Source organism: Fructobacillus evanidus, from assembly GCF_963580165.1.
Classification (GTDB): Bacteria; Bacillota; Bacilli; order Lactobacillales; family Lactobacillaceae; genus Fructobacillus; species Fructobacillus evanidus.
Genome location: NZ_CAUZLM010000006.1, coordinates 1 through 95,792, shown reverse-complemented (window position 1 = coordinate 95,792; position 95,792 = coordinate 1). Strand labels below are relative to the sequence as shown.

Here is a 95,792-nt window from a genome sequence, read left to right as displayed (position 1 = left end):
CTATAGCATTGTTTTTTCCAAAGATAATAAATATTAACTTTGTCTTCTTTTGATAATTTAGACATAGTAAAACCCCGAAATTTGGTTGTCCAAATTTCGGGGTTCATATCACCCTAGGCCAGTGCTTTTTTAAATTAAAACTTTTTCCATTAAAATGTCACGTTGGGCATCCGTTCCCAGTTGGAACACATGGTCGGAAAAGGGCGTAAAGCCAATTTTTTGGTAAAAGGCGAGTGCGTTTTGATTATGTTCCCAAACGCCCAACCATACCCGACCCTTACCAAGTGCATTCGCCTGGTCAAAGGCCTGGTCCAGCAACTGCCGCCCCAAACCAAGACGTTGAAAGGCAGCCAAGAGGTAAATCCGTTCGACTTCAAGTGAACCATCGCCCTGCTCTTCTGACTGGGCCGAACCCCAATTCAACTTTAAATAACCTGCCAGATTGTCTTCATGAAAGACAAAATAGAACTGACTGTTTGGATTCTCCACTTCGGCCAATAGTTTATCGGTAGCATAAGCGGTATCCAAGTATTCGTTTAAATCAGCCGCTGAATTATCGTCAGCGAAAGTCTTCGCAAACGTCCGACGACTAATGTCTTGCAAGTCGGCAATATCAGCTGTCGTCACTTCTTTTATCTTTGCCATAGGCCCATTTTCCCCTTACTGCACCCGAAAGGCCGGGTCCGACAACGCCTCTGTTTCACGCTGAAATTCGGCCAAAAAGTTTTCCATAAAAGCAGACCGCCGCTGACCTTCTTCTTGTCCGGCCGGCGTATTCAATTGATCCGCTAATTTCAATAACTTTTCATAGAAATGGTTAATGGAAGTAGTTTGGTGGTGGCGGTATTGTTCCTTCGTTTGCAGTTGCACCGGTTTAATCGCTGGGTCGTACAGTGGGTGTCCCTTTTGCCCACCATAGGCAAAGGTCCGGGCAATACCGATTGCCCCCAGCGCTTCCAAGCGATCGGCATCCTGGACATATTGTCCTAATAAGGAAAGATCATAATGCTCTTTTAGGTTAGCGGAATAGGACAGATGGGTAATCGTTTCGGCTACCAACGCCTGCCCAATCGGCGCAATTCCAGACTGTCGGAGCAAGTCTTCCACTAAAACTTCCTGAGCAGCGACATCAGCCACCACCTTGTCATCAATCGTGTCGTGAAGCAAGGCGGCCGACTCTAAAATTGCCTGGTCCTGTTCACTGACCTGACCATGGTCTTCCTCATAGAGGGTGACTGCCAACCGAGCCACTTGCCGGGCGTGCAAAAAATCATGCCCAGAAGTATCACCCGCCAATGTTTCGCTTGCAAAGTTTCGAATCGCCGTTAAATCAATCGCCACTAGATATCCCTTCTATTCAAAAACGCCCCTTCGTCCGAATATTCAACCGAAGTAAGAACTCCTCAAATGTCCAACCGTAGAGGTAGCAAAAAGACAGTAAGAGGGTCAAATCAGGACTGACCTTCCCCGCCTCATACTTGGAAACCGCACTTTGACAAATGTTCAACGCATCCGCCACCTGAACCTGTGTCAAATGGGCTTCCTTGCGTCCAACCTTGAGTTCGTGCGCAATTTTCTTCTGGAGCCGATAGCGAAAAGAAAGGTCTCTTAAAACTTTTTTCAAATCGCCTGGCGGTCCCCAGCTAAAATTTGTGACCATATTACGTCCTCCAATTAATGAAGAGCGTAATCAAAAAATTCCTATACTAAATTCTTGCTTCTATTGTAACCAAAACCAGCCGAATTTGCACCGTAAATTATCACGCCAAGGACAGCCTAAGAAAGACAACTCGTTGATAATCAAAAAGCCCCGAATCCTGATTTTTCAGCAATTCGGAGCACTTTTTAACAAGATAAATTTTTATAGGTAAACACCAGAAATCGGTAACCCGAGGGCAACCAAGTAAATGGCCCAGCCAAAGATTAAATAACCAACCATTTCGACCACCAATTCATAAACGGAACGGTGCCAGAAAAAAGGAATCGTCTTGAAGGCTGGCAAGAGAAAAATATCGACCGCAATCCAGAGAATGAAGCCAAACATCGTGCCCAGCCCATAGGTCAAACGGCCGTCAAAGTTAGCAGCTAAAACAAAAAAGATGGCCATCAGCATCGAATAAACATAGTAAACACTTAAGGCAATAAATGGAACGGACTGGTCACCGGCTACGGTTAGGCTTTTTTGCGCTTCTTTTTTAGTCAAACCGAGTTGCTGTAAGAAGGCCATAATCGGTCCATTTTGTGTTGCCATCTGACTACGGGGAGGCAGCGTTTTCGTCCAACCGAATCGGACCATGCCGCCAAACAAACCAGCCAGGGCCCCGACCCAAACTGCGTTAAAGATGATGTTGAACATAGAACTGTTTCTCCTCAAAATAATTCTTTTTAATCATAACACTTTGCCCTTAGAAAAAGCAGTGTTATAATGCAGAAAAAGACGATAGGAGTCACATTCATGCAGATTCAAGTGACAACAGAAAATGGCTATTTGCCGGCCGCTTACAGCAAGTTTGCCAACGATAACGAAAAATCAGGTCGCTACCCCATTCAATCATTCCCTTTTGAGGTGACTGACCTCCCCGCTGGCACCAAGTACCTGGCCTGGGCCTTCATTGATTTTGATTCGATTCCTGTGATGGGTTTTCCCTGGATTCATTGGTTAGCCGCGAACTACCCCGTGACGGGCGATACAGTCTCAGTGCCAGCCAACTTAGCGCAACTGGCTGCTAATCACAAGACTGATATTGTCAATGACGGTTTTGTCCAGGGGGAAAACTCTTCTTATTCTCGCTATATTCAAGAGAAAGATCCCAAGCTCAAGCAAACTTATATCGGACCCGTGCCACCAGACCATGACCACCGTTACACCCTCATGGTTATTGCCTGCAAAGACAAACTGCCCGTGACGGCCGGCTTTTTCTTAAATGAACTCCATCACCTCGAACAGGATAACCCAGCAGTCATTTTAGCTAAGGCCAGCGTTGACATCTTGGCTAAAGCTTAACGGTTTTCACCGATAGCTAACTGCTAACCGAACACAACGCTCGTTGATATCTTGACCCAAGCTTAACGGTTTTCACCAGAAAAACACTTTTTCAAAGTTTAAGTTTCACATTTTTTGTCTAAGAAATGCTTAAGCTTGTCCCGGTCATTTTTTTCTTTGGTATACTTAACCCTTGGATGGCACTTGCAAATCCTGATTTTTTCAGGAATTCTCGGCAAAACTTTTCATAAAAGCTGTCAATCAACAACTGCGTTTTTTGACAACCCGGAAACAAGTTCTATATCCTGGTATTTAAGATACAAACGGAGGATTGTCTGTTGAAAATTAAACGCGAAAATATGAAAGATTACTATACTTTCACCTCGACTGCCGAACTAACACTGTTCTTGGGCATCGAGCGTGAAACGCTCTTTCAACGAGCTAAGATGCGCGGGATTGATTTAAACGGCACGTATACCGAAGAAGAATTAACGGCATTAAAGCCTGCCAAAGAGTCCGCACTTGCTGATTTAAACATCGATAGCGAGGCTGAAATCGAAATCTTAAAGATGCGTCTAGAAATGTTGGAGTCCCAGCTTGGCTATAAGGACCGACAACTCGATGATCGCAAACAGCACATCGATACCTTAAAGTCGACCTTGGAAAAGGCCGAACAAAACCTGGAAAAAACGCAAACAACCGTTGACCAGCAACAACATATTCAAATGGCAACCCTGTCACAGTTAGACAAGGTTACCTCTCGTGTTCAACGAATTGAAATGGAAGACGAGCAAAAAAAGCACTGGTGGTCTCGTAGTAAAAAAGACAAGAACGATCAGAGCAAGTAAAAATCTAGACCTAAAAGGCCAGCTACCGATATTTTATCGGTGACTGGCCCTTTTTTGTTTGACTTGTACTTCTTGTATTAAAACTTAGAATTTTTCTGCTGATTAAAAATGAAAGATAAAAACCTTACTTCACCCGGTCGAGGTACTTTTGCGCCAACTTCGTCATTGCCTTTTCCCAATCGCCGTTTGCCTCATCAAAATAGCGGTCCAAAAGGCGCTTTTGCTCCAAGTTAATTTGATCATTAAGGTCAATACCCTCTGGGGTTAACTGCAAATATTTGACGCGCTTATCCACCGTTGACCGGTGTTCTGTCACTAAGCCCTTCTCCATTAAGTCGCGAATGGCAACGTTAGCCGCCTGCTTGGAGATACCGATGAGAACCAGAATTTTCTTGATGTTCACATCTTCTAGGGAAGAAATAATAAAGAGCATTCGGTGCTGGTTTTGAGTTAAATCATATTGCGAAAGGTCAACCAGTGAAGCGAATTCCTGATAGGCAAAGAAGATTGTTGGTAATTTTTGATCGATTTCCAAAGGAAATCCTCCTTTTTAGGTCAATTAGGTTGACATAGTTAAAAATAGGGTCTATAGTTCTTGTTATAGGTAAAGATAATTGACCTAAAAGAAAGGAAGAACTTTTATGACTGAATATACTATATCAGATTATCTCTTGGATGTAATCAAAACCATGGGTGGCGACGAGATTCTCGGTGTCCCCGGTGATTACAACCTCCAATTCTTGGACCATATCACCCATCGTAACGATATGAAATGGGTCGGCAATGCCAACGAATTGAACGCCTCCTACATGGCCGACGGCTATGCTCGCGAAAAGGGCTTTGCAACCTTCGTAACGACCTTCGGTGTTGGTGAATTAAGTGCCATCAATGGCTTGTCCGGCAGTATCGCCGAACACGTTCCTGTTTTGGAAATTGTTGGTGCCCCAACAAACGGCGTACAAAATGCCGGCAAATTAGTGCACCATACCTTTGGTGACAGCGACTTTGACCGCTTCATCAAGGCCCACGAAACATTGGGTATCAAAACGACTATCTTGGATGAAGGCCACGCCATCGACCAAATCAACGAAACATTGACGTACATCGCCAATGAAAAGAAGCCTGCTTACCTTGTTTTGCCAAGTGGCTTGGTTAACACACCCGTTAACCCTGCTTTGAAAGCAGGTATTAACGACTTGTTTACCACAGCCGAAAAATCAGCCCCTGCTTCAATCGAAGCGATTAAGCAAGCCGCAGCAAAGGCTAGCCACCCAGTGATTGTCGTTGGCCACGAAGTCGACCGCTTTAACTTGGGCCAAGCCATTCAAGACTTTTCATTGAAGAATAACATCCCCGTTGTCGATCTTGGACTGGGTAAGGCAGCCGTTGATGAAACCTTTGCCAACTTCGTTGGTACTTACAACGGAACGATTTCAGACGAAGCTATTAACCACTTCGTTGCCGATGCAGATGTTGTCTTTGTCTTGGGTGCTAAGTTGACCGACTCTGTTACTGGTGGCTTCACGCAAGAATTCGATGACAGTCAAACCATCACGCTCTCAACTCGCCGTGGCACAATCTTTGGTCAATCTTTGCCAGCAGACTTTGACTTTGTTGCCACTATCCAAGGCTTGGCCACAACTGATTTGAACTTGGATTTGCCTGCCGTACAAAAGCCAGCAGAACCTGCTACTCTACAGGCTAGTGACCAACCTTTGACTCAGGCCTTCTATGACCGGGCCTTGCAAGACTTCATTACCGGTGACAAGACCTTGATTGTCGAACAAGGAACATCCTTCTTCGGTTTGGCAAGTCAAAACTTGGCCAGCGGTGCTAAGTTCTTCGGTCAACCATTGTGGGGCTCAATCGGCTACGCCTTCCCAGCAGCCATTGGTGCTCAATTGGCTAACCCTGACCGCCGTGCCGTTTTAACCACTGGTGAAGGTTCACTGCAATTGACTATCCAAGACTTTGGTTTAGCCTTGAAGGAACACTTGAACCCCGTTTTGTTCATTATCGAAAACACCGGCTACACGGTTGAACGTGTTATTCACGGGATGAACGAACCTTATAACGATGTGCCAAAGTACCGTTATGACTTGATTGCTCCCGCCTTTGGTGCCAGCGCCGACCAATACGACTTCATCGAAGTTTCAACTGAAGAAGAATTGATTGCTGCCATGAAGAAGGCCGACCAAGAAACTGACAAGATGGTCATCGTTCAAGCCAACATGGGCATGAAGGATGCACCTGCTCAGTTGATTGAAACTGGTATCCGCTTCGAAGCTCAAAACCACTAAGATTCATTCTCCACACCATTTCCTTTTCTGCTTATTGCTTATATAAAATCAGCACCCCTTTCGCCTCGGCAAAAGGGGTGTTTTTAGTTGCTAGAAATGGAGGCCGATTTTAAAATCAATTGCCACCATTTCAGCAGCAAAGACGGGCATACAAAAAAGCCATCCAGCAGGTTTTCCTGACTCGCAGCCCCGAAATTCATTGGTTCAAATTTCGGCGTTGTTCGTTTCATCCTGCCAAACGGCTGATTATTTTTTAATTAGTAGCAAAGAAGTGATTACGTTCTTTTTCAACGTTCTTCTTGACGGTATCACTATACCAGAACGGCACGATTACCCGACCGACAACGTGTTCCTTGGAAACAAAACCAAAGTAACGACTATCGTTTGAAACAGAACGGTGATCACCCAAAACGAAGTAGGCATCCTTGGGAACAACCGTCTTTCCCTGGTCTGATTTCTTCCACATGCCCGTTGAAGACAACGTACCAAGCGACCAAGTCGAACCGAAACTAGCTTCCGTTCCAGTCTGCTGTTCATCTGATGAGATAAAGGACTCGTTGACCTTCTTATTGTTGACGTACAGGTCGCCATTACGGTATTCAACCGTGTCACCAGGCAAACCAATCACACGCTTAACGTAGTCCTTGTTACCGGCCTGGATGCGCGGATCTTCCTTCCGGGCATCAAACACAATCACATCTCCGCGTTTGGCTTCATGGGTCTTAGTCACCAAAACCTTTTGCTCGTCTAACAAGTTCGGCGCCATCGAATCACCATTGATGGTCACGACGTTCACCAAGAAAGTGGTCACGACCAAGTAAACTGCAATACCAAAAGCAATTGGAGCAATCCAATTCCAAAGAAAGCTCAAAAATTTTTTCATATTCATTTCCTTAATTGATTTTACTATTATGTAGTCCTGAACTAAAAATCAGGAGCGCACGGTATTAATCGTTATATGATAGATTTTATCACTTGTTCGCCCATTTGTAATGAAATGATAGATGCCATGGGTCAAATGCAAGTCTTTTAAGTCCGAATCCATGTATAAATCAGGAACGATATCCGTCGGATTAGGGCCAGGAAATGCCCTCTGCCAGTCAATAATCAGGTTGTTCTCAAAGGAAAAGGCCAGGACCCGGTAGTCCAACACGGGTGGTTGAGTGGCTTCAGCCCCAGGGTCAACCTCTTCTTGGACCGAGACCCAGTAATCCTTTCTCGTTAGGTTCATGTCAGCAATTTTCAACTCTATGAGCCTCCTTCCGCGCTTCTCCCAACTGCTTACTTCGTCTTTGGTAGTTGGGCCAAAATCGCATCCTCAAACGGGATGGATGGCAGCGCACCAGGCTGAGCCACCGTCAAAGAAGCCGCCGCCACGCCATACTTGATAGCACCCTCGATATTGGCAAAGGATGGCACCAGTCGTGACAATAAGGCGCCAATAAAGGTATCACCGGCCGCTGTTGTGTCGATAGCGGTTGTCTTAATCGCATTGACCGTGACCTCCTTGCCATCGACTGATTTATAAAAGGCCCCCTTGTCTCCGAGGGTAATCAACACGTGCTTAACGCCCGCCTTGAAGAAGAAATCAGCATTTTGAATCAAAGACTCGCGGTCCGTGACCGGGATGTTGGTTAGGAGCTCCGTCTCGTGCTCGTTTGGAATCACCAAGTCGCTTTCCGCCAACAATTCCTTGGGAAAATTTTCTTGGTCTGGAACAGGTGCTGGGTTCAAAACCGTCACCACCCCGGCCTCGTGAGCATCCTTAAAGGCTGAAAGCACCGTTTCCAAAGGAATTTCCAACTGGGCCAAGCAAAAGGCTGCATCCTCAAAAGCGGCCTTTTGGTCCCAAACATCCTTGGCTAAGAGTTGGCCGTTGGCCCCCTCATAGACGTAAATAATATTATCACCAGTGGCCTTAGAAACCGTAATATAGGCCTGACCCGTTTCGGCATCCTGCGATTCCAAAACATAGTCAAGGTTTAAACCATCCTCTTGAACCCGTCCAGCTAAATCAAAGCCGGCACCAACCTTGGTAATAAAGTTGGCTTGACCACCAGCGCGGGCAACAGCCACCGCCTGGTTGAGACCCTTGCCACCCATGACTTCTTCTTGGTGTTGGGGCGTCGAGAGCGTTTCCCCGCTATTGGCTAACCGGGGCACCCGGGTAACTTTATCCAAATTAGTTGAACCGATAATTGTTGTCTTCTTGACCATGACGAAATCCTTTCGCAGCCGTCAGTTACTTGACTTTCCTTCTACTATTTTACAAGAAAAGAGCCCGTTTTTCTGCCTGCATTGCAGACTTTTCCCAATAAATGGTACGTTGCTTAAGTCGTCTTTTGTTGCCCTTGATAAATCAGCTTCGTAAACCGTTCTGATTTTGGATCATAGTGCGCTTGATAAGCATCGACAATCGTACTCTTCGCACTTTCACCAGACTTCGTCACGGTACTTTTGACCTCAATCGTCATATCACCAACCTTATTCCCCTTCTGAAAGGCCTGCGAGCCCTCATAGGTTGACTGGAGCTTCGTCGAATTAATCTGGCTCTGACTGTCATCATCCGGCATTACCTGATTAATCACTTTGGCATTCGTCACATCATTTTTAACAATATTTTGCTTATTATTAGCGTACTCTTCATCATTTGACCACTGATAAAGATTTTTCATCAAATCATCCGCCTTCGTTCCAGCGGTTTTGGCCTGGCTTTGACTGAGCTTGACGCTTGGTTGTTTCTCTTGGCTGTTGCCAAAGACATGGGGCAAGACTGCCAAGGCGATAATCTCAACCACCGCCACGATGGCTAAAATTAGGTAAATGATTTTTGCTTTTTTACTCACTGATTTCTCCTCAAATTAGCCAAAGTCAGTTTGGCTAACCTTCATCTAGATTCCTCTACCATACTAACATGGTCGCCTGAGCAAGGCCATGACTACTCACGGGAGCAAACCAGGTCGACCGCCCAGCTGATTTTTCAGACGAAAAGGGCAAAATGCGTGAAAGTAACAATTGGTTTAAGGGCCATTTCTGCTATAATAAAAGTAATGACTATTCCTTGCCGGTTGTTGGAGGATCGAACGTGAATGATGACAAAGTAAAAGCGGCCCAAATGGCCGTCGAGTTGATTCCCAACCAGGCGATTGTTGGCCTGGGATCGGGATCAACGGCCTCAATCTTTATTGATTTATTGGCCAAAAAAGCCCATGAAGAACAAATGGACATTACCTGCGTAGCCACATCCGTCCAAACTTCTCAACTCGCCCTTGGTTTCGGTTTAAAAGTTGTTGATATCGATGCCGTCGACCGCATCGACGTGACCGTTGACGGGGCTGATGAAGTCGATGGCAACTTGAACGGAATTAAGGGTGGCGGTGCCGCTCTTCTTTTCGAGAAGATTGTGGCCACGAACTCAACCAAGAATATCTGGGTGGTGGACTCTTCCAAGCAGCACCAACGCTTGGGCTCTTACCGACTTCCTGTGGAAGTGGTGAAATTTGGTGTCCACCATGTGTTTAACTACCTCAAAACCCGTGATTTAAAGCCCGTTTATCGGCAGCAAGAGGATGGCAATTACCTGACGACTGATTCTGGTAATTACATCATCGATGTTGATATCACTGGTCAAGAGGACCTCCCCCAGTTGGCTAAAGACCTTAAGGCCCTGACCGGTGTTGTTGAACACGGTCTCTTTATTGATATTTGTGATGTCTTGTTGGTTGGTAATACCGGTCAAGCAATCTACAAAGATCAATTAACGAACTCATAATTTTAAACAAAAAGTCCGGCAAATTTGTCGGACTTTTTTGTCCCTTTTTTTCGGGGTGAAATCAGCTTCTAAAACCGCTACAAACCGCCTTGAAATGCTGATTTAAAAGGCCTATTATATAGTTTATATTGACTCTGTTTTAAAAAGTTCATGAGAAGGATAAAAAACCATGACGACCCCCACCACACAAGCTGCCATTGAAGACACCATCCACCCCGAACGTCTCCATCACCACATGGCGATTCGCTGGGAAAAAGTGATTGAAAATGATCAGGTGCCCGCACGTCAGGCATCCCTGCGAGTGCGGGCTTCAATTGTTGGCCGAGTCGGTCTCTTGCTCCTTTCCTGCGGAACCGGTGCCTGGCGGGTTCGCGATGCTATGAACACCGTGGCCAGAGCGCTCAAAATGACCTGCTCCGCCGACATCGGCTTTACCTCCCTCACATTAACCTGCTTCGATGGGGTTGAATCGTTTACCGAAAGCCTCTCACTCGCCAGTTCGGGCGTCAATACCGACAAGCTGACCGAACTTCAAGACTTCGTCCAACGCTTTGCCAGTGACTATGCCGACCAAAAGCCGGCCCTTATCCACCAACGACTTGATGAAATTAAAAAAGAACCAGGTAACTACCAGCCCTATCAATCTGGTTTGGCCGCGGGCCTAGCCTGTGCTGGCTTTATCTTTTTGCTCGGTGGCGGGTTGATTGAAATGATTTGTTGCTTTGTTGGTGCTGGACTAGGACAGTTTACCCGTAAGCTCCTGGGAAAACGTCACTGGACCTCTGTCGCCACCACAACACTGGGCGTGGCCATCGCCTGCCTAGCTTATTTCCTATCCTTGCGATTTTTGGGGCTCTTTTTAACCAATACCTCAGCCCATGAAGCCGGCTATATTGGCGCCATGCTTTTTGTCATCCCCGGCTTCCCCTACATCACCAGTATCCTCGATATCACGAAAAACGATATGCGGTCTGGGTTGGAACGTTTAACCTTTGCCCTGACAACCATTATCACGGCAACCTTTATTGGTTGGCTCCTAGCCCTCGGCTTTGGCTTCAAACCACAAAATTTCTTGCCACAGGGACTGTCCCTCTATCCACTGATTGCATTGCGCTTAATGGCCTCCTTTGCTGGTGTTTATGGCTTCTCGATGATGTTTAATTCCAAGCAAAAGATGGCCATCACTGCCGGCCTGATTGGCGCTGTTGCCAACACCACTCGGTTAGAGTTAGTGGAACTCGTCCACTGTCCACCAGCAGCGGCTGCCTTTATTGGGGCCTTGCTAGCCGGTCTATTGGCCTCCGTGGTAAACCAGAAATTACGATACCCCCGGATTACCCTCACCGTACCATCCATCGTGATTATGGTCCCAGGGCTTTACATCTACCGTGGCGTGTATAACCTCGGACTCAACAACGTTGGGACAGGCGCCGAATGGCTGACCAAGGCCCTTCTAATCATGCTCTTTCTGCCTTTCGGCCTTTTCGTGGCCCGGTTTATCCTGGATAAGAGATGGCGGATGGTTGATTAACATTTTTACTATCGTTATTAAAGAGCACAAAGGACTGACACCGATAAAATATCGGTGCCAGTCCTTTTACTTTGTTTGAATGTTTAGTGCAGTACCGCCTTATAAACCATACTTAGAAAATGTCTGACCAATTCCTACTACACGGCCATTTTTGTAACCCTGATACCCTTGCTCGATTTCATCATACAAAGATTGGATAATTTTATCCCGACGATTATATTTTTCGTCCACAAAATCAGCAGGTACCTTACCTTGAGCAACTATCTTTTCCAAAACTGAATTTAAAATGGTGGCCATATCAAGGTGTTCGGCAGCTGCAATCTTTTGAGCCTTGGCGAGTAGCTTATCATTTGTATGAAAACTAAATTGCTGATTTTTTATTAACATCATCATTCCCTTTCTTGTGGATATTCAGATACATGGGCATATCTATTATGCAATGTTTTTTAGCTAATCATGTGATTCACGGCAGGTATTTGACCCGTGATTTTCATTACTAAACAAATTGTATTTCTAAAAAATTAAAGCCCTTGATCCTGATACTATCAGGGCCAAGGGCTCTTTATACGATTATTTTTTACGATGATCTTGATGCGAACGTTGGGCAATTAAATTGATTGTCGCTATGATAGCCAAAATAATAGCAAAAATCATTCTTGCAAATTCATATTTATTAGTAAAGGCACTAATAACAGCATTTGTGAAAATACCCAATGAAATCACTAATAAAATAAAATGATGATATTGACGAAATTTTTCTAGCACAGCTTCTCCTTACTTAAACACTCATAAAATACTTTCTACCATTTTAAAATAAAAAACTGTAACTATCTATACGAATAGCAACAGTTTGATACAAGCAAGTATTTTTATCCATCAGTCAAAAATAGTTACTTTTTGATGGTAAATGTCTTTTGTCCTAATTCCTGGCCAACATCTGCACCAACAAAGTGAACCGTAACCGGGCTATCGTTTACCAGCTCAAAGTTAATTACAACTTCTGTCGACTTACCAGGTAAAAGCTGCTTATGGAAATTCTGTGCTTCCTGGAAAGCAGCACTATTCTCTGGCAACTTGTTATCGACATTCGTAAGATCTACTTCTTGATTATCTGACTTTTGTTTTGCCCAAATAGCGTCTGGATAAATCTCAACAGAATCAATATTTTTCTGTGAAACATTGGACATCTTAGCATGAATCACAAGAATTTTACTTTTATCTGTAGCAGTAACAACCTCTGATTTTCCAAAATCAAACCTCAAATTACCCGCTTTAAAAGTTGAATCGTTTAACCACCAACCGTTTGAGGAGTCTGTATTGGTGTACCCATCAAACTTTGAGTCATCACTAGACGAACTTTTACTGGACGACTTTGCTTCAGAACGAGAATCGGCCGTGTCCTTATTTTTACTAGATGTTGTACTCATGACAATAGTAAAAGTGGCAACCGCCACAATAGCAAAACCTAATATGGACACGAACCTCTTTTTATTTTGAAACATTTACATCTCCTCTCGACTTTTAACTGGTCTACTTCTAAAAAAATCATTATAAACATTCTACCTTAATTTAGAATATTTCGCCACCGTCCACCTTTTTGACGCCTTTTTTATTAATTTTAAAATTTAACCAATCAAAAACCCGCCCCTCTCAACGCTGAGAAGGACGGGTTTTCTTACCGAAAGATATCTTATTTAAAGAGCATTGTCGCAATGGTATTCACGACAGGCACAATCACCACAAAGAGAATGGTTGATGTGGTGACGACGTTCGTGGCGTACTTCACGTCGCCATTGGCTTCATTGGCCAAGATTGGCAAAACAGCCAAAGCCGGCGTAGCAGCTTGCACTGCCAAGGTCTGAGCTTCAAGGTGTGGTAAGTGACCCAAGAAGCCGCCGGCAAAGACCAAGAGTGTCAACATAACGGCCGGTGCAAAGATAAAGCGCCCAACTAAGGCAACGACCGTGTCCTTGTCAAAGTGAATGCTTTTTAAGCCGGCATCCGCCAGGACAATTCCGATGTAAATCAAGGACAATGGTGTGACCAAGTTACCAACGTAAGTCAGTGTTGACGTTGCAAAATCAGGAACTGGAATGGCCAAAAGTAAGAAGACCAAGGCCACCAAGAACCCAACTAAGGGAGCGGGCAAAAGCTTCTTCCAATTGAAGGCCTTTTGTCCCTTATCCGGGCTATCATTGGCAATAATCAAAGCACCAATGGCCCAGGTTGAAATCGTGTTCATGACATAATAAACCAGGAAATAAGACAACGCCTGATTTCCAAAGAGCGCCACATTTAAGGGCAAACCAATAAAGATAGTATTAGCATTAACGACAACGTTAATAAACGTCCCTTTGCGGCCAGGACGGACCTTGAAAACATAAGCCAAAATGTAGGCAACTAGATAGCTGATGGCAAATGAGAGGAAGGCGTAAACCAATCCTCCAGACAAGGACACTAATTTATCACGTGTCAAAAACTTTAAGACCGACACAAAAATCGATGCCGGTAAGGCGATATTGGTAATCAGGCGGGAAATATTCCCAGAAAAACTATCAGCAAACCAGCCCCGCTGGCGCAAAATAAAACCAAGGGCAATCATCAAGATGATTGTCACAACACTTTCAATCGAATTCAAAAATGCCATAAAAACTCCCTTCTACGGGTGGTGCCTGATTATCACAGCCCCATCCACTTCCAAGCGCCGCTTAGAGCGCTGATTTTCCATGAACTTCACTATTCTAAAAAGATTATACGCAAAAAAGGACTTAACGTCCTTTTCTGTGTGTTGTTGCTTTGCTTTGTTTTTTTTGTAAGTTAAATCTTAGTACTTAGGTTCCCACTTCAAGTCTTCGATGGCCTTCTTCACGTCGGTGATCTCTTCCTTCGTGATCTTCTGGTCAACGGCTGACTGAGCAGTGGCAATAGCAACTGTCTCTGAGAAGACAGTCAACTTTGAAACTGGTGGCAAAACGGCTGCCCCCGGCTTTGATGCATCAACGATACCACCCAATGAGTGAGCAGCGGCTGAAATCATTTCATCATTCAAAACCTTTGCAGTTGAAGCGATTGTTCCGAGACCAAGTCCTGGGTAAACCAAGGCGTTGTTAGCCTGACCGATTTCGTAAGTAACACCCTTGTATTCGATTGGGTCAACTGGAATACCAGTAGCAATCAAGGCCTTACCATCAGTCCATTCAAGCAAGTCTTCTGCCTTTGCTTCGGCCAACTTCGTTGGGTTTGACAATGGGAAGATGACTGGGCGCTCAGTGTGAGCAGCCATTTCTTGCACGATTTCCTTCGTAAAGGCACCTGGTTGAGTTGAAGTTCCAACCATGATTGTTGGGTGAATTGCCTTCACAACGGCTGCCAAGTTTGTCAAATCAGCAGCGTTTGCGAATTCTGAACGTGAGCGAGCAAATGGCTTTTGTTCAGGAGTCAAATCATCCATGTCATCGAAGAGCAAACCTTGCTTGTCTACCATGTAGATGTGCTTGCGAGCTTCTTCTTCAGACAAACCTTCTTGCAACATTTCTTCAAACATCCGGTTGGCGATACCTGCACCGGCTGAACCTGCACCGAATGTCAAGTAAGTCTGGTCAGACAACTTTTCACCAGTGATGGTCATGGCACCCAAAGCGGCTGCCAAAGTGATGATTCCAGTTCCCTGGATGTCATCGTTAAATGTTGTAATCTTGTCCTTATACTTGTCCAAGATAACAGCGGCGTTTGAACGGCCAAAGTCTTCCCAGTGCAAGTACAAGTTAGGGAACAAGTTTTCAGCAGCTTCAACGAAGCTATCAACAAATTCCGTATACTTTTCGCCGCGAACACGTTCATGACGGTTACCCAAGTACATGTCGTTGTCCAACAATGATTGGTTGTTTGTTCCGTTATCCAAGACAACAGGCAAAACGTTTTCAGGGTTAACACCGGCAGCAGCCGTATAAACCATCAACTTACCAACGGCAATATCAACACCGTTCGTTCCCCAATCACCGATACCCAAGATTCCTTCGGCATCCGTGACAACGATCAACTTGATATCACGACCATTGGCACCGGCCTTCAAGGCTGATTCCATCACGTCTGGTTCGTCGATTGACAAGTAAACCGCGTTTTGTGGGTCAACAAACAATTCTGAGTAGTTTTCAATCGTGTCAGCAATCACTGGATCATAAACGATTGGCATAAACTCAACCACGTGTTGTCCGAACAAGTAGTAGAACAATGTGTGGTTTGTGTTGAAGATTTCCATCAAGAACAAGCGCTTTTCCAAATCAGAAGGCTTTGATTGGTACTGTGCGTATGCTTGTTCTGATTGTTCTTCCAAAGTTTGCACGCGGGGAGGCAAAAGACCGGCAACGCCGAGTTCCTTACGTTCTTCCATCGTGAACCCTGTTCCCTTGTTTAAGAAGGGATTATTTAAAATCTCAATTGGTGTCATGAGATAGGCTCCTTTTTTTCTTTGTTTTCTAACTCGAAACAAAGTTCGAATTACTTAACGCTGTTATTCTACAACCCATAAAAATTTATAGTCAAACAGGTGGTATATCCACACTTTTCCCTATAGTTAACCAAGAGGGGTTGACAGATTTTGCTATAATGGAAATAGGCTTGGATGTTAAGAACTGAATTTGGAGAAAACCTTGCGCATAACTGATTTACAATACTATTTAGCCCTCGCAACTTACCGAAACTTTTCTCAGGTTTCTGAGAAATTCGGAATTTCGCAACCAACAGTGTCACTTGCGATGCAGCGGTTGGAAAAAGAGCTTGGCGCCAAGCTCATTTTGCGACAGGCAGCGCATAAAAACGTGACTTTGACCCATGCCGGCGAAGTCTTGCGACAACATGCGACCTTGATTGTGGAACAGTATCAGGTTGCTCAAACGGAGATCAAGCGCGACAGTGAGGAATCACTTTTGATTGGTTTGCCACCCATTATTCAAGTCGCTTACTTTCCAGCCATTGCAACGGTCTTATCTGACGATTCACTCGCCCATTTGAAAACGGTTGAAGTTGGGGCCCAAGAGGCCATCGACCAATTAAAAAATGGTGAGCTCGACGCTTCCTTTGTCGGCTATCTCGATGACATCGATCAAAGCGAATTTAATTTAATCGCCTTTGACGAGCAGCCCTTTGCTATTTTGGCTGCCGACGACTACCCCTTGGTTCAAAAAGGGTCCGTGTCATTTGAAGACATCAAAGACGAAAGATTCATCTTACTGAAAGGTAACTTCGTTCATACCCAGGCTTTCGACCAGTTGGCCCGAGCCGCCCATTTTCATGCCAACGTTTTGTTTAATTCCTCGGAACCCTACGGAATTCTAAGCCTGATTCGACAAAATCGTGGGATTGGCTTTATGGTCCACCACCCAGCGTTAACTTTCCCGGGTGTGACCGCATTGCCAATCACAGATGACGACCAGCCCATGTTTAAGGTCGGCTTTGCTTACCGGAAAGACATTGTCTTAACGGATGCGCAACAGCGGATTTTTGATGAGCTCTTGGCCGCCACCAAAATTGGACGGCCGGATCACAGAACACCCCCACTGGAGGAATGATGATGCAAAAGAAGAAAACAACCATCGTGGTCACAATCTTAGTACTGATTTTGGCCGTCGTTGGTGGATTAGTTGCTTTTCAAAGCAACAGTCAAAAAGATGACAAAAAATCTGATAAATTAACTATTGTCGCTTCAACCAATGTCTACGCCGAATTGGCCAAGACGGTTGCCGGCAACCATGCTGATGTTTCAGCCATTATTACCAAGCAGTCCATTTCACCAGAAGATTATGAACCAACCAATGCAGTTGCCAAAAAGGTTGCCAAGGCGGACATCGCCTTTGGGAACGGTTTGGGCTACGATGCTTGGTTGCAGAAATTAGCCAAGACATCGAAGTCAACCCAAGTGCTCTATGTTGGTAACGATATTTTGAACAAAAAGTCTGGTTCAAACCCTCACTTGTGGAATGATCCAGAAAACATGATTAAGGCCGCCCAAGGATTAGCTGACACGCTCAGCAAGAAAGATCCAAAGCACAAGGCCGATTACGAAGCCAACGCACAGGCCTACGCTACAAAGCTGAAGCCAGTAACCGACAAGATTGCCGAATTGAAATCAGAAGTCGCCGGTAAGGAAGTCATGGAAACCGAACCAGTTTACGAATACATGTTAGACGCCTTGGGCGCCAACGTGGTCGGAACTGATTTCGCCGAAGCCATTGAAGAAGGAAACGACCCTTCACCAGCCGTCTTGACTGACATTCAAAACAAGATCAAGAACCATGAACTCGCCTTTTTGGTTTACAACACGCAAACCACGGGTGGCACAGTTGATAAGATCGTCAAGTTGGCCAAGGACAACAATATCCCAATCGTCAAGGTGACGGAAACTTCACCTGAAAAGACTTCTTACGTTGACTGGAAGCTCAGTGAATTGAAGCAAGTCCAAGAGATTGTTGCCAAGTAAAAATCAGCAAATAAAAAGAGCGAAGGACGAAATCCTTCACTCTGATGAACACCGAACGAGTCTGTTCGGTGTTTTTTTATTTGCCAGCAAGTAACTACTGGTTACTTTCAGCTTTCAGCGACCAAAGCACTCATGCTAGGGCGCCCTGTTTATCACTGGTATGCTGTTCAGAACCAACCATTTTTGAGTTACTTTTTAACCGGCTTGTCCTTGACAGCGGCAAGACCTTCGTCAATCGCCTGTGTATAAATGATGTTACCGCTTTGGCGACCAACGAAGTGAACGCCATCAGTCCCGTTAAAGACTTCAGGGTGTTCACCGGCTACCTTTTGCCAGTCCGTCAATGAAATGAAATCATAGTGCGGTGCGGTTGCTCGTTCGAAATCAGCAAACTTGGATGAATTCCAAGTTGGATTTGCCCGACGATCATACGGCGTCATCAAAATTAAGTGATGGCCTGGCTCAAGGTCATTAATCAAGCGCATCAACTGCTGCTCACTGCCATTGTGGGCATTTGTTCCGATACAGAGAACCACATTTTTCCGCAATACGTGGTTTTTTTGCGCGGCAATAATCGTTGTATAGGCCAAATCCATTGACCGGTTCGCCTGGGCGTCAACTGTACTATCGGGAATGTGACTCAACAGGTAATCACGGGCACCGGCAGTAACACTATCACCAATAATTGAGACACCAGCAGGAATTTTATCAACCGGTGTGTAGCCGTTAACGCTGACAATATGAGCGTCGACCATGACATCCTTATAGGTGCTCATCTGATCCTTTGACTGCTCTAGGCCGCCTAGCCACAACCGATTTTCCAGCTGTGTCAAATTAGGTGCCTTCTTGACGGTATAACCTGTCACCGCCACCAGCAAAATCGTTACCAGAACCAAGAGACCCTTCAACGCCTTACTATGTAGCAGGCGGTCGTCCATCTTCGTCTCTTTACCGGCAATTGCTGGTTCAATGACGTAGTAAGACAAAGCGGAACATGGCAAGCCGACTGCAATCGTCAGCGCGACGGCTAAGTTGGTATTGGTCACTTGAGAAAAGATAACAAAGAGTGGCCAATGGTAGAGGTACATGCTATAACTCGTCGCAGCAATAAAGGTTGCCCACTTTGGTTCGTCAATATTTGGCGTGTGGTCATGGAGCATCCGGGCGAGAACAATGGCCAAGCTGGCCAAAATACTAGCGAGCAGAATGCCACCCGTATAGGTAGCCCGGCTATCAAAGTCCATCTTAAAGCCAAGGGCAAAGATACCAGCAAATGAAAGGGCCATTAAGGCAACAATCAACCAACGATTGGTATGGCGAATCAAGCCCTCGAACGGCCGAGAAATACTCTTAATCCCAGTCAGAGTGGCCACCGCCGCACCCAAGAAGAATGGGAAGAGGTGAGTCAAGCTATCAAAATAGACGGGCGAATAGTCCGTTAAACCACGGCTTTTCACCGCCATCAAAGTTGCACTCGCCACCAAGAAGACCATCGATAACAAGAAAATCGCAATTTTAAAATTCGCTACCCGCGTTGCCCCGTCTTCATTTTGCTTTTTACCAATGATTTTAGCAATCAAAAAGGCAATCAAACCCCAAACAAGGTAAAAATGCATTTCAACAGCCAATGACCACGTGTGGATAAACAGGTGTGGAATAAATTTCGTTTCGTAGCTACCACCACTTAAAATCTCAAAGTAGTTCGTCACAAAACCAAGCGCAGCAGTAATTTGCTTTCCCAAGCCCGTAATGTAGTCCGGGCTAACTAAATACGTCAGTGGCACCACAACCAAAATCGAAATGACCAACGGTGGCACAATCCGATAGAAGCGGCGGCGATAAAAGGCCAGTAGACAGAAACGATTACTCCGAGCAAATTCGTCAATCATTAAGGCGGTAATCAAAAAACCAGAGAAGGTAAAGAAGACATCCACCCCGATGAAACCACCCGGATAGGAGTTACGGTAAAAATGATAGGTCAGAACAGATATCAAACCAACAATTCGAATGAAGCTAAACCATTTAATGCGCATTGACCAGTTGTCCCTTCTTAAAAGTTTCTCGGTATGTCTGCCCATCAATGGTTAACTTACCTGGGCCCTCGGGAGCGCCATCTTTAAAGCCACCCTGATAAACCCAACTTTTATTGGAAGTAAATTTCCCTTGACCGTTAAATTGACCGTCCTGGAATCCACCCTGGTACTTTGTTTGATCTGCAAAAGTTAACGTTCCCTCGCCGCTAAACTTGTGGTCTTCCATTCGACCGTTATAAGTCATCTTTTTCTGATCGACCTGATAATCATGAACGTGCTCAATGTTTGGCATCAAGCTATAAACAGCCGATGCAACTAACAGTACGCTCACGATTCCCTCCAAAAAGTATCGTACTTTCATCTCTCCCTCTCAACCTTCATTGCTTATTGTCGTTTTTGTAACGAAATAAAAATCTAAATTTAATCACGAGATTAATTATAGTGTTTCAACCAGTAAAAAGCCACTAAAATCAATATTTCATCTTAGAAATCAGCATTGCAAATTTGTTGAATATATTGCTTTTTCTCCCTAATTGGCCAATTTCTTCACCGTTTTTTTCTGTTCAAACTCACCTTTTTCATCAAAATGTTTCATCCATAACAAAAAGAGTTTAGAACATTCCTATTCTAAACTCTTTTTGAGAAAATTGCTGATTTTTGTGCCCAACTTCTTAGATGACCTCGTATCAGCCAGTTAAATTTTTCGCCTTAGATGCTCAGCATTGATTAACTCATTTTTTCGGGGGCTTGAATGCTGAGCACCAATAGTCCAAATTTTTAATGCGCATTCACGATATCTTGTCCACGGCTGATTTCCTTGAGGACATTTTCGACAGCCGTGCCACCAAGTGATGTCCGACGGTTAACGGCCGCCTTGGAGGTCAACTCTTCGTAAACATCTTCTTCAATATGGCTATCGGCTGCCTGAAGGTCAGCCAAAGACATCTCATTGAGTGTTTGCCCCGTTTGGATGCCCTTCAACACCAATTCGCCAACAACAGCATGGGCCTGACGGAATGGCACCCCCTTCGTGGCCAAGTAGTCAGCCAATTCGGTGGCGTTGGAAAAGTCGTCCTTCGTGGCAGCTTCCATCCGGTCAGCGTGAACTGTCATCGTTGATAACATCCCCGTAAAGACCTTCACGGAGGCCAAGATGGTATCCATCACCTCGAAGGTGGCCGCCTTATCTTCCTGCATATCCTTATTGTAGGCCAGTGGCAAGCCCTTCATGACCGTCAACAAGCCCATCAAGCTCCCAAAGACGTGCCCGGTTTTGCCCCGAACAAGTTCGGCAAAGTCGGCATTCTTCTTTTGGGGCATAATCGATGATCCGGTTGAGAAGTTGTCCGAAAGTTCAATGTAATTGAACTCGTAGGTCCCCCACAAAATCAGTTCTTCCGCCATCCGGGACAAATGCACCATCAAAATCGAGGCATTCGAGAGGAATTCGAGGGCGAAATCCCGGTCCGAAACGGCATCCAAACTATTGTGGTAGATGGCGTCAAACCCCAACTCGTCAGCGACTAGTTGGCGGTCAATTGGGAAGGTCGTGCCCGCCAGGGCAGCAGCACCCAATGGAAGCATGTTCGTATGTTTTTCGTTAAATTCGAACCGTTCAAAGTCACGTTGGAACATTTCGAAGTAGGCCAGCAGGTAGTGACCATAGCTAATTGGCTGGGCGTGTTGCATGTGCGTATAGCCCGGCATAATCACATCCGCGTGCTTCTCGGCTAGGTCAAGGAGGGTCTGCTGCAATTCAGTGATGGCTTCCTTAACCGCCGGTAAGCGGTGCTTCACCCACAAGTGAAAGTCAGTCGCCACCTGGTCATTCCGTGACCGACCGGTATGCAGCTTGCCCGCGACCGGACCAATCTTTTTCGTCAACAAGGACTCGATATTCAAGTGGATATCCTCATTGGCAACGGAAAATTCCACCTTGCCAGCAGCCAAATCAGCCTGAATATCGTGCAAACCGGCACTGATTTGTTTAGCCTCATCAATTGAAATAATGCCTTGCTGGCCTAACATTTTCACGTGGGCCAATGAGCCTTCCAGGTCTTCTTCTGCCAACCGGTAATCAAAGCCGATTGAGGCGCCAAATTCATCGACCCATTCTGCTGCTTTGCCGGTAAACCGGCCACCCCATAATTTATCGGACATTTGATTTTCTCCTATTTCTTTTGTTCTGAATGGACGTGGTTCACTTGCTCAAAGACCATGCTTGGCAATGACCACAACTTAATAAATCCACCAGCAGCGACTTGATCAAAGCTGTCGGCTGCCGTATAGGTGGCTAAGTTCTTGTTATACAGTGAGTTTTCCTCAGACTTCCGCGCAACGGCAACGGCTTGACCCTTGTACAACTTCATCTTGACTGTCCCGTTCACAACCTGTTGTGTCTGGTTCATGAAGGCCTGCAAGGCATCAAAGAGTGGCGTAATCCACAAAGCATTGTAAATCAGGTCCGTCACCTTCTGTTCCAACAAAGGCTTGTAATGCGCAACGTCACGCTCCAACGTCAAGTCTTCCAAGTCCTTGTGGGCAGCCATAATCACGGCTGCGGCTGGCGCTTCATAAACTTCACGAGACTTAATGCCAACCAAACGGTTTTCAATCTTGTCAATCCGACCAATTCCATTGGCACCGGCAATCTGATTTAACTTGACAATTAACTGAGCCAAGGTCATCTTTTCGCCATCAAGAGCAACTGGCAAACCTTCTTCAAAGGTCAAGTCCAAGAATGTTGCTTCTTCCGGTGCGTCTTCTGGCGCAACCGTCATACCCCAAGCATCATCGGGTGCGATGTTCCAAGGATCTTCGAGGATACCGGCTTCGTTAGCACGGCCCCACAAGTTGGCATCAATTGAGTATGGTGATTGCTTACCAATTGGCACTGGGACGTTGTGGTCCTTGGCGTAGTCGATTTCTTCTTCACGTGACCAGTGGAAGTCACGGATTGGGGCTTCGATGGCCAAATCAGGATCCAAGGCGTGGATGGCAGCTTCGAAACGGACCTGATCATTTCCCTTACCAGTTGAACCGTGGGCAATCGCGTCTGCTCCGTTTTCATGAGCAATCTCAACTAATTTCTTAATAATCAATGGCCGTGAAAGGGCTGAAACCAAAGGATAGGCGCCTTCATACAAGGCGTTGGCCTTGATAACTGGTGCGACGTATTCGTTGGCGAATTCTTCCTTACCATCAACAACGATTGATTGAGCTGCACCAACTTGGAGACCCTTCTTTTGGATTTCATCCAAATCCTTACCGCCTTGGCCAACATCCAAGACAACGGCGATAACTTCATAACCCTTATCAATCAACCATGGAATGGCCACAGAAGTATCTAATCCACCTGAATATGCCAATACAATTTTCTTTGTCATGTTGTTTCTCCTCTATTTTTCAATCAAATTCACTTGTTTATTGGGATAACTGCGCAAATTTCGCAACGTTTTCTTCTATATAACAGCCACACGCATTCTATGCGCTGATATTTCGTCGCTGTCATTGACAACTTCTACTTAGTCCACCAAAACCTTACTAATAAAGTCCTGGGTCTTTGGATTTTGTGGATGGTCAAACAGTGCATCCGGTGTATTCTTTTCCTGAATCACACCATCGGCCATAAACCAGATTTCATCGGCGACCTGCTTAGCGAAGTGCATTTCGTGGGTCACGACCACCATGGTCATATTACCGTCGGCCAATGACTTCATGACTTTTAGAACTTCACCGACATTTTCGGGATCCAAAGCTGAAGTTGGTTCATCAAAGAACAAAACCTTAGGCTGCATTGCCAAAGCACGAGCGATGGCCACACGTTGCTTCTGCCCACCAGACAAGCTGTTTGGGAAGGCATCAGCCTTATCAGCCAAACCAACACTGGTTAGGTATTTCATGGCCACAGCAGTCGCTTCTTCGTCGGACATGCCCTTCACTCGCATTGGTGCTAATTTCAAATTAGCCAAAACCGACATATTAGGGAAGAGGTTAAAGCTTTGGAAAACCATGCCGATTTGTTCACCCAACTTGGCCAATTCCTGGTCAGTTTGTTGAGCTAAATCAACACCGTTGAAATCAACAACACCGCTGGTTGGACGTTCCAGCTGGTTAATGCAGCGGAGCAAAGTACTCTTACCAGAACCGGAAGGGCCGATGATGCAGACCACCTGGCCGGCATCAATGTCGCCGTTAATGTCTTTGAGAACTTCATTGCCACCGAAGTCTTTTTTGAGATGTTTTACAGAAATTAATGGATTAGTCATGGTTCATCTTCCCTTCTAAGTAGTTCAAGCCCCGTGTCAAGATAAAGGTCATCAAGAAGTAAATCACCATGACAACCACGATTGGTGCGATACCACGATAAGTGTCAGCACGGACGATGTTCAATTCGTAGACCAAATCAGTCACACCGATAATCGAAACAATGGAACTTTCCTTGATAACTGAGATAAATTCGTTACCCAACGCTGGCCAAATGTTCTTAAAGGCCTGTGGCAAAATCACAAAGCGCATCGTGTCTTTTTGGTTCAAGCCAAGACTCTTGGCAGCTTCCTTTTGTCCCTTATCCAATGAGGTAATACCACCACGGATAATTTCAGCAACATAAGCACCTGAGTTCAAGGAAACGGCGATGATACCAGCCGTCAAGGCTGGGATGTTAATCAAAGCGCCAAGACCAAAGTAAACTAAGAGAATTTGAACCATCATTGGTGTTCCCCGGACAATTTCGATGTAAGAAATTGCTGGCCAACTCAAGATCTTAAACTTTGACATCTTCATCAAGGCCAAGATAATTCCTAAGATAATTCCAAAGGCAACTGAAACGAAAGCAATTAAGGTGGTGTTTAAGAAACCACTGTAGAAGTAGTGCCAGTAGCGAAGCATTGACGTGTCCACCGTATTTTCGGACATGTTCTTACCGGCGTTCTTCAAGTAAGTCTTAATCCAGCCATGATCTTCAATCTTATCGATTGACTTGTTGACTGCTGCTACCAATTCGGGGTTGCCCTTAGCAAAGGCAATTGCTGCACCGGTTTGGTTGATGTCCAACTTGTAGCCAGAATCAATCATCTTCAAATCTTTGTCGTTCGCAACATAAGCCTGGGCCACCGGCTTTTCAACTCCAACGGCTGCAACCTTGTTCGTCTTCAAGGCGAAAATCAGGTTCGGCGTCTTGTCCATTCCAACAACCGTAGCGCCTGAAATCTTTTGTTGTGCCAAGTCGTATTGCAAGGTTCCGGTTTGGGCACCAATCTTAGTTCCCTGCAAATCACTAGCAGTCTTATACTTTGAAGCGTTTGTCTTGCTAATCAAGAAGCTTTGACCACCGTTGTAGTAAATCTTTGAAAAATCAACGCTTTGACGACGTTCGTCGGTTGGGTTGATTCCTCCAATGGCCATGTCAACTTTGCCAGTTTGAACGGCAACCAAGACGGAACTAAAGTCCATGTTCTTGATTTCTAATTTCACGCCCAGGTCCTTGGCAATCTGCTTAACGATGTCAACGTCCATTCCAACATCAGTTGAAGTGCCGTTTTTATTCATCTGAAATTCGTATGGTGGGTAATCCGGCGAAATCGCTACCTTCATCACACCCGCTTTTTTAATCTTTTGCAAGCCATCATCAGCGTGGGCCACTTGGGTCATGCCTAATCCGGCGACGACCAAAACAGTGATCGTGATGAATGCTTGTTGCAACCACTTTGTTATCTTCTTCATCTTCTCGTCCTCTTCCCTTTTTCCTAACCAATAAAAAAACGCCCTTTAGTCTTTCGACTAAAGGACGTTCTGCACGCGGTACCACCTTACTTATACCCAAATAGGGTATCTCTCATTATTCGATCTAAATTTCAAATCGTCAGCTCTGTAATGGGAGCGCCCAGTATGGTTTTCATCGCATACAACTATTAGGTGACGTTCATCTTCTTTTGTACGTGTTTCACACCGACCAACACTTCACTGAGCTACAAAATGAGGATTACTACTTCCTAATTAACGTTTTATTATTAGTTTTTAATAATTATAGCACTGACACCTAATCTTGCAAGGGGTTTTGCAAATTTTTTTCGTTTTATTCGGTATTTTTGCGTAAAAAGGGTGATTTTAAGGGAAATGATCATACAAAATAATCGAACATTTTAATTTAAATGGGCTTTATTAGAATCTATTACCTAAAAAATTTCTTTTTTTCCGACCATTTATCGCTGCCGATTGTCTTTTCCCTGATTTTTTAGCAAAGTAAAAACCCCAGAATGTGTGGAGTTCAAATTCTGAGGTTCATACCACCATGACGTTAGCCACGATTATTGTTTGCATCCTTGCCAAACATTACGAAACAAGTTCGCTTTGATAAGGATTACTTCCCGTCACGCTTGCGCTTTGCAGCTGCAAACAATCCGAGGAATGAAGCAGCAAGTCCAAGAATAAGTCCACTGTTGTTAGCAGCAGTCTTTTCTTCACCAGTTGCCGGCAAGACACTTGACTTCGTTGCAGGAGTAACATTATCTGTCGTGGTTGCACCTGATTGGGCTGAAGCGCCCGTTCCCTGTGCTTCCTTTTCCTTCAAAAGTTGATCATAAGCAAGGTCATAAGCCAAAACATAAACAGGGTTTTGGTTGTTAGGAGCCTTTGCCCGACCATTCGCAACGTCATCTTGTGTTTGCAAGTAAGCTTGGTTAGCTAAGTCATAACTTGCTTGGTCATCAACAGCTGTCTTAGTATTGTTTTGCTTGTCAGCAAGCAATGCCTTCACGGCTTGACCAGCAGCGTAACCCTTCAAATAGTTAGCATCGTCAGGGAATGCCTTGGCAGCACCATTAGCGCCATCATTCAAACCAGCAATTGTCCGTGCATAAGCTTGGTCATAAGCGGCCTTATCTGCGTCATTTAGATTTGCATCTTGACGACCCTTACCAGACAAAGCATCATCTTGCGCTGTGTTGTTTGTCGTTGTGTAGTGCTTCAAACCAGCGTTGTAACCAGCCATGTAGGCTGCATCATTTGCTTGAGCTGGCTTACCAGCGTTGGCATCATTGAATCCTGCCTTAGCGCGGTCATAACCGAACTGACTAGCAGCAGTTGCAGTCGTTGGTGCGCTCTTGCCTTGAGCGAAGTCAGCAGCACCAGCAGTGGCTTCAGCGTCGGCCTTAGCCTTAGCTGCGGCATAAGCTTGCTTGTAAATGGCACTCTTGTTCGTCAAATCAGTTGGTGTACCGCTTTGAGAACCGTCTTGGTAACCAGCCTTGGCACCAGCGGCGGCATCATCATAGGCCTTGTTGTAGGCATCTTGATATGCTTGTGACTTGGTTGCCAAATCACTTTCCTTTGATGCACCAGCAGCGCCATCCTTGGCACCAGCAATGGCACCATTGTAGGCATCTTGAGCTGGTTGAGGAGCATCAGCGGCTGGCTTCGTGTCAGTTCCAGCACCGGTATAACCAGTCTGGCTATCCTTGTATGCCTGGTAACCCTTCATGTAAGCTGGGTCATTCTTTTCAGCATCCGTTGGTTCCTTACCTGATTGAGCATCAGTAGCGGCACCGTTGTAACCGTTCTTAGCAGCATCATAAGCTGCAGCTGCGGCCTTGCCGGTTGGCGTTGAATCATCTGGGCGAGCTTGGCCGTTAATGAATGCTTGGGCACCATTATCGGCAGCCTTCTGAGCAGCGTTATAACCAGTCATGTAGTTTGGATCGGCCTTCTGAGCATCCGTTGGTTGAGTACCAGCGGTTACATCAGCCATTCCCTTCTGAGCTTGGTCATAAGCCTTGTTATAAGCATCTTGGTAAGCTGGTGACTTCGTTGCCAAATCACTTGGTTTTGCCTTACCAGCAACAGCATCAGCAGCACCAGAGGTTGCACCATTATAGGCATCCTTCGTTTGCTGTGAAGCGTTATCAGCTGGAGCACTCGTACCATTGTAACCGGTTTGAGCATCCTTATAGGCCTTCTCACCTGCTTGATATGCTGGGTCATCTTGGTCTGTGGCAGTCGTCTTACCAGCTGCTGCATCTTCGTAACCCTGCTTTGCCTTGTCATAGGCTGCAGCTGCGGCCTTACCAGTTGGTGTTGAATCATCTGGACGACTCTGACCGTTAAGGTATGCTTGAGAACCACTTTGAGCAGCCTTCTGTGCAGCGTTATAACCAGTCACGTAGTTTGGATCAGCCTTCTGAGCATCCGTTGGTTGAGTACCAGCGGTTGCATCAGCCATTCCCTTCTGAGCTTGGTCATAAGCCTTGTTATAAGCATCTTGGTAAGCTTGTGACTTCGTTGCCAAATCACTTGGCTTTGCCTTACCAGCAACAGCATCAGCGGCACCAGAAGTTGCACCGTTATAGGCATCCTTCGTTGGTTGTGAAGCGTTATCAGCTGGTGTAGTTGTACCGTTATAACCAGTTTGACTATCTGTATAAGCCTTTTGACCAGCTTGATATGAAGGATCATTCTTATCGGCATCAGTTGTCTTACCGGCTACGGCGTCTTCATAACCTTGCTTTGCCTTGTCATAAGCGGCAGCGGCTACCTTACCAGCTGGAGTACTATCGTCTGGACGACCAGTACCGTTAGTAAATGCGTTTGTTCCTTGCGTTGCAAGTCCCTTAGCATCATCCAATGCCTTTTGGTAAGCAGCCTTTGAAACTGGGTCCATCTTGTTGATGTCATCCGTTCCCTTAGGACTACCATTTGCATAGTCAGTGAGGGCTTCCTTGGCGGCGGCTGCGGCGGCCTTTTGAACTGGGTCGGTCACTGCACTATCGTCAGTTCCCTTTTCAGCGTCTTCATAACCTTGGTTGAAGGACTTAGCAGCTGCGGCTCCAGCCTTTTCACCGGATGTTGGGTTATCAATGGTTTGGCCATTAACAGCGGCTGTCAAGCCCTTGCTAAAGTCATCAGCACCTTGCTTGGTTGCGGCATCAGCTTGAACCGTTGGGTTAGCTGAGTAAGACTTCGTTGGATCAACATCTTGACCATGACGGTCTGTAGCATCTTTGATTGCAGCTTGACGAGCAGCGGCTGTATCGTTAATTGCTTGGTTGTAAGCGGCCTTGTAAATAGGGTCAGTTGACGTTGATGGGTCAGTCTTACCGGATGCTGCGGCATTTGCACCATCGGCGTAAGCCTTTGCGGCATTTGTATAGGCGTCAGAGTCAGTAGGTGTCGTTGATGGCGCAGTAACACCTTTTTCACCATCAGCGATAGCCTGCTGAGCTGATTTACCAGCATTGTAACCCTTCATATAGTTAGGGTCGTTCTGCTTAGTAGGATCTGGTTGAGCACCACCCTTACCAGCAGCATAACCGTCGTTATAACCATCGGTTGCTTGGTTATAAGCATTGTTATAAGCATCTTGGTAGGCCTTTGACTTGCCTGACACGTCAGCCTTTGGTTGACCTGCGATGGAATCCTTGGTACCGGCTGCGGCACCACTGTAACCATCTTGTTCGGCTTGAGATGCGCCGGAACCAGGTGTAGTTGTTGCATTGTATCCCGTCTGTGAATCCTTGTAGGCCTGGTAACCCTTCATGAAGTTAGTGTCAGCCTTTTGAGCAGGCGTTAACTGATCTTCCGGCGTGCCTGCCTTGGCAGCATCATAACCACTTTGGGCATCATCGTAGCCAGCAGCCTCAGTAGCACCAGTCTTTGTTGTCGTGTCCGGACGATTCTTACCATCCAAGAATTCCTGAGCCCCGTTTGAAGCAGCGTTTTGAATAGCACTCTTAGCCTGCAAATAAGCGGCCTTTGCAATCGGATCTAAGGCGTTAACCGCATCATCCGACATAGGGGTTCCACCACTTGAGTAGTCTGTAAAGGCTTTATTTGCGTAAGTAGCTGCTTCCTTTTGAATAGGATCAGTCACATTGCTGTCATCTGTTCCCTTTTGAGCATCTTCAACACCCTGTGCTACTGATTTTGCAGCATCAATTCCAGCTTGTTGACCGCTATTTGGGTTAGTAATGTTTGTTGCACCATTACCATTGTTAAAGCCAGTGGTAAAGTCTGAAGCGCCTTGCTTTTCAGCAGCACTTGCGTTATCAGATGGCGTCGTTCCGGCCTTGGCTTCATTAATACCCTTCGTATAATCAGCAGTAGCATTGTCAATGTACTTCTTATAAGTGTAAGCAGCCAGTGGATCACTTGCTAATGCGTTATCTGCTGGCAAAGTATCCTTTGCTCCTGGATCAGCAGCAAGTGCCTTCTTAGCAGCAGTGATAGCATCAGAAACTGATTGTTGCTTTTCTGTTGAAGGTGTTGAGCTTGGCGTCGTGTTATTGACTTCAGCATCCGCATAAGCCTTATCTGTAGTTCCAGCATTGCTACCAGATTGTTGAGCGGCGTTTGTTGGAGTAGTTGTTGAACCACTCAAAGCATTCTTGTAGCCAGTTTGTGCATCAGCATAAGCTTGCTTTGCCAAAGCTTGAACGTCTGAGTTTGCAGAATATGACTTGGTTGGGTCAATATCCTTACCATGATTATCTTCTGCATCCTGGATAGCCTGCTTTTGAGCATCAGCGGCATCCTGAATAGCCTGGTTGTAAGCCTGCTTGTAAACAGGGTCGCTTGATGTTGACTGTGTTGGCGTGGTTCCTGATTTTGCAGCGTCAGCAGCGGCCTTTGCACCATTTGCATAAGCCCCCTTGGCATCAGCATAAGCTGTTGAATCAGCAGGTGTAGCCGGTGTGGTAGTACCACTCTTTGAATCAGCAATAGCTTGCTTGGTTGCATCACCAGCATTATGACCGGCCATATAGGCTGGATCGTTTGATGTAGGTGTTGTACCAGCAACACCGTCATTGAAGCCCTTTTGAGCATTATCATATGCAGCATTAGTAATCTGTGATGCGGTATCAGTACCACTGACTTTGCCAGTACCATTCTTGAAGTTTTGAACACCAGCGTTCTCGGCATTCTTGGCATCGTTATAACCTTGGTTATAGGCTGCAGTTCCGGCATTTGAGTTCGAATATGGGCTAGTTGGCGTTGCGCTACCATTGTTTTGGTAAGCTGCCATTCCGGCCTTGTAAGCGTCACCACTAACAATCGGTGAATAACCAACTTCTTCATATTGATTTAACTGATCATCTTTTCCGCCCTTCAAACCGGTGTAAGCACCAAACTTAACATAGCGGTTAAAGGTTGTATCAGATGTCTTGTCGGCTGACAATTAGCTAGGATCTGTTGCCGTAACTTCAGCACTCTTTGGATCAGCCTGATAGTTTGCCTTGGCAGTCTTAATCGCTGCTTGAGCTGTGTCGTAACCAATTTGAGCAGCATTTAAGTTGTTCATGTGGCTACCAGTAGCCGTTGGACGTGCTGATGCCAAACCACCATTAATCAATGATTGTCCATAATCGAATCCGGCTGTTTCAGCTAAGGTATCATTTGTATCAGGATTATCAGCTGTTGGCTTGACGCTCATTGCCTGCTGATAACCAGTATAAGCGTTGTCGTAAGACGTTTTCTGCGCTGCACTTAAGCCATTATAAGTTGATCCATGGATAGTTGCTGCTTGTTCATCAGCAAAGAACTTTGCAACAGCCTGGGCATCTGCATAACCTTGAACAGTTGCAGAAGTTGAACCAGTTGGTGCAGTCGCAGTAGGGTTGGCCAAGGCATTGGCATAAGCAGCCTTATATTCACTCTGTGCCCGTTGATAGTCAGCATTATTTGGCACATTGTTTTGGTTCAACTGTGCATCATGCAAACCTGATTGGTAGGCAGCGGCGTTGTAACCCTGCGTAAAGGCAGATGGGTTCGATGAATTGCGGTAAGCATCCGTCTTAGTGTAGTCTGTATTAGCGTTAGCTGCCTGGTTGCTATAAGCCTTGTAACCATCTTGAGCACTGTTATAACCATTAGTATAATCATTGTCGGTTTGAGTAGCGTATGGTTCAGCAGCTTTGGCAGCACTATTACCGTTGACGGCATCAGTGACACCATCACTAACACCACTTTGTCCGGTTGATGCCTTTCCAGTGGTAACAACCATGTTTCCGTTGGTATCAGGTGCCACCTTACCGTTTGAACCAGCCTTGAATCCTTCAACTGTCGTGCTATAGTTACCCGTAGCTGACAAGAAGGAAGTGACAGAGTTAATGCCGTAGCGCAAGCGCATTCCAAGTGAATTAGCAGACGTTACACCAGCTGGTAACTCATAGCTGACTGGAATGATACCACCATCGTAATTACTCGTATCAATCTTAGTAGTATAAGTATATGGATCGGCTGATGAGAAACCATCTGTCAGGTTATCACCTTTAATTTGAGTCAAATCAGTATAGCTTGAACCGCCATTCCCATTCGCAACACCAACATACAATGGTTGACCATTCAAATCCTTGTAATTCGACAGCTTTGCATAACCCGTAACCGTCAAGGTACCATCAGCATTCTTTGACGTTGTCAATGGACCCACAAACTGAACGGCAGGAACGTTGGCGATATCAATTGTATTACCAGTAACTGGTCCAGAAACTGCATTGCCATTCAAATCAATACCAGAATAAGTTGAGGCTTTTGGTTGCAAGTTATACTGATAAAGGTATGTCTTTTGACCGCCTTGAACAACGGCTACAGTATAGGCAGTAATAGGTTGTTGTGAGAATTGACTAGCTCCGGCTGGCTTGGTAATAATAACGTGGTTTTCACCAACCGAGTTAATGTTCAATGGTCCATAATAAGGGGTACCCTGGTTAGAGTCTGAATTAGTAATCCCAATATTCAAACTACCCTTAGAACCGATGTTAAAGCTACCACCACCATAGTTAGTGACAAAACCATAATATGAAGTGTTGTATGCGTTCGATGGAATACCATCCATCAAAACCTGCAACAAACCACCATTAATAACCTTAATACTAGTATTAGAACCCTTCAAATCGATTGGTTCGTTATATTGACCAGATTGGCCACCTTTACCTTCATAGTTAATGGTTCCACCATCGACGGTAACTTGGGCACCACCATCGGCATAGATACCACCACCAATCATCTTGGAATTACCGTTAAATGTTGATGGAATAATGTTTAATGTTGCATCTTTTTGGATGTTCAAGGCAGAACCAGAACCCTGCAGCCAAATTCCAAAAGTTGAACCATCGGGGTCGGAAGCCGCATTACCGTCTCCACCACGTGAAACCAGTGTCATCTTTGATCCGGATTGCATCGTAAAGTTACCTTGAACAACCATGTTTGTTCCACCCTTAACAGGTGAAGTTGTTCCATAGTAATGAGCACCGGATTGCAAAACGAAGTTTTTAACTTCGAGGTTTTCCTGATTTCCACCACCTTCAATTCCAACATTTGACTGGAATGGGGAAGTATAGGTAGCCGTATTATTATTAGGCACAATAACGTTCACGTTACCGAAGAAATAGGCATCGTTGTTATACGAACTCAGCAACTGAGGACCAACGTAATTCAAGTTACCAAAGTGAACAGAGGAGCCATTTTGTCCTCGGAAGGGACCGAAATAATTAGCGCCGTAAATGGTCTGGAAGTTTTGCACATACAAATTGCTTAATGATCCACCAATGATATAACCGTTTCCGTGGGCATCCATCAAGTGGTTTTGACCGTCAATCGTGAAGGTAGCCGTATTTGAGCTAACATTCAGGTTATTTTCACCGTTAGAAGCACCTGTCAAATCAATATCATTTGCTAAACGAATGGTGTTAATGTTTGAAGCAACGCTACCGCCAGTAGAAGTATTCGTATTACCTGTCAAAACAGAAACATATTGGTAACCATTTTGAACATAGGCAATACCCTGGGCAGCTTGACTCACAACGTCGTTAAATCCTTGGTCGTAGTAAGTGTTACCAGTGGAAGATGTCTTGACAGAGCCATTTCCAAGATAGTTGTTGTTCTTGTCAAAATACTAACCCATGGCAGCACGAGCACCACGATATGCCTGATCGTAAGCATTAGTCGTATCAGAATTTGGATTTGTCGTTAAATACCAATCTTGAGTTGCTGATTTGCTTGAAGCATTGTAGACACCCTGCCACTTACCAGTTTCAGCATCTTGTTGACCGTACTGGCCCAAGACATAGTTCACAGCGTTATCAAAGGTTGTTCCCAAGTTCGTATCGTTTTGATATGAAGAGCGGGCAGCGACAATTGTGTCCGTTTTGCTTGTTGGAATGCTAATTTGATTGCTGGTTGAGTTCCCCTTAACAGAGGTGTTCGAAGCAGTATTCAAATTACCATTTAAAGTACTTTCATATTTACTTGAACTATTTGATGCATCAGTTGGATTATTCGCACCACCCTGGTTGACATCATCTGTACTTCCAGCTTGTTGTGGCGTTCCATCCGTTGTGTTAGTTGATGTATGCGTTGATCCATCATCGTTCAACTTTGAGGCAGTATTACCATAATAAGTATAATCCTGCGTTCCAGCACCCTTGCTTTGAGTAGCTGTTGCATAGGCTGCCATGGCTGCCTTAGCACCGTTATAAGCAGCAGTATAATAATCAGCTGCACGGCCAGACAATGAGGAAGCTGCACTTGCCTTACCTGCAAAGGCATCTTGCTGACCCTGTTGAGTCTGAGCTTGGTAATCTGCAGGATTTTCTACTGTTGGCGTTGTGCTGTTAGTAGATGAACCATTAGATGCGTTCGCAGCGCTAGTTGAAGCGCTTGCTGATGCACTGGCTGAAGCGCTCACCGATGTGCTAAGTGAAGCACTCAACGATGTACTAGTTGAGGCGCTTGTTGAAGCACTCGTTGATGCACTAGTCGAAGCGGCATCACCTGATGGGGTCTGGCTACCACTTTGATTATCTGTAGATGTAGTTTGCTGAACACCGTCGGCAGAAACCGAAACGTGTTGAACAGCGCCAATTCCAGCAATCAAACCAAAACTAGCCAATGAGACGACAACCCATTGGCTTTTTACCTTCCGTAATACTTTCTTATCTTCAACTTTCCGAAGATTTCTCTTATTGTATATCATAAATACTCACCTTTCCTTCAGCCATAGTTGATAGCCGAAATTAACGGACTCGACACTAGCAAGCATTAGCACTTTCTCGGTTACCGATATTTGATTGATAAAATCAAAATCAATTTTTTCTTTTGAAAAATATTGAATCATTCGATTCGCCACTTTAGAAAGGAATCTGTTTTTATTTCATCTATCAACCAATTCAGTTCTAAATTAGGTCTTTCTCCCTAAACCTAACAAGTACTTCTGTTCACAAAAAACACAATCGACATTCACAACACACTATCAATAGTATTGTGACATTATCGTAACACAATATATATAAAAATATCAAATATTTATATTCATTCTTTTTTAGGATTTTTTTGACAACATTTGAGTTATATTCATGTTTTTTATTGAACATAGACGACTGATAAGACACGTTTTTCCAGCTAATCAGCGTTTTTTAGCCTTAACAAAACTATCACAAGTAAAAAGGACCTCAATTTCTGTTTTCTCGCCACAAAACATTTCAAAATATTTCATCTTTATTTATAATCTTTATCAAAAAGAGACAGTATTTTTTCTAAAAAAAATCAAAATCATTAGAAAGGACAAAGAAATCTTGCAATCGTTTACTTTTATTTTTCTAAGTTGACAAAAAAATCTCGCTCTAAACTCCGCCAAATTTTTAGCTATTTTTTCTGCAAAATTTACAATTATGCTTCAACGTTCTTCAACATTTTCGGCAAAATAAAAAAAGCCCAAGAAGATTACTTCTTGGACTTCCTTTTTGGTTTACGCGCCAATGCCTAAAAGCAATAGCACCTAAACTGATTTATCAATGAAACTTACTTATCGTTACGCTTGCGCTTAGCCGTTGCAACCAATCCGAGGATTGATGAGAGCAGCAAAGCAACAAGGCCACTATTTTCAGTAACATTTTGCTGTTCGCCTGTTTGTGGCAGTACAGGTGCTGGAGTTGGTGCACTCTCAACAGGTGCTGCTGGTTCTGGCTGTGGTGTCTTCTTCTGGTTCTTTTCATTCAACAAGAAGTCGTAGGCACGGTCATAGACCAAAACATAAACAGGGCTTTGATTCTTGGGACTCTTTGGGCGGCCATTGGCGACGTCGTCCTCGGCCTGCTGATATGCTTGAGCAGCTATATCATAGCTTGCCTGGTCAGCCACAGTCGTGTGCGTGTTGTTCTGCTTGTCAGCCAACAATGCGCGAGCTGCTTCACCGGCAGCATAACCCTTCTGATAGTTTGGATCGTTTGGCATTGCTTCTGGAACACCATTAGCGCCGTCATTCAAACCAGCAATCGTCCGACTATAGGCCTCGTCATAAGCTGCCTTGTCCTTTGCATTCAAATTAGCATCCTGAGGAGCCAATCCGGATAACGCATCACTTTGACCCGTGTTATCCACAGTTGTGATGTGCTTCTTACCGGCGTTGTAGCCTGTCATGTAATCTGGATCGGTTGACTGAGCTGATTTTTCACTATCGGCATCATTCAAACCGGCTTGAGCAGCTGCATAGGCCTTGTTATAAGCATCTTGGTAAGCCTGTGACTTAGTAGCCAAGTCACTTTCCTTGGCCTTGCCAGCAACCGCATCCGCTACACCAGCAATGGCACCATTATAGGCATCCTTTTCTGGCTGTGGGGCATCGTCCGCAGGCTTCGTCTGCGTTCCGGCATTGTTATAGCCAGTTTGACTGTCCTTATAAGCCTGGTAACCCTTCATATAGTTAGCATCTGCCTGCTCGGCAGCTGTTGGCTGGACGTTTGCCTTGGCGTCGTTATAACCCTTCTGCGCATCAGCATAGCCAGCAGCCTTTGAAACTGGGTCCATCTGGTTCACTTCAGCATCTGTCTTGAAATCAGGACTGTCGCTAAAGGCTTGAGTTGCAGCCTTTTGGGCGGCCTTTTGGACAGGATCTTTGGCAGCGCTGTCATCGACTCCGTTTTGTGCATCGGCATAACCTTGGTTGAAGGCAGCGGCTTCCGCTTCTCCAGCCTTTTCACCAGACGTTGGGTTTGTGATGGTTTGGCCATTCAGTGCAGCGTTCAAACCAGCGTTAAAGTCATTGGCACCACGCTGAGTAGCTGCATCGGCTGAACTACCAGGTTCGTTGATATTGCCTGCATCTGCAACACCGGCCTTGTACTTTGCCTGCAAGTCATCCAGAGCTGCCTTATAAGCATAGTTGGCTAATGGATCAGTGCCATTCAAATCGTCACTAGCATCCGGATTAGCTGAAAAGGCTTTTTGTGCTGCTGTAACGGCAGCTGCCACATCCTCAGCCTTAGTATCTGAAACCGTTGTACTTGGTGTCTTACCGGCAACAGTCGCATCAACATAGGCCTTGTCATTATTGGCAGTTGCCACACCTTGTTGCTGAGCACTATCTGGACTACTTGGTGTCGTACCATCTAAGACAGCTGCATAAGACCTTTGAACTTCTGCATAGACCTTACGAGCAAAGAGCTGGATAGCTGAGTTGCCCGAGTAAACCTTTTCTGGATCAACATTCAAACCATGGTTAGCATTAGCATCCCGGATAGCTGCCTGGCGTGCTGCCTCTGCATCGTTCAAACCTTGGTCATAGGCTTGCTTATAAACAGGGTCCGTCACCGTTGTTGCAGCGGTGTTGCCTGCTTGCGCTGCGGTAACAGCGCTAGCATAGGCCTTGGCAGCATCCGTATAAGCAGCTGGATCGCTTGCTGTTTGTCCTTGGTTTGTATTGCCCTTCTCAGAACCACTGGCAGCTTGTTGTTCTGATTTTGAAGCATCATAACCAATGTTGTATGAAGGATCCGTTGACTGAGATGCCTTACCGGCATTCGCATCAGCAAACGCTGCTTTCGCTTGGTTGTAACCGTAGTGGCCAGCTGGCGTATCTGCTGTTGGTGCATTCTTACCGGCCACATAATCTTTGGCACCAGATTCGGCTTCATCGGTCGCGGTTGCCTTCCCAGCATTGTAGGCATTCTTGTAAATGTCATCTTTACCAGAAAGATCAGTTGGCGTACCACTCTGTGAACCATCTTGGTACCCGGCCTTGGCACCCGCTTGGGCATCAGCATAGGCCTTGTTATAAGCATCCTGGTAAGCCTGTGACTTTGTTGCCAGGTCACTTGGCTTCGTGGCACTTGTGGTACCATCGGCGGCTCCGGCCTTTGCACCGTTATAAGCATCTTGCTCGGCTTGTGGCGCATTGGCTGCTGGTGCCGTTTGGTCACTATAACCACTCGTCTCACTCTTACCGGCGTTATAACCTGTCGTGTAATTTGGATTAGTTGATGCCGTAGCCTTACCGTTTTGACCATCTTCGTAACCGGCCTTGGCGGCATCGTATCCGGCAGCGGCTGCCTTACCGGCAACTGTACTGTCATCTGGGCGAGTGCCACCGTTGACATAGGTTTGGGCACCCTGAGCAGCATCGGTCTCAGCCTCTTGTTCTGCCTTCTGGTAAGCAACCTTGGCCACTGGATCCATCGTATTGATTTCATCAGGGGTCTTCACGGTACCATTCGTGACATCCTTGAAGGCTTCTGTGGCTGCTGCCTGAGCGGCCTTCTGGACTGGGTCAGTTGAGCTACTGTCATCCGTACCATTCTTGGCGTCTTGATAGCCCTTCTTGAAGGAATCAGCTGCCGCTTCTCCAGCCTTATTACCACTCGTTGGGTTGGTAATCGTTTGACCGCTGACTGCTGCATTCAATCCGGCTGTATAGTCACTAGCACCCTTCTTTTCGGCATCACTGGCGTTTGCTGCTGGGCTTGTGCCGGCAGCTGCGTCTTGGATTCCTGCCTTGTACTTCGTTTGCAAGTCATCCATTTCAGCCTTGTAAGCATAGTTGGCAAGTGGATCGGTGCCGTTCAAGCTATCATTGGCATCTGGATTTTGCTTAAAGGCTGCTTGCGCTGCTGTGATTTGAGCTGAAACAACTGTTGACTTGGCAGCCGAAACCGTTGCACTTGGTGTCTGGTTGGCCACTGTTACGTCAACGTAATTTTTATCATTGGTGCCTGCGGCTACTCCGCTTGCCTGAGCATCATTAGGATTCGTTGGTGTCGTAGCACCAGAGATAGCTTCAGAATAAGCAGTTTGAGCGTCGTTATAAGCCTGTTGCGCGACCGCTTGCACATCACTATTAGCAGAATACTTCTTACTTGAGTCAATTGCTTGACCGTGGTTATCGTCGGCATCCTGGTAAGCGACTGCACGGGCGGCGTTCGTATCCTTGATAGCTTGATCATAGGCTACCTGGTATGGTGCATCGCCGTTAGCTGCCGTAGCATTTGGTGTATTGTTGAAGGTCTTGCCCGTGGCAACAACGCCATCGTGATAACCCTGTTGCGCATCATTATAGGTTGTTGGATCAATGGCGCTGCTTGCGTTGTTTTGACCGTTTTGGTCATCGGTAATGGCTTGCTTTGCTGCCTGACCGGCGTTGTAACCCTTCATATAAGATGGGTCCGCTGCTTGGGCGGCACTTGGTTTCGTACCGTTTTGACCCGCAGCATAGCCGGCATTATAGCCGGTTGTCGCATCCTGATAAGCCTTGGTATAGGCGTCTTTATAGGCTTGCGACTGAGTTGAGTTATCAGCTGGCTGCTTGCCAGCAATACCATCGGCTGATCCGGCCTTCGCAGCATTGTAAGCATCCTTTTCAGCTTGCGTTGCATCAGCTGCTGGGGCCTTCTGATCATCGTAACCACTCGTCTCACTCTTACCAGCGTTATAACCGGTTGTGTAACTTGGGTCGTTTGATGTGGCGGCAGTGCCGCTCTTGCCATCGGTGTAGCCTGCCTTGGCGGCATCATATCCGGCGGCGGCGGCCTTGCCATCTACTGTACTGTCATCTGGACGACTGCCACCGTTGACATAGGCTTGGGCTCCCTTGGCAGCATCGGCCTGAGCCTCTTGTTCTGCCTTCTGATAGGCGACCTGAGCCACTGGATTCATCGTCTTGATTTCATCAGGAGCCTTGACTGTACCATCTGTTACATCCTTGAAGGCTGCCGTTGCGGCTGCTTGGGCTGCCTTTTGGACTGGATCAGTTGAACTACTGTCATCTTTGCCGGCCACGGCATCTTGATAACCTTTATTGAAGGAATCAGCTGCCGCTTCTCCAGCTTTATTACCACTGTTTGGGTTAGCAATCGTTTGACCATTGACCGCAGCGTTCAATCCGGCCGTATAGTCACTAGCACCTTGCTTCTCGGCATCGCTTGCTGTAGTTGCTGGGCTATTACCGGCGGCTGCGTCCTGGATTCCTGCCTTGTACTTTGACTGCAAAGAATCCATTTCGACCTTATAAGCATAGTTAGCCAATGGGTCAGTGCCCTTCAAATCGTCACTGGCATCTGGGTTTTGCTTAAAGGCTACTTGCGCTGCTGTGATTTGAGCTGAAACAACGGTTGACTTAGCATCCGAAACTGTTGCACTTGGCGTTTTACCAGCCACAGTATCATCAACGTAACTTTGATCGTTTTTAGCCGTTGCAATACCACTAGCTTGGGCATCATTTGGACTCGTTGGTGTCGTAGCACCGGAGATTGCTTCAGAATAAGCAGTTTGAGCATCCGTATAAGCCTGTTGTGCTACTCCTTGGACGTCACTATTAGCAGAATACTTGTAACCTGAACCATTTGCTTGACCATGGTCATTATCGGCATCCTGGTAAGCAACTGCACGGGCTGCGTTCGTATCCTTAATAGCTTGGTCATAGGCCACCTGGTATGGTTCATCACCGTTGGCTGCTGTAGCATTTGTTGTATTCACACCAGTCTTGCCTGTGGCGACAACTCCATCGTGATAACCCTGTTGAGCATCAGTATAAGCAGTTGGATCACTTGCACTCTGTTCTTGGCTTGTGTTGCCATTCTTCGCATCACTAATTGCTTCCTGAGCTGATTTTTCAGCATTATAACCGGTGGTGTATGAAGAATCAGTTGATTGAGACGACTTACCAGCAGCTGCATCATTAAATCCAGCTTGAGCCTGGTTGTAACCATAGTGGCTAGCAGGCGTATCTGCTGTCGGTGCACTCTTACCAGCTACATAGTCTTTGGCGCCAGCTTGCGCTTCATTAGCAGCTGTTGCCTGACCGGCAGCATAGGCCTTCTTGTAAATGTCATCCTGACCAGAAATGTCGGTTGGTGTACCACTCTTTGAGCCATCTTGATAACCAACCTTAGCTCCCGCTTGTGCATCAGCATAGGCCTTGTTATAGGCATCTTGGTATGCTTGTGACTTTGCTGAAAGATCACTTGGCTTCGTGGCACTTGTGGTTCCATCAGCTGCTCCAGCCTTTGCACCGTTATAGGCATCTTGCTCGGCTTGCGATGCATTAGCTGGCAAACTCTGGTCATTATAACCAGCAGTTTCACTCTTACCAGCATTATAACCGGTTGTGTAGCTTGGGTCGGTTGATGCTGAAGTCTTGCCACTTTGGCCATCCGTGTAACCTGCTTTGGCAGCGTCATATCCTGCTGCTGCAGCCTTGCCATCTACCGTGCTGTCATCTGGGCGAGCACCACCACTAACATAGGCCTGGGCTCCCTTGGCAGCATCTGCCTGAGCCTCTTGTTCTGCCTTTTGGTAAGCGACTTGGGCCACTGGGTTCATCGCCTTGATTTCATCAGGGGTCTTGACGCTACCTTTGGTCACATCATTGAAGGCTGCCGTTGCGGCTGTTTGGGCTGCCTTTTGGACTGGGTCAGTTGAATTACTGTCATCTTTGCCAGCCACGGCATCTTGATAACCTTTATTGAAGGAATCAGCTGCCGCTTCTCCAGCTTTATTACCACTGTTTGGGTTGGTAATGCTTTGGGTATCATTGTTAACCGCTGCATTCAGTCCGTTCGTATAGTCAATAGCACCTTGCTTTTCCGCATCGCTAGCTGTTGAAGCTGGGCTTGTTCCGGCAGCGGCTTCTCTCTTTCCGGTATCATACTGAGCCTGCAAAGAATCCATTTCGGTCTTATAAGCATAGTTGGCTAATGGGTCAGCACCCTTCAAATCGTCACTGGCATCTGGGTTTTGCTTAAAGGCAGCTTGTGCTGCACTGATTTGAGCCGTCACAATACCGGACTTAGCAGAAGAGACCGTCGTTGTTGGTGACTGGTTGGCAACTGTTGCATCAACGAATTTCTTATCATTAGTACCGGCTGCTGCCCCACTTGCCTGAGCATCATTTGGATTCGTTGGTGTTGTAGCACCGGAGATAGCGTCAGAATAAGCAGTTTGAGCGTCGTTATAAGCCTGTTGCGCTACTGTTTGAATATCACTATTAGGAGAATATTTCTTATTTGAATCAATTGCTTGACCGTGATTATCGTCTGCATCCTGGTAAGCGAGTGCACGCGCTGCATTTGTATCCTTAATAGCTTGATCATAGGCCACCTGGTATGGTGCATCGCCGTTGGCTGACGTAGCATTTGGCGTATTGACGCCTGTCTTGCCTGTGGCGATAACGCCATCATGGTAACCCTGTTGGGCATCATTATAGGTTGTTGAATCAGCTGAACTGCTTGCCTTGTTTTGACCGTTTTGGTCATCGGCAATGGCCTGCTTTGCCGCTTGGCCGGCGTTGTAACCCTTCATATAAGATGGGTCCGCTGCTTGGCTGGTATCTGGCTTGGTGCCATTTTGACCGGCAGCATAACCAGTATTGTAACCATTTGTCGCATCCTGATAAGCCTTGGTGTAGGCATCTTTGTAAGCTTGCGACTGAGTTGAGTTATCTGCTGGCTGCTTGCCGGCAATACCATCGGCAGCTCCAGCCTTGGCTGCATTGTAAGCATCCTTTTCGGCTTGTGATGCATCGTCTGCCGGAGCCTTCTGATCATCATAACCACTTGCCTCACTCTTACCAGCGTTATAACCGGTCGTGTAACTTGGGTCAGTTGATGTGGCATTGTTACCACTTTGACCATCGGTGTAACCAGCCTTAGCCTTATCATATCCGGCGGCGGTGGCCTTGCCATCTACCGTGCTATCATCTGGGCGACTGCCACCGTTGACATAAGCTTGAGCTCCTTGCGCTGCATCTGCCTGAGCTTCTTTGACCGCCTTCTGATAGGCAACTTGGGCCACTGGGTTCATTGTCTTGATTTCATCAGGGGTCTTGACGGTGTTGTTCTTTACGTCATTGAAGGCTGCCGTTGCAGCTGCTTGCGCTGCCTTTTGAACTGGATCTGTTGAAGAACTGTCATCTTTACCAGCCACGGCATCTTGATAACCCTTATTAAAGGAATCAATAGCGGCTTCACCAGCCTTGTTACCACTGGTTGGATTGGTAATGCTTTGGCCATTAACTGCCGCATTCAGTCCGTTCGTGTAGTCAATAGCTCCCTGCTTTTCAGCATCACTGGCAGTGGTTGCTGGGCTATTGCCGTCAGCTGCTTCTTGCTTTCCAGTATTATACTTTGTCTGCAAAGCATCCATTTCAGTCTTATAAGCATAGTTAGCGAGTGGATCAGTGCTGTTCAAGCTGTCAGGAGCATCTGGGTTAGCCGTAAAGGCTTTTTGAGCTACTGTGATTTGAGCTGAAACAATCGTTGATTTAGCAGATGAAACCGTCGCACTCGATGTCTGGTTAGCAACTGTTGCGTTAACGTAGTTCTGGTCATTTTGAGCTGTTGTAATACCACTTGCCTGAGCATCATTTGGACTCGTTGGTGTTGTAGCACCGGAGATAGCTTCAGAATAAGCAGTTTGAGCGTCGTTATAAGCCTGTTGCGCTACTGTTTGAATATCACTATTAGGAGAATATTTCTTATTCGAATCAATTGCTTGACCGTGATTATCGTCTGCATCCTGGATACTCTTTACTCGAGCTGCAAGTGCATCTTGGACACCTTGGGTGTAGCCCTTCTGGTACGGTACATCACCGCTTGGTGCAGTCGGTGATGTATCTGCGCCATTCTTTCCTACGGCCATAACCCCATCGTGATAACAACTTTGAACATCATTATAGGTTGTTGAATCAGCTGAGCTGCTTGCATTATTTTGACCATTTTGGTCATCAGCAATCGCTTGCTTTGCTGCCTGACCGGCGTTGTAACCCTTCATATAAGATGGGTCTGCTGCTTGGCTAGCATCTGGTTTTGTACCATTTTGACCTGCGGCATAACCATCGTTATAACCGTTTGTCGCATCATTATAAGCTTGGGTATAAGCATCTTGATAGGCTTGGGACTGCTTTGAGTTGTCAGCTGGCTTCTTGCCCGCAATACCATCAGCTGCCCCGGCCTTGGCTGCATTGTAAGCATCCTTTTCAGCTTGTGATGCATCTGCTGGCAAACTCTGATCATTATAACCGCTCTTCTCATTCAGACCAGCGTTATAACCCGTCATGTAGCTTGGATTATTAGTCAATGATGCAGCAGCACCGCTCTTACCATCCGCGTAACCTGATTTAGCATCGTCATAGCCGGCTGCAGCAACCTTACCAGTTACAGTAGTGTTATCTGGGCGACTACCACCATTGACATAGGTTTGGGCACCCTGCGATGCTGCGTTTTCCGCAGCTGTCAAAGCCTTCTGGTAGGCAACTTGAGCCACAGGGTTCATCGTCTTGATTTCATCAGGAGTCTTGATGGTGTTGTTTTTCACATCGTTGAAGGCATCTGTTGCAGCTATCTGAGCTGCCTTGATTACGGGATCACCTGAACCGCTGTCATCAGTACCCTTCTCGGCATCTTGATAACCCTGATTAAACGAATTAATAACGGCCGCACCAGCCTGATTTCCACTATTAGGGTTAGCAATGGTTGGCCCATTGACTACCGCATTTAATCCGGTTATAAAGTCACTAACTCCCTGTTTTTCAGCATCACTGGCAGTGGTTGCTGCGTTCGTGGCAGCTTTTCCATCAGAAATCCCAATTTGGTACTGCTTCTGCAAGGCGTCCATCTCAGCCTTATAGGCATAGTTGGCCAATGGATCACCGCTATTCAAGGCATCCTTTGCATCTGGATTTTGCTTAAAGGCTGCTTGCGCCGCTGCGATTTGAGCAGAAACAATGGTTGACTTAGCAGATGAAACTGTTGCACTTGGTGCCTGGTTGGCCACTGTTGCGTCAACATAATTCTTATCATTGGTACCGGCTGCTATACCACTTGCCTGCGCATCATTTGGATTCGTTGGTGTTGTAGCACCGGAGATAGCGTCAGAATAAGCAGTTTGAGCGTCGTTATAAGCCTGTTGCGCTACTGTTTGAATATCACTATTAGGAGAATATTTCTTATTTGAATCAATTGCTTGACCATGATTATCATCTGCATCTTGGTAGGCTGCTGCACGGGCTTTATTTGTATCCGTGATAGCTTGGTTGTAGCCAGCCTGGTATGGTGCATCCCCATTGGCTGCCGTAGCGTTTGGCGTGTTGACACCAGTCTTTCCCGTGGCAACAACGCCATCGTGGTAACCCTGCTGAACATCATTATAGGTTGTTGAATCAGCTGAACTGCTTGCATTGTTTTGACCATTTTGGTCATCGGCAATCGCTTGCTTTGCAGCTTGACCTGCGTTGTAACCCTTCATATAAGATGGGTCTGCTGCTTGGCTAGCATCTGGCTTGGTACCACTTTGGCCTGCTGCATAACCGGTATTGTAACCGTTTGTCGCATCCTGATAAGCCTTGGTGTAGGCATCCTTATAGGCTTGTGACTGAGTTGAGTTATCAGCCGGTTGCTTACCAGCAATACCATCGGCTGCTCCAGCCTTTGCAGCGTTATAAGCATCCTTTTCGGTTTGCGATGCATTATCTGGCAAACTCTGATCATTATAACCATTCTTCTCGCTTTGACCAGCTTGATAACCGGTCGTGTAGCTTGGGTCGTTTGATGCTGCAGAGGAACCACTTTTACCGTCGGCGTAACCGGTCGCAGCCTTATCATATCCGGCGGCGGTGGCCTTGCCATCTACCGTACTATCATCTGGACGAGCACCACCACTAACATAGGCCTGGGCTCCCTTGGCAGCATCTGCCTGAGCCTCGGTCAAGGCCTTTTGATAGGCAACTTGAGCCACTGGGTTCATCGCCTTGATTTGATCTGCCGTCTTGACAGTGTTGTTCTTCACATCATTGAAGGCGTTAGTAGCTGCTGCTTGGGCTGCCTTTTGGACTGGATCAGTTAAAGTACTGTCATCCTTGCCATCCACGGCATCTTGATAACCCTTATTGAACGAATCGATGGCCGCTTCACCAGCTTTATTACCACTGGTTGGGTTGGCAATGGTCTTACCATTGACGGCTGCATTCAATCCGTTCGTATAGTCAATAGCACCCTGCTTTTCAGCATCACTGGCAGTGGTTGCTGGGCTATTACCGGTAGCTGCCTATTGCTTTCCAGTACTATACCGGGACTGCAAAGAATCCATTTCAGCCTTATAAGCATAGTTGGCTAATGGATCAGTGCTATTCAAACTGTCAGGAGCATCGGGGTCCTTATTGAAGGCAGTTTGAGCTGCTGTGATCTGAGCTGAAACAATTGTTGACTTAGCAGATGAAACCGTTGCACTTGGTGTTTGGTTAGCCACTGTTGCATCAACGTAACTCTTATCATTAGTACCTGCTGCTACTCCACTTGCCTGGGCATCATTTGGATTCGTTGGTGTTGTAGCACCGGAGATAGCTTCAGAATAAGCAGTTTGAGCGTCGTTATAAGCCTGTTGCGCTACTGTTTGAATATCACTATTAGGAGAATATTTCTTATTCGAATCAATTGCTTGACCGTGATTATCGTCTGCATCCTGGTAAGCGGCTGCACGGGCTTTATTTGTATCCGTGATAGCTTGGTTATAGCCAGCCTGGTATGGTTGATCGCCATTGGCTGCCGTAGCATCTGGTGTGTTGACACCAGTCTTGCCTGTGGCAATAACGCCATCATGATAGCCCTTTTGCGCATCGTCATAAGTTGTTTGATCCGTCACACCACTTGCATTGCTTTGACCATTTTGGTCATCAGCGATAGCTTGCTTTGCTGCCTGACCGGCGTTGTAACCCTTCATGTAAGATGGATCTGCCGTTTGCGTGGCATTTGGCTTGGTACCATTTTGTCCCGCATTATAACCGGCTGTATAGCCACCCGTTGCATCGTCATAACCTTGATTGTAGCCGTCTTTATAGGCTTGAGACTTACCGGTATTCTGATTCTTCGTGTTACCGGCAATGGCATCCTTAGAACCGGCCTGTGCACCATTATAAGCATCCTGTTCTGATTGGGATGCAGTCGATGCTGGTTGGGTCTTATCATTATAACCACTTTGCTCACTCTTACCTGCGTTATAACCAGTCGTGTAACTTGGATCAGATGATGCTTGGGTCTTGTTACTCTGCTCATCGGTGTAACCTTGCTGAGCCTTATCATATCCAGAGGCCTCAGCCTTACCAGCCACGGTATTGTCAGCTGGACGGCTACCACCGCTCAAATAAGTTTGTGCTCCCTGCGCTGCATCTGCCTGAGCTTCTTTGACCGCCTTTTGATAGGCAACTTGAGCCACTGGATTCATCGTGGCAATTTCGGTAGCGTTCTTGACGTTACCACTTGTCACATCCGCGAAGCCTTCACTGGCGGCTGCTTGGGCAGCCTTTTGGACTGGATCAGTTAAAGTACTGTCATCCTTTCCATCCACGGCATCTTGATAACCCTTATTAAACGAATCGATGGCTGCTTCACCAGCCTTATTACCACTGGTTGGGTTGGCAATGCTTTGGGTATCGTTATTAACCGCAGCGTTTAATCCGTTCGTATAGTCAATAGCTCCCTGCTTTTCAGCATCACTGGCAGTGGTTGCTGGGCTATTACCGGCAGCTGCCTCTTGCTTTCCAGTATTATACTGGGCATGCAAAGAATCCATTTCGACCTTATAAGCATAGGTTGTCAAGGCGTCACTACCACTCAAGCTATCACTAGCGTCTGGGTTAGCCTTGAAATCTGCTTGGGCTTTGGTGATTCCATTGTTAACCGCCGTCGTCTTAGTAGCTGAAACCGTCGTACTTGTCTGACTTGGGTTGGCAACTGTGGCTTGCACGTAACTTTGATCAGTTTGAGCAGCGGTAATACCACTTTGTTGAGCATCATTTGGACTCGTTGGCACACTGTTGATCATAGTGGCGTTATAAGCATTTTGCGCATCCGTGTAGGCCTGTTCAGCGATTGTTTCCACATCTTTATTTGCTGAATAGGTTGTACCTGCACTATTAGCTTGGCCATAGTTAGCGTCTGCAGCCTGCATGGCCTTGGCTCGAGCTGCGTTTGTATCCACAATACCTTGGTGATAAGCAGTCTTGTATGGCGCATCACCGGTCGTAGCATCTGGCGTGTTGTTCAACGTCTTGCCCGTAGCAATAACCCCATCATGATAACCATCTTGGACATCCTTATAAGTAGTTTGATCCGTCACACCGCTTGGATTGTTGACACCATTATAGGCATCTGTCGTCGCTTGCTTAGCTGCTTGACCTGCATGGTAACCCGCCATATAAGATGGGTTATTAGGTTCAGCTGGCGTGCCGCCGCCTTGACCAGCCGCATAACCAGCTGGATAGCCAGTTTGGGCATCCTGATAGGCCTTGGTATAAGCATCTTGATAAGCTTTTGACTGGGCTGAATTATCGGCTTGCTTCTTACCTGCAATGCCATCAGCGGCTCCGGCCTTCGCTCCATCATAGGCTTGCTGCTCCGTTGGCGTTGCATTCGTTGGCGCAGTTTGGTCATTATAACCGCTCGTCTCACTCTTACCGGCGTTATAACCAGTCGTGTAGTTTGGATCATCTGATTGTGATGACTTACCGCTCTGACCATCACTATATCCAGACTGAGCTTGTTTATATCCTTCGGCTGCTGCTGCACCACTCACCGTACTTGCATTTGGACTGTCCTTACCGTTGACAAAATCCTGAGCACCTTGCGCTGCATCAGCTTGTGCTTCCTTCAAAGCCTGCTCGTAAGCAACCTTCTGCACTGGATCCATTGAATCAGTGCTCCTGGTAGTCCCATTCGCAACGTCTGTGAAGGCTTCACTAGCACCTTCATATGCTGACTTCTTCACTGGGTCGCCTGAATTACTATCATTTGGCGTGCCGGCCTTGGCATCGTTATAACCTGCATTATACGAATTGGCGGCTGCCTCACCGTCCTTATTACCAGTTGTTGGGTTAGTAATGGCTGGTCCATTGACTGCCGCATTTAATCCAGCTGCATAATCACTAGCACCCTTCTTTTCAGCATCACTGGCTGTTGCATCTGGATTTTTTCCGGTCGCTGCATCGTTGATTCCCTTTGCATACTGAGCCTTCAAAGAATCCATTTCAGCCTTGTAAGCATAGTTGGCCAATGGGTCTGTGCTATTCAAGGTGTCAAGAGCATCTGGGTTAGCTGTAAAGGCAGCTTGTGCTGCGCCGATTTGAGTCGTCACAATACCGGACTTAGTAGAAGAAACCGTCGCAGTTGTCGTTTGGTTAGCAACCGTTGCGTCAATGTAAGCTTTATCATTAGCACCCGCTGCTGCTCCGCTTGCCTGGGCATCATTTGGGTTTGTAGGTGTCGCAGCACCGACAATAGCTTCAGAATAAGCAGTTTGGGCATCGGTATAGGCCTTTTCAGCGACTGATTCTGCATCTTGATTTGCTGAGTAGCTTGTGCTTGAACTCTTAGCTTGGCCATGATTACCATCCGCATCCTGGATTGCTTGGGTCCGGGCATTAGTAATATCTGCCAACGCCTGATTATAGGCTGCTTGGTATACCGGGTCAGCTGATTTTGATGATTGAGTATTGCCTGATTTGTAAGCCGAAGCGCCATCCGCATAAGCACCCTTCGCATCGCTATAAGCTGCAGAATCATTGGCAGACTTTGATTGGTCTGTTCCATTCTTAGCATCGTCAGTTGCTAACTTGGTTGACTGACCAGCATTATAGCCGGTCGTATAGGCTGAATCATAAGATGTATCCGTTGATGGAGCTGATTTACCAGCATCCCCATCAGCAAATCCTTGCTGGGCACTAGCTTGTGCTTGGCTTGTGATATAAGAAATCGTATCGGTACCAGTAGGTTGGGCAGTACCATTCTTAAAGTTTTGAATACCCGCTGCTGCGGCCTTTTGACCATCGCTATAACCCTGTGCAAAGGAAGTTTGACCAGCATTTGATTCAGCATCAGTACCCGTTGGGGTTGCACTCTGCTTATTCTTATAGGCGTTCAAACCATCTTGATAAGCTGAAGCGGTAATCACCTTTGAATAACCAACTTCTTCATATTGGTTTAAGCCAGTATCTGAATTAACCTTCAATGCAGCATAAGCACCATACTTAACGTAGCGATCGAAGGTAGCATCTGTTGTACCACTATCGGCTGGCAATGATTGTGCATTTGCAGTCTGTGCTTCGGTGCTAGAGGAACCGTTTCCCTTAGCTGCTGTAACCGCCTGGTTGGCAGTATTGTACCCAATCTGAGCAACATTCACATTATTCATGTGGCTAGCAGCAGCCGTTGGAGCAACAGTGCCCGTTGACAAACCACCATTAATTAATGATTGACCATATTCAAAGCCGGCAATTTCAGCCTTGGTAGCATTACCATCGGGGTCGTCAGATGTCGGACTAACCGTCATGGCCTGGTTATAGCCGGTTAATGCGGCTTCGTAAGCAACCTTTTGATCATTAGTAGTCAAAGCATTAAAGTTTGGACCATAAGTGGTACCGGAAATATTGCCGGCCTGTTCATCTTTAACGAAGGCTGCCACACCTTGAGCATCCGTAAACGCTTGATTCTCTGCTGGAGTTGGGGTTGTATTCTTGAGATTTGCATCCACAGGAATAGTAGCACTAGACAGAATATTAGATAAGGTTTCATTCGGATTGTCCAGTGCAGCCGTGTATACCGTATTATATTCAGTTTGAGCTTGCGTATAATTTGAATCTTTCGAATTAGTTTGGCCTAACTTTGCATCATGCAATCCGGCATCATAAGCGGCAGCATTGTAACCTTGGGTAAAGGCGTCTGGATTGCTTGCATTCTTGTAGGCATCAGTCTGGGTGTAATCTTGGTTAGCAGTCTGATTTGAATAGGCCTTGTAACCCGCTTGGGCACTCTTATATCCGGATATATAATCATCGTTTGTCTGGGTATCAAACGGCTCACCTGCCTTTTTAGCGCTATTGTTGTTCTCGGCATCGGTAATACCATCTTGGATACCGTTTTCAACATTGCCTGTTGATCCATTGGCGACTACCATGTCACCATGGGTGGTGTCTTGAACCACTTTACCAGGATGACTTGAATCTGGTGTAAATCCTTCGACAGTGGTAGTGTACGAAGAACCGGTCACATTTAGAATCGTACTAACAGAGTTAATACCATAATGGAATCGCATACCAATATAATTTTTCGCATCTGCGGTCGGAATATCATAAACAACCTTCAAAAGGCCACCAGCATAACCTTGTGTTGAGACTGAGGTTGTGTAGGTATAAGGGTCAGCAGACGAATAACCATCCTTCAAATTGTCCCCGGTAATTTGATTTAACTGATCAAATGATGTTCCATTCGTTCCAGCGTTCGTTCCGGTGGCCACGCTAACGTAAAGAGGATACTTGCTGTTGTCCATATCTTCATAATTCGTTAATTTAACAAAGCCCGTAACCGTAGTCATTCCACTAGTAGAACTTGGTGCTGTGGTCAATGGACCAACAACTTGAACAGCCGGCACGTTTGCAATATCTAAAGTATTACCTGATATTTTCCCAGTGACAGAATCCCCATTCAAATCAGTTCCAGTATAGGTCGTAGACCCTGATGGCAGGTTAAAGTAGTACAGATACTGTTTGGTTCCGTTAGATTGTGTAATAGCAACTGTATAAGCGTTAATAGAACCACCAAGTGCATCATCATCAGTTCCTGCATCAGTTTGAAAAGCTTGTGCGTTAGTGGGCTTAATCATAATCACATGCGTCCCACCTACCGAGTTAATATTAAAGTTATCACCAAAGTAAGGAACACTATTGTTCCAATCCGAATTGGTATAACCAATCTTCAAGCTCCCCTTTGAACCGACATTAAAAGTCCCGTTATGAGGGTTTGAAACAATACCATAGTAGGAAGTTCCGTTGTGATCGGTTGCATTCTGAGTTGGCATAGAGTCAAGTAAAGCCTGCAATAATCCACCGTTAATAACGTTAATGGAGTTACCCGAGCTATACATGTCAATTGGCTCATTATAATTACCTGAGACCCCATTTTCTCCTTCATAATTTAAGGTCCCGCCATCGATATTAATTGAATCAGACCCAGTGGCCAGAATGCCACCACCAATAACGGTTGCGCTCCCACTATAGTGGCCAGGAATAATGTTAACAGTAGCATCCTTTTTAATGTTCAGAGAAGCACCACTAGTGTCCAAGATAATTCCAAAAGCAGAATCATCTTGTGAATCTTCAGGGGTCTGACCTCGTGATACAAGTGTCATTTTAGCGCCCGTGTCAACCGTGAAATTCCCCTTAGCAATGATATTGTTACCACCACCAACAGGTGAGGTTGTCCCGAAATAATGGGCGCCAGCCTGCAAGATAAAGTTGTTAACTTCCAAGTTTTCCTGAACACCGCTACCATCCATCGAAACACCCGTATGGAAGGGCGATGTGTAGGTATTCGAAGTATTATCTGGCGAAATAACGTTAACATTACCAAAGAAATATACATCATTTCCATATGCAGACAATAGCTGTGGACCAACGTAGTTCAGGTTTCCAAAATGAACCGCTCCACTTCCTGCCGCAAATGGTCCGTAATCGCTAGATCCATAAATCGTTTGAAAATTTTGGAGGTAGAGATCACTAGCAGAGTTAACTGTATAATTTAGTCCACCAAAATCCATCAAATGATTTTGACCATCAATCGTAAAAGATGACGTATTAGCTGTTTCAGTACGTTGCGTTTCTCCTAAGGCAGAATTGGTCAAATTAACATCGTTTGCCAAACGAATAGTATTAATACCCGAGGCGACATTACCACTATGTGTGGGATCTGTTGATCCAGTCAAGACAGACGCAAATTGACTTCCGTTTTGGACATAGGCAATCCCATTTTTAGCCTGATTGACAACATCATTGAATCCCTGGTCAAAGTAAGTATTGGCTGTTAAGGAAACAGAAACAGCCGTATTGCCCTTGTAGTTATCATTACCATCAAAGTATGAATTCATCGCAGCCAAAGCGCCACGATAGGCCTGGTCATAGGGATTACTTGTGTCGTTAGTGGCGGTGGCAAGATACTGATCCTTCGTTCCACCGTTGGATCCAGAGTAAACACCCTGCCACTTACCACTTTCAGCGTCTTCCTGACCCAACTGACCTAATGCATAGGCCACACCAGCATCAAAACTGGCGCCCAGATTGGTATCGCTTTGGTAGCTAGTACGAGCATTAGCTATTGATGCTGTCTGGCTCGTCGGAATACTAATATTGTTAGTAGTTGAATTAGAAGTGGTTGTTTGGACAGAGACGTTTGTTTGAGCATCCAACTTAGTATTTAAAGCAGTTTCATACTTGCTAGCACTAGCAGAAGCTTCTGCTGGATTATCCGCCCCACCTTGATTAACATCATCAGCACTGCCATATGCTTGTGGCGTTCCACTTTTGTCAATTCCTGTTGTATCGTGAGTGGTACCGTCGTCGTTCTTCTTTGAAGCGGTATTACCATAGAAGGTATAATCTTGCGTTCCAGTTCCCTGACCTTTAGTAGCAGAATTGTAAGCCGTCACTGCAGCCTGGGCACCACTATAGGCAGCGTTGTAATAGTCTACCGCCTGACCCAATTCAGAAGAAGCATTAGCTTTCCCCTGAAAGGCATCTTCCATCCCCTGTTGAGCTGCGGCTTGTTCAGCAGGTGTCTCAGACTCTGAAGTCGACGCTGATGAATCAGCAACCTCACTAGCACCCAAATTAACCGCAGCATTATCCCCTAACAAGTTAGCTGTTGTCACATTCGTGGTATCCGCATCAGTATTATCTGCTGACGTAGCTGAGTTACTTACTGCTGACCCAGAAGCACTCGTTGTATTTGTCGCACCAGCGCTCGCTGCACTCGTACCAGAATTGCTGGTTGAAGTCCCGACATTAGCAGAATTTGAACCGGACTTACCAGCTGCCGATGCGGACACACTTGTAGAAGTGCTTGCAGATGCGCTCACAGATACGCTTGTTGAAGCACTCAAAGATGTACTCGTCGACACACTTAAGGACGCACTGGTCGAGGAGCTTGTCGATGCGCTTGTGGAAGCAGTCGAGCTGCCACTAGACGAAGTGCCTGCGGTTTGCGAGGTTGTTGCGGCAGGTTGCGTTGTGGTTGCAGTCGTTGTATCAGCCGAAACTCGTTGGACGGCCGTGACACCTGCTAACAAACCAAAACTAGCCAATGAGACGACAACCCATTGGCTCTTTACCTTTCGCATGATTTTTTTATCTTCTACTTTTTGAAGAGTTCTCTTGTTATATAACATAAACACTGACCTTTCTACCCTTAAATTTGATGGAAAACATCGGAATTGAAAATTAGTAAGTATCAGCACCGGTCATATTGTTGGCAATTTATGCTAGAACAAATTTTAAAGCTTCTAAAAAGCGTCCTAAATTAAGCTAAGGCAGCCTTCAAAACGGATTGAAATTTGATTAATAAGTTTCCGCTTCCTTTCTAATTTAACTCTCGCCTGCAATATACGATAAGTGTTGAAATTCACAGAAAACAAAACAAACATACAGCGCGCTTATATTGTTTTTGTGCCCTTATATTATCACAAACATTTCTTTTATATCAAATGATTCTAATTCTTTTCTAATAGGAAAATTTATGACATTTTTTAAAGCTCATTAAAGAAGAAAAATAATTAAAAACGTTTTCTTTTAAAATCAAAAATTGATCTTTAATAAATTTGAACAAGGATTAGCATGATTCTTTTCTATAGAAATAAAAAAAACGAAGTTCCATTAAAGAACTTCGAAATTTTCCATTATTTTCTTTTTTTACTTCTTTTTCAAATTAGAATCAATGATTTTATTTCTAAATCACTCATTAATCAACAAAAACATTTCTAATTTATTTCTCTTATGCTACCGTCAACTAATTCATAGATTCGATCCGCATCTTCCTTTAACCGCAGGTCATGTGTAACGACAACCACGGCCTTATTTTCACGTCGAGCAATTTCTTGAAAAAGTTGCCCAACTTCTGCCACTCGCTCACTATCCAATGCGGCTGTTGGTTCATCAGCCAAAATAAAATCAGGATCCGTATACAAGGCTCGAGCAATCGCCACCCGCTGGGTTTGCCCACCTGAAAGTTCACCTGGATACTTGTCTAACAGTTGCGTAATCCCCAGCCGCTTTAAATAGCCTTCCATCACTGCTGGCGTCAGATTCTGTGTCTTCTTAACCTTATCCACTAAAGTGAATTGTTCTTTTACCGTTAAGTAAGGTACCAAATTATAGGACTGGAGCACAAAGCCAATATGATCAAGACGGAAACGGTCAGCTTCTTTACCGGTTAACCGACTAATATCTTGATCGTTAATCAGCACTGACCCATTAGTTGGACGTTGTAAGCCACCCAAAATCGTCAGCAAGGTACTTTTCCCTGAACCGGATGGTCCCAAAATTAATGTGAGCTCACCACGGTTGGCGACAAAGTCAACATCCTGCAGTGCCTGAACCTGATTTAATCCATGACCGAAGGTCTTATTCACTTGTTTTAATACTAAACTTTCCATGTGCTCACCCTCCAATCACTGTTACTGGGTCAATTTTGGCAATCAGCCGCATCGGAATCACAGCGCCCAAAAGTCCCATGACAACCAGGGCCAAGCCTGTCAGACCAATCAAGCTGAAGTTGAAGAACATTGGCACCGCTGCCGGCATAATGGCACTCGTGCCGAGAGCCAAGCCCATGCTAATCACCACCGCCACGGCCATCATTAAAATGGTTTGCGACAAGGTGTTCAACACTAAATAGCTAACCGGAATGCCCTGCGCCCGCAAAACAGCAAAATTTTCCATCTTCTGCACCGTCAAAATGTAGAGGAAGATGGCCACAATCACAACGGAAATCAGGATCAAAAAGGCAATCATCAGCACAAAGGTCTTATTTTGCGCACTATAACCAGGCATCTTCTCAAACAAGGCCGCCTTCGTTACTACCTGTAAATTGCTACCATGCACGGTTAGCTTTTCTCGACTAACAAAGCCAGAGCCAATGAATTGGTTCGTTGTCCCCTTAATAGCCGCCCACTGCGACCGGTCACCATAAACAATTGGCGCCATATTATACTCTGCATTTTTGGCAAAGCCGACCACCGTTAGGGGTTGGCTTTGTAGGCCTAGGGTTAATTTCTGCCCTAGCTTTATCCCCTGATTGGCCAGCTTACTAGAAACGACCACCTCATTTTTTGACTGCCACAAGTGGCCTTTTGTCAGTGAAATGCTTTGGGTCACCTGACTATTTTTACTCAGGCCAACAAACATTGCCGAGTCACGAAGGCTGCCCTGTTTTAAGATACCTGGGGTTAAGGCGAGTAAATCAGCCTGCTTTTCCCCAACCCGATTAGCATCGGCTCGCGTCAGCAAGGACTGACTTAGGTCACCGTTGGCATCTTTACTCAGCACCACTGATTTCGTCTGCCAGCTATTCACCGCCGCCGTATTTTCATTGGCCAACCCGAGCGCCAAAGCACTCAGAATAAAGATTAGGTAGGCAATCATCGCGATAACCGCTACGACCAATCCATAACGCAACTTTTCTTTTTTAATTTCATGCCATGCTAAGAACATCTTAAGCCTCCTGCTTGTGCCAACCGGACAAGGCATCTAATAGTGATAGAATCTGCTCCTTATCGGTCGGCGCTAAAAAGTATTCACGAATCAAATGGTGGACGGCGACATCGGCCAGCCACTGTGGCAAATCAGCAGTCGCCTTATCCCAATTGGTGCTGCTGGTTTCCTGATGATGAGCAGCCAAGATGGCCTCATCAACGACGTAATAATTGCTCAAAAAGGCGTAATACGGATTTTGTTCAACCTGATCAATAAAGGATCGAGTTGCTTGAAACGGGTTATTCCCAACAAAGGCCTCGTGAATCGTCGCCATCACCTGACCCAGGGTATACCGGTAAGCATCATCCAAGTCGGCAAAGTAGGTATAAAAGGACCCACGGGCAATCCCGGCTGCCTTCACAATATGGTTCACGTTGGCATCTAAAAGTGAATAGGTCGAAAATTCTTCTAAGAGAACCTGGCTGATTTTTTCCTTTTTGGCTGCATTTAAGTTTAAAAATGTGGCTTTTGGCATTTTTTATCTCCTTGTAATGACACAGTGTCATTTCTTCACTCCCCAGTCTACTCATTTATGACACCGTGTCAACATGTAGACAATAAAAAAATCCCCGAAGGGATTTTTCTACCAGAAGTCAAGCTCATCAAGGGTTTTGACTTCTTTTCTTTTTCTAAACATGATGATTTTAGACGCACTGAAATAAGCTATCATCTTTGCATTTTTTAGGAAAGTGGTAGGCTTAAATTAAGTTATTTTCTTGATGCAATTCATAGTCATAGAGTTGGTTATGAAGCACCAAGTAGTGCAATGTTCTTATTAGGCGAGACATGGCACCAATGGCAATCTTCTTGGTTCCGACACCTTGAGAAGATTGCTTTTTCTTTTGGTACCAGTCGTTAATGTGATTGGGATGGCCATATGTCGCTGTACTGGCCATATTGCCAATTGCTTTAAACAGAACTTTACGAGCAATGTGATTGCCTCGCTCGGTTATAAAGCCGGAACTTTGGTATTGCCCGGAATCATTAAACCTTAAATCGATACCGATAAAAGCGTTTAATTGATTACTCGTTTTAAAACGATTTAAATCACCTAGCTCGGCGATGAGCGAAACGGCTGGTGCTGATTGCCTAGCCAACTTGGATAGCTTATGTGCAATCAGGTTTAAGCGATTTTGTCCAATATGCTGATTCGAGATGGATTGAAGAGTATCGGCTAATGTTCGTAAGTTATGACTAGCTAGCTGGGCATGAGGAAAGACACTGAGAATTTCTAAGTATAAGTGATTATCCGTCGTAGAAAATAATTGTTCAATCTCTGGAAAAGTGAGTTGTAAGACACGATGAAGACGATTCTTAGTCTGAACAAAATCGTGTGTTAACTGTTGGTAAAACCGGCTCATATCTTGTAATTCAAGATAGATTGGCGCTTAAACATAATGTTTTGGCCTTTCCAATATGAATTGCGTTAAGGCAAGGTTCTTAGCATCATTCAAATCGTTTTATTCGACCGTAATTGGTCCAATTCTTTCTTGGCAGCTAGCGGATTTATAGCGATACGGGTAGTATTGATGCTCTATGAAGTGTTTTAGATGTCTTGAATAAACGCCGGTAGCTTCCAAGACAATGTCTGGAAACTCATCAAATTGTTGGATTGAAGTATTTAAACGATGAAAGCCAAAGACATCATGCGAAATTTTGTAGGATTCGACATTTTTTTGATCAACAGCCACAACGACTTGGCTAATTGATTTTGAAACGTCAATACCAACAACATAGTGCATCGTATGTGCACCTTCTTTTTATAATTTGAAACTTCCAGTGGCGAACACCATCATTTAATTTTCTATACTCGGCGTCATGCGTCTAACTTACTAAGAACAAATTGCCTGGTGTTACCAGTGAAACGGCCATTTTAGTTTGCGACATCAAGTGTCAAAAGGACAGGCGACCTGAGTTTCACTACCAATTTAGGTCTTAACCTAAAAAGGCTTGAAAGCAACGTTAACGGGGAATGGTTAGAAAATTAACTAAATTACCAAAATAACGCTAAAACCCTAAAGCATTATTTAGTAAACATATTCAGAAAGTGTTGAAAAGCTATTTTTGTTAAATAAGGTTGATCTATGAAGATATTGTGGCCTGTTTGATCTAGCAAAATTATACTGCCACTATCACTATTTTCAACAAGTTGGCATTGTTGTTTATAGCCAACAATTTGGTCATTTTTTCCTAACAGTTTTGTTAAGGGTATCTGATAATTTTTTTGTTGTAAAAGGGATTCATTAGATAACATATAATGATAATTCAATTCTGAAAGAAAAGAATCATTATTAAAAATCAGACCTGGAATTATCAATTCTTGATATTTTCCCAGTTTTCCTGATTGATACGACTATTCATACTTAAAAAATCATTATAATAATCAGCATTTTTATCAACCTTAACTGGTTCAATAAAGATATTCTGATGTTTAGCAAGTAATCGTTTTGACTTATGAGCGGTTACCACAGGGGCAGTCAAAAATAAGCCGATTATCTGATTAGAAAAAATTTCTGCCAATGCTTGAGCCATATATCCACCATAAGAATGACCATATAAGACAAATTTTTGATTCCCAATAATTTCTTTTATAGATTTAACCAATGTATCTAAAACTGTATCGCTGTTTGCCTTATCTATTGGTGCACTATGACCCATACCCGGTAAATCTAAATAAATCCTTTGCCAATTTGAAAACTGTAAAAATGGTTCAAAAAAAAAGATATTTGACTCTTTACTAAGTGCCATACCATGTAAGAAAACAATAGGCATACCGTCCCCAAAACTTTCATAATCCACTAAATTACTGGTTTTCATTTTCGTTACCCTCTCTTTCATTTTGTTCAATACTATCTTATCTTAGTACCAACTTACCATAAAGCTACTTAACATAATGCAGGTTACCAAAAGCCAAAAAAGCAGACCCCCAAAACTGGGGCCTGCTTTTTCTTTTATGATAAGTCCACTTGCTCAATGGGACTAAAAAAAATTGGTCTAGCTCTCATAATCCCAATTTCAAGGGATTTCAGCTTTGTGAAAAAATCATTTATGAGATCTTTTATAAGAATGTTTATTTAAATAACGATCAACAAAAAAAGTAATAACAAAATAGATAACGGCTGATAAAAGATCTTTTACAAGGGTATTATTATGAAAAAGGAAATGCACAATAACAAATAAAATCATCGCCGACATCAAATGCAGAACGACCTGCCGATTCATAAATTTGTCCAAAATCTCTCTCCTCCTAGGGGGCTTGTTGTTCAGTCATGCTTTTCTCTTTCCACATTTTCTGAGTAAAAATTATCTTTAAGAATCTTTTTTTATACAAATAGCCGAATAAAAAACGAAAACACCACACACAAACACAATCCCAGCTGCAATATTTAACAATAGTTCGTTACCATGATAGAAGTGTATAAAAACTAAGGCAACAATAAAAATTAATAAATATAATTTATCCCATTTTCCTAGGTGCTTCTTCATTCCGCTTTCCTCTCCCCTCGACATTTATTTACCAAAATTGTCTCGAATTGCTCTGAAAAAAACGAGTCCAAAAACCTATATTTTTATTATCACTCTATCTTTTCCATCAGCAATAATTTCTGATAATCTTCATGAGTGTAACCAAAAAATGACTTACCAGCAAACCATTTTCTTCCGTACGTTGTACGGAAACGTTACGTACAACAGATGAAACCGACAAGATTAACCTCATTTTCTGTACGGAAGCCTTACGTACAAGAAAAAACAGCCGAGTACTCGGGAAATCCCCACACTGTGGGGTACCACGCTTGCGTGAGTACAATTTCCCCTTATGCTCTGTTTTCATCATTTTGTACGGAAACTGTACGGAAAATTTGTACGTAAGCAGTTCGGGAGAACAGAAAATAATAATCCATTGTTATTTTTTTAAATGGATTATATTGTTTTCTGTAGTTTTATCATGAAATCTATTGAGATTTTAAGGTCTTGATCAGTTATCGGGAAATTATGGCCTCCTTCTCTCAGTTCAGGATGGTCTATTGTATTTCTTATAATGAAAGGTAAGCTGTGTTGTTTGCTTGGCTTAAATTTTCCCGCATTATATCTTTCCTGCATTAGTTTTATAAGGTCAGGATTATCTTGAACCTTAGGAAGTAAAAAGTCCTTTTCAAATGCATTTATACCATGGCTTTCTTGGGTGGGAGTAGTTTCAACCCAATGCACATATAGCTTAGTAAATAATTCGCTATGAAAGTCTGCTGTTGGAACATGAAAAGCTTTATATGTTATTTCTCCAATTGATATTGAATCAAATATTAAATCATTGGTATCTATGGGTGAATTTTTATCTGACTTATTTAAAATGATTACTTTATCTTTATTGTTTCGTAAATGTCTGAGAATATATGGGGAATGAGTTGTAATGAAAAATTGATCAAATTCGGATAAATCATTTATAGCATTTAATAAATTATCCTGTGCCTTTGGATGTAAATAAAGTTCTGGTTCATCAAGCAGGAAAAATAGGGGAAACTGTTTATTTTGCCTAGATTGTTTAGCAAACACTTGAATGATTGAAAATGCTAAAGCTCTCTGTAATCCATTTCCGTTCTCTGATATATTAGTTTCTTTTTTATTTTCTTTAACTGTGAAATTAGCATTTTTAATAAAATCATGAATGTCTGGAATATTAAAATTAATACCAATTTGAACATTTCCAAACTGATCATTCATAGTACTATTTATACTAGAAAGCGTCTGACTCAAATTTTCTTTGAAACCTTCTTTATCTGTTCTAAAAGCTTTTTCATAAGAAGCAATAAACGTTTTATAAATTTCGGTCTCCACAAAATTACGGGAAATTTGTTCTATTAATTTTCCAGTTATTTTTGTAGAACCAAAATTCTGAAACTCATTATTTTGCATTTCGGCATATACGGTTGTAAATGATAAAAGTTCTTTAATTGTTTTATCAATTCCGGATATATTTTCAAATTGTCCTTCCAATTTTTCTTCATTTTTTTCAGGGTTATAAACTCTAACCTTTTTGATGTTTAATGTAACTGGTTTTCCATTTTGTATAATAGTCTCTTCCTTAGAAGATCGTTTTATTCTAATAGTATTATTTTGAATACACCTTTGATACTTTTGAGGAATTATCTCTTTATTTACATCTGACAAGTATATCTCTACTGAAACATCTTCTTTTGGGCAAGTATTTGATACCACATCAGACTTTGAAGCACCACCGGTAATAAATTCAAGAGCATAAAACAACGTTGTTTTTCCAGAATTATTATTTCCAACAAAGTAATTCACTCCATTAGAAAAATTAATTTCATGTGTTCCCTTAAACGATTTAAAATTATTTAGAATCATTTTGCTTATATACTCTAAAATATACCCCTCATTTTCTGATTTATTTAATACCCTATAATAATTTTTTAATTAAATACCTTATACCAAAGAATTATTATTTCTCACTTTTGTTTCTTATCTTTTTAATTATGCATATTTAGAAATTTGTTTACTTTCAGATGATTTTTCCTTAAAATTTATTTTTTGGTTCACTTATTATCTAGCTTAATTAATTGCTCTGCGCTTGTTTTAAATAAATAAATAATTTTTTCTGCATATTCTTCTGGTAATTCTGGTTTTTCTTGGTGCATCCAAATTGATATTAAGCCAATAAAATTGTGAATTATAAATTTAGCTTGCATACCAACAGGTATGAATGTACTTTGATTATTATTTCGTTTTTCCAAAATAGGCAATAATATTCGTGAATAATGTTCTTCTATGAATAATACCCAAGATGAATCGTGATGTTTAGAGTAAAGAATTTTAAAAATATAGCTATTTTTATATATTAATGAGGTTGCTTCTCTAATTAGCAACTCCATTATATTTTTTTTATTTTTATTTTTTTTAATGACAAATAACATTCGGTTATAAATATCTTGATCCACATAAAAATACAAAGCTCTTATAATTTCATCCGTATTATGAAAATGACTCTGATATAAAGCTTGACGGGATATTCCCACTTTTTTAGCTATTGTACTCATAGATACATCAGAAAAGTTTGATTTATTTCTAGAAATTTCAAGGAATGCATTAATTATTTGAATGTCAGCTTGCGAAAAAATCATGTCAGCCTCATTTTTTGATAATTTAATTAACTAGTGTAAATGATTTAAATAAAAAGTAACTATATTTATTGCTTATTATACTAATATTATTTAACAACAAGCGAAAGGGGGTTATATTTACATGTGTAAATATAACCCCCTTTCGCTGATTGATAAATATATTGATAATAAAAATGGTAAAAAAATATTTACTAACAGATATTTTTACCATATTGAATTTTAAAAATTCAAAAATACTAAAAAATAGGAGAGAATAATATGCACAATAATTTAGTTAATGATCTTAATGAAATTATCGAAATTGAAAATGCCGAAGTTCCTAGTGAAGCCTACTGGTGGGCAGGACTAGCCGTAGGTGTAGTTGCTGTAGGACTTGCAGACTAAAATCGGGGAGAAAAAATGACAAATAGCTCGGAATTTTTAAATATCGAAGAAGTTGAACCTGTAGAATCATTAAGCAATGCACGGGACTTTGTAGAAGGTTTCGGTACAGGCATAGCGATTGGCATGTTCTTCTTCATGTAATTCATTTTTTAAAGTCCACCTTCTTAATGATATATAAGATGATGGACTTATTTTTATTTTTTGGAGGAAAATATTGATTAATCAATCTAAGAAAATAGGTAATTGTCTTTTTTATTCTCCAATAACACTAGAAAATGACAAATATCAATTGTTTAATAGGATTAACGGTAAACATTTTAAAGTTGGAAAAGCAGTTATAAATTTTTTGGAGGGATATTACTCTTCAAAAAAAGATTCAACAACACTATCGGAAGAACAAAAATATGTAATTCATAGATTAACCAATTTAGGAATATTAACCTTTAATGCTCCATCTAATTCCTTATTCAAAAAAATGATATATGACTATTGTCCAGTAAATTTAAATTTTTCTTTTCAATCATTGAAAAAAATTAATTTTATATGGAACATTATAGTTTTAATAACTTTTTTAACATCTATTGTTTTACTTTCTTTAAATTTCAATCATGTACAAAAAAATTTTATTTTTCCAAATATACATAATATTTTTTTATATTTAATTTTTGGATATCTAATTAATTTTTTAGGAACTATTTTACATGAAGGATCTCATTTTTTATCTGCACTTGTTAATAAGGTTTATGTACCTCGCATAGGATTAATGATTTATTATTTTTCTTTTGCAGGTTTTGTTGACATTACAGGTGTTAGATTTACTAACAATAATGTACTAGCTAAGGTATCTTTATCAGGGAGTAAAGCAAATATTTTTTTAGGTTCTCTTGGGATTGTTTTATTAATAATTATAAATGCCAAATCCTATTTTTTGAGTGTTCTTATAATCATATCTGTCTTAACTTTGTTATCTAATATGAATATTTTTTTAAAATTGGACGGTTATTATGCCCTAGAATCATTATTAGACGAAACTTTTATTCGAGAAAAATCAATCAGTTTAATTGGACATTTGAGTAAAAATAATTTACAAGATTTTAAAACAGTTACGTTAACCATAATGGGTATATTATCAGTTATTACCGTTTTGTGTACTTTTTTATTGTTATTTTCTGTTATTTTGAATAGCTTTGGGATCACTATATGAAAGACAATTTATTTTTAAGAGTTTTGGGTATTGATGGGAATTTTAAATTAGAATGGAACAATCATTATAAAGTAGTCAACAAAAAGGAGTATCAGAACTTTAAAAAAAAAGGATTAACTGTTAAAAATGTATTTGATATTGATAATAAGGATTCATTAAATCTGGATAGAAATTCTTCATTATATTTTTTCAATAACGAATTCTTTATTGAAAATGATATATCCCCAACAATCCTTAATAAAAAAATTTATATTATTGGCATTGGAGCTCTGGGTAGCAAGATGTTCAAAAGCTTAGTTTTATTAGGTTTTAACAACTTTGTGATAGTTGATCCAGATGTCGTGGAGCAAAGTAATCTGAATAGACAAGAATTATACAGTCATGAGGATATTGGGAAATTAAAAGTTTTTGTTGCTAGTAATTGGGCAAATAAATACAATCCTAATATTAATATTTGTAAAATAAATAATTTTATATCGTCTAATTCAGACATAGAAGAAATTATAAAAAATAACGGTCGTCCTGATGTTGTTATTAAGGCATATGACGAACCACAAAATCATATGTCCATTTTCATGGAAACTATGCAAAAATATAAGATTCCTTTTACTTCTGGAGGAATTACTGCTAATGATATTGTGGCGGGTCCTACATTTGTTCCTAGCAAAAGAATTAAATTTAAATGGAAAAATTTTACTTCCGTAATTCATGGAAAATATCCAGTTGTTAATTTTGAATTTGATATACTTGCTGGTTTGTTAGTCCCTGAAATAATTAAAATATTAAACTTTAATTATGAAGGACTAAATTTTTTGAAAATTAAAAAAATTTCTATATATAAGAATAATAAGAATAAAAAAATCAAAACCATTGGTCTTATTTTAATTATCATACTTTTTTTTATAATATATTTTCATATTCCATGGTTAATGTTTGTTTTATTTTCTATTTTATTTTTATCATTTTTTAAATTAGATAAATGGCAATATCTTTTTTTTGCAATTACAACTAATTTATTAGGCATATTATATGCAATATCTACAAATTGGCAGATGAAAGATGGGCTATTAGCATCATTTATGCGAAATATACCACTGATATGGAGTGGCATTATTTTTCTAAGCAATACAATATTAGTGTCTATGTTATTTTTTAATGTTTTAGGGAGGGTAAAAAAATGGATTTATCAAAGAAAATAATCTTGTTCATCTTAATAGTTTTTTTAATTACTAGTCATTTTCATTTATTAGATAATATTATTCCTGTTCAATATAGAGACCTTGCTTATATTGTGGCAGCATTGATTATTATTTGTTTAGTATTTATTTTTAAAAAGTAGGAAATATTATGAATGTAAAGCTAAATAATATAACTAAACGTTTTGGCAATAAATATGCTGTTAAAAATCTCAATGCTAATATTGATGAAGGGAAAATATTGGGAATAGTTGGGCAAAATGGTGCTGGAAAAACAACAACATTCCGGATGATTTTAAACTTTATACAGCCAAGTTCAGGTAACATTAATTGGTATAACTTTAATAACGAGAGTAAAATTCGATCACAAATAGGATTTCTTCCAGAAGAAAGAGGATTGTACCAAAAATGGAGTATAGAAGAACAAATTGTTTATTTTTCAAAACTTCATAATATGAACAAAATTGACACATTAAAAGAGTTAGATAAATGGATGTCTAGACTCGGAGTAATTGGGAATAAAAAAGATAAAATACAAACTCTATCCAAAGGAAATGCTCAAAAAGTTCAATTCATTGCTACCGTTATTTTTAAACCAGAATTGTTAATACTAGATGAACCATTCTCAGGATTAGATCCAATTAATAGTTCTTTGATTATGGACAGCATTATTAAATTAAGAGATCAAGGAACCTCTATTGTATTTAGTTCCCACGATTTGGAGGGAGTTGAAAAAATATCAGATAACATTTTAATGTTAAAAAATGGCAAGACTGTTACATCTGGTAATCCAAAAGATATTCGAGAATCTTTTGGATTTAAAAATATATATGTTGAATCTGATATCAATGATGAAACGCTGTTATCTATTCCTGGTGTAAAATCTATAAATAATGATCGACTTGGACGTAAAATTAAAATTGAAAATGATGAAGTTGGGAAAGCAATTTTTAAATTAGTTTCAAACGATGGATATGTTAAAACATTTTCTCAGCAACCTCCGACTTTAAAAGAAGTATTTGAAAAGTATGTACAGGAGGAAACATAATGTTGTTTGGACATTTAGGAACAGTTATTTTTCAGACATTTAAAATAAGAATTAAAAAACCTAGTTATTGGATTATGGTATTAGTTCCGATAATTTTAATGTCTGCATTATTGTCCATTACTTGGATTACACAAAACAATAATTCAAGAAAAATCAATGTTGGAATTATTGATAATAAAATTTTATCTGTTGAAATGAATAAAAATGATAATTTAAAGGTTATCAATATTACGAACAATGAAAAAGAAAAATATTTAAAGAATAAAAAAGTTGAAGTAGTTATAAGAAAAGATTCTTTCAAAAATGATTTTGATGTTTTGAGCACTCATCAATTATCGGCGAGTGATAAAAATATAATAGATAATGAACTAACACAATATAATTACAAAATAAATCTAATTAATGCTAACTTATCAAAAGAGCAATTAGAATTAATTAGTAATAATAAATCCGTTAATTATACTACACTTGATAAAAGCTCTGAATCCTCAAACCAAGCAAATTTTGCAATTTCTGCAGTCTTGGGAATTTTTATTTTTATTTTCTTAACATCTTACGTTAGTATGATTGCACAAGAAATTGCAAATGAAAAATCATCGAGAATTATGGAAATACTATTAGCGTCTACTTCAGCTAAAGATCAATATTATGGAAAAATATTTGGAATATTACTTTTAGCATTAGTACAAATGACAATATATATTGTCATATTCTTCTGTTCATTTTTATATTTTAAAAATCATATTAATCTTCAAGTAATAGACCAAATATTATCACAATTAAATTTCGAAATTCTTATAATTTCTATTTTCATTGTTTTAGTTTCTATTGCTTTATATACATTTTTAACTGCCCTTATTGCATCATTAATTAATGATTTTAACCAAGTTCAACAAGCAATAGCACCAATTACTTATTTAGCAATGATTGGATATATCCTTGCGTTTATTCTACCTAATTCAACAAATAATATAATTATAAATATTCTTTCCTTTATTCCTTTTTTTTCTCAAACATTAATGCCTGCAAGATTATCTATACACAGTGCTAATATTAATCAAGGCCTACTTTCTTTAGGAATTAACTTAATAACATTAATAATTTTAGCTCAAGTTGGATTAAAATTATATTCAAAAAATGTATTAAGTTATTCTAGTGATAATATATTAAAACAATTTTTACAGGGATTAAAACATATTAATTTGATAACTAAAAAACGATAAAAATTAATTATATTCAAAAAGAAAAAATATTGACTTATGAATCGTATACTGCCAAGGGCAGCAAGTTTTTTTGAGCAGAGAGAGCCCTTTTGTAAAATCTCAAAATTGAGAATACAAAAGGGCTTTTCCAAGGTATAGCTAAGAGCCATCGCTTTGGTCAAGTCGCTAACACGGTTTAAAGAGCATTCTGCCCACTCTCTCGTCTTTAACGGGTTATGTGCTTAGCAGCAAAACTTCCACTCTGAACTGAAAACGCCTCTCAGAGCCTCCTAAGTGCTAATCTAGGATCCACTACTTTGCCAATCACTTGTTTGGCGAGCTAACCCATGTCCATTTATTCATTGCCCAGTTAAACACTACTTCAACCTTTGGACGTGGTTTGGTCGCTATTTGCAAACCACCTGACGGGTACACGCCTGTCCCGTTTCAATCTTATAGGATAACGGCCCAAAGGAAAGCAAAAGCCGTCACAGCAACTAAAAAAATCCCCGAAGGGATTTTTTGATAATGAAATTAGATAACATCCAAGTGTGTCTGACCACTCTTGACCAAGCCCATCTTCAAGAAGACCCGGTATAGCACGAAGGACATGAAAGCAGGCAAAGCAACTCCGAAGACCAGGAAGGTTCCCAACATTTCGGGATTCTTCGTTGCCAAATCAAGTGGCACGATCAATGAAGTCAAGCCCATTCCTGCCAAAGAGAATGGTACCGTCAAATGGAAGGCAACCGCAGCGATTGGTGCACAGACAGCTGCTGAGACAACTGGTGGCACAAAGAGCCATGGATTGCGGACCAAGTTTGGAAATTGGATCTTAGGCGTAACAAATGCTTGTGCGATAAAGGTTCCTGGCTTGTTTTCGTGGAAAGACATGGCAGGATAAGCGGCAAACATAGCAGCCGTTCCAACTAACATAGCACCGGCACCCATTGGTGAGCTAACACCGGTTGCACCGATGGCCACCGCTAAGGCGGCAGATGAAGCTGGCGTCATCAAGAAGACAGCAAACAACATGGCAACCAAGGCCGTTCCAACAACTGGGCTCCAGCTAACAGTGGCGGCGATGGCCTTACCCATACCAACCAAAATTGGTGTCGTGACACGAGCCAAGTAGTAACCTGAAACGGTTCCCACCAATGTTGTTAATGCCGGCACGATAATCATATCCAACGGCGTTTTACCAGTCAGCCACTTCCCAAAGAGAACCGCTACCAAACCAGCCATAACGGCTGAAATTGGTTGTCCCGTGGTCAAAACGATTGAACTTGGTACCTGAACACTTACAAAGCCGGTAACCGTTGACAACTTCATTGTTGAAGTCGTGAAAAAGGCAGCGTTAGCGCCAACTGTCGAAGCAGCCATTGCTGAAAACATGACCATGGTATTGGTCTTTAACTGTGAGGCAATCGCCACACCAAAGGCTGCTGGCAACATAACCTTAGTAATCAATCCCAATTGCACCAACACTGGCCAATGAGTCAACCCACCAATGGACTGCATCAAAAAGCCCATTCCAAGCGTGACCAAGATGGCATTTGAAATGGCCGCACTGACGTTATAAACCTTCTCTTTTAATGTTTCTTGATCTTTTGGAGCTGTTTCAACAGCCGTTTCTGATTTTTCAAAGTCCAAAGCATCTTCTTGGACTTTATCTCCCGTTACTCTTGCATCCATATGCATCACTCCCCTTTTCTTCCCTTTAACCAATCACAAATTAAAAGGCCCTAACGCTAAGCGTTAGGACCTTTAACACTCAGTTACTAAGAACTAGTAGCTGAGCACTTAAAACCAACCTACTAGTTTAATTGTTTAGTAAGCTGACAATAATAATGACTTGTGATTGGGCCTGATTTGTTCGCATTAACTTGTACATGATCATCACCCTCTCTTCTTTATATGATAAATTAATTATAACATTAGAATTTGATTGGTCAACACTAATTTTTCTAATTTAATTAAACCATTTCCAGATGCGTCTGACCGGCCTTGATCCAACCAATCTTACGCATGATTCGATACAGGATAAAGGAAATCACAACTGGTACCGCCACACCGAAGGCCATGTAAGCACCAAAGACCGTCATGCCCTTACCGAAAAGTGCCAAAGGAACGATGAAGGAGTTGAAACCAATTCCTGCCATTGCGAACGGTACAGTAATATGGAAGCCGATTGTCGCAATTGGTGCTGCAATCGCTGCGCCTACCATTGGGGGAATCAGCAACATTGGGTTTTCAATAATGTTCGGGAACTGAATCTTCGGAGTAACAATTCCTTGAGCAATTGTTGCCCCAATCTTATTTTCATGGAAAGACATTGCTGGATAAGAAACGAAGACAGCGGTCGTACCAATCAAAATGGCACCGGCTGCTTCGGGTGAGCTAACACCGGTTGCGCCAATCGCTACCGCCAAAGCGGCGGCTGAAGCGGGCGTCATCGTCAAAGCACCGAAGACCATGGCAACACAGGCTGTTCCAATAACGGGGTTAACTGCAATACTTGCTGTAATCATTTCACCCATCTTAACCAGGATTGGTGTTGTCACAATGGCTAAGTAGTAACCGGATACTGTCCCAACAATCGTCGTCAAGGCCGGCACAATCACCATATCCAATGGTGTTTTACCAGACAACCACTTCCCAAAGAGGACGGCAATCAAACCAGCCAAAACGGCTGAAATTGGTTGACCAGTTGTAATCACGGTTGAGCCAACCGCTTGTGCACTCGAGAAACCTGTGACCGTCGCCAACTTCATGCTTGAAGTAGTGAAGAAAACGGCGTTGGCGCCAACCGTTGAGGCAGCCATGGCTGAGAACATAACCATCGTATTCGTCTTCAATTGTGAAGCAATCGCAGCACCAAAGGCGGCCGGCAAAATGATTTTCGTGATGGATCCCAACTGGATCATTGGTGCCCAGTGAATGAATCCGGCAATCGTTTGCAACAACAAGCCCATCCCCAAAGTCACCAAAATGGCGTTGGAAACCGCTGCACTAACGTTATAAACCATCTCCTTCACAGACTCTTTGTCCTGCTTACCCTCATTTTGATTAACCGCTGTTGTTTCGGCCTTTTCAAAATCAGTCACATCTTCTTCAATTTTTGCTTGACGACTAATGTCCATCGCTTCTCTCCTTTACTAAATAAAAAAGGCCCCGGCAGTGTTTTCACTGCCGGGGCCTTTTGCCCAAGCAGCTACTGGAAGTTTTCTCCCAATAGCTGACAAACTCAAAAATCAACTTACTAGGAGTACATTAGCAAGCTGAGCAACAACGCGAATTGAGATTGAGCGATTTGACTTTGATTCATAGTATTCTTCATAAGTGAAACCGCCTTTCTTTCTTCGTCTTGTTTAATGATGACTTTATTATAACATGAGAATTTGATGAGTCAACACTAATTTTATTTTTTTATTAATTTTATGTGAGCTAACGATTCCCATTCGATTTGGTACCACATGAACACTAGTAACAGACACAAAAAAAAGATTTCTGAATTAATTCAGAAATCTTTTTTATTGATAATGATCCTGATTTTTCAGCCATCGCCCTCTTCAAGGCACGACAATGACAACCAAAAACAAGAACCTTTAATCATTCAGATCATTAGAACAAACCGGTAATCTGCCCGTTTTCATCAATATCGATGTCCAAGGCAGCCGGATGCTTTGGCAAGCCAGGCATGGTCAAAATTGACCCAGTCAGGGCAACTAAGAATCCTGCACCTAGCTTAGGCACGAACTCACGGATATGGACCGTAAAGTCCTTCGGTGCACCTAATTTCTTCGGATCATCAGAAAGCGAGTATTGCGTCTTCGCCATCACGATTGGCAACTTGTCCCAACCGTATTGCGCAAAGTCCTTCAATTGCTTTTCCGCTTTAGCAGATAGTTCGACAGCTGCGCCGCCATAAATATTTTCAACAATGGCCTGCAACTTCTCCAATGCAGGCGCATCTTCTTGGTACAGTGGGGTAAAATCAGCATCCGCCTGGTCAATGGTTTCAACCACGGCCTGGGCAAGGTACTTGGCACCAGCACCACCCTGGGCCCAAACATCGGCCAAGAAGACCTGGGCACCCAGTGTCGCTACAAAGTCTTCAATCATCTTAATTTCAGCGTCGGTATCAGCCGTGAACCGGTTCACCGCCACCAAAACTGGGCGACCATAGCGTTGCATAGCCTTGATGTTTTGACCAAGGTTTTCCAACCCAGCCTTTAAGGCTGTCAGGTCTTCCTGGTTCAAATCAGCTAGCGCGGCACCACCGTGGTGCTTCAAGGCACGAACGGTCGCAACAACCACGACCGCATCGGGTGCCTTGCCAAGCTTTGGCACCTTGATGTCCATAAACTTCTCGCCACCAAGGTCTGCACCGAAACCAGCTTCCGTGACAACGTAGTCCGCCAGCTTCAACGCCGTCTTCGTTGCCAAAACGGAGTTCGTTCCCTGCGCGATATTGGCAAATGGACCGCCGTGAATAATGGCCGGTGTATGGGCCAACGTCTGAACTAAGTTGGGCTTAATCGCGTCCTTCAAGAGAACGGTCAAGGCGCCAGCCACACCCAAATCAGCAACCGTGACCGGTTCCTTATCGTAGTTGTAAGCCACGACAATCTTTTTAATCCGCTTCTTCAAGTCTTGCAAATCAGTTGAGAGGGTCAAGACCGCCATCAACTCCGAAGCGACCGTGATATCAAAGCCGTCTTCGCGTGGGACACCTGAAGTTGGTCCACCAAGACCAATCGTCGTGTGACGCAAGGCACGGTCGTTAATATCCAAAACCCGCTTCCACAAAACGCGACGTGGATCAATCTTTAATGGGTTGCCCTGGTAAATACTGTTATCCAGCGCCGCCGCCAGTGTATTGTGAGCACTCGTCAAAGCGTGGAAATCACCAGTGAAATGCAGGTTGATATCAGCCATTGGAATCACTTGCGAGTAACCACCACCGGTCGCCCCACCCTTGAGGCCCATCACTGGGCCAAGGGAAGGTTCCCGCAAGGCAATCATGGTTTTCTGTCCAGCCAAACTTAAGGCATCCGCCAAGCCAACCGTTACGGTTGACTTTCCTTCACCAGCCGGTGTTGGATTAATCGACGTCACCAAAATTAGCTTCCCTAAGTCTGATTTACGATTAACACTTTTATCTAGGTTAATCTTGGCCTTATCGTAGCCGTAAGGCTCAATTTCATGCGCCTTAAGGCCTGCTTTTTCGGCAACCTCGCTGATCGGTTGAACAACCGCTTCTTGTGCAATTTCGATATCTGTTTTCACTGGCACATCCTCATTCTTTCGCTAAGTCAACCGCCCAATGACCAATGTCATGACGATAAACTAAGTCACCATGGGTCTTATCCAAAACATCATATACTAGAGCTTGCGCACTCGCCGTGTCCTTGGCATGACCAACAACCGTGGCCACACGACCACCGCTAGCGACCAAGCCATTTTCAGCAAGTTTAGCACCGGCGTAATTGACCGTCAATGGTGACAAATCAGCCGCCGTCGGCACCACGCCACCCTTTTCGGGTGCCTGTGGATAGCCTGGCGCCGCCAGTACTACCCCTAAGTATACATCATCTTCTTGCCACTGTACTTCTGGCTCCTGACCTGCCAACAAATCCAAAATCAATTGATAAAAATCAGATTGGAGCTGGGGCAAGACTACCTGGGCCTCTGGATCCCCAAAGCGAACATTAAATTCAATCACCTTTGGTCCGGCTGCAGTGAGCATCACCCCAGTATATAAGACACCGGTAAAGGGTGTGCCCCGGTCAGCCATGGCAGCTAACATTGGCGTTACTAACTCATCAACCGCCTGCTTGGCATCTGCTGGACGCAACCAAGAAAGTGGACTGTAAGCCCCCATTCCACCGGTATTTGGTCCGCGGTCATGGTCATAGCGGCGCTTATGGTCCTGTGCCATTGGCGCGTGGACAACCTGGCCATCTTGACCCACCAAAGAGAAGATGGAAAATTCAACCCCGTTCAAGAATTCCTCAATCACTAATTTAGCGGTTGGATCCTTCTTGTACAAACTTTGCAGGTATTCATCAGCACTCGATTGGTCTTCGATGATGGTGACACCCTTACCGAGCGCCAGACCATCAAGCTTAAAGACCATTGGCCAATCAAAGCTAGCAATCGCTGCCTTGGCTTCGTCTTGGCTTGTCACCGTAACGGCCTTGGCCGTTGGAATTTGGTTAGCAGTTAAAATTTCCTTGGCAAAGGTCTTTGACCCTTCCAATTGTGCAGCAACGGCATTTGGACCAAAAATCTTCAAGCCTGCTGCCTCAAAGCGGTCAACAATCCCTAAAATCAAAGGATCTTCGTTGCCGACAAAGGTCAAATCGACCTGTTTCTCTTGAGCAGCCTGCACCAGGGCGTCTAAGTCGTTTGCCCCAATGGGTAAGCGAGTCAAGCTTTCTTCCTGCATGCCATCATTCCCAGGAGCCACGAAGACTTCATCGACCTGGGGACTTCTCAAAAATGTTTGGGCGAGCGCATGTTCACGCGCACCTGAACCAATTACTAATACCTTTGCCATAACGATTGTTCCTCTTGCTTAATGCTTGAAGTGACGACGACCTGAGAAGACCAAAACCAAGCCCAATTCATCGGCCTTATCAATTGAATCTTGGTCCTTGATGGATCCACCAGGTTCAACCACTGCCTTGATGCCGTTTTCAGCGGCGTAAGCCACTGAATCATCCATTGGGAAGAAGGCATCAGATGCCAAAACAGCATCTTCAAAGCCAGGCTTTGCCTTGGCCTTTTCAATTGACATCTTCACTGAGTCGATTCGGTTTGGTTGACCGGCTCCAACACCCAATGTTTGGCCATCACGGGCCACCACAATGGCATTGGACTTCGTGTGCTTAACAGCCTTTTGTGCGAAGACCATTGCCTTCAACTGTTCAGCAGTTGGTTGTGCCTTTGATACGACCTTAAAATCAGCTTCTGTTTCGGACAACAAGTCACGGTCCTGGGCAACAAAGCCACCCAAGACAGAAGTTACTTCAGTCTGATTTGGCACATCCGTTGTGAATGGCAAAGTCAAAAGACGCAAGTTCTTCTTCTTAGCCAAAACTTCATAGGCTTCCTTGGTAAAGCTTGGGGCAATAATGATTTCCAAGAAAATCGCGTGCATCTTTTCAGCAGTTGTCAAATCAACTTCGCGGTTCAAGGCAACGATACCACCAAAGATTGAAATATCATCGGCAGCAAAGGCTTGGTCCCAAGCTTCTTCAATCGTTGCGCCCTGACCAATACCGGCTGGGTTCATGTGCTTAACCGTTACGACTGTTGTTTCATCGTATTCAGCAATGATGCGCAAGGCTGCATCAGCATCGCGAATATTGTTGTAAGACAATTGCTTACCGTGCAAGATATCAGCATTCAAGATTGAATACTTTTCAGGCAATGCACTTGTATAAACAGCAGCGTTTTGGTCTGGGTTTTCACCGTAGCGCATGTCATCAAACTTTTCACCAGAAATTGTCAATTGTTCTGGGAATTCCTTGTCAGTCAGGTATGAAGCAATCAAGGCATCATAAGCGGCAGTGTGTTGGAAGACCTTCGTTGCCAATTGGCGGCGGAACTTTTGGTCATCTTCGCCACTCTTCAAATGGGCAATCACTGCTTCGTAATCCGTTGGATCAACAACTGGCAAAACAGCAGCAAAGTTTTTGGCTGCTGAACGCAACATTGATGGGCCACCGATATCAATGTTTTCAATGGCATCCGCATCGGTAACGTCAGGCTTCAAAATGGTTTCCTTGAATGGATACAAGTTGACAACCACCATATCGATTGGCGTAATGTCATGTTCCTTCAAAGTTGCCATGTGTTCAGGCAAGTCGCGACGGGCCAACAAAGCACCGTGCACGCGGGGGTGCAAAGTCTTCACACGACCATCCAACATTTCTGGGAAGTTCGTGACATCTTCAATGCCAATGACATCCAAACCGGCATCGGCCAAAGCCTTGTGTGTGCCACCAGTTGAAACCAATTCAAAGTCTAATGCTACTAATTGCTTGGCAAAGTCTACCAAACCTGTCTTATCGGAAACGCTTAATAAGGCCCGTTTCATTGTAAAAATACCCCTTTTTCTAGTAAATCAGCTAATACTGCTGGATAAAGTTCATGTTCAACTGCGTGAATTCGTTCAGTCAAATCTTCCAGTGAATCTTCTGACAATCGTGGCACTGCCTGCTGGGCAATTGCTGGTCCAGTATCAATACCGTTGTCGATGAAGTGAACAGTCACACCCGTTTGTCGGACACCGGCCTCATAAGCATCGAGGATACTATGGCGACCAGGGAACTTAGGCAACAAGGCCGGGTGCAGGTTGACAATCTTTTGTGGAAAGGCGGAAAGCAGTGTTTCCGTCAAGATGCGCATATAGCCGGCAAGTAAAACGCCATCAACTTGGTGTGCCTGCAATTCGGCCACAATGGCTTGTTCGGCCGCCGCCTTATTTTTGTAACTTGGGTACCGTACCTTGAAAACTGGAATGTTCCACTTTGCCGCGCGCTCGATAACCGGCGCATCTTGGTGGTCAACGACAACCAAAACGATTTCTGCCGGTAGGTCCTTATCAACAATTGCCTCTTGCAGAGCAGAAAAGTTTGTTCCTGTCCCAGAAGCAAAAACGGCCAACCGGGCCTTTCGTTGCTTTACTTGGCTGGCCATGGCGCATCCCCCTCAAAGAAGACCGCTTCACGGTCTGCTTCAGCTGGCACGATTTCACCAATCCGATAGGTTGGTTCATCGCGCTCTGCCAACTGATCCAAAATAGCATCCGCTTTGTCAGCAGGGACCGTCAAGACCATCCCCAAACCGTTGTTAAAGGTCAACAACATATCATCGAGTGATAGGTTACCGGCTTCTTGCAACTTCTTAAAGATTGGCAAAATTGGCCATGTGCCCCAGCTGATTTTTGCTTGGACATTCTTTGGCAAGGCTCGTGGCAAGTTTTCAACCAGGCCACCACCCGTGATGTGGGCGGCTGAGTGCACCAAGCCCTGTTCAACCAATGGCCACAAAGCGTTGGTATACAGCTTCGTTGGTGCCAAGATTTCTTCTTGCAAGTAATCTGGCAAATCGTTGAAGGCGTTGGCATCATCATGGATACCCAAGACCTGGCGAACCAAGGAATAACCGTTAGAATGAACACCAGAGGATGGCAACCCGATCAAAACATCGCCAACCTGGACATTCTCATTTTGTAGCAAGCGACTTTTTTCGGCCACACCAACCGCAAAAGCGGCGAGGTCATAGTGATGAGGTTGGTACAAGCCGGGCAATTCAGCACTTTCACCCCCAACAAGGGCAATCTGCGCTTCCTTGGCCGCCTTGGCAATCCCCGTCACGATTTCGGCGGCAACTGCTGGTCGCATTTTGTCGACGGCTAGATAGTCCAGCATAAAGGCTGGCTTGGCACCCTGAGCTAAGATGTCGTTGACAACCATCCCAACTAAGTCCTGACCAATCGTGTTATGCCGGTTAGCGGCAATTGCTAAGAGGAGCTTGGTCCCAACACCATCCGTTCCGGAAATCAGGACCGGTTCTTTCATGCCCGCATCAAGGGCGTAAACAGAACCAAAACCACCTAGTCCGGAGACAACGTTTGGTGTGTAGGTAGCCGAAACGGCATCGGCCATTAATTCAACGGCCTTGTTCCCCGCTTCAATATCAACCCCAGCTGCCTCGTAAGCGTTGTGCTCTTTTGCCATTTAATTTGCTCCTTCTACTCGCTGATCTTCTGCTGGATTTTGCGGAACATACAAGCTGGTTGGCTCTTCATCAAAGGTAACCTCACCACTTGCCTTGGCTTCAGCCATTTCTGGACTGTAGTCATAAATTGGGCTTGGGTAATGACCACTAAAGTAAGCAGTCGTTAGGCCAGTTTCACCATCTGGCATCTGCAAACCGATTGATGAAACCAAAGACTCGTTACTCAAGAATTCCAATGAATCCGCTTCAATTAATTCGGTCATTTCGGCCAAAGTGTGGTTGTTGCCCATCAATTCGGCCCGGGTTTGAACGTCAATCCCGTAAAAGGCTGGGTACTTAAAGATTGGACTCGCAATCCGGACGTGGACTGATTTTGCCCCGGCTTCTTTAAGCATGCGGACAATATAGCGACAAGTTGTACCACGAACCAAGGAGTCATCGACGAGGACAACGTTCTTGTCCTTCACAACGGCCTCAACGGCAGACAACTTCATCCGCACGGCGCGTTCACGCTTGTCTTGGGTGGCCTCGATAAATGTCCGGGCAATATACTGATTTTTGACCAAGCCCATTTCGTTTGGTAGCCCAGCGCCTTCGGCATAACCGCTGGCGGCAGACAAACTTGAATTTGGCACCCCAACAACGATGTCGGCACCGGGAACTGGCTGTTCTTTAGCCAATGCAGCCCCCATTCGCTTCCGCGCTTGGTGGACATTGATTCCGTGAATATCAGAATCGGGACGGGCGAAGTAAACATATTCCATCACGTCGACGTTCAACGTCGTCTTATCCGTGTAATGAGTGATGTTCATACCATCCTTGTCGATGCGAATCAATTCACCTGGTTGCACATCGCGCACGTACTTAGCCCCAACAACATGGAGAGCAGCCGTTTCGGAAGTAACCACGTAAGAACCGTTATCTGGCATCTGACCGATAACAAAAGGTCGGAAACCGTGTGGGTCCAACATGGCATACAGGGCGTGTGGTGTCAGCAATAAGAAAGCAAAGCCGCCACGCAATTGATTCAAGGCATCCTTGATTTTTTCATCAAAGGTCTCGGCCTGTGACCGACGAATCAAGTGCAAGATAATTTCAGAGTCCGATGAGGACTGGAAAATCGCCCCATCTTCTTCCAACTGGTTGCGCAAAGTCTGCGCATTAGTCAAGTTTCCGTTATGGGCCAAAGCCAATTGCATATCATGGAAATTAGCCATCAAGGGTTGAATGTTCTCAATCCCATGCGCCCCGGCCGTTGCATAACGCAAGTGGCCAATCGCTGCCTGGCCCTTCAGGGCTTCCAAACGGCGTGGGTCACCAAAAACTTCGGCAACAAGGCCGATACCCCGTTCCTGCCACAGGTGCCCCTGATTATTGGCAACAATCCCGGCGCCTTCTTGACCACGGTGCTGCAACGCATGCAAACCATAGTAAGTTAAATTAGCGGCATCATCACGACCCCAGACACCAAAGATGCCACATTCTTCATTTAATGATGAGTAAGCCGCTTGTTCGGTCACTTCATTCACATATTGATTCATTGGTGTGCTCCTTATTCAGCCATCAATTGCGGAATCGCATTTTGATAGCTTGCCTTGGCGGCCTTTTGGTCAACCGTTACTTGGCCATCCTTTGTTTGGATGGCGATGACTGCATCCTTCGTTACTTGACCCAACTTGGCAACCACTGCCTTCGTTTCAGTCATCTTTTGTTCAAAAGCAGCTGCTTGTTCGCTTGGTACGGACAAAACAAAGCGTCCTGGCACTTCTGCAAACAATTGTGCAGTCGTTCCTGCAAAATCAGCTTGCAAACCAAAGTCATTTGGGAAGGTTGCTTCAGCCAAAGCAACGCCCAAACCACCTTCACTCAAGTCGTGCGCACTGGCTACCAAACCGGCTTCGATTGCCTGCAGAACAAAGTCCTGATTTGCCTGAGCAGCGTCAACGTCAAAATCAGCTAACTGACCGGCAATATCACCAGTCTGCATCTTTTGAATTTCGCTACCGTTAAAGGTATCGCCGATGGTACCAACCAGGTAAACCTGGTCCCCATCGTTTTGGAATTCAGCACGGGTAATGTGTTGGTTATCAGCAATCAAACCAACCATTCCGACCATGGCTGTTGGCAAGATAGCCTTGTTGTCAGTTTCGTTATAAAGACTAACGTTTCCAGAAATCACGGGGGTATTCAAGCGCTTAGCCATATTCGTGATTCCTTCAACTGATTGGTGTAATTCATAGTAAACTTCTGGATTATCGGGTGAACCAAAGTTCAAGCAATCCGTCATTCCGATTGGCAAAGCACCGGTTGCGACCAAGTTTGAGGCAGCTTCGGTCACGGCCATTTGACCACCAACAAAGGGGTTCAAGTAGGCATAACGACTGTTCACATCGGTCGTCATGGCTAAGGCCTTCTTCGTGCCACGGATCCGTGTTACACCGGCATCCCCACCCGGCTTGACAACCGTATCGGCACGGACTTGGGAATCGAAGTGACGGAACAGGCTGGCCTTTGAGGCAATCGTTGGCTGTGCCAAAAGATCAAGCAAGACCTGGTTGGCGTCTGCCACGTTTGGCTGGTATTGACTAGCACTCGCTTCCTTCAAGCGAGCAGGTTCTTCTTGAGCCAACTTAGGTTCAGGTGCATTCGTCAAGAAGTCAATATCCACGTCAGCCACTGTTTCACCGTGGAAGTTCAAGCGGTAACGACCATCGTCTGTCACCGTTCCAACTGCAACGGCATCCAAACCGGCCTTTTCAAAGAGGTCGATTACTGGTTGTTCCTGGCCCTTTTGGACAACAAGCAACATCCGTTCTTGTGATTCAGACAACATCAATTCGTATGGCGTCAACGCAGCTTCACGTTGTGGGACCAAATCAAGGTTCAATTCGATTCCAGTACCAGCCTTTGAGGCCATTTCAGAACTTGATGACAGTAAGCCGGCAGCACCCATGTCTTGGATTCCGATAATGCTCTTACCGTACTTCTTAATGGCATCAATCGTTGCATCCATGACCAACTTTTCCAAGAAGGGATCCCCAACCTGAACAGCTGAACGATCAGATTCTTCTGTTGATGAAAATTCTGCTGAGGCAAAGCTGGCCCCGTTGATGCCGTCTCGACCAGTCTTGGCACCAACGTAGATAATCGTGTTTCCTGATCCCTTGGCCTGGCCAACTTGCATTTCATTTTGGTTAACCAAACCAACTGACATCACGTTTACCAGTGGGTTTCCTGCATAAGATTCATCAAAGGCGATTTCCCCACCCAAGTTTGGAATCCCAATGGCATTGCCATAACCGGCAATACCGGCGATCACACCATCAACGATTTGACGGGTCTTGGCATTGTCCAATTGGCCAAAGCGCAAAGAATCCAAAACGGCGATTGGTTGGGCACCCATGGAGAAGATATCGCGCAAAATTCCACCAACACCAGTCGCAGCCCCTTCATAAGGTTCGACAAAAGAAGGGTGGTTGTGACTCTCGGCCTTAAAGACCACGGCCTGGCCGTCACCAATATCTAAGATACCGGCACCTTCACCAGGTCCTTGTAAGACACGTTCGTTTTTCGACCAAAACTTACGCAAAGCAGGCTTTGATTTCTTGTAAGAACAGTGTTCTGACCACATTCCGGAAAAAATTCCAGCTTCAGTATAATTTGGTCGGCGACCAAGATGGTCAACAATCAAATCGTATTCATGGTCTGTTAGACCCCAATCGGCATAAATGCGCTTTTCAGCAATCATATCTGGGCTTGGCTCATTTGCCATTGGGTTAGTTTGTTGGGTACTCATCCAAATTCTCCTTTAAAACGGATGTGTTAATTAGGCGTGGGCTTTTTGATCGACTGCGTGTAAAAGGCTTTCGAAGAAAGCACGACCGCTGTCGTTACCAGTTAAGGCGTCAACTGCTCGTTCGGGGTGAGGCATCATCCCGTAAACGTTACCGGCTTTGTTGGTGATACCGGCAATTTTATTCATGGAACCATTAACGTTTTCCTGGTAGCGGAAAATAACTTGGTGGTTGTCTTCCAACTCCTTGAGAGTGGCTTCATCAGTAACGTAGTTTCCTTCACCGTGAGCGATTGGAACCTTTAAGACATCGCCCTTTTTCATGGTGTTGGTAAAGTTACTATCAGCATTTTCAACCACTAAGTTGACTTCATCGCAGATAAAACCAGGTTGTTCGTTAACCAGGAGTTGACCAGGTAACAAACCGGCTTCCGTCAAAATCTGGAAACCATTGCAGATACCAACAACCAGCTGACCGTTGTCAGCAGCAACCTTAACGGCGTCCATCGCTGGTGAAAATTTAGCAACGGCACCTGAGCGAAGGTAATCACCGTAAGAAAAGCCGCCTGGAATAAAGATGGCATCGTATGCTGACAGGTCACTGGCCTGGTCGTCTAATAAGTCAACATCAACATCAAACGATTCCAAAGCGTGATACATATCCATATCACAGTTAGAACCTGGAAAAGTAATGACAGCAGCTTTCATGGGTGGTCTCCTTCTTAAATTTCTTCCAAATCGTAAGTATACGTTTCGGTATTGTGGTTAATTAATAATTCTTCAACCAAAGATTCAACTTCCTTGGCAACAGCAGCCTTATCGACACCAGTTAACTTCACTTGGAAGTACTTTCCTTGGCTAACGTCCTCGATGCCTTGGTATTCCAAGCGCTCCAAGGCTGATTTAATAACGACCCCCTGCGGGTCCAAAATTGAGGGCTTGTAGGTTACGTAAATTTTTGCCAAATACATCTTTTCTGTACTCCTTTTACTTCAACGCGTCTTGTAAGCGTTGCAATACATCCTGGTAGCCAACACGCAAGTCACCTTGCTTTTGGCGGAAAACATCTTTATCGAGGGACTTGCCCGTCTTTTGATCAACCAAACGCATGTTATCTGGTGAAAGTTCATCAGCTAAGATGATTTGTCCATCAGCTAACCGACCAAATTCTAATTTGTAATCAATCAAAGTAATGTCAATCTTGTTAAACAAGGCAACCAAAAGCTCGTTGACTTGGTCAGCCAATCCGTAGACCGTCTTCAAATCAGCTTCGCTGGCGAACTTCAAAGACACCGCCTGTGAATCGTTCATAAAGGGATCATCGAGCTCATCAGACTTGTAATACAGTTCTTGAACGCGGGGTGAAAGCTTTTGCATTGGTTCTACCCCAAAGCGAGAAACAAAGTGCCCCGCCGTATAGTTGCGCGTAACGACTTCCAAAGGAATAATATCAACCTTCTTCACCAACTCATCGGTGGCAGAAATTGATCCCAACCAGTGGTGTTGCAAACCTTGATCCGACAGGTAAGTAAAGAGGAGGTTTGAGATGCTTGAATTTAACTCGCCCTTACCACTGTATTCTTCCTTGACCTTCCCGTTCAAAGCGGTTACCTGGTCCATGTAGTGCATCCAGATAATGGCAGGATCGTTGGTTGCAAAGACCTGCTTGGCCTTTCCTTCATAAAGCAAGTCACCACGGGTAAGTTGCTGTCCGTTAAATTCAACTGTATTTTCTGTCATTTTTCCTTACTCTCCTGATTAAATTGTTTGGAAATATGTGCTTAAATCTTCGATAGCCGGTTGCCCAACCACCGTGAGGTGGCCCATCTTCCGACCCGGCTTGACGGCTGCCTTGCCATAATCATGAAAATGCCAGTCGGCATGGTCAGGGAAGGCCTGGCGTGCCTTCAACAATTCATCTCCAAGAAGATTGACCATCATTGCGCGGTCATGGAGCTTAATGGCTGGAATTGGTAAGCCGACGATACTGCGAATATGCCCTTCAAACTGAGAAATGTTGCAGGCTTCAATCGTGTAATGACCTGAATTATGTGGCCGTGGGGCTAACTCGTTGACCCAGACCTGGTTGCTGTCCTGGTCAACAAAGAGTTCAATGCCCAGGACACCGCGTAAATCAAGCTTGTCGGCAATCGTCTTGGCAATTTCATGGACTTGGCTATCCAGGTCCTTGGTAATCGCTGCTGGAATCATGCAGGTCTTCAAAATATGGTTTTGGTGAACGTTTTCAGAAATTGGCCACGTTACTAATTGGCCCTGCTTCGTCCGAGTCACCATCACGCTGACTTCCTTAGTAAAGGCAATCTTTTGTTCTAAAATCAGCACGCCACCCGGCCAGTTGTCCTTAAGTTTTTCAACATCAGCAGCGGTGTTTAAATCAAATTGACCGTGGCCATCGTAACCACCACTGACCGTTTTCAAAATTCCGGGCAACCCCACCTCAGTAACCGCCTGATCCAAGTCTGCTGGGCTTTCAACCCTAGCAAACTTAGCAACCGGCACCTGGGCTTCATCACGAATAAAGGCTTTTTCCGCTAAGCGGTTACTGGTAATTTCTAAGAGGCGAACGCCCTGTGGTACATAGGCATCCTTCAAGTCTTTGAGGGCCTCTTGGCTGACGTTTTCAAATTCATAAGTCAAAACATCCGACCTGTCCGCCAGCTCTTGGAGGGCCTTTTGGTCGTCATATTCGGCCACGATTTGATCGTCACAGACCTGAGCGGTTGGGCAGGCTGGCGTTGGATCTAAGACAATCACCTTATAACCCATTTCCTTAGCCGAAAGGGCCATCATTTGCCCTAGTTGACCGCCACCGATAATACCGATGGTCTTCCCTGGTTCGAGGTAACGATTAGCCTCTGTCATTGCAACTCCCCTTCGCTTTCAATTGAGCTAGCAGTTTGCTTAGCGCGGAAATCAGCCAAATTAGCGGCAATCTTTTCATCTTGTAAAGACAAAATCGAAGCGGCATAGAGGGCCGCATTCTTGGCGCCGGAATTACCGATGGCCATTGTGCCGACTGGCACTCCTCCGGGCATTTGAACAATACTCAAGAGAGAATCAAGACCATTTAAGTTACTGGACTTAACTGGCACCCCGATAACGGGAATTGTTGTGCTAGCGGCTAACATCCCGGGCAAATGAGCTGCCCCACCCGCTCCGGCAATAATAATTTCTAAGCCGTTTTCTCTGGCTTGTGAACCAAACTCTTGTAGTTGAACTGGCATCCGGTGGGCTGAAATTACGTGCTTCTCTGCTGCAATTCCTAAGTTTTGCAACAAATCAAAGGCCAGCTTCATTGTTGGCCAGTCACTTTTAGAACCCATCACCACTGCTACACGCGCTGTCATGCGGTACGCCTCCTGTATTGTTCGTGTTTTATTGAGATAGAGCCACTTTCAAAAAATGCAGTTCGCTTTAAACACATGATAACAAAACTGACGCAACTTGTGTTCGCTCTTTAATAATAATTTTCTCATATAAGAAGGGTTTTCTAGACTAAAAACGAACATTGGACAGAAACCCGCATTTTTCCTATGTATTATCTGTAATAAAAAAATGCCAGAATGTTGAAAAACATTCTGACATTTCTAGTGAAATTAACTTAATTTAGATTTTGCTGCAACGCGACGATCGCACCAGTTCAAATAAATCTTAGCCGTTGACGATGACAAGGCCACCGCAAGGGCAAAGATAATCAAAGCTGAATAGTCCAAATGACTGATTTCAAAGACCATAAACATGGCCATCAGTGGTGCTTGCTGAGAAGCCGCTAACAAAGCAACGGCACCAATTAAAGCAAACTGCCAAGGTGAGATGCCTGGGAATAATGGTGCTAAAGGTACGGAAGCAACCAAACCCAAGACACTCCCCAACGCAATTGAGGGTGTCAACGTACCACCGGTACCGCCGGCATACAAGCTCAAGAAGGTCATCACAAATTTGGCTAAACCAAGAGCAATAAAGAAGTATAGCAAGTGATGGTTTGTTTGCAAAAAGGCGTACTGGGCAGTGGCACGGCCATTCCCCATCACGTAGGGAAAGGCCCAGGCAGTTAACCCAGTGACAACACCGACCAAAGGCATCGTTAACCAAAGCCACTTTCCCTTCGCCTGGTACTTTTGCGCCCAAGCAAAGGCTTGCTTTGCCCACGCCCCAAAGATTCCGGCAATTGGGCCGATAATCAAGGACACAACCAGTAAAATCAGCGAGAAGTGGTCAACCTTTGATAGGGCATAGTAAGGATCAAAGCCCTTCACGATTGCTCCCATCAAGGCAGCAATCGTTGACATAATCAAAGACACCGAAATCGTCTTCACGGAGGCCTTCTTCAACAGCAATTCAACGGCAAACAGCATCCCCGTAATTGGCGAAATATAAACACCGGCAAAACCAGCACCGGCTGCGGCAGCCAAAAGCAGCTTTTGATCTTCTTGGCTTAACTTCAAGAACTGCCATTTAGCAGTCTTCTTTTGATAAACCTGGGCTAACATAACCCCGGCTTGTCGAGGAGCTAACTCACGGCCAACGGATCCACCCGTTCCGACAAAGAACATCTGAGCCAAAACGTTTAAGGCTGTCTTAATCGGTGGCATCTCGTCACCCTTCAAGGCACCATTAATACCGACGATTTTGCGTCCCCGTGAGCGAATTGCCCACCAAACAAAGCCAGCGATTGTCGACCCAATCACAACCGATAAAAAGCGGCGCAATGGGCTGGCACTGTTTGGACTGTAGTGGCGGAATGATTCATGAAAATGTAAGAATAAAACTTCCACGTGTTCCAAAAAGAGCGACAACAAGAGTGCAGCAAAGCCGATGACCACTGCTAAGACTAGCGTGGCAATCCCCAGTGACCAGAAGGCACTTTCCTCTTCTTTAAATTCAGCCGCTGGCGACTGTTCATTTTGATTAGCCATAATTTCCCCTTTAGATAGGTAATTGGATTATTTGAAAACAGTTAAATTCTGACAATTTCATTGGGCAAATCAGGGTCTCTTGTTTGGCCGAAAATGGCTCAACCATGCGCAGAATAAGCGGTAAATAACCGCATACTAATGTACATAATTTGTCCAAAAAATGCAAGAATCTGGCGATAAATTTTCACTTTTCAATTCAAATCCGATTACAGCTACATTCGTATCAAAATGAGACTTTTTAGTATCCTAATCAAAAAGAAACTATACCAATCAATGAAAAATCAGTCTTTCATCTTCGTTATTAGAAAGAAAATTTATCAGTGAAAAAGGCTAATCATCCCCACTTTAACAGCTTTTTCAGTAAAAATACTTTTCGCTGATTTTTTGTATAAATAGCCAAAAACTTGCATAATATTAATTTTTGTTTTAAGTTAGACCGGTAAAGAAATAAATTCGTTTTTAGAAAGGAAGTTCTTTTATGGCAGACGACTTTGACAAGAACCGTCACATGAATCACGACAACCATGAAGAAAACAAGAAAAAAGACATGGGGCAGATGAAGATGGGCCACCAAGATCATGACGGCCACAGCGACACGGAGCACATGGATATGGGACACAATCATCAGGGGCACGATGACCACATGCAAATGGGCCACGGACAAATGAAGATGGACCACATGGATATGGAACACAATCATCAAGGGCACGATGACCACATGCAAATGGGCCACGGACAAATGAAAATGGATCACCAAGATAATGACGGTCACAACGACATGGGCAACATGGATATGGGGCACAATCATCAAGGCCACGATGACCACATGCAAATGGATATGAGCCAGGGTCACGATGGCCAAATGAAGATGGACCACGACATGTCGAATATGGGTAACATGCCCGGAATGGATCATAGCCACATGGACCATGACATGTCTGGCATGGGTGACATGGGCGGTATGCCAATGAACCACAGCAACATGAAGCAGCGGTTCTGGTGGTCTTTCGCTCTCTTGATTCCCCTCCTGTTCGTCGCTCCCTTTATGGGCGTTGACCTACCAATCACATTGACATTCCCCGGTTCCAACTGGGTGATGCTGATTTTGGCGGTCGCCATGTATGCCGTTGGTACCCAACCCTTCTTTTCGATCGCGAAAATTGAATTGAAGCAAAAGAAACCAGCGATGATGTCGCTGATTTCCATGGGGCTTTTGGTTACCTTCTGGGTTTCCGTCTATGCCTTTATTGCCAAGACTTTCTTTAAGGTCGACGCCATGGACTACTTCTTGGAGTTCGGTACCCTGGTTGTCATCATGCTCTTGGGGCACTTAATTGAGATGCAAGCCACCATGAAGGCCGGCAATGCAACCTCCGAACTTTCAAAGCTCACCCCGGCAACGGCTCATGTCAAGGAAGGCGATTCTTTCACCGACAAGCCCGTCAGTTCGCTCACGGCTGGTTCTGTCGTTCAGGTCTTGGCCGGTGAATCCTTCCCTGCTGACGGCACCGTTCTTTCAGGTTCATCCCAAGTGGATGAATCACTGATGACCGGTGAATCAAAGCCAGTCAAAAAGGCTGAAAAGTCCTCCGTCATTGGTGGAACAATTAACGGTGAAGGTACTTTGCTTGTTCAGGTCTCCGCCGTCGACGATGATTCCTTTATTGGCCACCTCAAAAAGACTTTGAACCAGACGGAGGCCAGCTCCTCTAAGGCCGAATCACTGGCCAATAAGGTTGCCGGCTGGCTTTTCTGGGTCGGCTTAACAGCTGCCATCTTGGCGCTTATTATTTGGACCGCCATCAGCGGCCTGACAACCGCCTTTAATATCGCCGTGACAACGCTAATTATTGCCTGCCCACATGCTTTAGGTTTGGCCATTCCATTGGTTATCCAACGGACCAAGGCACTGGCAGCCAAGGATGGCATTTTGATTAAGAAGCACGGTGCAGTGCTGTCAGCTAAGCACCTGGATTATGCCTTGATGGATAAGACTGGTACTTTGACTAACGGTCACTTCCAAGTGCAAAAATTAGTCACTAACAAAATCAGCGACCACGACGCCCTTGCCATCATGGCCGCTCTTGAACAGCAATCTTCCCACCCACTGGCTAAGGCTATCGTCCAGAAAGCAAAGGACGATGGCGTGACCGTCACGGCCGGCCAAGACGTGCAAACCATTGCCGGGGCCGGGATCAGTGGAACCGTCAACAGTCAGCAATATTCACTGGTTTCAGCACGCTACCTAAGCGAGCAACACATCGGCTTTGAACCATTGGATGCCGATGGTTCCATCTCCTACCTAACAGATGGCCATCAGGTTTTGGCCGCTGTCTCCCTCGGTGACAGCATTAAAGACTCAGCCAAAGACTTTGTTGCCCAACTCAAGGCCCACCAAATTACCCCGGTCCTTGTCACGGGTGATGCCAAAAAGACGGCCAATAAGGTTGCCCAAGAATTAGGAATCGATGTTGTCCAGGCAGAAGTCTCACCAGAAGACAAAATTAACTTGGTCAAGCAGTACCAACAAAAGGGTAAGACGATGATGATCGGTGATGGGATTAACGATTCTCCAGCCTTGGCCCAAGCTGATTTGTCAGTGGCCATTGGTGCGGGAACCGACGTGGCCCAGGCTTCAGCCGACGCCGTGTTGATTTCGAAATCACTACCAAAGATCATCGATTTAATTAACTTGGCCCATAACGCTAACCGCAAAGAAGTTGAAAACCTCTGGTGGGGAGCTGGCTATAACATTTTAGCCATTCCAACCGCCGCTGGCCTCTTTGCCTTTGCCGGCATCATGTTAAACCCATTGATTGGGGCCACCGTGATGTCGCTTTCAACGGTTGTTGTGGCCATCAATGCACTTCTCTTACACAAGTAAGCGCACAAAGATTAGAATTTTTAAAGTTTCTTTTATGTCAAAGCTGTATAATGAGCAGTTGAGTACAAATAAAAGGAGCTTTTTTTATGCGCAAGTATTTTGCAGAATTCTTTGGGACGATGCTGTTGGTCATTTTCGCCACCACCGCCTTGATTTACGTCACGACATTCCAAACGGGTCAGCTCTTTGACGCCATGGCCATCTTCGGCCTGGCATTAGCAGCTTTGATGTTTATCTTCGGTCCCATGGCTGACGGTGGTCACTTTAACCCCGCCGTTTCCTTAGGAGCAGCCATCAATAAAGACATCTCTTGGAAAACCTTTGGGGGCTACTTTTTAGCTCAGTTCCTCGGTGCCTTTGCCGGATTGACCCTTTCGGTTTATACGCTAATCCCAATCATTAATGCACAACAAAGCTCCTCATCCTCTTCATCAACGTCTTCTGTCAAAGCGAGCCAATTGTTCTCCTTATTAGAACCATCAGCAGCCAGCGCCATTTCCGTTTGGCTAGCAGTGGCCATTGAATTGTTCTTCACCTTTGTTTTGGTCTTTATCACCCTAGTGGCATTGAAGAAGCACATCAAGCAAAGCGCCGCTATCACCGGGATTAGCTTTACCCTGATTTCCTTTGTGACTTATCCTCTTACAAACGGCTTGGTTAACCCAGCCCGCGTCCTTGCTCCAGCCCTTTATAAAGGCTTGGCATCCTCTGCCCATCTTTGGTACTTCTTAATTGCCGAGATTTTGGGTGGCCTCTTGGCCGGCTTGGTTGTTAAATATTTCATGAACGAAGATGAGTCCACTGTTAAATCAGTTGCCGAATAATCTTTCATCATACAACAAAGGTCCTGACTGTCTAGTCAGGACCTTTTTAATTGCTCATTTTTTAAATCAGACCCTCTCGCTCTTCTAACAAAACTTGTTCCCCAGTAAAGGGAAGTATCAATGAAAGAGCCGTTGAATGCAGGGCTAGTCGCTTACCAGTCTTACCCTGATAAAAATCATCCCCATTAATGGGATGACCATTGCCGGCTAAATGGACCCGCAGTTGGTGCATCCTCCCCGTTTCCAATTCAAGGCGAACAAGACTTTCGTCACGTTCGCTATCCTCTTCTAAGACCTGATAGTGGGTAACGGCGTTTTGGCCGGCAGAATTAAACCAACGCAAGCGATCATCATTTGGATGATTGCCAATTTTTTGATCAAAAAGACCAGCCTTTTGGTCAAACCGGCCCGCAACTCGTGCCAGATAGGTTCGCTTAATAATCTTTTCTTTGATCAAACGATTGAGAATTGGTACCACGATTGGATTTTTGGCCACAATTACCAGGCCAGAAGTTGCCCGATCCAAGCGATGAACCATAAAGGCTCGAGCAGGTTGACCAGCTGATTTTTGCGGATTCTTTTGAAAATAGCCATTCACGTAATTCAGCAACGTATCCGTTTCCGTCGGCGAATGCGGGTGCATCTTCATCCCGGCTGGCTTGTTCACCACCAAAAGGTCCTCGTTTTCATAGACGACGACAAGGGAGATATCAATATTTACCGGATAAGGGCCCTGCTGGTCCAAGAATACGTCTTCTTGGAAGGTCAGGGTTAGTTGGTCACCAGTCTTTAAAACGTGTGCTGTCGAGACCTGTTGGCCATTAACGCGCAGACCCCGCTCCTGCCGCAAGTTTCCCCGCAGATGCTTTGGCAGAAAAATTTGTTTCAAGTAGTCTTTCACTGACAAACCGGAAAATTGATTCGCTATGGTGATTTGCTTTTGATATTTTGCAACCATTTCTTTTCCCTAATAAAAAATCAGGGTTTCCCCTGATTTCATTTTAACTTAATTACTACTGCTACTACTACTTGCACTGCTTGGCGCAAAAGCACTTGAGGTACCCGGATAATCAGACGTTACTGAGTCCGGATTATCATTAATTTCCGGTGCATTGGTGATGTAGTCGGTAACCGTACTTTGGCCACCATGCTGAGTGTACAAGGACGTTGAATTCTGATTTTCGTTGGCCTTTTTAAAGCGGGCCAGGGTCTTTGACTTGGAATAGTCATATGCCGCCGCATCGACCGCCTTAAAGCCATCAGGGTGGTAGAAACGCAGCAAATTCTTCTGGTTCAGCGTATCGGACATCGCTAGCTTTTCGTTGGCTTCCGTCTGATACTTGTTAAAGAGCTTTTCCTGATCTGGCGTCGGGTTAATGACTTTTTCACCGGTCTTTGTATCCCAAATCGTGCCAGAAATCGAAGCATAGTTCGGTGTCATCCAGTCCTTATTACGCATGACCACCAGTTGACTCCGGTCGGTTGCCAGGAGGTCCTGACCAAACTGAATATAGCGCTTGCTTGAAATCCCCAAAAGATGCTCGATTGTTGGCGCCACATCAACTTCACCACCATAGGTATGGTTAATACCGCCATTTTTCAAGCCAGGAACATGAATAATCAACGGTGTTCGCTGCAAGTTTTCGTTATCCAAATCCGTCCACTTGCTTGGATCCTTGCCCAAAAGTGGAGCCAAATACTTGGTATCGGTATTATTAATACCGTAATGATCACCGTAAAGCACAACCATGGTGTTGTCGTACAGACCTGATTTCTTCAGATAATCGAAGAATTCTTTAATGGCCTGATCCAAATAATGGTTGGTAATGAAGTAATTATCAATATATTTCGATCCGGAATTAGACGTTTGGAAATTAGGATCTTGGTCATCCTTATCAATTTCGTACGGGATATGGTTGGAAACCGTGATGTACTTCGCATAAAACGGTTGTTGCAAGCGTTCAAGGTATGGAACCGAATCCTTAAAGAGTAACTTATCCTTCAAGCCCCAGGCGGTTGATTTTTTACCGCTCGTATCGAAATACTCGCCAGAAATCCAATTTTGATAACCCATGTTTTTATAAACATTCGTTCGATTCCAGAATGAACCGGTGTTACCGTGGAAGACGGCTGATGAATAACCAGCCCGTTGATTCAAAATGGACGGCATTGCCTGGAAAGTCTGGTCATTGCCTAACTTGGCAAAAAGTGAACCTTGTGGCAGACCGTAGGTGGATGTCTCCAATAGATTTTCAGCATCGGACGTTTTTCCTTGGCCGACCTGGTGGAAGAAATTATCGAAGGCAATCGTATCTTTACTGTGATACAGAGAATTCAAGAATGGTGTTACTTCTTGTCCGTTAACCTTGCGATCAATTGAAAACTGCTGGAAAGACTCCAAGTGAATCACAATAACGTTCTTACCCTTTGCCTTACCGGCATAGGTTGGGTTCATGCCAACATAGTGATCTTGAACGTACTTTTTCACCTTTTGTAGTTCTTCTGGCTTCGCTGATTTTCGCACCTGACTCGTATTGAAAGTATTATAGGCATCCAATACTGTAAAGGGACCGATTCCCAAATACTTAACCAAGTATTCCCGATCGAATTGCCGAGTCAACAACTGAGGACGATCAACATCAGCCAGTGCTAAGTTGGCCATGATAATCAACCAGCCTACTGCGAGTAACGTTGACGTTTTACCGGGGCGAACGGCCTGACGATCACGCTTAATCTTTTTGAACAACAAAAGACCTAGTAGAATAACAACATCAATCCAAAACAAGAAGTCATGAGGGCTAAAACTAATCGCACCGGCCGCCTTACCACCCTGATTAACCGATGAGTAATTCAAAATGACATTGACACTCAAATAGTCAGTAAACTCACGGTAGTAAGTCACGCTGATATAAAGATAGGTCGTCAGAGCCGTGTACAAAACCATCATTCCACCGTAATATAAATTACGATTTTTAAAGAACAATGGCAACGCAAAAATCAGCATCGTAAACCCGATTGGGTTAATCAACATCAAGAAAACTTGATACAATGACGACACGTGCATCCAGTTAAAATCCATTCCGTAAGCCAAAAAGGTTTTCAAAATGAACAGCGAAACTAATAGTGTATAAAAACCTAAGCGGGTCTGGACCTTTGTTTTTCCCGCCTGGTAAACCGCCTTTAAACGATGCGGCTTTTTTTGTACTTCTTTTTTCATAATAAGGCCATTATACGCCTATTTGTAGGGGCTTTCAGTTAAAAATCATTTCAAGCTTATATCTTTTTCTGTTTTTAAAACTAGCACTTTTTCCCTTGCTAATTTTAAACAAATACGTGACAATAGAATCAATCGAACCGCTAAAGGGGATATTTTTATGCCAAAGTATAATGCTTATTTAATTGATCTTGATGGAACAATCTATCATGGTAAAGAACCCATTCCAGCCGCTAAACGTTTCATTGAGCGCTTGCAAAATGCCAAGATTCCATATCTTTTCGTTACCAATAATTCAACAAAAACGGCCAAGGATGTCGCCGACAATTTGACTGTTAACCACAATATCAAGACAACTGTTGACCAGGTTTATACTTCTGCCATGGCAACAGCCGATTACGTGAAGGGCTTGGCTGGTAGTGGCCAAAAGGTCTATCTAATTGGTGAAGCTGGCCTAAAAGATGCCCTGGAAAATGCTGGTATCGACTTGGTCCCTGCCACTGAGGCCAACGTTGTCGTGATGGGCCTCGACCGTAACTTTACCTACCAAAAGCTCAAGGAGGCGACCTTTGCCATTGCTCGCGGAGCAAAGTTTATCGCCACTAACGCCGACACAAATCTTCCAAGTGAAGAAGGCATGCTGCCTGGGGCTGGTTCCCTTGTTGCCGCCTTAACTACGGCAACCGGAGTAGAACCCACTATTATTGCCAAGCCTGAGGCCCCCATTATGGAAGGTGCGCTAGCCAAGCTTAATCACCCCGACCATCCCGTCATGGTTGGTGACAACTACAACACGGACATCCTGGCTGGTATCAAAAACGGCCTCGACACCCTTTTGGTCTACACCGGTGTGTCCAAGCCAGCCGACGTAGCCAAAGAAGTCAATCAGCCAACTGATTTTGTCGCAAATTTCGATGAATGGTCTGTTGAATAATTTAATTTAATAAAAAAACCGGATATAACCGGTTTTTCTAGTTGAAGCTAAGCCTATCAAAAGGCTTTAGCTTCTTTTATTTTGCTTGATTTTGTAATGCCAGTAAGCGCGCATTGAGGGCTGGGTCGGCAGCTTTTAAATACAATCCTTTTTTGCCACGCTTAGCTAAAATGTTTAAAGCATTGTACATAAAATCAGTCTTGGCCTGAGCAATGGCACCAGCATCGGTCAGATTAGGGTTCTTTTTATAAATTTCTTTGTGAGTGACCTTTGCCGAATTAACGACCATCCGATCATTTTTGGCATCATACTCAAATGCTGGGCTCAGTAAGACTCCCGCATAATTTAAGTCAAAGCCTTGAACCGTGTAGATGGAACCAACCTGGTTGATCGACTCCGGTCGATTTGGCCACGTCTTAACCTGCGCATCGAATTCGTCCCACGGCAAATCAAAACCATCTAATACCACATGGTGGGCACCATCTGCCCGCCGTTGAAAGCCGGTTGTTGCCAGTACACGTGCCAGACCGCCCTCTTCGTTGCGTTCCTTAATCGTTTCAAAAAGGTCATCCGCCCGTTCAAAAATTCGCAGGTCATAATCACCTTGATTAACTGGCAAAGGTGTGAGTTTGCCGGTAACGAAGTCATCAATCCAAGCTGAAACTGAAGCGTTGGCCTCCATTCGATATTGAAAATCCATGGGAAAAACCCGATGGTCATAGGGGGCTAAAACCTGATTTAGCAGCTTTTGATTCCAAAACATCTTACCTTGAATAACCTGCTGAAAGTCAAAGACAACTACGACAACCTTCGCTAATTTGATAATTTCAGACAATTGATTGTCCTGAAAAAAACGAATATAGGGCTCTCTCTTACTTAGTAAGAGATGGCCTTCATCGATTAAAACGACATCATAGTGACTATCCGTCTTATGCGCACTATTAATCAGTGATGTCGGCCGGACATAATCTTTTTTGTAAAGATCTGAGTAGCGTGCACCCATCTCCTGGTAGACCTTTAATAGCTCTGGGTGATTAACGGTAAAGACAGTTTTTAGACCCTGATAGGGGCTAGCAGGGTCTTTTAGGCCCTGTCGAATGTTCTTGAACAGCCGAGTTAATAAAACACTCTTCCCGGTTCCTGCAGCACCCTCAATGACCGCTACATGATGATCAGAAGTCTTCAAACTCTCATTAATGTATTTTTGTAAATCAGCAAGAACGTCTTGTTGATTAGCGCTCATTTGATCAATGTCAAAAGGTTTTAAATTATCATTTTCCATAATCTGATTATACAATTTATGAATAGGTCAGACAAAGTTGTTCTAAAACTAATATACTGGCAAAAGCTATTTGAAAACACAAAAAAAGAAGCCAAAACCCTTAACTGGCCTAACTTCTTGCACAAAAAAAGAAGACCGTAGTCTCCTTTGTCATGGGCCATCCAGGACTCGAACCTGGGACCTCTGCGTTATCAACACAGCGCTCTAACCAACTGAGCTAATGGCCCATCTCTTC

Annotated in this window: 67 protein-coding genes, 1 tRNA gene and 1 other annotated feature; of the genes, 16 read left to right on the top strand and 52 right to left on the bottom strand. The window is 44.1% G+C overall.

What is annotated here, in order from left to right; genetic code table 11:
- Positions 1–129: 129 nt before the first annotated feature.
- From AABI08_RS06095 to AABI08_RS06080, 4 genes are all read right to left on the bottom strand, one after another.
- Positions 130–645, bottom strand: coding sequence for a GNAT family N-acetyltransferase (locus tag AABI08_RS06095; RefSeq protein ID WP_338344123.1), 516 nt, complete (start codon positions 643–645; stop codon positions 130–132).
- Positions 646–660: 15 nt separating this feature from the next.
- The gene (locus tag AABI08_RS06090) at positions 661–1,341 is read right to left on the bottom strand and encodes an HD domain-containing protein (RefSeq protein ID WP_338344124.1); all 681 of its coding nucleotides are present in this window, start codon (positions 1,339–1,341) and stop codon (positions 661–663) included.
- 16 nt (positions 1,342–1,357) lie between these two features.
- A complete protein-coding gene (locus AABI08_RS06085; RefSeq protein ID WP_338344125.1) occupies positions 1,358–1,660 on the bottom strand; it encodes a helix-turn-helix transcriptional regulator in 303 nt (100 codons plus the stop codon).
- A gap of 201 nt (positions 1,661–1,861) precedes the next feature.
- Positions 1,862–2,356 carry a DUF1440 domain-containing protein gene (locus tag AABI08_RS06080; protein WP_338344126.1) on the bottom strand — a complete coding sequence of 165 codons (495 nt, stop codon included), beginning with the start codon at positions 2,354–2,356 and terminating at the stop codon, positions 1,862–1,864.
- 99 nt (positions 2,357–2,455) lie between these two features.
- Between AABI08_RS06080 and AABI08_RS06075 the strand changes: the two genes are divergently transcribed.
- Complete coding sequence (locus tag AABI08_RS06075; protein ID WP_338344127.1) at positions 2,456–3,004, top strand: YbhB/YbcL family Raf kinase inhibitor-like protein; 549 nt, start codon at positions 2,456–2,458, stop codon at positions 3,002–3,004.
- Between the two features lie 317 nt (positions 3,005–3,321).
- A complete protein-coding gene (locus AABI08_RS06070) occupies positions 3,322–3,831 on the top strand; it encodes a hypothetical protein (RefSeq protein ID WP_148666526.1) in 510 nt (169 codons plus the stop codon).
- Between the two features lie 124 nt (positions 3,832–3,955).
- Here AABI08_RS06070 and AABI08_RS06065 read toward each other — a convergent pair whose 3' ends face one another.
- Positions 3,956–4,366, bottom strand: coding sequence for a MarR family transcriptional regulator (locus AABI08_RS06065; protein ID WP_338344129.1), 411 nt, complete (start codon positions 4,364–4,366; stop codon positions 3,956–3,958).
- 106 nt (positions 4,367–4,472) lie between these two features.
- Between AABI08_RS06065 and AABI08_RS06060 the strand changes: the two genes are divergently transcribed.
- Positions 4,473–6,131, top strand: coding sequence for an alpha-keto acid decarboxylase family protein (locus AABI08_RS06060; protein ID WP_338344515.1), 1,659 nt, complete (start codon positions 4,473–4,475; stop codon positions 6,129–6,131).
- 253 nt (positions 6,132–6,384) lie between these two features.
- On the opposite strand, the gene lepB is transcribed toward AABI08_RS06060, so the two are convergent.
- The 4 genes from lepB to AABI08_RS06040 form a co-directional block, all read right to left on the bottom strand.
- Positions 6,385–7,014, bottom strand: coding sequence for a signal peptidase I (gene lepB / locus AABI08_RS06055; RefSeq protein ID WP_338344132.1), 630 nt, complete (start codon positions 7,012–7,014; stop codon positions 6,385–6,387).
- A 48-nt stretch (positions 7,015–7,062) separates the two neighbouring features.
- Positions 7,063–7,377, bottom strand: coding sequence for a hypothetical protein (locus AABI08_RS06050; RefSeq protein ID WP_338344134.1), 315 nt, complete (start codon positions 7,375–7,377; stop codon positions 7,063–7,065).
- A gap of 35 nt (positions 7,378–7,412) precedes the next feature.
- Positions 7,413–8,348, bottom strand: a complete 936-nt coding sequence (locus AABI08_RS06045; RefSeq protein ID WP_338344135.1) for a ribokinase — start codon at positions 8,346–8,348, stop codon at positions 7,413–7,415.
- 113 nt (positions 8,349–8,461) lie between these two features.
- A complete protein-coding gene (locus AABI08_RS06040) occupies positions 8,462–8,977 on the bottom strand; it encodes a hypothetical protein (RefSeq protein WP_338344136.1) in 516 nt (171 codons plus the stop codon).
- 152 nt (positions 8,978–9,129) lie between these two features.
- Here AABI08_RS06040 and rpiA point away from each other — a divergent pair, with 152 nt between their 5' ends.
- Positions 9,130–9,903, top strand: coding sequence for a ribose-5-phosphate isomerase RpiA (rpiA, locus tag AABI08_RS06035; RefSeq protein WP_338344138.1), 774 nt, complete (start codon positions 9,130–9,132; stop codon positions 9,901–9,903).
- A 169-nt stretch (positions 9,904–10,072) separates the two neighbouring features.
- Entirely contained in the window at positions 10,073–11,434 is a 1,362-nt protein-coding gene (locus tag AABI08_RS06030) for a threonine/serine exporter family protein (RefSeq protein WP_338344140.1), read from the top strand.
- Positions 11,435–11,533: 99 nt separating this feature from the next.
- On the opposite strand, the gene relB is transcribed toward AABI08_RS06030, so the two are convergent.
- The 5 genes from relB to AABI08_RS06005 form a co-directional block, all read right to left on the bottom strand.
- Positions 11,534–11,821 carry a type II toxin-antitoxin system RelB/ParD family antitoxin gene (gene relB, locus AABI08_RS06025; protein WP_338344514.1) on the bottom strand — a complete coding sequence of 96 codons (288 nt, stop codon included), beginning with the start codon at positions 11,819–11,821 and terminating at the stop codon, positions 11,534–11,536.
- A gap of 183 nt (positions 11,822–12,004) precedes the next feature.
- Complete coding sequence (locus tag AABI08_RS06020) at positions 12,005–12,199, bottom strand: hypothetical protein (protein ID WP_338344143.1); 195 nt, start codon at positions 12,197–12,199, stop codon at positions 12,005–12,007.
- Positions 12,200–12,324: 125 nt separating this feature from the next.
- Entirely contained in the window at positions 12,325–12,936 is a 612-nt protein-coding gene (locus tag AABI08_RS06015; RefSeq protein ID WP_338344145.1) for a DUF5067 domain-containing protein, read from the bottom strand.
- A gap of 188 nt (positions 12,937–13,124) precedes the next feature.
- Positions 13,125–14,081, bottom strand: a complete 957-nt coding sequence (locus AABI08_RS06010) for an AEC family transporter (RefSeq protein WP_338344146.1) — start codon at positions 14,079–14,081, stop codon at positions 13,125–13,127.
- A gap of 177 nt (positions 14,082–14,258) precedes the next feature.
- A complete protein-coding gene (locus tag AABI08_RS06005) occupies positions 14,259–15,923 on the bottom strand; it encodes a malolactic enzyme (protein WP_338344148.1) in 1,665 nt (554 codons plus the stop codon).
- Between the two features lie 160 nt (positions 15,924–16,083).
- Here AABI08_RS06005 and AABI08_RS06000 point away from each other — a divergent pair, with 160 nt between their 5' ends.
- Complete coding sequence (locus AABI08_RS06000; protein ID WP_338344149.1) at positions 16,084–17,001, top strand: LysR family transcriptional regulator; 918 nt, start codon at positions 16,084–16,086, stop codon at positions 16,999–17,001.
- A 2-nt stretch (positions 17,002–17,003) separates the two neighbouring features.
- Entirely contained in the window at positions 17,004–17,909 is a 906-nt protein-coding gene (locus tag AABI08_RS05995; protein WP_338344151.1) for a metal ABC transporter solute-binding protein, Zn/Mn family, read from the top strand.
- Positions 17,910–18,097: 188 nt separating this feature from the next.
- On the opposite strand, the gene AABI08_RS05990 is transcribed toward AABI08_RS05995, so the two are convergent.
- From AABI08_RS05990 to AABI08_RS05900, 19 genes are all read right to left on the bottom strand, one after another.
- Positions 18,098–19,942 carry an acyltransferase family protein gene (locus tag AABI08_RS05990; RefSeq protein WP_338344513.1) on the bottom strand — a complete coding sequence of 615 codons (1,845 nt, stop codon included), beginning with the start codon at positions 19,940–19,942 and terminating at the stop codon, positions 18,098–18,100.
- A complete protein-coding gene (locus tag AABI08_RS05985; RefSeq protein ID WP_338344153.1) occupies positions 19,932–20,303 on the bottom strand; it encodes an MORN repeat-containing protein in 372 nt (123 codons plus the stop codon). The genes AABI08_RS05990 and AABI08_RS05985 overlap by 11 nt, the downstream gene beginning before the upstream one ends.
- 416 nt (positions 20,304–20,719) lie before the next feature.
- On the bottom strand, positions 20,720–22,102 hold the full coding sequence (argH, locus tag AABI08_RS05980; RefSeq protein ID WP_338344154.1) for an argininosuccinate lyase: 1,383 nt from the start codon (positions 22,100–22,102) through the stop codon (positions 20,720–20,722).
- 11 nt (positions 22,103–22,113) lie between these two features.
- A complete protein-coding gene (locus tag AABI08_RS05975; protein ID WP_338344156.1) occupies positions 22,114–23,328 on the bottom strand; it encodes an argininosuccinate synthase in 1,215 nt (404 codons plus the stop codon).
- A gap of 138 nt (positions 23,329–23,466) precedes the next feature.
- A complete protein-coding gene (locus tag AABI08_RS05970) occupies positions 23,467–24,210 on the bottom strand; it encodes an amino acid ABC transporter ATP-binding protein (protein ID WP_338344157.1) in 744 nt (247 codons plus the stop codon).
- Positions 24,203–25,666, bottom strand: coding sequence for an ABC transporter substrate-binding protein/permease (locus AABI08_RS05965; protein WP_338344158.1), 1,464 nt, complete (start codon positions 25,664–25,666; stop codon positions 24,203–24,205). The genes AABI08_RS05970 and AABI08_RS05965 overlap by 8 nt, the downstream gene beginning before the upstream one ends.
- 57 nt (positions 25,667–25,723) lie before the next feature.
- Positions 25,724–25,952 (bottom strand) — a binding site (T-box leader).
- Between the two features lie 351 nt (positions 25,953–26,303).
- Entirely contained in the window at positions 26,304–31,112 is a 4,809-nt protein-coding gene (locus tag AABI08_RS05960) for a hypothetical protein (RefSeq protein WP_338344159.1), read from the bottom strand.
- Positions 31,113–33,734: a beta strand repeat-containing protein gene (locus AABI08_RS05955; protein WP_338344160.1), complete on the bottom strand. Its 2,622-nt coding sequence runs from the start codon at positions 33,732–33,734 to the stop codon at positions 31,113–31,115.
- A 93-nt stretch (positions 33,735–33,827) separates the two neighbouring features.
- Entirely contained in the window at positions 33,828–34,907 is a 1,080-nt protein-coding gene (locus tag AABI08_RS05950; RefSeq protein WP_338344161.1) for a hypothetical protein, read from the bottom strand.
- Between the two features lie 824 nt (positions 34,908–35,731).
- A complete protein-coding gene (locus AABI08_RS05945) occupies positions 35,732–46,165 on the bottom strand; it encodes an LPXTG cell wall anchor domain-containing protein (protein ID WP_338344162.1) in 10,434 nt (3,477 codons plus the stop codon).
- Between the two features lie 75 nt (positions 46,166–46,240).
- Positions 46,241–54,352 carry a beta strand repeat-containing protein gene (locus tag AABI08_RS05940; RefSeq protein ID WP_338344512.1) on the bottom strand — a complete coding sequence of 2,704 codons (8,112 nt, stop codon included), beginning with the start codon at positions 54,350–54,352 and terminating at the stop codon, positions 46,241–46,243.
- 636 nt (positions 54,353–54,988) lie between these two features.
- Positions 54,989–55,663 carry an ABC transporter ATP-binding protein gene (locus AABI08_RS05935; RefSeq protein WP_338344164.1) on the bottom strand — a complete coding sequence of 225 codons (675 nt, stop codon included), beginning with the start codon at positions 55,661–55,663 and terminating at the stop codon, positions 54,989–54,991.
- 4 nt (positions 55,664–55,667) lie between these two features.
- The gene (locus tag AABI08_RS05930; protein WP_338344165.1) at positions 55,668–56,720 is read right to left on the bottom strand and encodes an ABC transporter permease; all 1,053 of its coding nucleotides are present in this window, start codon (positions 56,718–56,720) and stop codon (positions 55,668–55,670) included.
- A 1-nt stretch (position 56,721) separates the two neighbouring features.
- A complete protein-coding gene (locus tag AABI08_RS05925) occupies positions 56,722–57,237 on the bottom strand; it encodes a TetR/AcrR family transcriptional regulator (protein WP_338344167.1) in 516 nt (171 codons plus the stop codon).
- A gap of 223 nt (positions 57,238–57,460) precedes the next feature.
- Entirely contained in the window at positions 57,461–58,123 is a 663-nt protein-coding gene (locus AABI08_RS05920; protein WP_338344169.1) for a transposase, read from the bottom strand.
- A gap of 99 nt (positions 58,124–58,222) precedes the next feature.
- A complete protein-coding gene (locus AABI08_RS05915; protein WP_338344171.1) occupies positions 58,223–58,504 on the bottom strand; it encodes an IS110 family transposase in 282 nt (93 codons plus the stop codon).
- Between the two features lie 571 nt (positions 58,505–59,075).
- Positions 59,076–59,579: an alpha/beta fold hydrolase gene (locus tag AABI08_RS05910; protein ID WP_338344172.1), complete on the bottom strand. Its 504-nt coding sequence runs from the start codon at positions 59,577–59,579 to the stop codon at positions 59,076–59,078.
- Between the two features lie 1,104 nt (positions 59,580–60,683).
- A complete protein-coding gene (locus AABI08_RS05905; protein WP_338344511.1) occupies positions 60,684–62,126 on the bottom strand; it encodes an ATP-dependent nuclease in 1,443 nt (480 codons plus the stop codon).
- A gap of 188 nt (positions 62,127–62,314) precedes the next feature.
- Positions 62,315–62,899, bottom strand: coding sequence for a TetR/AcrR family transcriptional regulator (locus AABI08_RS05900; RefSeq protein WP_338344510.1), 585 nt, complete (start codon positions 62,897–62,899; stop codon positions 62,315–62,317).
- Positions 62,900–63,157: 258 nt separating this feature from the next.
- Between AABI08_RS05900 and AABI08_RS05895 the strand changes: the two genes are divergently transcribed.
- The 6 genes from AABI08_RS05895 to AABI08_RS05870 all read left to right on the top strand — a co-directional run bounded on the left by AABI08_RS05895 (position 63,158) and on the right by AABI08_RS05870 (position 67,954).
- Complete coding sequence (locus AABI08_RS05895; protein WP_338344494.1) at positions 63,158–63,283, top strand: hypothetical protein; 126 nt, start codon at positions 63,158–63,160, stop codon at positions 63,281–63,283.
- A 15-nt stretch (positions 63,284–63,298) separates the two neighbouring features.
- Positions 63,299–63,424 (top strand): hypothetical protein, encoded by a 126-nt coding sequence (locus AABI08_RS05890; protein WP_338344493.1) that lies wholly within the window; start codon positions 63,299–63,301, stop codon positions 63,422–63,424.
- A 73-nt stretch (positions 63,425–63,497) separates the two neighbouring features.
- Positions 63,498–64,487, top strand: coding sequence for a hypothetical protein (locus AABI08_RS05885; RefSeq protein ID WP_338344492.1), 990 nt, complete (start codon positions 63,498–63,500; stop codon positions 64,485–64,487).
- Positions 64,484–65,686, top strand: coding sequence for a ThiF family adenylyltransferase (locus AABI08_RS05880; protein WP_338344491.1), 1,203 nt, complete (start codon positions 64,484–64,486; stop codon positions 65,684–65,686). Before AABI08_RS05885 ends, AABI08_RS05880 begins: the two co-directional genes overlap by 4 nt.
- A gap of 148 nt (positions 65,687–65,834) precedes the next feature.
- Positions 65,835–66,731: an ABC transporter ATP-binding protein gene (locus AABI08_RS05875; RefSeq protein WP_338344509.1), complete on the top strand. Its 897-nt coding sequence runs from the start codon at positions 65,835–65,837 to the stop codon at positions 66,729–66,731.
- The gene (locus AABI08_RS05870; protein WP_338344489.1) at positions 66,731–67,954 is read left to right on the top strand and encodes an ABC transporter permease; all 1,224 of its coding nucleotides are present in this window, start codon (positions 66,731–66,733) and stop codon (positions 67,952–67,954) included. Before AABI08_RS05875 ends, AABI08_RS05870 begins: the two co-directional genes overlap by 1 nt.
- Positions 67,955–68,467: 513 nt before the next feature.
- Here AABI08_RS05870 and AABI08_RS05865 read toward each other — a convergent pair.
- The 15 genes from AABI08_RS05865 to AABI08_RS05795 form a co-directional block, all read right to left on the bottom strand.
- Positions 68,468–69,628 carry a PTS sugar transporter subunit IIC gene (locus AABI08_RS05865; protein WP_338344434.1) on the bottom strand — a complete coding sequence of 387 codons (1,161 nt, stop codon included), beginning with the start codon at positions 69,626–69,628 and terminating at the stop codon, positions 68,468–68,470.
- 281 nt (positions 69,629–69,909) lie between these two features.
- Positions 69,910–70,962: a PTS sugar transporter subunit IIC gene (locus tag AABI08_RS05860; RefSeq protein ID WP_338344516.1), complete on the bottom strand. Its 1,053-nt coding sequence runs from the start codon at positions 70,960–70,962 to the stop codon at positions 69,910–69,912.
- Between the two features lie 595 nt (positions 70,963–71,557).
- On the bottom strand, positions 71,558–73,225 hold the full coding sequence (locus tag AABI08_RS05855; RefSeq protein WP_338344433.1) for a formate--tetrahydrofolate ligase: 1,668 nt from the start codon (positions 73,223–73,225) through the stop codon (positions 71,558–71,560).
- 10 nt (positions 73,226–73,235) lie between these two features.
- Positions 73,236–74,498 carry a phosphoribosylamine--glycine ligase gene (purD, locus tag AABI08_RS05850; RefSeq protein ID WP_338344432.1) on the bottom strand — a complete coding sequence of 421 codons (1,263 nt, stop codon included), beginning with the start codon at positions 74,496–74,498 and terminating at the stop codon, positions 73,236–73,238.
- An 18-nt stretch (positions 74,499–74,516) separates the two neighbouring features.
- Entirely contained in the window at positions 74,517–76,043 is a 1,527-nt protein-coding gene (gene purH, locus AABI08_RS05845; protein WP_338344431.1) for a bifunctional phosphoribosylaminoimidazolecarboxamide formyltransferase/IMP cyclohydrolase, read from the bottom strand.
- Positions 76,040–76,645: a phosphoribosylglycinamide formyltransferase gene (gene purN, locus AABI08_RS05840; protein ID WP_338344430.1), complete on the bottom strand. Its 606-nt coding sequence runs from the start codon at positions 76,643–76,645 to the stop codon at positions 76,040–76,042. The genes purH and purN overlap by 4 nt, the downstream gene beginning before the upstream one ends.
- A complete protein-coding gene (gene purM, locus AABI08_RS05835) occupies positions 76,630–77,688 on the bottom strand; it encodes a phosphoribosylformylglycinamidine cyclo-ligase (protein WP_338344508.1) in 1,059 nt (352 codons plus the stop codon). The genes purN and purM overlap by 16 nt, the downstream gene beginning before the upstream one ends.
- The gene (purF, locus tag AABI08_RS05830; RefSeq protein WP_338344428.1) at positions 77,689–79,230 is read right to left on the bottom strand and encodes an amidophosphoribosyltransferase; all 1,542 of its coding nucleotides are present in this window, start codon (positions 79,228–79,230) and stop codon (positions 77,689–77,691) included.
- A gap of 11 nt (positions 79,231–79,241) precedes the next feature.
- Entirely contained in the window at positions 79,242–81,485 is a 2,244-nt protein-coding gene (gene purL / locus AABI08_RS05825) for a phosphoribosylformylglycinamidine synthase subunit PurL (protein WP_338344427.1), read from the bottom strand.
- 30 nt (positions 81,486–81,515) lie between these two features.
- On the bottom strand, positions 81,516–82,190 hold the full coding sequence (gene purQ, locus AABI08_RS05820) for a phosphoribosylformylglycinamidine synthase subunit PurQ (RefSeq protein WP_338344426.1): 675 nt from the start codon (positions 82,188–82,190) through the stop codon (positions 81,516–81,518).
- Positions 82,191–82,204: 14 nt separating this feature from the next.
- Positions 82,205–82,453, bottom strand: a complete 249-nt coding sequence (gene purS, locus AABI08_RS05815) for a phosphoribosylformylglycinamidine synthase subunit PurS (protein ID WP_338344425.1) — start codon at positions 82,451–82,453, stop codon at positions 82,205–82,207.
- Positions 82,454–82,469: 16 nt separating this feature from the next.
- Positions 82,470–83,222 (bottom strand): phosphoribosylaminoimidazolesuccinocarboxamide synthase, encoded by a 753-nt coding sequence (locus tag AABI08_RS05810; RefSeq protein ID WP_338344424.1) that lies wholly within the window; start codon positions 83,220–83,222, stop codon positions 82,470–82,472.
- A gap of 18 nt (positions 83,223–83,240) precedes the next feature.
- On the bottom strand, positions 83,241–84,365 hold the full coding sequence (purK, locus tag AABI08_RS05805) for a 5-(carboxyamino)imidazole ribonucleotide synthase (protein ID WP_338344423.1): 1,125 nt from the start codon (positions 84,363–84,365) through the stop codon (positions 83,241–83,243).
- The gene (gene purE / locus AABI08_RS05800) at positions 84,362–84,850 is read right to left on the bottom strand and encodes a 5-(carboxyamino)imidazole ribonucleotide mutase (RefSeq protein ID WP_338344422.1); all 489 of its coding nucleotides are present in this window, start codon (positions 84,848–84,850) and stop codon (positions 84,362–84,364) included. Before purE ends, purK begins: the two co-directional genes overlap by 4 nt.
- Positions 84,851–85,099: 249 nt before the next feature.
- The gene (locus AABI08_RS05795; protein ID WP_338344421.1) at positions 85,100–86,419 is read right to left on the bottom strand and encodes a chloride channel protein; all 1,320 of its coding nucleotides are present in this window, start codon (positions 86,417–86,419) and stop codon (positions 85,100–85,102) included.
- Between the two features lie 643 nt (positions 86,420–87,062).
- On the opposite strand from AABI08_RS05795, the gene AABI08_RS05790 reads away from it, so the two are divergent.
- Positions 87,063–89,303, top strand: coding sequence for a copper-translocating P-type ATPase (locus AABI08_RS05790; RefSeq protein ID WP_421823478.1), 2,241 nt, complete (start codon positions 87,063–87,065; stop codon positions 89,301–89,303).
- An 86-nt stretch (positions 89,304–89,389) separates the two neighbouring features.
- Positions 89,390–90,127 carry an MIP/aquaporin family protein gene (locus tag AABI08_RS05785; RefSeq protein WP_338344420.1) on the top strand — a complete coding sequence of 246 codons (738 nt, stop codon included), beginning with the start codon at positions 89,390–89,392 and terminating at the stop codon, positions 90,125–90,127.
- Between the two features lie 61 nt (positions 90,128–90,188).
- Here AABI08_RS05785 and AABI08_RS05780 read toward each other — a convergent pair whose 3' ends face one another.
- Both AABI08_RS05780 and AABI08_RS05775 read right to left on the bottom strand, forming a co-directional pair.
- Positions 90,189–91,085: an RluA family pseudouridine synthase gene (locus AABI08_RS05780; RefSeq protein WP_338344419.1), complete on the bottom strand. Its 897-nt coding sequence runs from the start codon at positions 91,083–91,085 to the stop codon at positions 90,189–90,191.
- A gap of 48 nt (positions 91,086–91,133) precedes the next feature.
- Positions 91,134–93,344: an LTA synthase family protein gene (locus tag AABI08_RS05775; protein WP_338344418.1), complete on the bottom strand. Its 2,211-nt coding sequence runs from the start codon at positions 93,342–93,344 to the stop codon at positions 91,134–91,136.
- 157 nt (positions 93,345–93,501) lie between these two features.
- Between AABI08_RS05775 and AABI08_RS05770 the strand changes: the two genes are divergently transcribed.
- Positions 93,502–94,275 (top strand): TIGR01457 family HAD-type hydrolase, encoded by a 774-nt coding sequence (locus tag AABI08_RS05770; protein WP_338344417.1) that lies wholly within the window; start codon positions 93,502–93,504, stop codon positions 94,273–94,275.
- A gap of 76 nt (positions 94,276–94,351) precedes the next feature.
- On the opposite strand, the gene AABI08_RS05765 is transcribed toward AABI08_RS05770, so the two are convergent.
- Both AABI08_RS05765 and AABI08_RS05760 read right to left on the bottom strand, forming a co-directional pair.
- Positions 94,352–95,557, bottom strand: a complete 1,206-nt coding sequence (locus AABI08_RS05765; RefSeq protein ID WP_338344416.1) for a DUF2075 domain-containing protein — start codon at positions 95,555–95,557, stop codon at positions 94,352–94,354.
- 153 nt (positions 95,558–95,710) lie between these two features.
- Positions 95,711–95,784: transfer RNA gene (locus AABI08_RS05760), tRNA-Ile, on the bottom strand.
- Positions 95,785–95,792 lie beyond the last annotated feature (8 nt).

Coding starts and splice junctions, on each gene's coding strand:
- AABI08_RS06095 (WP_338344123.1), bottom strand. CDS start 645: ATGGCAAAGATAAAAGAAGTGACGACAGCTGATATTGCCGACTTGCAA.
- AABI08_RS06085 (WP_338344125.1), bottom strand. CDS start 1,660: ATGGTCACAAATTTTAGCTGGGGACCGCCAGGCGATTTGAAAAAAGTT.
- AABI08_RS06080 (WP_338344126.1), bottom strand. CDS start 2,356: ATGTTCAACATCATCTTTAACGCAGTTTGGGTCGGGGCCCTGGCTGGT.
- AABI08_RS06075 (WP_338344127.1), top strand. CDS start 2,456: ATGCAGATTCAAGTGACAACAGAAAATGGCTATTTGCCGGCCGCTTAC.
- AABI08_RS06060 (WP_338344515.1), top strand. CDS start 4,473: ATGACTGAATATACTATATCAGATTATCTCTTGGATGTAATCAAAACC.
- lepB (WP_338344132.1), bottom strand. CDS start 7,014: ATGAAAAAATTTTTGAGCTTTCTTTGGAATTGGATTGCTCCAATTGCT.
- AABI08_RS06045 (WP_338344135.1), bottom strand. CDS start 8,348: ATGGTCAAGAAGACAACAATTATCGGTTCAACTAATTTGGATAAAGTT.
- rpiA (WP_338344138.1), top strand. CDS start 9,130: ATGCGTGAAAGTAACAATTGGTTTAAGGGCCATTTCTGCTATAATAAA.
- AABI08_RS06030 (WP_338344140.1), top strand. CDS start 10,073: ATGACGACCCCCACCACACAAGCTGCCATTGAAGACACCATCCACCCC.
- relB (WP_338344514.1), bottom strand. CDS start 11,821: ATGTTAATAAAAAATCAGCAATTTAGTTTTCATACAAATGATAAGCTA.
- AABI08_RS06015 (WP_338344145.1), bottom strand. CDS start 12,936: ATGTTTCAAAATAAAAAGAGGTTCGTGTCCATATTAGGTTTTGCTATT.
- AABI08_RS06010 (WP_338344146.1), bottom strand. CDS start 14,081: ATGGCATTTTTGAATTCGATTGAAAGTGTTGTGACAATCATCTTGATG.
- AABI08_RS05995 (WP_338344151.1), top strand. CDS start 17,004: ATGCAAAAGAAGAAAACAACCATCGTGGTCACAATCTTAGTACTGATT.
- AABI08_RS05990 (WP_338344513.1), bottom strand. CDS start 19,942: ATGCGCATTAAATGGTTTAGCTTCATTCGAATTGTTGGTTTGATATCT.
- AABI08_RS05985 (WP_338344153.1), bottom strand. CDS start 20,303: ATGAAAGTACGATACTTTTTGGAGGGAATCGTGAGCGTACTGTTAGTT.
- argH (WP_338344154.1), bottom strand. CDS start 22,102: ATGTCCGATAAATTATGGGGTGGCCGGTTTACCGGCAAAGCAGCAGAA.
- AABI08_RS05975 (WP_338344156.1), bottom strand. CDS start 23,328: ATGACAAAGAAAATTGTATTGGCATATTCAGGTGGATTAGATACTTCT.
- AABI08_RS05970 (WP_338344157.1), bottom strand. CDS start 24,210: ATGACTAATCCATTAATTTCTGTAAAACATCTCAAAAAAGACTTCGGT.
- AABI08_RS05965 (WP_338344158.1), bottom strand. CDS start 25,666: ATGAAGAAGATAACAAAGTGGTTGCAACAAGCATTCATCACGATCACT.
- AABI08_RS05950 (WP_338344161.1), bottom strand. CDS start 34,907: ATGATATACAATAAGAGAAATCTTCGGAAAGTTGAAGATAAGAAAGTA.
- AABI08_RS05940 (WP_338344512.1), bottom strand. CDS start 54,352: ATGCGAAAGGTAAAGAGCCAATGGGTTGTCGTCTCATTGGCTAGTTTT.
- AABI08_RS05935 (WP_338344164.1), bottom strand. CDS start 55,663: ATGGAAAGTTTAGTATTAAAACAAGTGAATAAGACCTTCGGTCATGGA.
- AABI08_RS05930 (WP_338344165.1), bottom strand. CDS start 56,720: ATGTTCTTAGCATGGCATGAAATTAAAAAAGAAAAGTTGCGTTATGGA.
- AABI08_RS05925 (WP_338344167.1), bottom strand. CDS start 57,237: ATGCCAAAAGCCACATTTTTAAACTTAAATGCAGCCAAAAAGGAAAAA.
- AABI08_RS05920 (WP_338344169.1), bottom strand. CDS start 58,123: ATGAGCCGGTTTTACCAACAGTTAACACACGATTTTGTTCAGACTAAG.
- AABI08_RS05915 (WP_338344171.1), bottom strand. CDS start 58,504: ATGCACTATGTTGTTGGTATTGACGTTTCAAAATCAATTAGCCAAGTC.
- AABI08_RS05910 (WP_338344172.1), bottom strand. CDS start 59,579: ATGAAAACCAGTAATTTAGTGGATTATGAAAGTTTTGGGGACGGTATG.
- AABI08_RS05905 (WP_338344511.1), bottom strand. CDS start 62,126: ATGATTCTAAATAATTTTAAATCGTTTAAGGGAACACATGAAATTAAT.
- AABI08_RS05900 (WP_338344510.1), bottom strand. CDS start 62,899: ATGATTTTTTCGCAAGCTGACATTCAAATAATTAATGCATTCCTTGAA.
- AABI08_RS05895 (WP_338344494.1), top strand. CDS start 63,158: ATGCACAATAATTTAGTTAATGATCTTAATGAAATTATCGAAATTGAA.
- AABI08_RS05890 (WP_338344493.1), top strand. CDS start 63,299: ATGACAAATAGCTCGGAATTTTTAAATATCGAAGAAGTTGAACCTGTA.
- AABI08_RS05880 (WP_338344491.1), top strand. CDS start 64,484: ATGAAAGACAATTTATTTTTAAGAGTTTTGGGTATTGATGGGAATTTT.
- AABI08_RS05875 (WP_338344509.1), top strand. CDS start 65,835: ATGAATGTAAAGCTAAATAATATAACTAAACGTTTTGGCAATAAATAT.
- AABI08_RS05870 (WP_338344489.1), top strand. CDS start 66,731: ATGTTGTTTGGACATTTAGGAACAGTTATTTTTCAGACATTTAAAATA.
- AABI08_RS05865 (WP_338344434.1), bottom strand. CDS start 69,628: ATGGATGCAAGAGTAACGGGAGATAAAGTCCAAGAAGATGCTTTGGAC.
- AABI08_RS05860 (WP_338344516.1), bottom strand. CDS start 70,962: ATGGTTTATAACGTTAGTGCAGCGGTTTCCAACGCCATTTTGGTGACT.
- purD (WP_338344432.1), bottom strand. CDS start 74,498: ATGGCAAAGGTATTAGTAATTGGTTCAGGTGCGCGTGAACATGCGCTC.
- purH (WP_338344431.1), bottom strand. CDS start 76,043: ATGAAACGGGCCTTATTAAGCGTTTCCGATAAGACAGGTTTGGTAGAC.
- purN (WP_338344430.1), bottom strand. CDS start 76,645: ATGGCCAGCCAAGTAAAGCAACGAAAGGCCCGGTTGGCCGTTTTTGCT.
- purM (WP_338344508.1), bottom strand. CDS start 77,688: ATGGCAAAAGAGCACAACGCTTACGAGGCAGCTGGGGTTGATATTGAA.
- purF (WP_338344428.1), bottom strand. CDS start 79,230: ATGAATCAATATGTGAATGAAGTGACCGAACAAGCGGCTTACTCATCA.
- purL (WP_338344427.1), bottom strand. CDS start 81,485: ATGAGTACCCAACAAACTAACCCAATGGCAAATGAGCCAAGCCCAGAT.
- purQ (WP_338344426.1), bottom strand. CDS start 82,190: ATGAAAGCTGCTGTCATTACTTTTCCAGGTTCTAACTGTGATATGGAT.
- purS (WP_338344425.1), bottom strand. CDS start 82,453: ATGTATTTGGCAAAAATTTACGTAACCTACAAGCCCTCAATTTTGGAC.
- AABI08_RS05810 (WP_338344424.1), bottom strand. CDS start 83,222: ATGACAGAAAATACAGTTGAATTTAACGGACAGCAACTTACCCGTGGT.
- purK (WP_338344423.1), bottom strand. CDS start 84,365: ATGACAGAGGCTAATCGTTACCTCGAACCAGGGAAGACCATCGGTATT.
- purE (WP_338344422.1), bottom strand. CDS start 84,850: ATGACAGCGCGTGTAGCAGTGGTGATGGGTTCTAAAAGTGACTGGCCA.
- AABI08_RS05795 (WP_338344421.1), bottom strand. CDS start 86,419: ATGGCTAATCAAAATGAACAGTCGCCAGCGGCTGAATTTAAAGAAGAG.
- AABI08_RS05790 (WP_421823478.1), top strand. CDS start 87,063: ATGCAAATGGGCCACGGACAAATGAAGATGGACCACATGGATATGGAA.
- AABI08_RS05785 (WP_338344420.1), top strand. CDS start 89,390: ATGCGCAAGTATTTTGCAGAATTCTTTGGGACGATGCTGTTGGTCATT.
- AABI08_RS05780 (WP_338344419.1), bottom strand. CDS start 91,085: ATGGTTGCAAAATATCAAAAGCAAATCACCATAGCGAATCAATTTTCC.
- AABI08_RS05775 (WP_338344418.1), bottom strand. CDS start 93,344: ATGAAAAAAGAAGTACAAAAAAAGCCGCATCGTTTAAAGGCGGTTTAC.
- AABI08_RS05770 (WP_338344417.1), top strand. CDS start 93,502: ATGCCAAAGTATAATGCTTATTTAATTGATCTTGATGGAACAATCTAT.
- AABI08_RS05765 (WP_338344416.1), bottom strand. CDS start 95,557: ATGGAAAATGATAATTTAAAACCTTTTGACATTGATCAAATGAGCGCT.